Source organism: Comamonas serinivorans (assembly GCF_002158865.1).
Classification (GTDB): Bacteria; Pseudomonadota; Gammaproteobacteria; order Burkholderiales; family Burkholderiaceae_C; genus Comamonas_E; species Comamonas_E serinivorans.
In genome coordinates, this window is sequence record NZ_CP021455.1 from 397941 (window position 1) to 512615 (window position 114675).

Below are 114675 nucleotides of genomic sequence, written 5' to 3' on the forward strand. Positions count from 1 at the left end.
CTGCACACGCACAGCGCAGGGGAGCGCGGGGGCAATCTCCCCATCACCGAGGTGGCGCGGCTGTCGGTGGCCGAGGTGCGCACCTGGGTGCAGGACCTGATGCAGCCCGGCCGCCTGAGTCAGCGCGACAGCGACATCGCGCGCGACCTGCTGCCCGAGATCGAAAGCCGCCTCGCCTTCCTCGAAGAGGTGGGCCTGGGCTACCTGACGCTGGACCGGGGCGCGCCCACGCTCAGCGGTGGCGAGGCCCAGCGCATTCGCCTGGCCGCGCAGCTGGGCAGCAACCTGCAAGGCGTGTGCTACGTGCTGGACGAGCCCACCATCGGCCTGCATGCGCGCGACAACGCGGTGCTGCTGAATGCGCTGCACAAGCTGGGCGACAAGGGCAACACGCTGCTCGTCGTCGAGCACGACGTGGACACCATCCGCAGCGCCGACCACATCATCGACATCGGCCCCGGTGCCGGCAAGCGCGGCGGCCGGCTGGTGGCGCAGGGCACCGTGGCCGAGGTCGAGCAGGCGAGCGACTCCGTCACCGGCCGCTACCTGCGCCAGGCCATGCAGCACCCGCTGCATGCCTTGCGCGCGGTGCCGGTCACGCTGGCCGAGAAAAAGGCCAGCGCCGAGAAGGTCGATTGGCTGAACGTGCACAGCGCCAGCCTGCACAACCTGAAGGATGCGATCGTCAGCCTGCCGCTGCACCGGCTGGTGGCGGTCACCGGCGTCAGTGGCTCGGGCAAGTCCACGCTGGCGCGCGACGTGCTGCTGACCAACGTGCAGGCCGCCGTGCAGCAGCGTTCGACCAAGGCCGGCCGTGAGGCCGACGAGGCCGGCCAGCACCCGGCCTGGGTGGGCTGCATCGCCATCAGCGGCTACGAAGTGATCGACCGCGTGCTCGAGGTCGACCAGACGCCCATCGGCAAGACGCCACGGTCCTGCCCCGCGACCTACATCGGCTTCTGGGACACGGTGCGCAAGCTGTTCGCCGAGACGCTGGAGGCCAAGGCGCGCGGCTACGGGCCGGGCCGCTTCTCGTTCAACACCGGCGAGGGGCGCTGCCCGACCTGCGAAGGCGCGGGCGTGCGCACCATCGAGATGGCGTTTTTGCCCGACGTGAAGGTGCCGTGCGAAGCCTGCAAGGGCGCGCGCTTCAACCCCGAGACCCTGGCCGTCACCTGGCGCGGCAAGTCCATTGGCGACGTGCTGGCCATGGAGGTGGACGAGGCCGTCGAATTCTTCGCCAGCATGCCGGGCATCGCGCACCCGCTGCAGCTGCTCAAGGACGTGGGCCTGGGTTACCTGACGCTGGGTCAGCCGTCGCCCACGCTGAGCGGCGGCGAGGCCCAGCGCATCAAGCTCGTCACCGAGCTGACCAAGGTGCGCGACGACGTGACCCGGCGTGGCAACAAGGTGCCGCACACGCTGTACGTGCTGGACGAGCCCACCGTGGGCCTGCACATGGCCGACGTGGACAAGCTCATCCACGTGCTGCACCGCCTGGTCGATGGCGGCCACAGCGTCATCGTCATCGAGCACGACCTGGACGTCATCGCCGAAGCCGACTGGATCGTGGACCTGGGCCCCGAAGGCGGTGCCGGCGGCGGCGAGGTCGTGGCCAGCGCGCCGCCCCCGGCCGTGATGGCCCTGGGCACGCACACGGGCGTGGCGCTGGCCAAGCATTTGAGCGCGCGTTGAGGGCTGACGCCTCCGTCGTCTGTGGGGGCCGATTGGCTGCCGTGGATCGAGGGGCTGCCTCGGCCCAGCCGATGCGCGCAGCGAAGGCGGGCTGGTGTCTGCAGATGGTGTGCAGAGTCACCGTGCGCCTGATGCGCGCGTGGCCGCGGCATCGCGGGTCTCGCCTGGGCTGGCTTGTGAGGACGGAGGACGCCCGCTAAGCTGGCCCCATGACCACCTTCCTCAGCGTCGCCGACCTGGTCCAGCTGCTGCACCGGGTGGGCCTGCGCCCGTTCATCGAGGCGCTGGCTCAGGCCTTGCACACCGACTTTTGCCGCTGGCCGGACTTCGAGAAAGCGCCGCGCGTGGCCAGCCATTCGCCACAGGGCGTGATCGAGCTCATGCCCATCAGCGATGGTGTGGACTACGCCTTCAAGTACGTGAACGGCCATCCGCGCAACGGCGAGCGCGGCCTGCCCACGGTGATGGCGTTTGGCGTGCTGGCCGAGGTCGCCACGGGGTACCCGCGCTGGTTGGTCGAGCTGACGGTGTGCACTGCCTTGCGCACGGCCACCACCTCGGCCCTGGCGGCACGCGCCCTGGCCCGCCCCGATGCGCGGCGCATGGCGCTGTTGGGCTGCGGGGCACAGTCGGCGTTCCAGGCCTTGGCCTTCGAGACGCTGCTGGGCATTGAACACCTGGCCGTGTTCGACCCCGACCCCGCGGCTTGCGCACGCCTGCAGGCGCACCTGAGCCGGGTCAGCGGCTTGCGGGTGACGGTCGCGGCCTCGGCCCACGAGGCCGTGCGTGGGGCCGACATCGTGACCACCGCCACGGCCGCCAAGCGGCACGCGCGCGTGCTGACCGTCGACATGGTGGCACCGGGCATGCACCTCAACGCCATCGGCGGCGATTGCCCGGGCAAGACCGAGCTGGACCCCGAAGTGCTGCGCCGCGCACGCATCGTGGTCGAGCTGGAGGCACAGACCCGGATCGAGGGTGACATCCAACAGCTGCCGCCCGACTGGCCCGTGACCGAGCTGTGGCGCGTGCTGCGCGGCGAGGTGCCCGGGCGCGAGTCGGCCGAGCAGGTCACGCTGTTCGATTCCGTGGGCTTTGCGCTGGAGGACTACAGCGTGTTGCGCACCGTGGCTCGCCTGGCCGAGCAGCATGGCCTGGGGCAGCCGCTGGACCTGGTGCCCGACCTGCGCGACCCCAAGGACGTGTTCGGGTTGCTGGGGGACGCATGAACGGGTGTGGATCGAACGGCCAGCAGGCTGCCACTGCGGCGGTGCCGATGCGCGGCGGCACCGGGGCGTCTTCCACCGAGCCCGTTGGGCGGCGCCCAGGGCGGATTTCACCTGCGCATCGCACCGGCACTTCCGCCTGCACGTCACCTGTTCCGCCCTCCACCTGCGCCGACAGGCCTCGTCCATGAATCAAGCCCCCGCATGCCCCTGACCCGCGACACCTGGCCCAGCGCCGCTGCCGTCCGCGCATCGCTGATGGCGCAGTTCACGCTGCCCCCGCTGCCGGCAACGGTCCACGATTGGCTGGCCTGGTATGCGGCCCTGGCGCCGGGCCAAAGCCTGTACCTGGGGCCGGACCCCGCAGATGCGCCGGAGGACGACGACGGGATGGAAGACGCGGCGGACCTGGCGGTGGGCGTGCTGACCGGCGTGCCCACGGTCGATGTGCCCAGCCTGTTTCACGCCCTCGATGGCTACCGCTTCGTGCTCGATGCGCGGCGCAGCACGCCCGATCACCTGGTGTGGGCCGATGTGGCCGCCACGGGACCTGGCGATTGGCAACCGCACTGGCTGGTGTTGCAGAACGCAGGCGGCGACCCCCTGATCGCGGACGTGCGCACGCCCGAGGTGCCGATCTACACCGCGCCGCATGGCGCGGGCCGCTGGGACGCGGCGCTGCTGTGTGCGAGCCTGGCCGAGCTCATGCAGGCCATCACGGTGTACCGGCCCGAACGGGTTGGCGACGCGCCACCCGCGCCCCGCTACACCGTGCGTCTGGTGGACCTGGGGCCTGTGCCGCTGCGGGCCCTGCTGGCGCTCAAGCAGCTGCCGGCTTACCGCGACTGGGGCAGCAGCCGGCTCATGGCCTTGAAGGACGGGCTGCCCTTGACCCTGGTGCACGACACCGTCAGCCTGCCGCTGGCCGAACGCCTGGTGCGGCAGTTCGAGGCCGTGGGGGCCCGCGTGGCGCTGAGCAAGCGCCTGGCGCCGCGCGCCTGAGCCGTGGCCTGGCCACGCGGCGCGGGCTGAAGGGGCGCGGCCGCGCTGTCACTCGCCCGACACGGCGGTGCGGCGCCCGCTTCCACAATCCCTCGCATGAAAATCTTCGAAACCCTTCAAGAGATGGCCGACCAAGTGGGCCAAGAGATCGGCGCCAGCGAGTGGATCACGGTCACGCAGGAAAAGATCAACCTGTTTGCCGAGGCCACGGGTGACCACCAGTGGATCCACGTGGACGTGGAACGCGCCAAGAAGGGCCCGTTCGGCGCCCCCATCGCGCACGGTTTCCTGACGCTGTCGCTGCTGCCCGAGATCTGGGGCAAGGCCATCAAGGTCAACCAGACCGGCATGGGCGTGAACTACGGCCTGAACCGCGTGCGCTTCATGAGCCCGGTGCCCGCAGGCAGCAAGGTGCGCGGCAAGATCAAGCTGCTGGCCGCCGAGCCGCTGGACAAGGGGGGCTACCAGTACACCTACGAAACCACGATCGAGCTGGAAGGCGCGGCCAAGCCCGCCTGCGTGGCCGAATCGCTGGTGCGCCGCTACCCCTGATTGCAGCCTGAGCCGCGGGTGCCGCAGGGCACCAAGGCCAAGGACGCCATGGCGGGCGATCAGGCCCGCCCTCGTTGACCCATCCCCTTGACGCCCACGCGTGGTCAAGGCGATGGGTTTGTCGTTTGTAGGGGTATAGGGCGATAGCCGTTCATCCCGAAACGGTGTTGCGGGCATACCCCAGTGGAAGGCATTGCCTGGGCACACGAAGGTGGCGGTCTCAGGCGACGTTTCGCAGCCGCAGCGGCGGATTCCGCGCCGGGTGGCGGCCGGGGTCGTGCGGGTCGTCCGGCTGTTGGGGAGCCCCGTGCCGCGGGCTGCACTCGGGATCGGCTATCGCGGATGGGGGCGCAAGACCGTGTGCGGCCTCAGCCAGGGCGCGCAGCGGGCGTTCACGACCCGATCGGGTCCCAGGTGGGTTAAACGGCGGCGGCTCGGCATCAGCCACGGCCTGTTGCACATCCGTGGTGGGGGGGCGAGGGGGCCCGGCCTGGGTGACGTTTGACGTTGGCCAGGTTCTGGTCGCAGGATCGGCAAACGGACCAAGAGGCCAATGGGCAAACGGCGCGGTCAGCGGCTGCTGGCCTCTTGCCAACGCTCGGGCTCGACGGTCACGGTCTGGCTGCCCCGGCTGATCAGCGCGGCGCCGTCCTGGATCGTGGCCTGCAGCTGCATGCTGCGCTCGGCCAGCGCCGCCAGGGCCTGCGACTGTTCGGTCGGAATGCGCCAGACGTTCACCTTGCTCAGCCGGGAAATCTTGGCCTGCTCGGCCTTCCACCAGATCTCGGCCTGGTGGCTGTAGGCGTACACGGCGACGGCGTCGGACTGCTGGCTGGCCTTGAGCAAGGGCTTGTCCAGCGGTTGGCCGACCTCGATCCACAGGCGTTTGCGGCCCGTGAAGTCGACCAGGCGCACGTCGGGGTCTTCGGGGCTGGACAGGCCGGCGCCAAAGCCGATGTCGCCATCGCCCTGGCACACGGTCTGCACCGCGTGCGCGTGGAAGGCCAGCGCCGCCAGGCGCACCATCATGCGTTCATCCGTCTCGCTGGGGTGGCGGGCCAGGGTCAGCGCATGCTCGGCGTAGTAGCCATGGTCCACGTCGGCCACAGAGAGGGTGCACTTGAAGATGGTGGCGGACAGGGCCATGGCAGAGCGCGGTGCGGGCCGCTGTTGAGTGGGTTGGGGGTATGCGTTGATTGTCGTTGTCAATTGAACGGCAATCGGGGAATACTGGGTTGGTTGCTTGGCGGGCGGCAGGCGCGCGAAGGCGCATCACGGGGGCTGCCGGGTTGGCCCGGGCGGGAGGCCCGGCTTGCGCTGGCCCGCCGCGTCAGGCGCCGCGCGCGAGCTGCTCGGCCTGGCCCACGTAGCTGCCCGGCGTCATGGCCAGCAGGCGGTCCTTGTCGGCCTGCGGGATGGCCAGGCCGTTGATGAGTGCATGCAGGTCCTCGCGGTGCACGGTCTGGCCACGCGTGACTTCCTTGAGCTTTTCGTAGGCGCCGGCCACGCCATAGCGGCGCATCACGGTCTGGATGGGCTCGGCCAGCACCTCCCAGCTGTTGTCCAGGTCGGCGGCCAGCGCGGCTTCGTTCAGCTCGAGCTTGTTCAGGCCCACCATCAGCGACTGCAGCGCCAGCACGGCGTAGCCCAGGCCCACGCCCATGTTGCGCAGCACGGTGGAGTCGGTCAGGTCGCGCTGCCAGCGGCTGATGGGCAGCTTTTCGCTCAGGTGGCGCAGCACGGCGTTGGCCAGGCCGAAGTTGCCTTCGGCGTTTTCAAAGTCGATGGGGTTGACCTTGTGCGGCATGGTCGACGAGCCGATCTCGCCCGCCTTGAGCTTTTGCTTGAAGTAGCCCAGTGAGACGTAGCCCCAGATGTCGCGCGCCAAGTCGATGCAGATGGTGTTGCTGCGCGCGATGGCGTCGAACAGCTCGGCCATGTAGTCGTGCGGCTCGATCTGGATGGAGTAGGGCTGGAAGGTGAGGCCCAGGCCGAACGGCGCGCTGCCGCTGGCGTCGGCTGGCTCGGGCGTTTCGACCACGCGCTGCGCGAAGGCGGCCCAGTCGAACTCGGGCCAGGCGGCCAGGTGGGCGTTGTAGTTGCCCACGGCGCCGTTCATCTTGGCCATCAGCTGCACGCCGGCGATGGCGGCGCGGGCCTTCTTCAGGCGCACGGCGACGTTAGCCATTTCCTTGCCCACGGTGGTGGGGCTGGCGGTCTGGCCGTGCGTGCGGCTCAGCATGGGCACGGCGGCAAACTGGTTCGCCATGTCGCCGAGCTTGGCCACCACGGCGTCGAGCGCGGGCAGCAGCACCTCGCCCCGCATGGCCTTGAGCTGCAGGGCGTGGCTGGTGTTGTTGATGTCTTCGCTGGTGCAGGCGAAGTGCACGAATTCGGCGGCGGCCTCCAGCTCGGCATGGCCCTTGAACTGGGCCTTGATCCAGTACTCGACGGCCTTCACGTCGTGGTTGGTGGTCTTCTCGATGGCCTTGATGGCTTCGCCGTCTTCGGCCGAGAAGTTCTGGTGCAGGCCGACCAGCAGCGCGCGCGCGGCGGGCGACAGCGGCTTGAACTCGGCAAAGCCGGCGTCGGACAAGGCCACGAACCACGCCACCTCGACCTGCACGCGGCGCTGCATGTAGCCCAGTTCGCTGGCGATGGGGCGCAGGGCGGCGGTTTTGCCGGCGTAGCGACCGTCGAGCGGCGAAACAGCGGTCAGGGCAGAGAGGGGAAGCATGGATTCAGACATCCCGCAATTGTAAAAGGCCGGCCTGGCGCCGGTGGTGGGGTGCGGGGCACGGCGTCGTGAAGGCCGTCCGGGCTGGACGGCGGCCGCGGGCGCACCGGGCTCCGCGACGGGCCGCCCGGAGCCACCCTGCCCCCTCGGGGGTCGCCCGGTCAGGGGCTGCGCGCCCGGCGCGCAGCGCAGGAAAGCATGGGGGCGCCGGCCTAGAATGGCTGCCGTTCTGCAGTCTTCGCCCATCCCCACCATGCAACTCATCGGTTCGTTGACCAGCCCTTACGTGCGCAAGGTGCGTGTGGTGCTGGCGGAAAAAAAGCTCGACTACCACCTGACGCTGGACAACGTCTGGGCCGATGACACCCGCATCCAGGACTTCAACCCCCTGGGCAAGGTGCCCTGCCTGCTGCTGGACGGCGGCGAGGCCGTGTTCGACTCGCGCGTCATCGTCGAGTACCTGGACACGCTGTCGCCGGTCGGCAAGCTGCTGCCCGCCACCGGCCGCGAGCGGGCCGAGGCCAAGACCTGGGAGGCGCTGGCCGACGGCCTGCTGGATGCCGCGCTGGCGGCCCGCATGGAGCGCACCTGGGTCAAGCGCGCCGACAGCGAACGCAGCCAGGCCTTCATCGACCGCCAACTGGCCAAGATCGCGTCGGCCCTGGCCGCCATGGAGCGCGGCCTGGGCGACCAGCCGCATTGCCTGGGCGGCGCCCACCTCAGCCTGGCCGACATCGCCGTGGTCTGCGCGCTGGACTACCTGGATTTCCGCTTTCCCGAGCTGGCCTGGGCCGAGGGTCATCCCAACCTGGTGCGCCTGCAGGCCAAGCTGGCCCAGCGGCCCAGCTTCATCGACACCCTGCCGCAGTGAGCTGATGGGGTATGCGGTTCTTCTCGTTGATGTGACAACGAGAGAGGCTGCATACTTCATGATTTTTCAGGTGTGTCGCCAGACCCGCCACGCCCTGAATGTGCTTCTTGAAGCCCTGCAGCGGCACGAGCAATCCAGGGTCAAGCGCCAGGAAGAAATGCCCCCAGCGGCCGCCGCCACCGCCGATGGGATCGCTGCTGCCAAGGATGCCCAAGGCTTGGCCGGCCATGGACAGCGCCGCGCCGCGCGCGCTGCCAGGATGGCAGTGCACAGGGCCGCAGGATTGGTCGTCGGCTGGCCTGCTGGATCGACAGCACGGCCTTCCGGGAGGCGGGCCGATCTGCGGGTGATGGCCAGCACCCATGTCTTTCGCTTCGGCGAGGTCTGATGCGTCGCTTCCCCTTGATGTTGACCGACAGCGGCCGGATTCAAGAGGAAACGTCGACCCTTGGGCCAACCCGTTTTGGGGCTTCGCCAGACCGCCGAGCGGCCTGAAGGTGTTGACGCCGGGGCAGTCGCTTGATTGGCACCGACGCAGGCGCCACAGCGTCCGACGTCATGCGCCTGCTGGCTAGCCCCGCAGCCATGCCAAGCCATGGCAGCGAGCGGCGTATCTCCCCGCGGTGATGGTTTTGCGGCCGATAGAATTGTGGAAATCCTTCGTAGCGACTTGGAGCGAGGCCATCACTGAGCTGTGAGCATGCGCATTCTTCTGATCGCCTACGAGTTTCCCCCGATCATTTCCGGGCAATCGCTGCGCTGGTTTTATCTGACCAACGAGCTTGCGAAGCTGGGGGTCGAAGTTCACGTGCTTTGCCCGAACATGCCGGCGTTGCCGCCCTTCAGCGAAGGACTTCACCCCGGCGTGACGGTCCACAGGACCTGGGCTGGGCCGTACGTCGGGGTTTCACAGAGCATCTACCTGAGGCTGTCCAAGCTGAAGGACCCCAAAGACGCTCGAACCGAAGCGGCACCTGTCGACCCGGCGCATCAAACCACGAGCTTGCTGAAGGTGTACCGGTCGGGCCGGCGCTTTTTGGACCAGGTGGTGTTCCCTGACCTGCGGAGTGAATGGGTTCCGACCGCTTCAGCGCGCTTGACCCGCCTGCTGCGCGCAAACGCCTACAACGCCGTGGTCGCTTCCCATGAACCGGGGGCCAGTTTGATGCTGGGTCTGCGGGCCAAGCGCATCTCCCGGCTACCGCTGATTGCCGATTTGGCCGACCCCGTGGTGGCGCCCCATGCGCCGCGCTGGCGGCAAAGATTTGACCTTGCGTTTGAAGCCAAGGTGCTCAGGCAGGTCGATGCCGCCGTCGTGACCACGACCGCGGCCGCCGAGCTGTTCATGCGGCGACATGGCCTTCAGCATCTTCACGACAAGTTTGACTGCATCACGCAGGGGTTTCCTGCTCGGAGCTTCTCCTGTGCACAGGCCGTCAAGTCGCCGATGCGGGCCCTGAAGTTGGTGTACACGGGAAATTTCTATGAAGATTTTCGGTCGCCCGCACAGCTTGCCCAGGCCCTGAAGTCACTGAAGGACTTGAACCTGCAAGTGGACTTCTATGGCAACCACACGGCTTATCACGCGCTGTTTGACGGCGTTGACTGCGCGACTTTTCACGGGGTCGTCGATCACCACACCTGTCTGGATGTTCAGCAGAATTGCGATGTACTCCTCAGCCTGGGCAACCGGCAGGCCTTTCAGGTCCCTGGAAAAGTCTATGAGTATTTGGGCGCAGGAGCGCCCATCCTGCATGTGTCCATGGCCCCAGCGGATGAGGCTGGGCACCTGATTTCCGGTGTGGGTGCAGGTTGGTCTGTGCCCAACGAGGCGGACCTGCTGGCGAAAGTCATCCGAGACATCCATGCCAAGTGGCAGGATGGATGCTTGCACACGGCCATCTCCCGCGATGAAAAGGCCATACACGAATTTTCCTGGACCCAAAGAGCAGCGCGTTACCTGGACACGATCAAACGGGTCGTGAGCATGTCCACGCACCAGAATCTGGCTTGAGCGCACTGCACGCAAGCACGCCTGAAAAGCAACCGAAACATGAGCAAAAGCGAATCGCACTCAGCAGGTGATCAACGGCCATGGCGCGTGGGGATTTTTGGCACATTTGATGTCCAGAACTATGGCGATTTGCTGTTTCCCATCATTGCGCAGATGGAGCTTTCAAAACGGCTAGGCGCCGTAGAAGTGATTCCGTTTTCTTACAACGCCAAGTCTTCGAACGACTGGCCTTACAACGTCACGTCGCTCACCGATTTTCCCAGCAAGGTACACGAGCTCGACGCCATCTTGATTGGCGGTGGATTCCTCATTCGCTTTGACAAGGCCGTGGCACCAGGCTACATGCCCACCGAGGACTGGATTCATCACCCCACGGGGTACTGGCTCACCCCGGCCTTGATCGGCGCGCAACATGGCATACCGGTCATCTGGAATGCGCCAGGCATGCACTGCAATGACATTCCGCCGTGGAGCCACGGGCTGCTTTCCTTGGCCTTGAAGGCCAGCGCCTATGTGGCCGTGCGCGATGAGCCCAGCCAACAGGTACTCCGCCAGTTTTCGGAGGATGGCCAGGTCAAACACGTCCCCGACACAGCCTTTGCCATGGGGCTCTACCTGCAAGGGCACCCCGCGAAAGAAGAGGCCAGACAGCTGAGGGAACAGCTCGGCTTGATGAAGCCCTATGTGATCATCCAGGTCACTCAAAACCTGAATGCGCTGACGGATCACATCAAACGATTCCGCGCGCAATTGCCGGACCTCAGTTTTCTCCTTTTGCGCGTGGGTCCGGTTCTGAACGACCATGAGTCCTTCATCGACCGTGAGCTTCCCGGCACCTATCGGTTGCCTGAGTGGCCATCTCCCTTGGTATTGGCAGCACTGATTGGAGAATCTGAAGGCGTGGCTGGCCACAGTTATCACCTGGCCATCACGGCACTGTGTGCGGGTGTGCCGGTATTCACCTCCAGCACTCTTTCCCTGGGCAAATTCACGGCGCTCTCCAAGTTCCACACCGTATACCCACTGTCCACGCTGGCTGTGGACGATCCGCGCTGGCTGGCCGATCGAATCGGTCGCAAGACCCCATCGAGTCTGATCGCGGAGGCAGAGACCAAGCTGGAACAGCATTGGAGTCAGGTGGTGGAGGCGATTCAGGCACGGTGCATGGATTCAAGGCCTGCCTTGAATGCCATGTGGATGTCGTTGCCCGCGCTGTTGGAAGGCAATCAGCAAGCGCCAGAAGAAGCAATCGCAGGTTCACCCGCTCCGGTGTCCCGAGGCGAAGCGATGGGCTTGCGGCAGACCATTGCTCAACTCGAACAGGAGCTGGGCCTCAGCAAGGACATCATCGCCTCACGCGACACCGGCATTGCCTGGCTCCGGAGCGAAGTGGAGGTCATCCAACGAACATTGGAGCAGCGCAGAAGAAGCACACGGTACCTTCTGGTCGATGCCTTGATGTTGCTGGCAGACCGCTCTCCGTTGGCTCGAAAGTTGGGAAACTGGGTGATTCCCAGCCGGCTCAAGAACCAGCTGCACGCCGAGTCGTTCAAAAACCAATTGGCTGGCCAGGTGCACGCCTTTCAAAAGCGGCAGACCGCCGGCAAGCCCCTGTTTCCTGACGTTTGCAACGGCAAGATGGACATCGTTTGCTTGGCCAACATCGAATGGTCTGCACGCCATCAACGGCCGCAGCACATGATGTCTCAGTTTGCGGCCCATGGCCACCGGGTGTTTTATGTCGCACGGTCCATCATCCCCGCGCAGGGTGAGGCTTACGTCATGAGGCAGGTCGCCCCCCACGTGTACGAGATTGGGCTGGCGTTTCATTCGTCTGAGAATTTCTATGCGCAAAAGATGTCTCCAGACAACCTGCGCGCAGCGCAAGAATCGTTTTCAAGGCTGGCAAGGGATGCCAAGATCAGGGAAGCGCTGGTGGTGGTCCACCTGTCTTATTGGGCCACCTGGGCCATAGAGCTTCAGAAAAATCGATCCTGGAAACTTCAATACGATTGCATGGACGAGTGGGCTGATTTCCCGGACATCGGCCAGCCTCTGATCGATGAGGAAGAAGTCCTGGTGCAGAAGGCCGATCTGGTGACGGTGACAGCGTCCCTGCTTGAAAAAAAATGGAAGACCAAGAATGCCCACTGCGTCTTGGTGCGAAACGGCGTGGAGTTCGACTTCTTCTCTTCCCACTGTGTGAAGAATGACCTGCTCGCCCATCTGAAAAAGCCTGTCATCGGCTTCTATGGGGCCCTCGCCCCTTGGGTGGATTTCGCCCTGCTGCACCATCTGGCGAGCCAGCGACCTCAATGGAACTTCGTGTTGGTCGGAGACTGCTTCGTCAAGGATCTGGCCGGAATTGATCGCTTGCCCAATGTGCACCTCACGGGCCGCAAGCCTTATGAAGACATGCCACGCTACCTGCATGGCTTCGACGTCTGCCTGATCCCGTTCAAGCTGAACCAGGTGACGCACGCCGTCGACCCCGTCAAATTCTATGAATACATCAGCGCCGGCAAACCGGTGGTCAGCGTGCCATTGGAAGAAATGGCCATCTATGGCGAGTATGTGTACTTTGCTTCGGAGTACGGGGACTTCCTGTCCAAGGTGGAAGCCGCTCTGACGGAAGACGATCCGCTGTTGGTCCGTCGCCGGATTGAGTTGGCCAGAGGAAATGACTGGCACCACCGCTACCTTTCTACGGCCCAGGCACTGCACGCCTTGTATGCCAAGTGCTCCATCATCGTCATCAGCTACAACAACGCCGAGCTCACGCGCCAATGCATTGAGAGCATCGTGGCCCGCACCACGTACCCCAACTACGAAGTGATCGTCGTCGACAACGCGTCACAGGATGGCAGTCGTGACATGCTGCGTGCATTGCAGCGCCAGATACGGTCCCTGAAGCTGATCTTCAACGACAGCAACCGCGGCTTTGCCGCCGCCAACAATCAGGGGGTTGCGCAAGCTGAAGGCGACTACGTCGTCCTCTTGAACAACGACACGGTGGTCACCAACGATTGGCTCGAAGCGCTGCTGCGCCATTTGCAGAACCGCCAGGTCGGGTTGGCAGGACCTGTGACCAATTCCATCGGCAATGAGGCCAAGATCGCCGTGGACTATGGCGACCTGGAGCAAATGCACGAATTTGCCGCGCGGCATACCCTTGAGCATGCAGGGCGCCATTTCGACATCTCCGTGCTGGCCATGTTTTGCGTGGCCATGCGGCGCGAGGTGTTCGACGAAATCGGCGCGCTGGACGAAGCCTTTGGCATCGGCATGTTTGAAGACGACGACTATTGCCGCCGGCTTCAGGCAGCCGGGTACAGAACCGTCTGCGCAGAAGATTCCTTTGTGCACCACTATGGCCAGGCGTCGTTCAAGAAGCTGATGGACTCCGGCGAATACCAGGCCATCTGGGAGCGTAACCAGGCCTACTTCGAAAGCAAGTGGGGCCCGTGGACGCCACATACCCACCGCACGGAAACGAGGCCCTCATGAGCACCGATGAAGAGATCACCGCAGCACACTGGTCCAAGAATGTGGCGAGCTCGGACGCGTTTTCTCCTCAGATGTATTGGCTGGCGGTGCCCGCCGTGCAAAGGCGCTTTCAACGCAAAGCGTGTGCGGATACCGGCCACCATTGGTGGGGGACATACGTCATGAAGGAGTTCTTTGACCGTCCGACTTCCACGGCGAGGATGCTGAGCATCGGGTGCGGCAGCGGCTCTCTTGAGCGAGAGCTGTTCAGGCAGAACGCCTTCGGTCAGTTCGATGCGATTGACCTGGCACCAGGCGCCATTGAGATCGCCAAGGCCGAGGCCAATGCCCTGGGGGCGCGCAACATCCACTATTTCGTTCAGGATGTCCAGAAGACCTCTTTAGGCACTGGTCTTTACGACGCCGTCTGGTTCAATGGGTCCTTGCACCACATCCAGGAGCTTGAACGGGTGTGCCAGTCGGTTCGCCAGGCGCTGAAACCCGGCGGCTGGGTGTTTTTCAACGAATACGTCGGCGCCAATCATTTTGCATTCAGTGAGCGTCAGCGCCAGGTCATCACCAGCGCGTTTCATCTGCTGCCACCGGCGTATCGCCGGTCCTTCCAGGTGGAACACTTTGGCCATGTTCAAGACACCGTGCCGCTGCCAGACCCGGCGGAAGTGGTCAAGGTGGACCCCTCGGAGGCTATCCGCTCGCAGGACATCCGAAGCGTATTGCGTGAGTACTTCGTGGAGTGTGCCTACAACCCCTGCGGGGGCAACATTTTGCAGTTTGTCTTGCACGGCATCGCCGGCAATTTTGTAGAAACTGACCGCCGCTCCATGGAGCTGCTGCAGATGCTTTTTCACATTGAGGACACGCTGATCTCGAACCGCTTTCTGGCGTCCGATTTCGCGGTTGGGGTCATGAGGGTCGCTTGATGCCGGTATCCAGCGCTGTCCCCAAGTCCACCAAGCAACGACGGATCGCGGCCAGCGACGGTGTCAAAACCCAAAAAGGCCTGCAGCTTCATCGACACCCTGCCACAGTGAATTGGGTAGTATATGGTTGTTATCGTTGATGTAATAACGTGAAGAGCTGCATACCCATGATTTTCTAGGCGTGTCGCCAGACCCGCCACGCCCTCAACCTGCGCCAGACCGCAGGCCAGACTGATCCCCTTACAACGGAGTCCCCATGAATGCCAACCTGAACCTGGACCTTTCGGGCCAATCGCTGCCCGTGTTCATCGACGTGCGCCACGCCTCGCTGGGCGGTGACCTGGCCGTGCACCGCGCCTTGCCCACGCGCTGGCTGCGCAGCGTGGGGCACTGGTGCTTCCTCGACCACATGGGGCCGGCCGAGTTCAGCAGCGCCGACGAAGGCCTGCACGTGGGCGCGCACCCGCACATCGGCCTGCAGACCTTCACCTGGATGATCGAGGGCGAGATCCTGCACCGCGACAGCCTGGGCAACGAGCAGGTGATCTCGGCCGGGCAGGTCAACCTCATGACCGCTGGCCACGGCATCAGCCACACCGAAGACAGCGTGGGCCCGCTGCGCAAGGTGCATGGCGCCCAGCTGTGGATTGCCCTGCCCGAGGACCGGCAGGACATTGCGCCGGCGTTTTCGCACCACCCGCGCCTGCCCGTGTGGCGCGAAGGCGGCTGCCAGGTCACCGTGATGGCCGGCGGCTGCGGCGAGCACGTGGCCCCTGTGCCCCTGCACAGCCCGCTGCTGGGTGTGGACGTGACCAGCGAGGGCGGCGGCCAGGTGCGCCTGCCGCTGCGGCGCGACTTCGAGTACGCGCTCATGGTCCTGCGGGGCCGGGCCAGCGTGCGCGGCGAAAACGCCGCCACGGCCACGGACACGCCCGTGGCGGCCGAGCAGTTCGTCTACTGGCCGCCCGGCGAGCCCGCGCTGTCGCTGCAGCTGGCACCCGGCAGCCAGGTGATCCTGCTGGGCGGCGTGCCGCTGGCCAAGCGCCTCACCATCTGGTGGAACTTCGTCGCCTTCGACCGCGAGCGCATCCGCCAGGCCTGGCACGACTGGGAAAACGGCAGCGAGCGTTTTGGCCGCATCGCCGGCATGGAGCACACGCGCATCGCCGCGCCGCCGCTGGTGCTGTGAGCGCGCCCGCGCACCGGTACGGCCAGCGCTTGGGCCCGGGCCCGCGCGTTTTTTCCGTCGCGGCTAAGCTCGGGCCTTGTGTGTTCAGGCCGTGCGTGACATGAAGAATGCAGTATCTGGCCGCTGCCGTTCAGGGATGAACGGCAAGCTGGTCATACTCGGTTGGGTGGTGTGCGCCGCAGCAGCGCAGGCCCAGACCTCGTTGCCGCCGCTGTCGGCATCCGGGGCGGGGCCGGCGAGCCGCTCGGCCAGCCCTTCGGCCAGCCCTTCGGCAAGCCTGTCGGCGAGCCCCTCGCCCCGTTCATCGACGAGCCCGGCCAGCGCCCAGGCCCTGCCGCCGGGCGCGCGCAGCATCACCGTGACCGAGGCCGAGCTCCAGCGCGAAGTCGGCCAGCGCTTTCCGCTGCACCGCAGCCTGCAGGGCGTGCTGCAGGTCGAACTCAGCCAGCCGCGCATCCGCCTGCAGCCCGAGCGCAACCGCCTGGGCACCGAGGTCGCCCTGCGCGTGAGCGAGCCCTTCACGGGCCGCAGTCACGACGGCGAGGTGCAGCTCAGCTACGGGCTGCGGTACGAAGCCGGCGACCGCTCGTTGCGCATGACCCACGTCGAGGTGCAGCGCGTGCATTTCCCGGCCGTGCCCGAGCCCTACCGCAGCCTGCTGGCCGATCAGGCGCCGCCCGTGATCGCGCAGGCCATGCAGGGGCTGCAGGTGTTCCAGGCCAAGCCCGAGCAGACGGCGGTGCTGGAAGGCCTGGGCTTCACCATCGGCGAATTCCAGGTCACGTCGGCCGGCCTGCGCGTGGTGCTGTTGCCCGCGCTGGCCGCACCGCCGGCCTCGGGGCAGTGAGGGTGGACCGTGTCCGTGGTGCCTCGCGGTGCACCCGTCTGGCGCGCCAACGTCCGCACCGAGCTGCGGCGCCCACGCCTGCATCCAGCGGCTGCGCCGCGCCCACGACCGCGCTGATGCGCCCCACCGATGTCGGCCGAATGCCGGCTGCCAGGCCATGGCCTCCAGGCCTGTGCCCAGGCCCCACCGGCGGTGCGGCCTGGACGATGGCCGCCCGTTCTGACGCCGACGCTTCGGCAACCCCGCCACCCGGCGTGCTACCTTGACCCTGGCATGACGTACTTCTTCCGCTCTCCTTCTTCCGACCGTTCGCCCGACCCGGCCGCTTCGACGCGAGCTGGCGCGCGGACTGGCCATCCGCACCACACGCCGTCGGATGAGCCGTCTCGCTCGGCGTCCGGCTCGTGGACCGGTTCGGCATCCGGCGCGCCGACCGGCCCCTGGCCGGCGGCGCTGCACGCCGCGGCGACGCGCCTGGCGCCGTTGCACCGCCACTGGCGCGATCGGCCGGGCTGGCAGCGGGCCGTCATCGGCGGTGCCGCCAGCGTGGCGCTGCTGCACCTCAGCCTGTGCAGCTACATCTACGCCACGCAGCGCCACATGCTGTACAAGCCGCAGCCGCGCCACCTGCCCGCGGCCGAGAACGAGCTGCGCCTGGACCTGGACGGCCGCACGCTGCAGATCACGCACCGCGCGGCCACGCAGGCGCCGCCGAACGAAGGCTTGCCGGGCGCGGCCCGGCAACCGGCGCTGATCTACTTCGGCGGCAACGCCGAGGACGTGTCGCTGCAGCTCAAGCGCTTCGTGCGCCTGTGGCCGCACCGCGACCTCTACCTGGTGCACTACCGCGGCTGGGGCGACAGCAGTGGCCGTCCCACGCAGGCCGGCCTGCTGGCCGACGCGCTGGCCGTGTTCGACCACGTGCAGGCCCGCCACGATGACGTCGCCGTCATCGGCCGCAGCCTGGGCTCGGGCGTGGCCATCCAGGTCGCGGCGCAGCGGCCAGCCAGCGCCCTGGTGCTGGTCACGCCGTACGACAGCATCGCCAACGTGGCGCGCGAGCAGATGCCGTTCTGGGTGCCGGTGCGGTGGCTGCTCAAGGACCGCTGGGAATCGGTCTTGGTGGCGCCGCGCATCACCGTGCCGACCACGGTGATCCAGGCCGAACACGACGAGACCATTGGCGCCGAGCGCACGCAGCGCCTGTTCGAGGCCTTTGCGCCCGGCGTGGCCAAGCTGCGCTACCTGCCGGGCGTCGACCACACCAGCGTGCTGTTTGCGCCGGCCTACCACCGCATGCTGGCGCTGGCCATCGTGTGAAGGCCGGTCCGCCGCGCACGCCATCCGCCCCCGGCTGGGGGCTGCCACTGGGAGCCATCGTGTCCGACCTCGGCATCACAGAAATCAAGGCCTTCCTGCCCTCACGCGACTACGCGCTGAGCCAGCGCTTCTACCAGGATCTGGGCTTCACGCGTGCGTCCGAAGGCGGCGGTGTCGCCTACTTCCACCGCGGCCACGCCAGCTTCCTGCTCGGGGATTTCCGGCCTGAGGGGCCGCTCTACCTGCACCTGCTGGTGCAGGACGTCGAGGTCTGGTGGCAGCACGTGCACGGCTGTGCGGTGGCGCGCACCTACGCCGACCAGGGCGTGACCCTTTCGGCCATCGAGCAGCAGGCCTGGCGCATGCGCGATTTCGTGCTGACCGACCCGGCGGGCGTGGTCTGGCGCATCGGGCAGAACACCGACTGAGCCTGAGCGCGCAGGGCGCCTGCCTGCGATGCCTGTTGCTCGCGTGCGTCCAACAGGACATTGAGGGCGTCCCGTGCCATGCCCCAGCCTGGTGCGGCTTGCCCCGACGCGAGGCACGGGGCGTTCAGGCCGACAGGATCTCGTTGGCGTGGATGATGGCGCGGGCGATGTCCTCGGTGGCCACGCGCTTGCTCATGGCCTGCTCGCGGATGATGCGGTAGGCCTCGGTGTTGTTCACGCCGCGCGTGCGCATCAGGATCGCCTTGGCATCGTGGATCTGGTTGGCGGCCTGCAGCTTCTGCTCCAGCCGCAGCACCCGCTTGCGCAGGCCCTGCACCTCTTCGTGCAGGCCCAGGGCCATCACCAGCACCGACAGCACGCCGGTCGAGCGCACGGGCGAGGCCAGCACGCCGCTGGCGCCAATCTGCAGCATGTCGTCGAACACCGTCGGGTTCTCATACCCCACCACGGCGATGATGGCCGCGCCCTGGCAACTGCCCAGCCAGTCCAGCGGCGTGGGCGCTTCGCTGTGCTGCACGGCGCAGAACACCACGTCGGTGGGCTCGGGCAGGGCCTTGGGCGGTGGCCAGAAGGCCTGCGCCGGGCAGCCGATGCGCTGCAGCTGCTGCAGCAGCACACCGCCGTCGGCGTCGTTGGGGTGCACCACGGCAATGCGCTTGGTGCGCAGCTGCTTGAGGAATTCCGGCGTGAGCCGTTTGCCGCGTTTGAGGGTCACGGGCTGACCTCGCCAGCGCCCGCCACGGGCTGCAGCACCTGGGTCCAGTCGTCCAGGTCGTGGCTGACCAGGTAGGGGTCGGCGTCGATGCCGTTGCGGGTCTGGGCGACGATGGTGAACTGCCCGTCGGCGCCGACGCGGCCGATGCGCGGGTTCAGGCGCGTGTGGTGGGTGATGGGGTCGACGCGCACGCGGCCTTGCGGCGCCTCCAGCTCGCAGCCCAGCACATGCGGCAGCAGCGCCTCGTGCACGTCGCTGCCGGCCTGGGCAAAGGCCTTGGCGAACAGGTGCACCTGAAAGTAGGCCGCTTCCCAGAACACGTTGGGCTCCACGCGGTCGCCGAAGATCTGCGCGAAGCGGGTGATGCAGGCCTGGTTGCGCGGCGTGGCGATGGACCGGAAGTAGGTCGCCGCGGTGTAGTGGCCTTCGGCGATGCGGCTGCCCATTTCGGAGATGTCGGGCTCGGACGTGGTGAGGCTGGCGATCGGCATGCGGGCCGGGTCCAGGCCGGCGTCGGCATAGGCCTGGTAGAACATGCGCGTGGAGCGGCCGACCACGGTGGAGAACACGAAGTCGGGCTGTTTGTCGCGGATGTCGCGCACGATGGCGACGAAGTCTTTCTCCTGCGCGTCGAGCTTGACGTAGCGCTCGCCGAGCTTCTTGCCGCCGGGCTGCTGCAGGATGAAGTCGCTCATCGTGCGGTTGGACTCGTAGGGAAAGATGTAGTCGCTGCCCACCATGTACACGCGTGGGCCGAAGCGGCGGGACATGTAGTGCGTGAGCGGGGCGTTGTGCTGGTTGGGCGTGCCGCCGGTGTAGATGACGTTGGGCGAGAACTCGAACCCCTCGTACATCGAGGGGTAGAACAACAGGCGGTTGGCGCGCTCGATCACCGGCAGCACGGCCTTGCGCGTGTTCGACATGGCGCAGCCGAAGATGACCTGCACCCGGTCGTCGCGGATCAGCCGCGTGGCCAGCTCGGCGTAGCGCTTGGGGCTGGATTGCGGGTCGTAGTGCACGGGGATCAGCTCGCGGCCGCCCAGCCCGCCGGCTTCGTTGATCTCGTTGATGGCGAAGATGGTGCCCAGCAGCATCGAGGTCTCGAAGCGCGCGCTCACGCCACTGCGCGAGAACAGCACGCCCACCTGAATCGGATCGGTAGTGGCCACGGTGTCGTTGGATGAAAAGGCAAACCGAGCGACGCGCGGCGCGCGTTGGGCTCTGCAACGTTCAAGCAGGTCGCATGCCAGTTTGCGGCTGCGCGGCTTGACGCGCCGGCAAACCGGCCTGTACCATGCGGGCTCCCGTCTCGCGCCGCCACCATTGCCGGCGCGATGCCAGGCAACAAGGCCTGCAGTGATGGGGTATGCACCGGATCTCGTTCGTGCTTGAACGGCAACCTCTGCATACCCCCATCACCGCAGGCCTTTTTCATTGTGCATTTGCGCCGCTTCATCCACCGCCCCCTTGGAGGCCGTTCACCATGCGTTTCGCTCGCTTTGTCCTTCCCGTGCTGGCCACCGCCGCGTGGCCCGTGTGGGCCCACACCGGTGCCGATGCCGGCGCCCACCACCACGGCTTCATGGCCGGCGCGCTGCACCCGCTCATGGGCCTGGACCACCTGGTCGCCATGCTGGCCGTGGGCCTGTGGAGCGGCCTGGCCGCGCGCCCGGGTCGCGAGGTGCTGGTGGCGCCGCTGGGCTTTGCGGCCATGCTGCTGGTCGGGGCCGGCGTGGGGCTGGCCGGCATCGCGCTGCCGGCGGTCGAGCCCCTGATCGCCGCCTCGCTGCTGGTGCTGGGCCTGCTGGTGGGTGCGCAGCAGCGCCTGCCGGTGTGGGCCTCGGTGGCGCTGATGGGCGGCTTCGCGCTGTGCCACGGCGTGGCGCATGGCTACGAGCTGGCCGGCGAGGCCGCTGCCGTGCCCACGCTGGCCGGCATGTTGCTGGCCACGCTGGCGCTGCACGGCACGGGCATCGGCCTGGCCGGGGTGCTGCGGCGGGTTCACCGTGGGGTGCCGCGCGCCGCAGGCTGGATGGTGGCGCTGCTGGGTGTGGCCCTGCTGGGCGGTGCGGCCTGATGTGCCACGGCCGCTTTCCTGGCTTTGGGGTGGCGCCGGGTCCTGGCGGCTGTCTGTGCGCGTTGTCGCACAAGGCAATGAGGTATGCATGTAAAGCCGTCTGTTGTGCAACGACGTTGGGCGTATACCTGACATTTTCAAAGCTTTTTTTGAACACCAGGGCACATGGCGGTTGACGCCGCACGAATCGCCCTTTAGAATTTCAAACACATTCACGTTTGCATCGCCAACAACGCCGATGCGAATGCTCAGGCAAAAGGGCCTGCGCGAACTCCGGTTCGCGCAGGCCCTTTTGCGTTTTCCGAATCCCCGAACGCACCCTCCGGGTGGGGTCGGGTGGTTCATGCCTCCGGGTTCATTGACTGAAGGGTTGAGCGTTATGACATCCATCTCCAGGCGACACGCCGTGAAAACGCTGGGCATCGGCACCGTGGCAGCCCCTTGGGTGGCCACCGGTGCCTGGGCGCAGGACGTGGTCAAGGTCGGCATCCTGCATTCCCTCTCGGGCGACATGGCGCTCAGCGAGACCTCCGTGGTCGACGCCGAGAAGATGGCCATCGACGAGATCAACGCCGCGGGCGGGGTGCTGGGCCGCAAGGTCACCCCCATCGTCGAGGACGGTGCCAGCGACTGGCCCATCTTTGCCGAGAAGGCGCGCAAGCTGGTGGGGCGCGACAAGGTGCCGGCCGTGTTCGGCTGCATGACCTCGGCCTCGCGCAAGGCCGTGCTGCCGGTGTTCGAGCAGCTCAAAGGCCTGCTGTACTACCCCACCTACTACGAGGGCCTGGAGCAGTCGCCCAACATCTTCTACACCGGGGCCGAGGCCTCGCAGCAGTCCATCGCCGCCTGTACCTGGCTGATGAAGCACAAGGGCAAGACGGTCTACATGGTGGGCTCGGACTACATCTGGCCGCGCACCACCAACAAGATCTCGCGCGCCACGATCGAGAAGAACGGCGGCCGCGTGCTGGGCGAGGAGTACCTGCCGCTGGGCGCGACCAACTTCACCTCCATCATCAACAAGATCAAGGCCCGCCGGCCCGACATCATCCTGAGCACCGTGGTCGGCGGCTCCAACGTGGCCTTCTTCAAGCAGATGCTGGCGGCCGGCATCGACAAGAAAAAGACCACGGTGCTGACGCTGGCCATGACCGAGGAGGAGGTCTCGGGCGTCGGCGCCGAGAACGCACAGGGCGTGCTGACCTGCATGAGCTACTTCCAGAGCCTGGACAACCCCGCGAACAAGAAGTTCGTCGCGGCCTTCAAGGCCAAGTACGGCGCCAAGCGCGTGGTGGGCGATGTGATGGCCTGTGGCTACAACGCCGTCTACCTGTGGAAGGCGGGGGTCGAGAAGGCCAAGAGCTTCGACCTCGACAAGGTGGTGGCCGCATCGGCCGGGCTGGAGCTGGACGCGCCCGAGGGCAAGGTCAAGGTGCACGGCAGCAACCATCACCTGTGGAAGCACGCGCGCATCGGCGAGTTCGGTGCCGACGGCCAGGTCAAGTTGATCTTCGAGTCGCCGCTGATCGAGCCCAACCCCAGCGCCACGTCCTGACGCCCGAAGGAGACGACGCCATGCTTCGCGTGACCCATCTGGTGGGCCAGGCCTCGGACCCGGGACTGGCCGAACGCCTGCACGAGCTCGATCACCGGGGCCGGCTGGAAACCGTGCGCCTGTCGCGCAGCGACATGGCGCGCCGGCGCCAGCAGGTGCGCGGCGACCAGGGCACCGAGCTGGCCCTGTTGCTCGACCGCGATGCGGCGCTGGACAACGGCGCCGTGCTGCTGCTGGATGCCGACCGCGCCGTGGTGGTGGCGCTGGACGAGCCCCCGTGCCTGGTGCTGCGCGCGGCCGACGCCGCGCAGGCCCTGGAGCTGGGCTACTTCGCCGGCAACATGCACTGGAAGGTGCGTTTTGACGGCGCCCGCCTGTGCATCGCGCTGGAGGGCCCGCGCGCCGACTACCTGGCGCGCCTGGCGCACCTGTTGCAGGGCGGCGGCATCGTGGCCGAGCCCGAAGCCCCGGCCCAGCCTGCGCACACCGGCCACGCGCACGCGTTGCAGGGCGGCCCTCTGGCGCATGGGCATGCGCACGTGCATCACCTCGGCCGGGCGGCGGCATGAGCGTCGCCCGCCCGCCCGAAGCCGCTCACGCCGAAGCGCTGTTGCCCGACGGCGTTGGCAACCCCGCCGAGGCCGTTGCCGGCGACGGTGTGGGAGCGCTGCTGGCCCTGCTGCAGTACGGCGACAGCGCTTTTCCCAGCGGGGCGTCGGCCTTCTCGTGGGGGCTGGAGTCGCTGCTGGCCGACGGCCTGGTGCGGGACGCCGCGCAGCTGCTGGCGGTGTTGCGCACCTGGGTCGAACAACGCTGGGCGGGCTTTGACCGGCCCTTGATCCGCGCCGCGCACCAGGCGGCGGGCGAGGCCATGGCCAATGAGGGGGGCGAGCCCGCGGCCGCGCCCGACTGGCGCGCGCTGATCGCCATCGACCAGCTTTGCGAGGCCATGACGCTGAACCAGGGCGCGCGCGCGGCCAGCTGCCGTCTGGGCTTCACGCAGCTGCGCGTGCAGGCCGAGCTGGGCCTGCCGGCCGCAGCCCATTACCTGGACGTGGTGCGTGCCGGCCACGCGCCGGGCCACCTGCCGGTGGCGCAAGGGCTGGTGTGGCGGGGTCTGGGCCTGGCCCTGGCGCAAGCCGAGGCCATGGCCGCCCAGGCGCAGTGCATCGCCGTCGCAGGTGCGGCCATCCGCCTGGGGCTGGTGGGCCATGTGCAGGCGCAGCGTGTGCTGCTCGACCTGCGGCGACCCATCGAGGCCGTGCTGGCGGACACGCCGCCTGCGCTGGAGGCGCTGTGGAGCGGCGCGCCGGCCCTGGACATCGCGGCCATGCGGCACGAAACCCGCGCCGCACGCCTGTTTGCCAACTGATGGCCTGAACCGAGCACCGAGGAACCCGCCATGCTGCTGATCCCCACCGAGCTGGAACGCCTGACCCTCTTCAACGCGGCCGAGCTGGCGCGGCGCCGGCGCGCCCGCGGCCTGCGGCTCAACCACCCCGAGGCGGTGGCCATCATCGCGGACGAGATCCTCGAAGGTGCGCGCGACGGGCGCAGCGTGGCCGAGCTCATCGCCTTCGGCTCGACCGTGCTCGACGCCGACGACGTGCTGCCCGGCGTGCCGGTGCTGATGCTCATGCTCCAGGTCGAGGCCAGCTTTCCCGACGGCACCAAGCTGGTCACGGTGCACGAGCCCATCCGGCCGCCGCGCGGCGTGGACGCCGCACGGGCGGCGCCCGACGGGGCGGACGCCGAGCCCCGCGTGCCCGGCGAAATCATCGCGGCCGAGGGCCGGCTCGAGATCAACGCCGGCCGGCGCCGCGTGGTGCTGCGGGCGGTGAACACCGGCGACCGCCCCATCCAGGTGGGCAGCCACTTCCATTTCTTCGAGGTCAACCGGGCGCTGGACTTCGAGCGTGCCAAGGCCTGGGGCATGCGGCTGGACATCGCCGCCGGCACCGCCGTGCGTTTCGAGCCCGGCGAAACCCGCGAGGTGACGCTGGTGACCTTTGGCGGCAGCGCCGAGGTCTACGGCTTCAGCCGCCTGGCCGAAGGCGCCACGACCGACGACACGGGGCTGCCGGCGGCCCTGGCGCGGGCCCGCGAGCTCGGCTTTCGTGGGGCCTGAGGCCATGCCAAGGTTGAAGCAGTATGGGGTGATGGTCGATTCAAATGCATCGCACTTGATGGCATACCCATGCAGATCGCGATGAGCTGGACAACGATGGCCTGAGGCCGAAAGGACGCAAACGCATGGCTTGGCTTTCCCGCCGCGAGTACGCGGCTTTGTATGGCCCCACCCAGGGCGACATGGTGCGGCTGGGCGACACCTCGCTGCTGGCCGAGATCGAACACGACCACGCCGTGCCCGGCGACGAATGCCTGCACGGCGGTGGCAAGACGCTGCGCGACGGCCTGGGCATGCAGGCCGGCCTGACCTCGGCCCAGGGCGCGCTCGACATGCTCATCAGCAACGTGGTCGTGCTGGACCCGGTGGTGGGCATCGTCAAGGGCGACATCGGCATCAAGGACGGGCGCATCGTCGCCATCGGCAAGGCTGGCAACCCGCACGTGATGGACGGCGTGCACCCGCAGCTGCTGGTGGGCAACGCCACCACCATCCGCGACGGCGAAGGCCTGATCGCCACGCCGGGCGCACTCGATGTGCACGTGCATTTCGACTCGGCCCAGCTGGTGGAGCACGCCCTGGCCTCGGGCATCACCACCATGTTCGGCGGCTCGCTGGGCCCCATCACGGTGGGCATCGACTGCGGTGGCGCCTGGAACGTGGGCCGCATGCTGCAGGCCGGCGAGGCCTGGCCCATGAACTTCGGCTTTCTGGGGCGGGGCAATTCGTCGCGGCCCGAATCCATGGTCGAGCAGATGCAGGCCGGCTGCCTGGGCCTGAAGATCCACGAGGACTGGGGCGCCACGCCGGCCACCATCGACAGCTGCCTGTCGCTGGCCGACGAGATGGACTTTCAGGTGCAGTTGCACAGCGACACGCTGAACGAGTCTGGGTTTCTCGAAGATACCCTGCGCGCCATCAACAAGCGCACCATCCACATGTACCACACCGAGGGTGCAGGTGGCGGCCATGCGCCCGACATCATCGCCGTGGCCAGCGAGTCCTACTGCCTGCCGTCGTCGACCAACCCGACCAACCCCTACACGGTTAACACCTTCGACGAGCACCTGGACATGATCATGGTGTGCCACCACCTGAATCCGGCCGTGCCCGAGGACGTGCGCTTTGCTGAGAGCCGGGTGCGTGCCCAGACCATCGCGGCCGAGGACGTGCTGCACGACCTGGGCGCGATCTCCATCCTGGGCTCGGACAGCCAGGGCATGGGCCGCATCCACGAGGTGATCTGCCGCACCTGGCAGCTGGCCAGCAAGATGAAGGACCAGTTCGGTCGCCTGCCCGAAGAGCGCACGGCCCGCGCCGACAACGCGCGCATCCTGCGCTACCTGGCCAAGTACACGATCAACGCGGCGCGCGTGTTCGGCGTCGACGCGCACGTGGGCTCGCTGGAGCCCGGCAAGCTGGCCGACATCGTGCTGTGGCGGCCCGCGTTCTTCGGCATCAAGCCCGAGCTGGTCATCAAGGGCGGCTTCATCGCCTACGGCGCCATGGGCGATTCGTCGGCCTCGCTGATGACCTGCGAGCCGCTGATCATGCGACCGCAGTTCGGCGCCTTTGGCAACGCCAAGCAGGCGCTGTCGGCCAACTTCGTCTGCGGCGCCGGCATCGGCCAGGGGCTGGAGGAGCGCCTGGGCCTGCGCAAGCCGCTGCTGGCGGCGCAGGGTACACGGCAACTCAGCAAGGCCGACATGGTGCGCAACAGCGCCATGCCGCGCATCCGCGTCAATCCGCAGACCTTCGAGGTCAGCGTCGATGGCCAGGTCATCGGCTGTCCGCCGGCGAGCCAGGTGCCGCTCAACCGCTTGTACATGATGAGGTGATCCCATGGCTGTTTTCAGCGACCCGACTGCACGCGATGACCGGCCATGGGCCAGCGCACAGATGCCCGGCGGCAGCGACCGCTTGCACCACACGAGCGGGCCCGACCTGCCGGCGGGCAAGCCGCGTGGTGCCGCCCGGGTGGGCATTGGCGGGCCGGTCGGCTCGGGCAAGACCGCCTTGCTCGAGCAGCTCATCCCGCGCTTCATCGCGCGCGGCACCGAGATCGCCGTCATCACCAACGACCTGGTGACGGCCGAGGACGCCGAGCGCATCCGCCGGTCCGGCCTGATCGCGCCGGAGCGCGTGCTGGCCGTCGAGACCGGGGCCTGCCCGCACACGGCCATTCGCGAGGACCCGACGCTGAACCTGGCCGCCGCCGACGAGCTGGACCGCGCCTACCCCCACCTGGACCTGATCCTGGTCGAGAGCGGCGGCGACAACCTGGCGTCGTCGTTCTCGCTCGACCTGGTCGACTATTGGCTGTTCGTCATCGACGTGGCCGGCGGCGACGACATCCCGCGCAAGCGCGGGCTGGGCGTGCTCAAGTGCGACCTGCTGGTCATCAACAAGACCGACCTGGCGTCCCACGTGCGCGTGGACCTGCCGCGCATGGCGCGCGAGGCGGCCGAGGTGCGGCCCGGCAAGCCGGTGCTGCAGACCAACTGCGCCACCGGGGAAGGCGTGGACGCCGTGGTCGCTCGCATCGCGCGCGAGGTGCTGTTTGACCGCTGATGCCGTCCTGCTGATGCCATGGAGTACGCCCAGGTGGTCGTCGTCATGAAAACGAGTGCTGGTCCATACTGCGTCACAAATGCGCATGCGGTGGGTGCAGGGCGGGGTGCCGGACAGGCCGACGCCCACGACGGCCGCTGCTTTGACCTGCGCCTGTGTGCCGACCGCCGGGGCCGCACCTTCATCGGCGCGCAGTTCGTGCGCTACCCGGTGCACATCTGCCGGCCGCTGTACGGGCTGGGCGAGCACCCCGAGGTCTGCACGCTGACGCTGCAGTCGGTGTCGGGCGGCCTGTTCGAGCACGAGCGTGTGCACGGCCGCCTGGTGGCGACGGCGGGCGCGTGCGCGGTGGTGGGCACCTCGGCCTCGACCATCGTGCACGCGATGGAGGGCGGCCGGGCCGAGCAGCTCGTCGAGCTGCAGGTCGAGGCCGGTGCAGCGCTGGCCTACCTGCCCGAGCCGGCCATCCTCTTTCCGGGCAGCCGCTTGCGCAGCCGCATCCAGGCCAGCGTGGCGCCGGGCGGCGTGCTGCTGCTGGGCGACAGCATGCTTGCCCACGACCCGGCCGGGAAGGGCCGCGGCTTTGCCGAGCTGGACACGCAGCTCGAGGTGCGCGGCACCGATGGGCGCCTGTTGGTGCGCGACCGCTTCTGCACCCAGGGCCAGGCCTGGCTGGCGCAGCAGGCCGGCCTGTCGGGGCCGTTTGCCGTGCACGCCAGCCTGTGGCTGATCCGCGAGGGCGATGCCAGCGCGCTGCTGGCCCAGGTGCGCCAGGTGCTGGCGACGCTGTCGCCTGACGGCGCCGCGGCGACGGTGCACGCCGGCGCCTCGGACCTGCCCAACCGCGCCGGCGTGCAGGTGCGCCTGCTGTGCACCGATGCCGTGGCGCTGCGGCGCGCGCTGGCCGAGCTGAAGGCGGTGCTGTGTGCCCCGTTGTGTATCCCGCTGTCCGTTCCCCACGCTCCCGATGCCCAGGCCAGCGGCCTGGAGCGTTCCGCTTTTTTTGTCACCCACCGCTTGAAGGACCGAGCATGACGACCCTTGCAGAACCCGCAGCCGCCCCCGCCATCCCCGCCACGGACGTCGACCTGATGCGCCTGACGCTGGCGCAAGTCCAGCAAGGCTTCGCCAGCGGCGCCTTCACGTCCGAAGACCTGACGCGTGCCTCGCTGCGCCAGATCGAGCGTTACAACGCGCACTACAAGGCCCTGCTGTTCCTGAACGACAGCGCCCTGGCCGATGCGCAGGCCATCGACCGCCGCCGCGCCGCCGGCGAGCCGCTGGGCCCGCTGGCTGGCGTGCCCATGGTGGTCAAGGACCCGATGGACATGGTGGGCTTCCCGACCACGGCCGGCTGGCGCCTGCTCTACAGCCAGACCGGCGGCGTGGACCTGTTCCCGCAGCGCGACGCGCCGGTCGTGGCGCGCATGCGCGCCGCGGGGGCCGTCATCCTGGGCAAGACCAACGTGCCGGTGCTCAGCCACTCGGGCACGCACTGCAACGACAGCTGGGCCGGCCCCTGCCTGAACCCCGTCATGCCCGACCGCATGCCGGGCGCCAGCAGTTCGGGCACGGCCTGCGCGGTGGCCACCGGCATGGCGGTGTTCGGGCTGGCCGAGGAGACCGGCGGCTCGATCCAGAACCCGGCGTCCGCGCAGGACCTGGTCGGCATCAAGCCCACCATCGGCCTGGTGCCCAACGCCGGGGTGCTGCCGCTGTCGGGCAACCGCGACGTGGTGGGGCCGATTGCGCGCTGTGTGCGCGACGCGGCGCTGTGCCTGGATGCGCTGGCCGGCTACTCGGCCGAAGACCCCAAGACCCTGGCGGGCGTGGGCAAGCTGCCGGAGGGTGGCTACACGGCGCGCATGCGGGTCGATGCGCTGCGCGGCAAGCGCATCGGCCTGTACGGCCTGGGCTGGCGCAACCAGCCGCTGTCGGACGAAGCCACGGCCCTCTACGCGCGCGCCCAGGACGAGCTGCGTGCGCTGGGCGCCACGCTGGTGGACGACCCCTTCGCCGGCAGCGGCTTTGCCGAGCTGCGCCAGCCCACGCCACCGCTGGCCAACTTCGACGCCCGCGGCCTGGAGTCGTTGCCCTGGGACCTGCAGCAGTACCTCACGCGCCTGGGGCCGCAGGCCGCCATCCAAACGGTGGAGGCGTTTGCGCGCGCCACCGCCAGCGAAGACCCCTACGGCCCGCAGGGCGTGCTCGGCTTCATGCCCAACCTGCCCGCGTTCGTGGCGGCTGCGGCCGACCCGCACACGCCGCCCGACCTGTCGGCGTTCATCGCCCTCAAGGCGCGCTACCTGACGCTGTTCGAGCAGGTCATGCAGGCCCAGGGGCTGGATGCCCTGGTGATGCCGCAGATGCGCGAGGAGCTGCCGCTGCGCACCGGGCCGGGCACGATTCAGGAAACCACCGTGGGCGAGATCAACATCGCCGGCCTGCCTGGCGTGACGGTGCCCGCAGGCCGCTATGCCTCGGGCTCGCCGTTCGGGCTGATCTTCGTCGGGCGCCAGTGGAGCGAGGCGGACTTGATTGCCTACGCGTTTGCCTACGAATCGGCCACGCAGCACCGCGCGGTACCCACGCTGGCGGCGGTGTGAGCCGGTGAATCGGGAGAGCGGGGCGCTTCAGTTCGCGGCCGCGGTGGGGCCGGGCAGGCTGCAGCCCTGGCAGGTCGCCTCGATGTGGATGGCGCCCGGCCCCAGGCTCAGCCCGCCGCGCTGGGCGATGGGGGCCAGCGCCAGGGCCAGCTCGGCCGCATCGAGCGTGATGCGGCGGCCACAGCTGGCGCAGTGGAACTCGGCCAGCGAGGCCGGCGCCTGATCGGTCAGCTGGTAGACCGACTTGGCGCCATGGGCGCTGCGGCGCAGCTGCCGCCACACCGTGCCGCGGTGTTCCAGCTCTTTGAGCACGCGGTAGACGGTGGCCACCGACACCGGCGTGCCCTGGGCCAGCAGCGACTTGAACAGGTCTTCGGCCGTGACGGCCTCGTCGCCGGCTTCGCGCAGCGCCTGGATCACGCTGAGGCGCGGCACCGTGATGGCCAGCCGGGTCTGACGCAGGACTTCCAGCGCCGAGCGCTGCTGGTGACCCGGATCCGTGAGGGCCTGCAGGTCGTTCGGGCCGAGGGGGTGGCGCATGAGCATGGGGTGAGATGCGGCTCGCTCGTCGTGGGTCGCCGCGCCAAGGTGGCGGGCGCGAGCGGCGGCATGAGGTGTATTTCAGATGCCACTAGGTTAGCCGAATTGCGGGGGCTTGTCTGCCGCGCCGGCGCGCTCGGTGGGTCCATTCCGGCGGCCGGACCTTGCTGCAGCCACGTGCGGATCGCGGGCCGGGCGTCAGGCGTGCCACGGCGATGGCCTTGTCGAGCCGGTGGACGAGGCGCTGCCGGCTGGGCCCGTCGGCCAGGTGCATCCGGCCCAGCGGCGCTGCGGTCCGCCGGGGTGGTGCTGTGAGGTGCTACCGGCGTGCGCCGGGTTCAGCGCTTGTGGGTGCGTGTGCTGCGGATGCCGCTGATCTGGCCGCGCACGGCTTTCCAGAAATCCTGCGTGCCCTCGACCAGGCGCCAGGCGTTGGAGCGGTGGGCCAGCACGCCCACCTCGGGCAGCACCTCGCGCAGGTGCTTGATGCCCAGCAGCTTGCAGTACTTGCGGATGGTGTTGGGGCTGTGGATCAGCATCATCACCCGCCAGCCATACTGGCGCCCGACGATCAGCATGCCGATGGCGCTTTCCAGTTCGTCGAGCTTGCCGTCGAAGTCGTCGACGGCGCGGTCGATCAAGCCGAAGATTTCCTGGTCGGTCACGGGGGTGCTCGCTGGGTGAAGCCTCAAAGGGATGGCGGGGGCCGGGTCCGCCGGCCGACTGGCCGGGGGTGGCGGGGCATGCGCCCGGCACGCAGGCGTGGGGGCTGGTGAAGTGTCGCAGATCCGATCGTTACACTGGCCACCGGGGTTTTGCCGCGCGCCAAAGGCGACTCGCTGCGTTGGCAGTATCCATCTGTTTCCGTTTTTTATAAAACGGAAATCAACCCATACTCCCAAGATGATTGAAACCGCTTTCCTCGTGGCGCGCGAATGTGCGGAGCTGCTGCTGGTCGTGTGGTCGCTGCACGCCTGCCTGGTGGGCGCCCGCCGCACAGACCTGCTGGTGCACCTGCGCACGGGCACGGCGGTGGGCGTGGTGGCCGGGCTGGCGCTGGTGGCGGTGCTGGTGCTGGGCAACCTGAGCCCACGTGCCGACGCGCTGCTGGCCATCGTGCTGGGGCTGGGGGTGCTGTTCATGGCCGGGGCCATGCTGTCGTCGCGCACCACCATCGACGGGCACGTCGCGGGATGGTTCCACGACGCGCTGGACGGGCGCGCCAGCCCGGCCATGGTGTTCGGGTTTGCGGCGCTGGCGGCCTGGCGCGAGTCAGCCGAGGTGGGGGTGTTCATCTACGCCTCGGCACCGCACCTGAGCGCGCTGGACATCGCGGGCGGCGTGATCCTGGGCCTGGCGCTGATGCTCACGGTGGCGCTGGCCTTTCGCACACTGGGCGCGCGCGTGCCGCTGCTGGCGCTCTACCACCTGTCGTCGCTGCTGCTGTGCCTGATCGCGATTCAGCTCACCTTGGAAGGGCTGGGCGGCCTGCTGGCCAGCTACCCCAGCCTGGCGGGCAGTTGGGTGGCGCGCCTGCTGTCGCCCGAGGGCGAGGCCTTTGGCTGGCTGTGCGCGCTGCTGATGCTGGGGCCGCTGCTGGTCGTGGCGCGTCGCTGGTGGACTCAGGCCGCGCCCAAGGCCTGAATCAGCAGGGCCTGCAGCCGCTGCGGCATGCGCTGCACCGCTTGCAGTCTGACCAGGCCATGCGCCTGCCGGCCAAAGATGCGGGCAATGGCCGCGCGCTCGTCCAGCTGCGCGCCGGCAGGCGCAGCGCCCGGCCCGCCCGGGCGGTGGGCCGACAGGCACAGGACCTCCACCCCCGCGCGGCGGGCCGCCTGCACGGCGTGGCGGGCATCCTCCACCAGGTGGTGCGGGTCGAACACGTCCACGTCGCTGGGCGCGCCGTCGCTCAGCACCAGCAGCAGGCGGCGCGCTTCGGGCCGCGCGAGCAGGTGCTGCGTGGCGTGGCGCAGGGCGCTGCCCAGGCGCGTGGAATGCCGCGCCGGCGTGGCCTGCAGGCGCGCCAGGGCGGCCGCATCCAGCGTGGCGCCAAAGTCCAGCAGGCGCTCGTAGTGCACGGCGTGGCGCGTGTCGGCCCGAAAGCCGTGCAGCGCGGCCATGCCGCCCAGGTCCCGCGCCGTGCGCACCAGCGCCAGGCCGGCGCGTTTCGCCAGGGCCAGCAGCGAGGCGTCGGGCGAGGCGCCGTTGCGCGGCACGCGGTCGTTCATCGAGGCGGACAGGTCCATCAGCACCAGCACGCTGAAGGGCTGTGGCTGCGGCCGGTGGCGCAGGAAGAGGCGCGCGTCGCTGGCGCCGTCCGAGGCTGGCGAATTCGGCGGACGCGGCGAATCTGGCCTGCGGCGGTCCGCTGCGAGGGGCCTCGCGCCACGTTCTGCGAGACGCTGCGGCGCCTGGGCGATGCGCAGGCGCACGCAGGCGTCCAGGTCCAGCGCATGGCCGTGGGTCTGGCGCTTGACGAGTCGCGGGCGCCGTTGGTCCAGGCGAGAGGGGTATGAGGCATTCGCCGATGATGACGAATCGATCGCTTGGCCATACTCGTGCACCGTGGTCCATCGGGGCTTGAGGTGGCCGATGCGGTGGTGCCACTCGGCGTACCAGCTGAGGTGGGGCGCGGCCGCCTGCGGCGGGGCGGTGTCGGCGGCGTGCGCACCGCTGCCCGGGGCCGGCTCGCTGGCTTCCAGGCTCAGCGCCTGGGGGCTTGTGGCCTCGTGCTGCCAGAGCCAGCTGTGGTCGTCGCGGTACACGCTGGGCTCCACGTGGTCAGGGGCCATGCGCACGCGCATCTGGCCCAGTTCGTTGGCCAGGATGCTGCCCAGGCGGCGCCAGGCCGCGGCGTCGTGCCAGCCCGCGTGCGCCACCAGCTCGGCCACGCGTCCACGGGCGCGCCCCACCCAGGGGTTGGGGTCGTTCCAGGTCGGGTCCCACAGGGCGCGCGACAGGCGCGCGAGCAGGTCGGTCAGGCCCAGGCCCTCGGGCCCGTGCAGGCGCTGGGCCTGCACGAACCACGCGCGCGTGCCCGGAAACTGCTGCGACAGCAGGTGCTCGACGCGCGCGTCTTCGAGGCAGCCGATCACGGCCAGCGTCATGGGCTTGAGACCGGTGGCGGGCTGGTGGGGCCGGGAGTAGCGCCAGTGCGCTGCCGCATGGGCCAGGGCGGCGTGCAGCAACGGCCCGCGCAGGCCGGCGGGCAGCAGCAGCGCGGTGTCGGTCAACACGGGGCGCGCGCACGACGGGGCTGGTGGCCCGGCGGCCGGGGCGTGGCCGCGGGGGGCCGTGCGTTGGACGTGCGCAGGCTCGGGGGCGAGGACGGCTCCGCTGCCCGTGTCAGCCTTGGCCGCCGTGTCGCGGGTCGGCACGGGCCCGGCCGGCAGCAGGGCCAGGTGGGCGGTTTCGGCGGGGCGCTCGGCCAGGGCCTGCAGCAGCAGGCCGGCGCCGCGCAGTGGCTCGGGCGCCGGGGTGTCGCGCAGCGCGGCGGCGGTCACCGCGCCTCGGCCCCCAGGCAGGCCTCGGCCAGCGCCTGCAGGCTGGCTTCGATCTCGGGGTCGTCGCTGAGTGCCTGGGTCACGGTCAGCCGCGCCGCGTCGAGCACGGACACGCCGTCGCCGATCAGCCGCCCGGCGTGGATCAGCATGCGCGTGGACGCGCCTTCGTCCAGGCCTTCGTCGGTCAGGGCCCGCGTGCGTCCGGCCAGGTGCACCAGCCGTTCGGCGATGGCCGGCGCCACGCCCGATTCGCGCACCACGATGGCGGCTTCGGCCTCGGGTGCGGGGTAGCCAAAGGCCAGGCTCGCAAAGCGTTGCCGCGTGGAGGCCTTGAGCCCTTTGCCGCGGCCGCGGTAACCCGGGTTGTACGAGGCCACGAGCAGGAAATCGGGGTGGGCGTGCAGCAGCTCGCCGGTGCGCTCCAGCGGCAGGATGCGCCGCGCGTCGGCCAGCGGGTGGATGGCCACCGTGGTGTCGGCATGGGCTTCGACGATCTCGTCGAGGTAGCAGATGCCGCCATGGCGCACGGCCAGGGTCAGCGGGCCGTCCTGCCACACCGTACCCTGGGCGTCGAGCAGGTGGCGGCCGGTCAGGTCGGCGGCGGTCAGGTCCTCGTTGCAGGCCACGGTGACCAGCGGCAGGCCCAGGCGCCAGGCCATGTGCTCGACGAAACGCGTCTTGCCACAGCCCGTGGGGCCCTTGAGCAGCAGCGGCAGCCGGTGGTGCCAGGCGTGCTCGAACAGCGCCACCTCGCCGGCGACGGGCGCGTAGAACGGCTCGTCGCGCAGCCGCCACGCGGCCAGCGGGTCGGTGCGCGCGGGCTCGGCAGAGCGCGAGGCGTCGCAGGCCGCGGGGCCTCGCGATGCAGCCGTGGCGGGCGCTGCGGCTGACGTGGGCACGGTGCGGGGCTCGGGCGTGGCGAAGGCGTTCATGGGCCCGCTCACCGGTGCTCGGGCGCCTGATGCGGGATGCCCTCGATCGGGCACTCGGGCGTGCCCACGGTGCTGCGCGTGATGGCCTCGACGGCCTGGCGCGTGCCCTCGGGGTCGTTCACCCAGCGGCTGTAGAAGTCGTAGGGGCAGGCGGCGTCGCCCTGGATGCCGTCGCCCGAGTTGATCTTGCCGGTGTAGCCGCGGTGCAGCAGCTTGAACAGGTGGTTCTCGCTCTGGCCGTTCTTGCGGAAGTCGCGGATCAGGCTGGTGGACAGCGCCGCGTACTGCACGCCGTATTCCTCTTCGCCGCATTCACCCAGCGTGCGGCCGTCGAAGCCGATCAGCGCGCTGTGGCCGAAGTAGCTGTAGACGCCGTCGAAGCCGGCTGCGTTGGCCACCGCCACGTAGGTGTTGTTGGCAAAGGCCATGGCCTTGCTGATGAGGATCTGCTGCTCTTTCGCCGGGTACATGTAGCCCTGGCAGCGCACGATGAGTTCGGCGCCCTTCATCGCGCAGTCGCGCCAGATCTCGGGGTAGTTGCCGTCGTCGCAGATGATGAGGCTGATCTTCAGGCCCTTGGGGCCTTCGCTCACGTAGGTGCAGTTGCCGGGGTACCAGCCTTCGATGGGCACCCAGGGCATGATCTTGCGGTACTTCTGCACGATCTCGCCCTGGTCGTTCATCAGGATGAGGGTGTTGTAGGGCGCCTTGTTGGGGTGCTCTTCGTGGCGCTCGCCGGTCAGCGAGAACACGCCCCAGACCTTGGCCTTGCGGCAGGCGGCGGCGAAGATCTCGGTCTCTTCGCCGGGCACGCTGGCGGCCGTGTCGTACATCTCCTGGGCGTCGTACATGATGCCGTGGGTGGAGTACTCGGGGAAGATCACCAGGTCCATGCCGGGCAGGCCCTGCTTCATGCCGACCAGCATGTCGGCGATCTTGCGCGCGTTGTCCTGCACCTCGGCCTTGGTGTGCAGGCGCGGCATCTTGTAGTTCACGACGGCCACGCCCACGGTGTCCTTGCTGCTCGAAATGTCACCATGGATCATGGCGGCTGACTCCTGTTCAATCAAAGGGTGTATGCCGACATGGCCGATGATTCATGATCGGCTGTGGCGTCATACTGTGAAAAAATAAGCTCAATGGCTGATCATCCAGGGCCGGTTGCCCACCTGGGCCTTCATGCCACCTGCGGGTGTGCTCTGGCTCGCGCCCTTGGACTTGGTGCTGCAGCAGCCGCAGCCGCTGGGGTGGCGCAGGCGGCCATAGCCGCCTGCGGCCGGGTCCACGTCGCGCGACATGCGCGGGGCGTGGCGCGAGCGCTCGTTGACCTCGGCCGCGCGCCGCTGTTGCGGCGAGGTGCAGGCCAGGCGCGGGGCATGCGACATGACGCGGTGCGAGGCCGCGCCACAGGCCGGACAGGCGCAGGGCTCGTTGCGGTCGGCCAGGCTGCGCAGCGCGTCGAATTCGCCGCAGTCGTGGCAGGCATAGTCATAGGTCGGCATGGGGTCTCCTTGCATGCCCTCGAGGGGCGTTCAGCGCTGGATGTCTGGGGGCGACTGCCGCCCGCGCGTGCGGCAGCAGTCGCCCCAGTGGCTCAGGTCAGGTCGTACGAGATCGGCATGTCGATGCTGCCGTCCAGGTGCTTGATCGGGCCAGCCGCGTTCGGGTTGATGTCGAAGTCGAAGATCTGCGTTGGCAGCCACAGCGTGGCGCAAGCGTTGGGCACGTCGACCACGCCGCTGATGTGACCCTGCACCGGGGCCGTGCCCAGGATGGAATAGGCCTGGGCGCCCGAGTAGCCGAACTTCTTCAGGTACTCGATGGCGTTGAGGCAGGCCTGCTTGTAGGCCACGTTGACGTCGAGGTAGTACTGCTTGCCCGATTCGTCGACGCTGATGCCTTCGAAGATCACGTAGTCGTTGTACGTGGGCACGATGGGGCTGGGCTTGAAGATCGGGTTCTTGATGCCGTACTTGGCCATGCCGCCCTTGATGAGCGTGACCTTCATGTGCACCCAGCCAGCCATCTCGATGGCACCGCAGAAGGTGATCTCGCCATCGCCCTGGCTGAAGTGCAGGTCGCCCACCGAGAGGCCGGCGCCATCCACGTAGACCGGGAAGTAGACCTTGGCGCCGCGCGACAGGTCTTTGATGTCGCAGTTGCCGCCGTGCTCGCGCGGGGGCACGGTGCGCGCGCCGGTGGCGGCGGCCTTGTCACGTGCCTCACCCGTCAGCTGGCCCATGTGGGCCGTGGCGGTCCAGGGCGGGTTGGCCAGGTTGCCGTCCGGGTTGGTGTCGATCAGGGCCTGCTCGCGCGCGTTCCAGGCCTCGAGCATCTTGTGGTCGGGCAGGGTGCCGATCAGGCCGGGGTGGATGAGCCCGGCGTACTTCACGCCGGGGATGTGGCGCGAGGTGGTGAACATGCCGTGGAAGTCCCAGATCGACTTCTGCGCATGCGGGTAGTGGTCGGTCAGGAAGCCGCCGCCGTTCTTCTGCGAGAAGAAGCCGTTGAAGCCCCACTGGCTTTCGTCCTTGGCGCCGATGTCCAGCAGGTCGACCACCAGCAGGTCGCCCGGCTCGGCGCCGTGCACGCCGACGGGGCCCGACAGGTAGTGCACCGTGGTCAGGTCCACGTCGCGCACGTCGTCGGCGCTGTCGTTGTTCTGGATGAAACCGCCGGTCCAGTCGTAGGTTTCCAGGATGAAGTCATCGCCGGGTTTGACCCAGCAGGCCATGGGGATGTCGGGGTGCCAGCGGTTGTGCACCTTTTCGTTCGTCGGGGCGGGTTGCGACAGATCGACCTTGATGAGGGTTTCGGGCATGTTCAGCTCCAGGGTGAAGAAACGGCAATAAGGGAGGCGACGCGGTCACACCGACAGGTAGGACTTGATGTGGGCTTCGTTGGTGTTGGCGCGGCTGGTCTCGTGCACGAAACGCCCGCCTTCGATCACGAACAGGCGGTCGGCCACATCCATGGCGAAATGCAGCACCTGCTCGGACACCACGATGGTGATTTCGCGCATCTTGCGAATCTCGTTCAGGGCCTTGGCGATGTCCTTGATGATGGACGGCTGGATGCCCTCGGTCGGCTCGTCGAGCAGCAGCACCTTGGGGTTGGTGACCAGGGCCCGCGCGATGGCCAGCTGCTGCTGCTGGCCGCCCGACAGGTTGCCGCCCTTGCGGGCCCGCATGTCCCACAGCACGGGGAACAAGGCGTAGATCTCCTCGGGCACGCGCTTGTCCTTGGCGTTCTCCAGGCCGGTCTGGATGTTCTCCAGCACCGTGAGCGTGGGGAAAATCATGCGGCCCTGCGGCACGTAGGCGATGCCCTTGGCCACGCGGGTGTAGCTCTCGTCCTTGGACACGTCCTGGCCAGCCACCGACACCTGGCCGCTCTTGAGGGGCAGCACGCCCATCAAGGCCTTGAACAAGGTGGTCTTGCCCATGCCGTTGCGGCCCATGATGGCCACCGTTTCGTTGGCCTTGCCCGAGAACGAGATGCCGTGCAGCGCCTCGCTTTGCCCGTAGGCGACGTGGATGTTGTCAACGTTCAGCATGTCTGTGCTCCTTCAATGGCCGAGGTAGACGTCGATCACCTTGGGGTTGCTCTGCACCTCCTCCATGGAGCCCTCCGCCAGGATCTTTCCCTGGTGCATCACGGTCACCTTGTGGGCGATCTGGGCGACGAAATCCATGTCGTGCTCGATCACGATCACCGAGCGGCCGATGCAGATGCGCTTGAGCAGGTCCGCCGTCAGCTCGCGCTCGCGGGCGCTCATGCCGGCGATGGGCTCGTCCAGCATCAGCAGCTCGGGCTCCTGCATCAGCAACATGCCGATCTCCAGCCACTGCTTCTGGCCGTGCGAGAGCAGGCCGGCCTCCATGTCCAGGGCGTCGCCCAGGCCGATTTCCTGCGCCACGGCGTTCACGCGCTGCTTGACCGTGTCGGTGCAGCTGAACTTCAGGGCGCCGAAGACCGAGCGACCTTCGGGGAAGGACACCTCGAGGTTTTTGAACACGCTGAGGTTTTCGTAGATCGAGGGCGTCTGGAACTTGCGGCCGATGCCTTTGCGCACGCGCTTGTATTCCTCGATGCCGGTCAGCTCCTCGTTCTTGAACTTGATGCTGCCGCCGCTGGCCTTGGTCCGGCCGCAGATCAGGTCGAGCAGCGTGGTCTTGCCGGCCCCGTTGGGGCCGATGATCACGCGCAGCTCGTCCTTGTCCACGTACAGGGTCAGGTCGTCGATGGCCTTGAACCCGTCGAACGACACGGTGAGGTCTTCGACGGCCAGGGCGAAATCGGTGTTGCTCATGAGGGTCTCCTGCGATCAGGCCGCGTTGGCCGAGGGGTCGGTCGGCGTGCCGGCGGCCTGCGGGGTGCCGGTGGCGCCCGGGGCGCGCGACGCCGGGAGGCTGGCGGTCTTGGGCTTGCGCAGGCCAGCCAGCCAGGGCTTGACCTTGGACTCGTAGAGGCCGGCCAGGCCGTCGGGGAAGAACATGGTCACGCCGATGAACAGCGCGGCCATGCAGAACATCCACAGGTCGGGGAAGGTCTCGGAGAAGTAGGTCTTGCCGAAGTTGACGAGCAGCGCGCCATACACGGCGCCCACCAGGCTCATGCGGCCACCGACGGCGGCGAAGATGACCATCTCGATCGAGGGCACGATGCCGACGAAGGAGGGCGACATGAAGCCGACCTGCAGCGCGAACAACGCGCCGCCGATGCCCGAGATGGCCGCGGCCAGGCAGAACACGAAGACCTTGAACATGGACACGTCGTAGCCCGAGAAGCGCACGCGGTCTTCCTTGTCGCGCATGGCCAGCAGCAGGGTGCCGACCTTGCCCTTCTGGATCCACAGGCAGAGGGCGACGCAGGCCAGCAGCAGGCCGGAGCAGACGAAGTAGAGGATGTACTTGGCGCTGTCGGTGCGGATGTCCCAGCCCAGCAGGGTCTTGAGGTCGGTCATGCCGTTGACGCCGCCGGTGTAACCCTGTTGGCCGATGATGAGCACCGAGAGGATCAGCGCCACGGCCTGGGTGATGATGGCGAAGTACACGCCGCCCACGCGCCGCTTGAACATGGCGTAGCCGATGATGAAGGCCAGGATGGACGGCACGAGGACCACGGCCGCCAGGGCGAAGGGCAGGTGCTCGAAGGGCTGCCACCAGGTTGGCAGGGCGGTCAGCTGGTTCCAGTCCATGAAGTCCGGGATGCCGGGCGTGGTCTGGATGCTGGTGCTCGCGGCGTCCGACGCCTCGAGCTTGAGGAACATGGCCATGGCGTAGCCGCCCAGGCCGAAGAACACGCCTTGTCCCAGGCTGAGCACGCCGCCCCAGCCCCACAGCATCACCAGGCCCACGGCCACGAAGGCGTAGCAGAGGTATTTGCCCACCAGGTTCAGCCGGAAGATGTCCAGCGTCAGCGGGAAGGCCACGAGGAGCACCAGGGCCAGCAGCAGCACGCTGCCCATGCCGGTCTTGCCGATCCAATGTCGCACGGAGTTCATGAGGGTTTCCTTTGGCAAAACAGGGGGATCAACGGCGCACCTTGCTGGCGAACAGGCCTTGTGGGCGCAGCATCAGCACGATCACGATGAAGGACAGCGTCAGCACCTTGGCCATGGAGCCGGTCATGAAGAACTCGGTGATGGACTGCGTCTGGGCGATGGCGAAGGCCGAGACCACGGTGCCCAGCAGGCTGGCCGCGCCGCCGAAGGTGACCACCAGGAAGGAGTCGACGATGTAGAGCGAACCCGAGGTGGGGCCGGTGGAGCCAATGGTGGTGAAGGCGGCACCGGCGATGCCGGCGATGCCGCAGCCGATGGCAAAGGTCAGGCGGTCGGTCTTTTGCGTGTTGATGCCAATGGCGTTGGCCATCACGCGGTTGCTGACGGTGGCGCGCACCCGCAGGCCCCAGCGGCTGCGGTACATGGCGATCAGCACGCCCACGGTGACCACGGTGGCCAGGGCCAGCACGAACAGGCCGTTGATGGGCAGGTCCAGGCCCTCGGTGGGCGACCACGAGCCCATGAGCCAGTCGGGCAGCGTGGGGCTGACTTCCTTGGGGCTGATGACGGTGCGGAAAATCTGTTGAAGGCCCAGGCTCAGGCCCCAGGTGGCCAGCAGGGTGTCCAGCGGACGCTTGTACAGGTGGCGGATCAGGCCCCATTCGACCACCCAGCCCAGCAGGAACGCGAACCCGAACGCGAACGCGATCGAGATCGGGAAGTAGTACGGCATCAACTCGGGGAAGTTGGCCTCCACCAGGGTGGAGAACATGTACACCGTGTAGGCGCCGATGGCCATGAACTCGCCATGCGCCATGTTGATGACGCCCATCTGGCCGAAGATGATGGCCAGGCCCAGGCCCATCAGCAGCAGGACGGCAAACAGGCTGAGGCCGGCAAAGCCCTGCATCAGCCCAATGTTCAGCATGTCGGAGAGTTCCATGACAGCCTCTGGAATGTATTGAATGGGGTATGGATCAATTGCCGTTCAAGAGAAAACGACAACCGCTGGATACTGTCTTTGTTCGAATGACATGCCCGGAGCCGGCGACGCCTGCCGCCGGTCCCGGGCCTCAGTCAAACGAGGACCGGATCACTGATAGCCCTTGGGGAAGGGATCGGGTTTGATCAGCTCGGGCGACTCGGCGACGACCTTGAAGGTGCCGTCCGGCTGGCCCTGGGCGATGCGCGACTTGCTCCACAGGTGGTGGTTGGCGTCGACCTTGACGTAGCCCTCGGGCGCGGTCTTGAGCTCGATGCCCGGCGAGGCTGCCGCCACCTTGGCCACGTCGAAGCTGCCGGCCTTCTCGACCGCCGCCTTCCACAGCCAGGGGCCCAGGTACCCGGCCTGGGTCACATCGCCGATGACGGACTTGGGACCGTACTTGGCCTTGAAGGCCGCCACGAAGGCCTTGTTGTTGGCGTTGTCCAACGTCTGGAAGTACTTCATGCTGGAGTAGAAGCCGGCGAAGTTCTCGCCGCCGATGCCCAGCATCTCGTCTTCCGTCACCGACAGCGTCAGCAGGAACTGCTTGGCGCCCGTGATGCCCGCGGCCTTGAGCTGCTTGTAGAAGGCGACGTTCGAGCCGCCGACCACGGCGGCGAAGATCAGGTCGGGCTTGGCCAGCTTGATCTTGTTGATCAGCGAGTTGAAGTTGGTGTGGCTGAGCGGGTAGTACTCCTCGCCCACCACCTTGCCCTTCTGGTAGGTCTCGATGTGCTTGCGCGCGATCTTCATCGAGGTGCGCGGCCAGATGTAGTCCGAGCCGACCAGGAACACCTTGGCGGCGCCCTTTTCCTTCTTGGCCCAGTCCAGCCCGTACAGGATCTGCTGCGTGGCTTCCTGGCCGGTGTAGATCACGTTCTTGCTCTGCTCCAGGCCCTCGTAGAAGGTGGGGTAGTACAGCAGGCCGTTTTCCTTCTCGAAGATGGGCAGCACGGCCTTGCGCGAGGCCGAGGTCCAGCAGCCGAACACCGTGGCCACGCGGTCGTTGATGAGCAGCTTCTTGGCCTTCTCGGCGAAGGTCGGCCAGTCGGAGGCGCCGTCTTCCTTGATGACGCGGATCTTGCGGCCCAGCACGCCGCCGGCGGCGTTGATCTGGTCGATGGCGAGCTGTTCGGCCTGGATGGAGCCGGTTTCCGAGATCGCCATGGTGCCGGTGGACGAATGCAGCTGGCCGACCACGACCTCGGTCTCCGTCACCGCGAGCTTGGTGGTGTTCACGGCGGCCGTGGCCGGCTTTTGTGCCGCGGCCAGGCCGGGCAGGCCGGCAACGCCCAGGGCGCCCAGGCCTTGCAGCAGGCGGCGGCGTTGCAAGGGGGACAGGGAAGCGAAACGGTCTTGCTCGTTGCTCATGGTGCACTCCTCAAAGGGGGTATGTGGGTTCACCGCCTGATGGTCAGGCGATGCAGGTTTGACCTGGGAGTGACTCTAGGGTTTGTGCCTAGCCGGGCCCATACGTCGTTTGACGTAGCGGGGTGGCTTGCCTGGGACACAGGGGCAGGCCGGAAAGTGGCGCGAATGTTGCTTGTTCTTGAGGCTGACCTGTGCCTGAGCACTCATTTGGTGCGTGATGACCGCTGCCCCTCAGAAGATTTTTCCCATCCGGCGTGAGTACAACGCCTGGGTGGCCGACGAGACGCTGGAAGACTATGCGCTGCGCTACACGCCGCGCAGCGCGCGCCGCTGGAGCGAGTGGCAGGTGGCCAACACCGCGTTCGGCGGCGTGTCCTTCCTGGCGCTGGAGGCCATCGGCGCCGCCATCGCGCTGAGCTACGGCTTTGCCACGGCGGCGTGGGCCATCGGGGTGATGGGTCTCATCATCTTCCTGACCGCGCTGCCCATCTCGGTCAGCGCCGCGCGCCTGGGCCTGGACATGGACCTGCTCACGCGGGGGGCGGGCTTCGGCTACCTGGGCTCGACGCTCACCTCGCTGATCTACGCCACCTTCACCTTCATCTTCTTCGCGGTGGAGGCGGCCATCATGGCGCTGGCCATGCAGCTGGCGCTGGGCTGGCCGCTGGTGGCCTGCTACATCGTGGCCTCGCTGCTCATCATCCCGCTGGTGCTGTACGGCATCACCTTCATCTCGCGCCTGCAGGCCTGGACGCAGCCGGTCTGGATCGTGCTGCTGCTCACGCCCTTCCTGTGGCTGGCCGTGCAGCAGCCGCACCTGCTGTCGGACATGACCGGCCTCAAGGGCCTGGTGACCGACAGTGCCGACCTCGACCTGCTGGCCTTTGGCGCCGCGGCGACCATGGTGTCGGCGCTGGTGGTGCAGGTGGGCGAGCAGGTCGACTACCTGCGCTTCATGCCCGAGCGCACCCCGGCCAACCGCTGGCGCTGGTGGGCCTGTGTGCTGATCGGCGGGCCGGGCTGGATCGTGATGGGCGCGGCGCGCATGCTGGGTGGCGCCTTTCTGGCCTACGCCGCCATGCAGTATGGCGCCACCGTCGAACAGGCCATGGACCCCACCCACATGTACCTGTCCGCGTTCTGGCAGATCACGCGGGACCATGGCCTGGCCGTGTGGGTGACGCTGGTGTTCGTGGTCATCGCCCAGGTGAAGATCAACGTGACCAACGCCTACGCCGGCTCGCTCGCCTGGTCCAACGTGTTCTCGCGCCTCACGCGCAGCCACCCGGGGCGCGTGGTGTGGCTGGTGTTCAACGTCATGATCGCCACCCTCATCATGACGCTGGGGGTGTTCGCGGCGCTGGAGAAGGTGCTGGGCATCTACAGCAACGTGGCCGTGGCCTGGGTGGGGACGCTGGTGGCCGACCTGGTCATCAACAAGCGCCTGGGGTTCAGCCCCCGGGGCATCGAGTTTCGCCGCGCCTACCTGTACGACCTCAACCCCGTGGGCCTGGTGGCCATGGGCGTGTCGGCGGTGGTGGCCGGTGTGGCCTACACTGGGGCCTTCGGGGCATGGCCCGCGGCCTATGCGCCCTTCATCGCGCTGGGGCTGGCGCTGCTGCTGACGCCGTTGCTGGCCTGGCTCACACGCGGCCGCTGGTACCTGGCCCGGCCACAAGACGGCCTGCCCGAGGCCCTGCAGACCTGCATCGTCTGCCAGAACCGGTTCGAGCGGCCCGACACCGCGCAGTGCCCGGCTTATGGCGGCGTCATCTGTTCGCTGTGCTGCTCGCTCGATTCGCGTTGCCACGACCGCTGCAAGCCGCCCGAGGCCCGGGCCGGCGTGCAGCTGCGGCGGGCGATCTGGGCCGTGCTGCCGGCGCGCCTGAGCCAGGGCATCAACGTGCGCGTGATGGCCTACCTGGGCACCTTGGCCATGCTGGCCGTGCCCGCGGCGCTGGCCTTCTGGATGGTGTATGCCCCGCAGAGCCAGGGCCTCCATGGGCCGGCCCTGCGCTGGGCCCTGCTGCAGGCCTTTGCCCTGCTGCTGCTGCTGTGCGCGGTGTATGCGTGGTGGGTGGTGCTGGTCAGCGACAGCCGGCGCATGGCCCGCGAGGAGACCGAGCGCCAGACGCAGCTGCTGCTCAAGGAGGTGGAGGCCCACCGCCAGACCGACCGCGCGCTGCAGGCGGCCAAGGAACACGCCGAGGCCGCCAACCAGGCCAAGTCGCGCTACGTGGCCGGCATGGCGCACGAGCTGCGCACGCCGCTCACCAGCATCCTGGGGTATGCGCAGCTGCTGTACAAGCGCGACGACCTGGCCGCCAGTGCGCGCGAGCACATGGCCACCGTGCTGCAAAGCGGCGAGCACATGCAGTCGCTGATCGACGAGCTGCTGGACCTGGCCCGCATCGAGGCCGGGCGGCTGCGGCTGGACCCGGCGCCGCTGCGGTTCCCCGACTTCCTGCAGGCGCTGGCGCGCATGGTCGGGCCCCAGGCCGAGGCCAAGGGCCTGCGCTTTTCGCTGCAGGTGCGCGGGCGGCTGCCGGTGTGGGTGCGGGCCGACGCCAAGCGCCTGCGACAGATCCTCATCAACCTGCTCGGCAACGCCATCCGCTTCACGGACGAGGGCGAGGTCGCGCTGCACGTCGATTGCCACAGCAACGTGGTGCGCTTCGACATCGTGGACACGGGCATCGGCATCGCGCCCCAGGACCAGGAGCGCATCTTCATGCCCTTCGAGCGCGGCAGCGCCGGGCGCCGGGCCTCCAGCGCCGGCACCGGCCTGGGTCTGTCCATCACGCGCATGCTCACCGTGCTCATGGGGGGCGACATCGGCCTGCACAGCCGCCCGGGGCAGGGCAGCACCTTCACGGTGCGCCTGTACCTGAGCGAGGTGCAGGCGCCGCCCGAGGACCTGGCGCCACGCTCGCCCGACCTGCGCGTGGTGGTGGGCTATGCCGGGCCGCGGCGCACGCTGCTGGTGGTCGACGACCAGCCCATCCACCGCCAGCTGCAGGCCGGTTTGCTGATCCCACTCGGGTTTCAGGTGCGCGAGGCCGCCAGCGGACGCGAATGCCTGGAAATCGTCCAGGAGGTGCTGCCCGATGCCGTGCTGCTCGACCTGTCCATGGACGACCTGAGCGGCTGGGAAACCGCGCGCCTGTTGCGGGCCCGCTACAGCGCCCGCGAGCTGCCCATCGTCATCGTGTCGGCCGACCTGTTCGAAAACCAGCCCGACCGCCTGCAGGCGGCCGATTGCCAGGCCTTCGTTGCCAAGCCGGTGCGCGAATCCGAACTGCTGGACACGCTGGCGCGGCTGCTGGACCTGACGTGGGACGAGCAGGACTACCAGCCGCTCGCCATCGTGGGCGGCGACAAGGTGCCGGCCGGTCCGTCTGCCCCGCTGGCGGGTGTGCCGGCCCTGCCGCCCGCGCTGCGCGACACGCTGCTGCAGCTCGCCGGCTTCGGCAATGCCCTGGCCTGTCGCCAGGCGCTGGCCCAGGCACTGGCGCAAGACCCCGCGCTGGCGCCCGTGCTGCAGCCGCTGGACGAGCTGGCCCGCCGGTTCGACCTGGCCGGCCTGCAGGCGCGCCTGCGCGCGGCGGCCGACAACGACGACGTTGACGAGCTTGACGGCGAGCCGGATGACGAGCGCGACGGCGAGCGCAATGGACAGACCGATGCCGTGGAGGACCCCAACGCATGATCCCCGCTCCCGCCCCGGGCGTCGTCCTTGTGGTGGACGACGCCATCGACACCCTGGGCCTGTTGTGCGAAGCCCTGGCCCAGGCGCACTACACCGTGCTGGTGGCGCGCGACGCCGAGGAGGCGCTGGCCCGCTTCGAGATGGCCGTGCCCGACGCCGTGCTGCTGGACTGCGTCATGCCCGGCGACGATGGCTTCACCCTGTGCCGCCGCATCAAGGCCAACCCCGGCTGGGCGCACGTGCCCGTCATTTTCATGACCGGCCTCTCGGAAACCGAGCAAATCGTGCAGGGCATCGAGGCCGGCGGGGTCGACTACGTGGTCAAGCCCATCCGCATCCCCGAGGTGCTGGCGCGGCTGGCGCGCCACCTGCACAACGCCAGCGTGGGCCGGCTGGCGCGGGCGGCCATCGACGTGGCCGGCATGGGCATGGTGCTGCTCGATCGCCAGGGCCGCATCGCCTGGCGTTCGCCCCAGGCCACGGCCTGGCTGGCGCAGGCCTTCGAGGCCGATGCCGCGCCGCCCGCCGAATCGCGCGGCGCCGCCGGCTGGCTGCAGGGCGCGCTGGTCACGGGGCGGGTGAGCATGACCCTGCCGGGCGCCACCGAGGCGTCGGTGAGCGCGCTGCATGCCCAGTACCTGGGGCAGGTGGGCCTGGGCGAGGCCATGCTGGTGCTGACCGTGACGGCGGAATCGGCCACGGTGCAGCGCCTGCGCGACGCCGCGCTCACGCCGCGTGAAACCGAGGTGCTGGGCTGGCTGGCCAAGGGCAAGACCAACCGCGACATCGCCGACATCCTGGGCCTGAGCCCACGCACGGTGAACAAGCACCTGGAGCACGTGTTCGAGAAGCTGGGCGTGGAAACGCGCGCGGCAGCGGCCGCGATCGCGGCGGCGCTGGCCGGGTGATGGCCGAGGGAGGCGAGAGCGAGACGGCAGGGCGTTCGAGTCGGCCTGGTTGAACGCCAGCCGCGTGTGCCTGCCAGGGCAGTGAGCCGCGCTGGGCCGGCCGCGGTCAAGTCATGGCCAATGGCCGTTGAATGATCTTTGTGCAGTATGGCTGTATTTCCGTTTTTCAATCAACGACATTGACGGGATACCCATGGATCGTGATGACGATCCGTCAGGGCCCATCCACTGCATCGGCCTTGGAAAAGCGCACCTTCATCACCGTGATCGCCCCCGTCAGCACCACCATGACGGCATTGGCCACGGTCAGCGGCAGGTCACCCCGCAGCAGCCCGTAGACCAGCCACAGGGCCAGGCCCACGGTGATGATGAGGTAGGTGGGCAGCGAAATGCCCGAGACATCGCGGGTGCGCCAGGTGCGGACCACCTGGGGCACGAACGACGAGGTGGTGAAGCACGTGGCCACCAGGCCCAGCACATCCAATCCGTCCATGGCTGTTTCTCCGTGTGAGGGCGCCGCGCCGTCGTCGGGCATCGGCGCCGGGGGTCAAGGTTGGCGGGGGCCAGACCGCGTGGATCGCGCCGAGGCAAGCGCCTGATTCAACCAGCCGTTTGCCGACCGGGTGAAGCGAACGACGCAGAGCAGGGCCACGCCCACCGCCACGCCGATGACGATGCGGCCCTCGCGCGTGTCCAGCAGCCCGGCCGGTGCCGCGAGCGCCAGCGTGCCAGCCGCGAAGGTGCCAGCCATGGCCAAACACAGAAGCCCGCGTTTCATGGTGAACCTCCCGGAAGGTGCTGCACGCCGCAGACCGGGCGTCAGCCGGCGGCCATGATGAGCTGGGTTTGCGTCACCACGGCGCAGAGCTTGCCTTGCTCGTTGCGGATGCTGGTCTGCCAGACCTGCGTGGTGCGGCCGCGGTGCAGCGCCACGCTTTCGCCCGTCACCGTGGTGCCCACCTTGGCCCCGGCGATGAACTTGGTGCTGGAGTCGGTGGTGGTGGTCTTCTGGCCAGGCTGCAGGTTCACCACCGTGCCGATGGCGCCCAGCGCGTCGGCAAAGGCCATGTAGGCGCCGCCATGCAGGATCTCGCCGGCCGTGCACAGCTGGGGCAGCACCTTCAGGGTGGCGACGACGCGATCGGGCGCCACCGAGGTGAGCTGCACCCCCATGGTGCCGGGGAACATGGGGGCGATGCGGGCTTGCAGGACTTGCAGATCCATGGCGTTCTCCTGGATGGGGTCTCGCGAGTCGCCGTGTCAGGGGCGGCCGGCGCTGAGGTGGGTGTCGGGACTTTTAATGCAGTATGCAAAGGTCACCGTTCATGTGCAAAAGGGGAAAACGAGATACTCAGGTCACCTCATCTGGCGCAACCGGCCATGCGACCATCACCTCGCAGGTCATGGACAAACCTGCCGCGACGTGGGCTGTGCGCATGCAGGCGTCATGCACCGGGCCTCACACCGACACGCGCAGGCCGCACAGGGTTTGCGCGGCGCCGTGGTTCGCGGGCGCGTGGCTCAGCACGATCTCGCTCAGGCGGTCCTGCGTGCCACCGAGCAGTGGCCCGATCTCGATGCGGCCCAGGGCCAACGCGATGACGAAGCCGCCAGCCGCGTCCGCCTGTGCGGGCTGGCCGAACAGGGCCGCCCAGCGCTGCGCCATGGCGGCCGGGTCGCTGGCCTGCACGCGCACGGCCGTGATGCCGCCGCTGGCCGTGGTGACGGCCGCCTGCCAGTCGTGCCCCGCCGGGTGGTAAGGGCCGCTGAGCGGTTCGCCCCCAGGCGTGGCGTTGAACTCGATCATCACGGCGCCGGTGTCGCGCGGGTGCAGTTGCACGCCGTGGTAGTCCGGGTACTGGTAGTCGTTGACGACGCGGATGCCCAGGCTGTCCGCCCGCGCCCGCGCTGCCGCAGGGTCCTCGCAGTCGCAGATCAGCATGTAGGCGCCCAGTTGGTCGGGGCTGGCCGCGCGCGCCAGAAAGCGGCCGACGGCCGTGTCGGGCCGGGTCGGCGCGACGACTTCGAGGAACTGGCCGGGGCCGATCGGCAGCACGGCATTTTCCAGGCCGTACTTGCCCACCGCCGGGTCGCGGTAGGCCACCTGCAGGCCCAGCGTGCGCTGCAGGGCCTGTACAGCGGGCTCCAGCTGCGGCGCGGCCAGGCAGATCTGCCGGATGCGTGTCCAGGGCGCGCGGGAAGATGAGGTGTTCATGAGGGTCCTCGGATGAAAGCCGTCTGGGGTGATGTGTACCCATCCCTTGAGTGCGCCTTTGGGGGCGACTGGGGATGTGAACTTGAGTGACGCCGCGCCATCCCCGAGGGGATGCGGCCCCCCGGCCCGGAGGCGACCGGGCCAGGCCACCGCTGCGCCGTCACGCGGCGGCGGCCCGTCCGCGTTCACTCGCCTTTGAACACCGGGGCGCGCTTTTCGACAAAGGCCTTGCTGGCCTCGGCGTGGTCGGCGGTGGCCATGCAGCGCACCTGGCGCTGGGCTTCGCCTTCGATGGACGCCGTCAGGCTGCCGTTCATGGCGTCGTTCAGGTTGTCCTTCATGTAGCCGTAGGTGATGGTCGGGCCGCTGGCCAGGGCGTTCACGAACTCGGCCACCTTGGCTTCGAACTCGGCGCCCTCGAACACGCGGGTGACGAGGTTCAGCGCCAGCGCGTCCTTGGCCGTGAGCAGCGGGCTCAGCATCAGCAGCTCGCGGGCCTTGGCGCCGCCGACCAGGCGCGGCAGGAAGTAGGACATGCCGTAGTCGCCGGCCAGGCCGACCTTGCCGAAGGCGGTGGTCATCTTGGCGTCGGGCAGGGCCAGGCGGAAGTCGCAGCCCAGGGCCAGGGCCAGGCCGGCGCCGGCGGCGGCACCGCGGATGACGGCCACCGTGGGCTTGTTCATCTCGTGCAGCAGGCGCGTGGCATCGGCGCGGCGGCGCAGGCTGCGCACGCGGCCGTCGGGGGTGGCGCCGCGGCCGGGGTTGGCGGCCATGGACTTGACGTCGCCGCCCGAGCAGAAGGCCTGACCGGCGCCGGTCAGCACGACCACGCGCACGTCCGGGTTCTCGGCGGCGGCTTGCAGCGACTCGGTCAGCAGGCGGCCCATCTCGTCGTTCAGGGCGTTGCGCACCTCGGGACGGTTCATGGTCAGGGTCAACACGCCGTTTTCGAGGGTTTGCGTCAGGACTTCAGACATGGGGGAGATCTCCGGTTGGTGAAAGCGAGGAAGGGCGGTGTGGCCCATGAAAAAATCGACGATGAGTATGCATGAGTGGCCGTTCATGTTGAAACGGTCACCCATGCATACTCCAAAAAATCATTCCAGGCGGATGTTCAGGCGCTGGATCAGGGCGCCCCACTTGGCGCTTTCGCTCTGGGCGGTCTTGCGCATGGCGTCGGCCGAGCCGGGCAGGGCGACGTTGCCCGAGCGCTGCATGGCCTGGCCGAACTCCTTGGAGGCGACGACCTGCTGCAGGGCCTGGCCGAGCGTGGCCAGCACCGGGGCCGGCGTGCCGACGGGGGCGGACACGCCGTACCAGGTCTCGCCGACCACCTTGGGCCAACCCAGTTCCTTGAAGGTGGGCACATCGGGCAGGCTGGGCTGGCGCTGCTCGCTGAGCACGGCGATGGCGCGGTACTTGCCGGCCTGCACGTTGGGGAGGGCGCTGGTCAGCGCCTCGACGTTGGTGTCCACCACGCCGCCGATCATGTCCATGGTGGCGGGTGCGGCGCCCTTGTAGTGCACCTGGGTCAGCTGCGTGCCGGTTTCGCTGGCGATGAGCTCGCCCAGCAGGTGCACCAGGCTGCCTTGGCCGTTGGTGGCGTTGTTGATGCTGCCGGGCTTGGCCTTGGCCAGCGCCACGAATTCGGCCACGGTCTTGGCCGGGAAATCCTTTTTCACCACGAAGGCGAAGGGCACGGTGGCCACGGTGCCCAGCGGGGCGAAGTCGGCCAGCTTGTAGCTCACCGGCATCAGGTGCGGCGTGGTGGTGAAGGTGCTGCCCGACGAGAGCAGCAGCGTGTAGCCGTCCTTGGGCGCGCGTGCCACCTGGGTGGCGCCCACGCTGGTCGAGGCGCCGGGCTTGTTCTCGACCACCACGGTGGCTTTCAGGGCCTCGCCCAGCTGCTTGGCCAGCTGGCGGCCGATCACGTCGCTGGTGCCGCCCGGGGGAAAGGGCACGACCAGGGTGATGGGCTTGGTGCCGGGCCACTTGGCGGGGTCGGCCAGTGCGGGTGTCGCCAGCGCCAGGCTGCCGACCAGGGGGGCTGCGGCCAGCCAGGCCAGGGCCCGGCGGCGCGCGGCGCCTTGTCTCCATGCGTGCATTGCGGTGTCCTCTCCGGGCGGTGGGGCCCGTGTGGTGGCACAAGATAGCGGCAAAGTGGCGTTTGGCCGATCACCTAGGTAACCGCTGCGCCGCCGGGCCAGCGGGAGCGGCGCCCGGCTGCGCTGCGGGTGGGGCCCAGCCGCCGGGCTCGCCCGTGGCGACCTCCGGGCGGTGGCACATGCCTTGCGGCTGTCCAGGCCTGCGTCACGCAGTCGGGCGGGGCCGATCGCGGCGGTTCATCGCCTGGGCCGGCGTTTTGCGCGTCCAGGCGGTCGTTTGTCGCATCGCGTTGGAGCGGCCGGGCCGGCACGGGCACGCTGGGGGCCTGACCATCGACCATGAGGAGACCCGCATGACACCGACCACTGTGCTGACCCACACGCCCGCCTGGGTGTTTGCCGTGCTGGCGGCCTTGCTGTGGCTGGGCGCGCGCCAGGCGGTGCCGCACCGCCTGCGCTGGCGCCGGGTGGTGGCGCTGGCGGCGGTCTTCACGGCCCTCAGCGCCCTGGGCGTGGTGCGCAAGCTCGGTGCGGGCGTGGTGGGCGATTGGGCCGCCCTGGTCTGGGCGCTGGGCTGGCTGGCCAGCAGCGTGTGGGTGGCGCGCCGGGCCTTGCCGGCTGGCGTGCGCTTCGACCCGCGTGCGCGGGCCTTCGTCATGCCGGGCTCGCCCTGGCCGCTGGTGGCCATGCTGGGCGTGTTCGGCCTCAACTTTGCGCTGGCCGCGGGCGCTGCCGTGCACGCCGGCTGGCTGCAATCGCTGCCCGTGGCCTTGCTGCTGGCGGCCAGCCTGGGCGCCTTCAGCGGCTGGTGGGTGGGGCGCGCCTGGGCCCTGTCGCGACAGATGCAGCAGGCGCGGCACGCGGTGGGCCGCGGTCAGCCGGCGATCTGAGCCACACTGCAGGCATGGCTACACCGGTTCACGTCTACAACGCCCGTTCGCCGCGCGAGCTGCTGCGCAGCGCGAGCTGGGTGTTGGGCTTCAGCAGTGTGCTGGCGCTGTTCACCTTTCGGCTGGCGCCGCAGCACCGCTTCGTGGAGCACTGGACCCTGGCGCTGACCGTGGGCGCCTGCTACTGGCTGGCCAGCGTGGCCCTCACCTACGTGCCGCTGGCCTGGAAGCCGCGGGCCGACGAGTTCTGGGCCAGCAGCCGGCGCGGCCGCCGCTGGCTGCTGCTGGTGGTCGTGGCCAAGCTGCTGGCCTGTGTGCTGGGCACCTGGCTGGGCAGCCTGCTGTCGGGCATCGACCTGTGGTCGGGCAGCCGCGAGGCGCGCATGGGCCTGGTGCTGGCGCTGCTCACCGGCGTCGTGGGCACGCAGCTGATGATGGCCAAGAGCCGGGCGCGGGCCCTGCAGGTGCAGCTGGCCGAAACCGAGCGCGATGCGGCCCGCGCCCATCTGCGCCTGCTGCAGGCCCAGCTCGAGCCGCACATGCTGTTCAACACCCTGGCGAATCTGCGCGCGCTGGTGCGGCTGGATGCCGACCGCGCCGAACAGATGATCGACCACCTGAACCGCTTCCTGCGTGCCAGCCTCAGCGCCTCGCAGCGCGACGAGCACGCGCTGGCCGACGAGCTGGCGCGCCTGCAGGACTACCTGGCCCTGATGCAGGTGCGCATGGGGCCGCGCCTGGCCGTGGTGGTCGACGTGCCCGAGGCGCTGCGCACCCTGCCCGTGCCCGTGCTGATCCTGCAGCCGCTGGTCGAGAACGCCATTCGCCACGGCCTGGAGCCGCAGGTGCAGGGCGGCACCATCTGGCTGATCGCACGCCGGGTGGGCTTGGCCGACGGTGGCGCGCAGCTGCAGCTCAGCGTCTGCGACGACGGCCCGGGCCTGCCCGAGGCCGAGCCGCAGCCGGCCGACCCGGCCGCGGGCCGCCTGCATGCGGGCGGCCTGGGCCTCACCCACGTGCGCGAGCGGCTGACGCGCCTGCACGGCCCGGCCGCCCACCTTCACCTGGGGCCTCGCGGGCCGCTTCAGGCCGACGCGCAGGTGCCGGGTTGTCCCCCGCTTGCGCCGACCGGCACCTGTGCCCGCGTCGACCTGCCCCTGCCCCCTGATGTCCCTGTGGAAACCCCCTCATGCCCACTGCGCTGATTGCCGACGACGAACCCCTGCTGGCCCAGGCCCTGCAGGCCGAGCTGAGCCGACTCTGGCCCGAGCTGCAGGTGCTGGCCAGCGTGGGCGATGGCCTGAGCGCGGCGCGCGAGGCCTTGCGCCTGCAGCCCCAGGTGGTGTTCCTGGACATCCGCATGCCGGGCCAGGATGGCCTGGCCGCGGCGGCCCAGATCGCCGACGAATGGCCCGAGGACGCCGGGCCCCTGCCGGCGCTGGTCTTCGTCACCGCGTACGAGCAGCACGCGGTGCAGGCCTTCGACGCCCAAGCCCTGGACTACGTGCTCAAGCCCATGGACCGCGCGCGGCTCATGCAGACCGTGCAGCGCCTGCAGCAGCAGCTGGCGCGCGTGGCGGGTGAGGCCGGCCTTGGCCAGCCCACAGTGGGCGCTGCGCTGGCCGGCGGGACCGCGGCGCCTGCGGCGGCCGACCCGGTGGCGCAGTGGCAGGCGCTGCTGCAGGCGGCCGGGGCCGCGCTGCAGCCCGCACAGGCCACACCGCGGCTGCGCTTCATCCAGGCGGCGGGCGTGGGGGGCCACGAGCTGCACCTGGTGTCCGTGGACCAGGTGCTGTATTTCGAGGCAGCGGACAAGTACGTGCGCGTGATCACGCGTGGGGCGGACGACGGCGAGCCGGGCCCGGAGTACCTGATCCGCACGCCGCTGCGTCAGCTGCTGGCCCAGCTGCCCGACGACCTGTTCTGGCAGGTGCAGCGCGGCCTGCTGGTGCGGGCCGACGCCATCGCCCGCGTGCAGCGCGAAGAGAGCGGCAAGCTCTGGCTGCAGCTGCGGGGACGCCCCGCCAGCGAGCGCCTGCCCGTGGGGCGGTTGTACGCAGGCTTGTTCAAAGCCATGTGAGTATGGCCTGGTTGCCGTTTCATGTTCAACGAGGAATGGCCTATACCCGTTGAGGTTCAAAAAGGCTTGAGCTTGCGCAGGCGCTTCAGCGGCGCCTGGCAGGCCGCGTCGCGCTGCTGCGCCACGGCCAGCCAGTAGCCGGCGGCGTAGGCGGCCTGGGTGTCTGGCGGGACCTGGGTTGCGCTCGAGGCCAGCTGCGCATCAGCCTGGTGCTGGGCCAGCAGGGCATCGGTGTAGGCCCCCAGGGCCAGCTGCACCTCGGCCAGTTGCCGCAGGTAGCGCCGCTGGGTGGCGGACGAGCGGTCGCCGGGGGCCAGCAGCGGCTCGGCCAGCTCCAGCATGTAACGCAGGCGCTTGGCGCGCTTGCGCACGGCATGGCGGGCGTCGGCGTCGAGCGTGGGCCAGCGTTTGGCGGCACGGGCCAGTTGCTGGTGCAGGTGTTGCACACGGGCCTGCAATTGCAAGCGACTGGCCTTGTGGCCCAGCGGCTTGGCGTCTGGCGTGGCCGGCGCTGCGGCGGCGTCGGCCGGACCTGATGCGTCATTCGCGCCAGTGGCCTTGGCTGCCGCAGGCGCGGCCGGCGGCTGCGCCTGGGCGGCGCGCACCAGCAGCGCCACCAACACCTGTTGCAGCGCCCCGCTGCGGGCCGCGGCGATCAGCGCCGGCGCGTCCGCGGGCGATGCGGCAGACGCCGGCACCGGCAGGCCGCGCGCCGCCAGGGCGTGCTGCAAGGGCTCGGGCAGGTCCTGCAGCACCTGGCGGTCGCGCACCTCGCCCAGCTCGCGGAAGCTGGTGGTCAAGGCCTGCGTCCATGCGCCGTCGGGGTCCCAGCCCTGGGCATGCAGCGGGCCGAACTCACGCAGCACCACGCGCAGGCGGCGCAGGGCCACGCGCGCCTGGTGCACGTGGTCCACGCGGCCCTGGCCGGCCGCCAGCGCCTGCAGGTTGGGCAGCAAGTGGTCCAGCCCGTTGGCCAGCGCCAGCGTCTGCCACTGCCAGCCCTTGCGACGGGCAGCGCCGGCCGGGGCGGTCAGGCGGCTGGCCTTGACGACGGGCCAGGGCTCGCTGCCGCGCACGAGTTGCTCGCCGCGTTCGGCTTTGGAGCGGGTGTCGATCCACAGGCCATGCGCGGCCACCCAGTGGGTGGCGACGGCGGCCAGGTCGGCCACGTTACCCGAGACGAGCTCGATCTCCAGCTCCTGCACGGCCAGCGTGTGTGCCGCTCCGGCCGGGTCACCGGCGGCTGACGCAGCCGGGGCAGCGGCGGCGCGCCGTTGGCCGCCACGCGGCGCAGCCGGGCGGGTGCCGGTCGCCGCGCCGGCCTGGATGTGGCCTTCGTCCAGCGCCAGCTCGACCACGGTGTCGCCCTGTTGCAGGCGGTGCGCCAGGCGCGTGATGTCCGTGCCGTAGGTGGCCTGCAGCGGGGCCTCGCCCAGCAGGTGGGCCAGGCGCTCGCCCACCGGGGTGTCGGCATGGCGCCGCCAGTCGGGCGCGGGCACGGCGTCGCCCTGTGCCCGCCCCAGGTCGACGTTGTCCTCGAGCCGGACCAGGGGGCCCTGCGCCAGGGCCTTGGCCGTTTGGATCCAGTGCCCGGCTGATGCGTCGTGCGTGCTGCGGTCTCGGCGCGACCGGCCCTGGCGGCCGGGCGGCGACGACGACACGACCGGGGTTTCGCGCCGCACGCGCAGCGCGGCATGGGCGGCGGCCAGGCGCGCGTCGGGCGTGTCGAAGTAGGTGGCCTGCAGGCGCAGGCGGGTGCTGCCGGTCGCCAGGGCCTGGCGCAAGGCCGGCAGGCGATCGGGCGGGACGCAGAACTTGAATTCGATTTCCATGCGGCATTGTCGGCGGGCCTGCCGGCGGCTGCACCGGTTGTTGCCCTGCAACAGCCCGGTACGCGGGGCTTGCCAGCCGCCGGGTGGTTTGCCTAGACTCGCCGCTCTCTTGTCTTCACCTCTTGCTTTGTGAGGTTCACCGTGCACCGCGCCATCCGTTCCTGCTGAACGACTCGCCACCCATTGCCACCTTGTCCCGCGCCCTGCGGTGGACCTGCGTGGTGTCTCCCCAGTGGGTGCGTCTGCGGTGCCAATCCCCTTGTGTCGAATCCAGCTGCTGCGGCCTGTGCTGCAGCGGGCTGCCGGCGTTGCCTTGACGTGACGCGTGGCAGGCGGATCGCCGAGGCGGGTTCATCTTCTTGTGTGAGTTGTGCGTGCGTGCCGCGGCTGCGGCATGGGCACCGCGGTCGTTCCTGCGCCATTCCCCCGGCCCTTGTGGCCTGTTTTGAGGAAGCCTCCATGACGACCCTTGCCCCATCCCCATGTCCCCAGACCGAACAGCCTGCGCTGTTGAAGTACCCCCGCACCCCGCACCTGCAAGGCTCGCGCCTGCAGCCCGGTGATGAGGCCGCTGACCAGACGCCCTGGTCGGCCCTGAGCGGCCGCTTCATCGTGGTGGAGGAAAAGCTCGACGGCGCGAACTGCGCGGTGAGCTTCGACGCCGCCGGCCAGCTGGGCCTGCAGTCGCGTGGCCACTGGCTGGCCGTGCAGCGCAGCGGCGGCCGCGAGCGCCAGTTCAATGCCTTCAAGCAATGGGCACGCGCCCACGAGGCCGCGTTGCTCGGCGTGCTGGAAGACCGGTATGTCATGTACGGCGAGTGGCTGTATGCCAAGCACTCGGTGTACTACGACGCGCTGCCGCACTGGTTCTGCGAGTTCGACGTGTACGACCGTGTGCAACAGCGGTTTCTCGACACCCACGCCCGCCACGCCTTGCTGCGCGGCTTGCCCGTGGTGTCGGTGCCGGTGCTGTATGCGGGTGCGGCGCCGCCACGCTTCGCGCCCATCGCGGCCCTGGTCGGGCCCTCGCTGGCGCGCAGCGCCGGGTGGCGCGCGCACCTCGAGCGCACGGTGGCGCGCGAGCAACTCGATGTCGCGCAGTGCTGGCGGCAGACGGACCGCGACGAGGCCGGCGAAGGCCTGTACCTGAAGGTGGAGGCGAGCGGCGAAGTCCTGGCCCGCTACAAATACGTGCGGCCGGGCTTCGTGCAGACCATCCTCGACTCGGGCTCGCACCACAGCACGCGGCCCATCGTGCCCAACGGCTTGCGCGCCGGCGTCGATCTGTACGCCCACGCCATCGACACGCGCTGGCCAGAACCCGCCTTGCAGGCAGTACCTGCCAGTCCCGATGAATGTGACATCGGAAACTGATGCATACCCTGCAGCGATAAGGAGAACACCATGTCCACCTGGACCGATTGGCTGGCCTGCGTGCCCGCCCCCGGCGCGCCCTGCGAGGCCGCCCAAACCGCCGCCTGGCTGGCGGCGTTTCCCCAGCTTGAGCGCGCCAAGACCACGCCGCAGGACCCCGTTTACCACGCCGAGGGCGATGTCTGGACGCACACGCAGATGGTGGTGAACGAGCTGGTCAGGCACGCCGACTACGCCGCGCTGACGGCCGAGGAGCGCGCGACCGTGTTCACCGCCGCGGTGCTGCACGACGTGGCCAAGTGCGACACCACGCGCATCGACGAGCAAGGCCGCATCCGCCAGCCCGGCCACTCGCGGCGCGGTGCGCTGGACGCGCGCATCGCGCTGTGGGACATGGGCGCGCCCGTGCTGCAGCGCGAGGCCATCTGCCGCCTGATCGGCGTGCACCAGGAGCCCTTCTTCGCCATCCACGGCTCGCGCAGCGGGCACGATGCCGAGTACCTGGTGCGCCGCCTGTCCTGGTTGGCCGACCTGCACCTGCTGGCGCTGCTGGCCGAGGCCGACATGCGGGGCCGCATCTGCGCCGACGCGGCCAGCGTGCTGGACGACATCGAGCTGTTCCGCGAGCTGGCCAAGGACGAGGGCTGCTACCGCACGCCCAGGGCGTTTGCCGACCGCCACACGGCGCTGGCCTACTTTCGCGGGGCGCAGGTGCACCCGGACTATGGCCTGCACCACGAGCCGGGCGCGCGCGTCACGCTGATGTGCGGGCTGCCGGCCGCGGGCAAGAACACCTGGGTGGCCGAGCACCGCGCGGGCCTGCCCGTGGTGTCGTTCGACGATGCGCGCACCGCGCTGGGCCTGCGCCATGGCCAGAACGAAGGCGCGGTGGCGCACCACGCCATCGATGCGGCCAAGGCCTGGCTGCGCGGCCGGCGCGATTTCGTCTGGAACGCCACGCACCTGAGCGATGCCATGCGGCGCAAGTCGCTGGACCTGTGCCTGGCCTATGGCGCGACGGTGGAGGTGGTGCACCTGGAGGCGCCGCGCGCCACCTTGCTGGCCCGCAATGCCCGGCGCGACACCAGCCTGCGCAACGCGGACCTGCTGGCCATGCTGCACAAGTGGGAGGTGCCCCTGCCGACCGAGGCGCATGCGCTGAGCTGGTGGCAGGCCGACGGGCGCCACGCGCGTGAGTGCGTGGCGTGAGGCGGGAGCGTCAGCGTGGGTCTGACGCGCTGCCTCGCCGCCCGTCCAGCGCGGGACCGGGGTGTGCCCGCTCGCGAGGCTGGCGGTGCCGGAGGTGTGCCCAGCCATTCGGACATCACCTACCTGGATCGGTTGTTCATGGGCATGGTTTGGTTGAAGGGGTGTATGGCCTGAATGCCGATCAAAAAATATCGACCAACCGGGTGTACTGCCCCAAAAAAAGCGCCCCCGAAGGGGCGCTGGATGGGTGGCAGGCCTCGCGTGCGTCAGGCCGGCTGCAGCTTGCCGGTGGGCGAGTAGGGGTCGAAATCGTCGGCGTAGATGTCGCGGTCCTTGGTTTCGCGGATGAACAGCGAGCCGATGAGGAAGGTCATGGCCGCGATGACGATGGGGTACCACAGGCCGCTGTACATGTTGCCGCTGCTGGCCACGATGGCGAAGGCCGTGGTCGGCAGCAGGCCGCCGAACCAGCCGTTGCCGATGTGGTAGGGCAGGCTCATGGACGTGTAGCGGATGCGCGTGGGGAACATCTCCACCAGCATGGCCGCGATGGGGCCGTAGACCATGGTGACCAGCAGCACGAGGTAGCTCAGCAGCACCACCATCAGCAGCTTGTTCATCTTGGCCGGGTCGGCCTTGCTCGGGTAGCCGGCCTGCTTCAGGTCTTCGGCCATCTCCTTCTTGAAGGCGGCGATGGCCGTGGTGCTGGCTTCGTCGAACTTGTGGTTGAACACCACGCCCGTGGGGGCCGTGATCTGCTTGTCGCCGATCTGCACCACGGCGGCCGAGCCCGCGGGGCCAACCTTGTTCTCGTAGCTGACCGAGTTCTGCACCAGGTACCGCTTGGCGATGTCGCACGAGCTCTTGAAGTCGATTTCGCGCGCCACCGGGTTGCCCTGGAAGGAGCAGGTGGCCGGGTCGGCCGTCACCGTCACGGCGGCGGTCTGCTGAGCCCGCGCCAGGTCGGGGTTGGCCGCGCCGGTCAGGGCCTTGAAGACCGGGAAGTAGGTCAGCACCGCCAGCAGGCAACCGGCCATGATGATGGGCTTGCGCCCGATCTTGTCGGACAGGCTGCCGAAGATCACGAAGAACGGCGTGCCGATCAGCAGCGCGGCGGCGATCAGCAGGTTGGCCGTGTTGCTGTCGACCTTGAGCTGGGCCGTGAGGAAGAACAGCGCGTAGAACTGGCCCGTGTACCAGACCACGGCCTGGCCGGCCGTGAGGCCCAGCAGTGCCAGCAGCACGATCTTCAGGTTCTTCCACTGGCCGAAGGACTCGGACAGCGGCGCCTTGGAGGTCTTGCCCTCAGCCTTCATGCGCTGGAAGGCCGGCGACTCGCTCAGCGCGAGGCGGATCCAGACCGAGATGCCCAGCAGCACGATGGAGCCGATGAAGGGGATGCGCCAGCCCCAGGCGGCGAAGGCCTCTTCGCCCACGGCGTTGCGCACGCCGAGGATGACCAGCAGGCTGAGGAACAGGCCCAGCGTGGCCGTGGTCTGGATCCACGAGGTGTAGGCGCCGCGCTTGCCGTTGGGGGCGTGCTCGGCCACGTAGGTGGCGGCCCCGCCGTATTCACCGCCCAGCGCCAGGCCCTGCAGCATGCGCAGCGCGATCAGGATGACGGGCGCGGCCAGGCCGATGCTGGCGTAGTTGGGCAGGATGCCGACCACGAAGGTGGACAGGCCCATGATCAGGATGGTCACCAGGAAGGTGTATTTGCGACCGATCATGTCGCCCAGGCGGCCAAAAACAATGGCCCCGAAGGGCCGTACCAGAAAGCCGGCGGCAAAGGCCAGCAGCGCAAAGATGAAGGCCGATCCGGCGTCCAGGCCGCTGAAGAACTGCTTGGCGATGATGGCCGCCAGGGAGCCGTAAAGGTAGAAGTCGTACCACTCGAACACCGTTCCCAAGGACGAGGCAAAGATCACCTTGCGCTCTTCCTTCGTCATGGGGCACGCGGCCCCGTTCACTGTTGCACTGTCCACGCTGTGTCTCCAGTTCGTTGTTGCGAGCCGCGCCTGCGAGGTCGGCACTCGGCGCACGCGCGGGGTCGCCGCGGTACGCTGCCGCCAATGTCGTGGAATTTGTCACGCCTGCCCATGCGTAAATCCCCGCAAATGACGGGGAATGGCGGGTGTGGCAAGTCGCTGGGCGAGGGGTCGGCTGGCGCCCCGGGCCATCGGCAAGGGGGATGTGAGCCGGCCATGGGCCTCAAGTCCCCCGGCAGCGGCCCGCCGCGAGCGACGTGCGGCGTCCCGAACCGGGCACGAACCCATCAGGATGCTGCCGGGTGGATGGGGTGGCCGATCCAGACACGATGACGGCACCACGCACCACGCACCGGTGCGAACATGCCCGGGCGTCCAGGCAGCGGGGCCAAGGCTCACGGCGCCCTGGATGCGCTGAAATGTAATTGGCAGTATCGGCTGATGCCGATCAAGCTTCAATCGGCAGTGGCAAATACTCCCTTTGCTTTGTGCTGTGCCCAGGGGGTGGCGCGGACCGGAAGCGGGGTGAACTCGGTCGCCAGGGGACGGCGGCGTTTCATGCCTGCCATGCCCCTGAGGGGCTCGAGCCCCTCCTCAACGCGTTGACGATGGCTTGCGGACCCCCAGCAGGCGCCGGTGCGCTGCGCGCCGCGCGCCGAAATGGCCCGCGTGCCGGATGCGGCGCGCCTCAGCCCAGCAGGGGGCTGCGCTGCGCCGACCAGGGGCTGGCCTGTTGGTAGGCGTGGCCCAGCTGCAGCACCGACCAGTCGGCCTGGGTGGGCCCCACGATCTGGATGCCGGCCGGCAGGCCCTGGGCATCGAAGCCCGCGGGCGCCGACAGGGCCGGCAGGCTGGCCAGGGTGGCCGGCACGGTGCAGGCCAGCCAGCGGTGGTAGGTGTCCATGGCGCGGCCGTCGATGTGGTGGGGCCAGTCCCATTCGGCGGGGAAGGGCGCCACCTGCGTGGCCGGCAGCACCAGGAAATCGAAGCGCTCGAACAGGGCGCGCATGGCCTGGTAGAAGGCCGAGCGCGCCTTGGCGGCGTTGTAGAGCTGCAGGCTGGTCCACTGGCGGCCTTGCTCCATCTCCCACAGGGCCTCGGGTTTGAGCTGGGCCCGTTTGTCGGCGTCGTCCCACAGGGCCTGGTTGGCGCCCGCGAACTGCGCGCTGCGCAGCGTGATCCAGGCGCGCCAGGCCGCGTCGAGGTCGGTGTCCAGGCTGGCCTCGTCCACCACGCAGCCGATGTCGCGCAGCACGTCCAACGCCTTGGCCTGGGTGGCGAGCAGGCCGGGGTCCATGGCCCAGCGCCCGTTCAGGTTGCCCAGCCAGCCGATGCGGCAGCCCTGCATGTCGCGCGCCAGCGGTGTGCGGCCGTCGCAGCTGCGGTCGAAACGGCGCGACAGCGGCAGGCGCGCGTCAAAGCCCTGCATCACGCCCAGCGTCATGGCCAGGTCGCGCACGTTGCGCGCCATGGGACCGGCCACGGCGAACTGCTGCTGGAACACCTCGTCGGCCGGTCCGTTCGGGATCAGGTTAGGCGTGGGCCGAAAGCCATACACGTGGTTGAAGGCCGCGGGCGTGCGCAGCGAACCCATCATGTCGGTGCCATCGGCCACGGGCAGCATGTGCAGGGCGACGGCGACGGCGGCCCCGCCGCTGCTGCCGCCGGCCGAGCGTTCGGGGTTCCAGGCGTTGCGCGTCAGGCCATACACGGGGTTGTAGGTGTGGCCGCCCAGGCCGAATTCGGGCGTGTTGCTGCGGCCCACGAACACACAGCCGCCGGTGCGCAGCCGCGCCAGGAACACCGCGTCTTCCTGCGTCACGTTCTGCGCAAACAGCGGCGAGCCGCGGCTGGTGACCAGGCCTTTGACGGCCGACAGGTCTTTGGGCGCCAGCGGAAACCCGTGCAGCGGCCCGCGCGACTGGCCGCGTTGCAACTCGTCGTCCAGCATGCGCGACTGCTCGAGCAGGTGGTCCGCGTCCACGCGCGCGACGAGGGCATTGACCTGCGGGTTGAGCGCATCGATCTGCGCCAGGTGGGCCTGCATCACCTCCAGGCAGGACAGCTCGCGGCGGTGGATGGCTTGCGACAGGTCGGTGGCGTCCAGGCCGACGAGCTCGTGGGCGTGCATGGCGGGATCCTTGTGGATGGGTGAAGGGGCGCGCCGTCGCGTGGGCGGCGGCACGGGGCTTGCCGCACCGTGCGGTATGGCCCGCAGGCGCGGGTCAGTCGGTCAGCCCTGGGTGCCCAGCACGCGCCGGTAGGCCTCGGCGTTGCGGGCCAGCACCTCGGGCGGCGCCAGCTCGCGCGCATGCTGGCCCAGCGGCACGCCGGCCTTGCGCGGGATGACGTGCACGTGCGTGTGGAACACGGTCTGGCCGGCTGCGCTTTCGTTGAACTGCATGACGTTCACGCCGTCGGCCGCGAATGCCTGCATGGCCGCGCGCGCGATGCGCTGGGCCGTGGCCATGGTGGCGCTGAGCGCGGCGGGGTCGATGTCGAGCAGGTTGCGCGAGGCGGCCTTGGGCAGCACCAGCGCGTGGCCGTCGCACTGCGGCATGGCGTCCATGATGACGAGGGTGGCCTCGTCCTCGTAGATGCGCTGGGCCGGGATGTCGCCGCGGATGATGCGGGCAAAGATGTTCTGGTCGTCGTAGGGCTGCATGGCTGGCCTGAAGGGGCAACGGAAGGGAAGGGATGACGCCAGCACTGTACAGCCGTGGGGCGGTGGTGAGGCGGGAGGAACCGACGTGCCCGCCTGGCCCGACCAGGCCGATGGCGGGGCAGCCAGCCGCGGCCCGTCTTCGTCGAGACCGCGGGCCGCAGGCTGACCGTCAAGGCCGGGAACAACACACAGACATGGTTGGGTCACCCGCACAATTCAGCGGGCGTCCACAGCGGCATGCCCTGCGGGCGCAGGCCTGGCGGCGATGACCAAGGCGCGTTGAACCGCTGCCAGTTCGCGGGGTGCGCCTGGTGCGCGATGGGCTCCGCCGTGAAGCGGGTGGTCAGCCCGTCGAGTCCGAACGTTTGGTTGAATGAAAGGCAGTATGGGGACACTGTCGATTTCACATGATCGACAGTGACGGCATACTGCTTCCAGTCATTGGGGCATGAACCGCCGCAACCGCAGCGCGTTGCCCAGCACGAAGACGCTGGACATGGCCATGGCGCCGGCAGCGAACATGGGCGACAGCAGCACGCCCCACAGCGGGTACAGCAGCCCGGCAGCCACGGGGATCAGCGCCGCGTTGTAGGCAAAGGCCCAGAACAGGTTCTGCCGGATGTTGGCCAGCGTGGCCTTGGACAGCGCAATTGCCGTGGGCACGCCCTGCAGCTGGCCGCCCATCAGCACCACGTCCGCGGCCTCCATGGCCACGTCGGTGCCGGTGCCGATGGCGATGCCCACGTCGGCTTCGGCCAGCGCCGGCGCGTCGTTGATGCCGTCGCCCACGAAGGCCAGCGTGCCGTGCTGGGCCTTCAACGCGCGCACCACGGCCACCTTGCCGTCGGGCAGCACCTCGGCCACCACGTGGTCGATGCCCAGCCGGCGCGCGATGGCCTCGGCCGTGGCGCGGTTGTCGCCCGACACCATGGCCACCTTCAGGCCCAGCGCATGCAGGGCGCGGATGGCGGCCGGCGTGTCGGCCTTGATGGGGTCGGCCACAGCGATGATGGCGGCCAGCCGGCCGTCGATGGCGGCATACAGCGGCGACTTGCCCTCCTCACCCAGGCGCCGGGCGGTGTCGGCCATGGCCAGCACATCGATCCCCAGCTGGGTCATGAAGCGGTCGGCGCCCACGGCGAGGGTGTGGCCGTCGGCCGTGGTGGCCCGCACGCCCAGGCCGGTGACCGACTCGAACTGGCTCAGCGCGGGCAGGCCGAGGCCGCGCTGCAGCGCCGCGGTGTGGATGGCCTGCGCAATCGGGTGTTCGGACTTGGCCTCGACCGCGGCCACCTGGGCCAGCACCAGGTCTTCGTCAAAGCCGGGCTGCACCTGCAGGTCGGTCAGCGCGGGCTTGCCTTCGGTCAGCGTGCCCGTCTTGTCCACGGCGACCACGCGCGTGTCCTGCAGCGTCTGCAGGGCCTGCCCCTGGCGGAACAACACACCCAGCTCGGCGCCGCGGCCGGTGCCCACCATGATGGCCGTGGGCGTGGCCAGGCCCATGGCGCAGGGGCAGGCGATGATGAGCACCGCCACCGCGTTGACCAGCGCGAACGACAGCGCCGGTGACGGCCCCCAGACCAGCCAGGCCACGAAGGTGAGCAGCGCCACGGCGATGACGGCCGGCACGAACCACAGCGTCACCTTGTCCACCAGCGCCTGAATCGGCAGCTTGGCGCCCTGCGCTTCTTCGACCATGCGCATGATCTGCGCCAGCACCGTGGCGCCGCCCACGGCCGTGGCGCGCAGCGTGAAGGCGCCGGTCTGGTTGACGGTGCCGCCCACCACTGCGCTGCCCACGTGCTTGGCCACCGGCACGGGCTCGCCGCTGATCATGGATTCATCGACAAAGCTCTCGCCCTCGACGAGCTCGCCGTCGACCGGCACGCGCTCGCCGGGCTTGACCAGCACGAGATCGCCCAGGCGCACCTGGTCCATCGGCAGGGCCAGGGCTTGCCCATCGCGCAGCACCTGCGCCGTCTTGGCCTGCAGCTTGGCCAGGCGGCCGATTGCCTCGGAGGTGCGGCCCTTGGCCTTGGCCTCCAGGAATCGGCCCAGCAGGATCAGCGTGACGATGACGGCCGCCGCCTCGAAGTACACGTTCACCGTGCCGGCCGGCAGCCACCGCGGCACGAAGGTCGCCACCAGCGAATAGCCGTAGGCCGCCAGCGCACCCAGCGCCACCAGCGAGTTCATGTCGGGCGCGCCGCGCAGCAGCGCCGGCAGGCCCAGGCGCACAAAGCGCCGCCCAGGGCCCAGCAACACCAGCGTGGTCAGCACGAACTGAATCAGCCAGCTGGTCTGTGTGCCCAGGGTTGTGGCGATCAGGTGGTGCATGCCGGGCACCACATGCGTGCCCATTTCCAGCACGAAGACCGGCAGCGTCAGCACCGCGGCCATCGTCAAGTCGCGCTTCAGCTGGAGGCGCTCGGCGTCTTTCTTGGCCGCGTGCGCCTCGGTCTGGGCCAGCGCCTCGTCGGCGGACGGCACGCGGGCGGCGCGGTAGCCGGCCTGGGCCACGGCGGCGATCAGCGCGTCGGCGCTGGCGGGGTCATCGGCCAGGCGCACCGTGGCGCGTTCGGTCGCCAGGTTCACGCTGGCGTCCAGCACCCCGGGTACGGCCTTCAGCGCACGCTCGACCCGGCCCACGCAGGAGGCGCAGCTCATGCCCTCGACGACCAGCTCGGTGGTCGAATTCGGGGGGGCGCTGGCGGCGCTGGGGGCCGGCACGCTGTAGCCGGCCTGCTCGATGGCCGCCACCAACGCACCGCGCAATGCGGCCACCTCGGCGCCGCGGGCGTCAGCCTGGGGCTGCACCGTGGCGCGCTCGGTCGCCAGGTTCACGCTGGCGGTGGCCACGCCGGGCACAGCCTGCAAGGCGCGCTCCACGCGGCCCACGCAGGATGCGCACGTCATGCCTTCCACCGGCAGGCTGATGACAGAAGGCCCAGCGCCGGACGTGAGGTGCGGCGTGGATGCAGGGGTGCTTGGAAAGGTGTTCGTGTGTGCCATGGTGCGACCTTAAGGCTTGCCATGATGGGAAGGTCAAGCGGTGGCTCGCACTTTCAGGAAAAGGGCGATGCGATCGCGAAAACCCGAATTTCAGGGATGGCCCCATGAATTTTTTCGGGCTATAAGCGTGCGCTTGTCACAACTGATCACATTTGCCGCATGCCATTGTTCGCCCCCATCCGTTCATCGCAGCTGCTTCAGCACCTGCGCCCTGGCACCCTGGCCCTGGCGGTCTTGGGCGTGGCCCACAGCGTTCAGGCTGCTGTGCAGTTTGAATTGATTCCGGCGACACAGGCCTGGAACACCATCACCCAGGTGGGCGGTGTGCCCGTGTTGCCGTTTGACCTGACGCCGCAGGCGGCGATTGTGGACATCACCCCAGGCATCGCCACCATTCCTGGCATGCCCATGCAGGCAAACGGCAACCCAGCAGTCACCACGCTGAGCTCGGCAACGGCACTGACGAAATACACCATGGGCGTTCAATGGAATCAAACCTGGGCCAACCAGTATCTCGGCCCCATTTTCTTCAGCGGCTACGGCACGATGGCGTTGACGTTGGCACTTCCCGCCCGCACCACCGCCTTTCACCTCTTCGGTGTCAGCAACTTCGGGGGCACTCACATTTTTCAAGCCACTTCGGACAGCGGCGCTGGTTCTGGACCCGTGACGGTGGTCACCACAGGTATGAACGACGCGGTCCCTGGCCTTGGGTTTTACACAAGCCAAGCAGGCGAGTTTCTCCAAACCATTGAAGTTCAAGCTGACGCCAGCTTCGGCATCGCGGTGTTCGGCATCGCCCAAGCGCCGGATGCGCCGGCGCTGAGCGCCGCCACCCCAGCGCCTGGCGCGGCTCAGCTGCAGGTGACAGCACCGACAGACGTGGGCACCCACGCTGTCACCGGCTACCTGGCCAGTTGTGCGCCGCAAGCGGGCGGTGCAGCCCTCACGGTCACGGGCAGCACCAGCCCCTTGACGGTGAGCGGCTTGACGAACGGCACGACCTACATGTGCACGGTGGCTGCCACCAGTGCAGCCGGCACCGGACCGGCTTCTGGCGCACAGGCGGTGACGCCGGCAGCGCCAGTCGCGGCCACGGTGGCTCCGGTACCGGCATTGAGCACACTGGGCGCTGGACTGCTGGCGCTGTTGTCGGCTGGCTTGGGGGCGTGGGGTCTGCGCCGCCGCGAGCCCTGAAGCATGACGGAGTCCGCAGTGAGTATGCATCGATGGCCGATTCAATTGAAAAGCTGTTTGGTGCATACCCATCTCCATGGAGGGGCGGCAGCGCATGGTGACCACGGTGCACTGAACGGCGCGCGGCCTGCCAGCGCTTCGGCTTCGCTATCGTGCAGGCGTCGCCCGGCCCGGTGGCGGCCCCCTACACTGCCGCTCGTTTGCGGCGCGCCGCGTGTTCACCAGAGGAGACCGTCTTGAGCTTCACCCCCACCGCCACCACCCCCCGCCCGAGGGCTGCGTCGTCACCCAAATCGTCGACGAGCACATCCTGCTGATCGGCCTGAACCGCCCGGCCAAGCGCAATGGCTGGACGCCGCGCATGTTCCGCGAGCTGGCCGAGGCCTACACCCAGCTGGACGACGACCCCAACCTGCGCGTGGGCGTGCTGCACGCCTTCGGCGACCACTTCACGGCCGGGCTCGATTTGCCGGCCGTGTCCGAGTACCTGAAGAAGGGCCAGAAGCTGACGCCGGCCGGCCTGGTCGACGCGCATGACCTGGGCCTGTCGGGCTACCGCCGCCGCACCAAGCCGGTGATCGCGGCCGTCAAAGGCATTTGCTTCACCGTGGGCATCGAGCTGATGCTGGCGTCGGACATCACGGTCGCGGCCGACGATTGCCGCTTCTCGCAGATGGAAGTCGCGCGCTGCATCCTGCCGGCCGGCGGCGCCACGCTGCGCATGCCCGAGCGCGCCGGCCTGGGCAACGCCATGCTGCATTTGCTGACGGCCGATGAGTTCGACGCCGCCGAGGCCTACCGCTGCAACTTCGTGCAGAAGGTCGTGCCCGTGGCCGAGCTGCTGGACACCGCCCTGACACTGGCGCGCCGCATTGCCGCACAGGCGCCGGCCGCCGTCATCGCCACGCGCTTGAACGTGCTGAAGAACATCGAGCTGGGCCAGGCCGCCGCCGTGGCCGACTTCAGCCCGGTGCAATCGCGCCTGGCCAGCAGCGAGGACGCGGCCGAAGGCGTGCGCTCCTTCGTCGAAAAGCGCCCGGCGCGCTTCACCGGCCGCTGAGGGCATCCAGCCGCGGGCGTGCGCGTGCCGGCCATGCCGCGTGCGCCGGCTGTTTCAGGACCGGCCGGGGGTGACCTGAGAGCCGGGCTGGGTCAAGGGCGGCCGCATCGTGCTCGCGCGCGGGCGCACGCCAGCCCGACGATGCCTTCGCCCGGCAGGCGGCACAGCCGTCTTCCGTCTGGCCATGACGACCGCATGCGAACCGATGGGGTTGCTCTGAAGATTTGAGCGGATCGCGATGTGGTCTGCCGGCACGCTTTCGCTGGGCCATCACCGGCGCAGCGCCTGCGTCCGCCGACCGGGAATGCCCCGATGGAGGCTTTGGCCATGGGCTTGTACCCTCGCGCGTCCTTGGAAGACTTTTGGCAAGAGGTGACGGCGATGGCAGTGAAGACTTTGTGGGCAGCGTGCATCCTGGCGTGCGGAGCGTGGAGCACGGCTCAGGCGCAGACCGATGCGGCCCAATACCCCAATCGCACCATCACCATGGTTGTGCCGGCCGCCGCGGGCGGCGCCACCGACGTGGTGGCCCGCGTGATGGCCGAGCAGCTGGGCAAGCGCCTGGGTCAGACGGTGGTGGTGGACAACAAGACCGGGGCCTCGGGCATGCTGGGCACCCAGGCGGTGGCCCGCGCCGCGCCCGATGGCTACACGGTGTTGCTGGCCTACTCCACGCCGGTGTTCTACACCCACCACATCTTTCCCAAGATGGCCTATGACATCAAGAAGGACTTCGCGTTCGTCTCGCAGGTGGCCGCCACCAGCCTGATGGTGCTGGTCAATGAGAAGGTGCCGGCCAAGAACATGAAGGAGTTCATCGCCTGGGCGCAGGCCAACAAGGGCAAGGTCAACTACGGCTCTTACGGCCAGGGCTCGGCCGGCCACCTGATGAGCGCCTACCTCAACGAGTCGCGCAAGCTGGGCATGACCCACGTGGCTTACAAGAGCGAGGCGCCGTTCGTGCAGGACCTGGCCGGCGGCGTGGTGCCCTGGGGCATGGGCACCCTGGCGGCGGGCCAGGGCATGATCAAGTCGGGCCGCATGCGCCCCATCGCCATCCTGGGGCCCAAGCGCTTGCAGGAGCTGCCCAATGTGCCGACCATGGCCGAGCAGGGCTTCGCCGACCCCGAGTTCAACACCGTGGCCTGGTTCACGCTGCTGGCGCCGGCCAACACGCCCAAGCCCATCCTGGACCGGCTGGAGAAGGAGTCGGTCGAGGTCGTGAACTCCACCGCCATGAAGGCGCGGCTGCAGGTGCTGGGCCTGGAGCCCGTCAAGGGCGGTTCGGCCCAGTTCCACAAGGACTTCAACGCCGCCGATCCCCTGATCGAGAAGCTGGTGAAGATATCGGGCGCCAAGGCCGAGTGACACCGACGCGCCGTCGCGCGACACCCGGGCGCGGCGGGCTCACCGGCCTGCAGCACAACGCCTGCGGCAGGCGCTGGACGCCGTTGCATGCCGGACGCTATCCCAAACTGTGGCGCGCCATCCACGTCGGTGCGGGCGGGTCGCGCGGGTGCCTGGAGGCGCTCGCTGCGCCCGTGAGTGCGCCCGTATTGGGGTGATTTTCAGGAGTATGTGCCAGTTGCCGTTCTGTATTCAAAGGCAATCACTGGATACTGCTCACCACATCGGTCACGGCATCGCCGCCCAGGGCTTTGTAGAGCGCCACGCGGCCCAATTGCTCGGCCAGTTGCAGGCTGATGTGCTGCTGCTGCGCGGTGTACAGGCTGCGCTGGGCGTCGAGCACGGCCAGGTAGTCGTCGGTGCCGGCCTTGAAGCGGGCGTTCGACAGGTCGAGGGCCCGCTGGTTGGCGCTGACCAGGGCGGCGGAGGCGGTCAGGCGCTCCTGCCAGCTCTGGCGCTCGGCCAGGGCGTCGGCCACCTCCTTGAAGGCGGTCTGCACCGCGCGGTCGTAGGCGTTGACGGCCAGGTCGCGGTCGACTTCGGCCACGCGCAGGTTGGCGCGGTTGGCGCCGCCGTCGAACAGCGGCAGCGACAGGCCGGGCGCGAAGCTCCAGGTACCGTTGCCGCCGTCGAACAGGGCCGAGAGGCTGCGGCTGGCGGTGCCCACGGCCGCCGTCAGGCTGATGCGGGGGAAGAAGTTGGCGCGCGCCACGCCGATGTTGGCGTTCATGGCGCGCAGCCGGTGCTCGGCGGCCTGGACGTCGGGCCGGCGCAGCAGCATGGTGGACGGCAGCTCGCCCGGCACATCGGCCAGGGACGACACGGTGGTGGCCAGTGTGTCGTCGGCGGTGGGCAGCCAGGCCTCGGGCACCGGGCCACCCGCCAGCAGGGCCAGCGCATGGCGGTCCTTGGCGATCTGGGTGCGGTAGGCGGCCACGTCCAGGCGGGCGCTGTCCACGGTGGTCTGGTTCTGGGCCAGCACCAGGCCCGAGGTGGCGCCGAGCTCGTGCATGCGCTGGGTCAGGCGAAAGGCTTTTTCGCGCGCGGCCAGCGTGTCTTCGGCCAGCCGCAGGCGGTGCAGGTCGGCCGCCAGGTTCAGCCAGGCCTGGGTGGTGTCGCCCAGCAGGGCCAGGCGCACGTTTTGCTGTGTGTCGCCCTGGGCCAGGACCTGCTGCAACGAGGCTTCGCTGAGGTTGCGCACGCGACCCCAGAAGTCGAGCTCGAACGCGGTGATGCCCAGCTGCACGCTGTACTGCTCCTGCGTCACGGCCCGGCCGCTGCTGCTCAGGTCGGCCGCCGTGCGGGCGCGGCTGCCCTGGGCGGACAGGCCCACGCTGGGCAGCTGATCGGCGCGGGTGATGCCGTAGACCGCGCGGGCGCGCTCGACGTTCAGCACGGCCTGCTGCAGGTCGCGGTTGCCGGTCAGGGCCTGGGTCAGCACCTGCCGCAGGCGCTCGTCCTGCACCCAGGACTGCCAGGCCAGGCCCGGTGAACGGGCGGCTTCGTCCCACTGCACCTCGGCAGGGGTGGCGCGGGCGGACCCGAAGGCGGGCTGGATCTGCGTGGGCACGGCCAGGGGCGGCACGCGCGTGGTGGGTGCGAGGTTGCAGCCGGCCAGGCCCAGCGCCAGCAACGCGGCCAGCGGGCGCAGGCGGCTGGGGCGGCGTCGGCTGGACGGGGTGGGGGCGTGGAGGGGGGCGAGGGACATGAGGACGCTCATGCGTGGGCCTCCGATGGGGCGGCGGGGGTGTCGGCCACGCGGGCCGTGCGGTCCTTGAACCAGCTGCGGATCAGCAGGAAGAAGACCGGCACGAAGAACAGGCCCAGCACGGTGGAGAACACGGTGCCGCCCAGCACGGCGGTGCCGATGGAGTGGCGGCCGGCCGAGCCGGCGCCCGAGGCCACCACCAGCGGCAGCACGCCCACGCCGAAGGCCAGCGAGGTCATGATGATGGGCCGCAGGCGCAGGCGAACGGCCTCGAGCGTGGCCTCGAAGGCGGCCTTGCCCTGCTCTTGCAGCTGGGTGGCGAATTCGACGATGAGGATGGCGTTCTTGGACGCCAGGCCGACGGTGGTCAGCAAGCCGACCTGGAAGTAGACGTCGTTGTCCAGGCCGCGCACGCTGGTGAACACCACGGCGCCGAGCACGCCCAGCGGCACGCTGAGGATCACCGCGAGCGGCACGGTCCAGCTCTCGTACAGGGCCGCCAGGCACAGGAACACGAACAGCACCGAGATGGCGTAGAGCAGCGGGGCTTGCGCGCCGGCCTGCTTTTCCTGGTACGACGCGCCCGACCATTCGTAGCTGATGCCCGTGGGCAGCGTCTGCATCAGGTTTTCCATGATGGCCATGGCCTCGCCGGTGCTGACGCCGGGCTGGGCTTCGCCCTCGATCTCGATGGCCGGGCTGGCGTTGTAGCGGCGCAGCTGGGGCGAGCCGTAGCTCCAGCCGCTGTCCGAGAAGGTGTCGAAGCGCACCATCTGACCGGCGGTGTTGCGCACGGCCCATTGGTTGATGTCCTGCGGCAGCATGCGGTAGGGCGTGTCGCCCTGCACGTAGACGCGCTTGACGCGGCCGTTGTGCACGAAGTCGTTCACGTAGCTGCCGCCCATGGCGATGGACAGCGTGCGGTTGACGTCGCTGGTCGTCAGGCCCTGGGCGCCAGCCTTGCGGTCGTCCACGCGCACCGACAGCTGCGCGGTGTCGTCCGAGTTCTGCGCCCGCACGCGCGTCAGGCGCGGGTCGGCGTTGGCGCGCTCGAGCAGGTCTTCCTTGGCGGCCATCAGGGCGTCGTGGCCCAGGTCGTTCATGTCCTTCAACTCCAGCAGGAAGCCGGCCGAAGAGCCCAGGCTGCGGATCACCGGCGGCAACGTGACGATGACGTTGGCATCGCGGATCTTGCGCAGGTCCCGCGTGGCCTTCTGGGCCAGGGCCTGGGCGCTTTGTTCAGGCAGGGGGCGTTCGCTCCAGTCGCGCAGGCGCACGAAGGCGCGGGCCGACGACTGGTTGCCGCCCAGGCCGGTGACGATGTTGACGCTGGTGGCCTCGGGCAGGTTGCGGAAGTACTCGGTCACCTGCGCCGCCACGGCGTTGGTGCGCTCGGCCGTGGCACCGGCCGGCGGGCTGATGATGACGGTGAGCGCGCCCTGGTCTTCCTCGGGCACGAAGCTGGTGGGCAGCTTGTGGAACATCCAGGCGATGCCGGCGCCGATCAGCGCGAAGATGATCAGCATCTGCCAGGTGCGCCGCATGCAGCGGGCCGCCAGGCCCACGGTGCCCTGGGTGGCGCGGTCAAAGCCGATGTTGAACTTGGCGAAGAGCCGGTCGTTCAGGCCCAGCAGGCCGCGGCGCACCTCGCCGTGTTCGCGCGGGGGCTTGAGCAGGGTGGCGCACAGCGCGGGCGTCAGCGTCAGCGCCACGAACACCGACAGCACCATGGCCGTGACGATGGTGATGGAGAACTGGCGGTAGATGATGCCGGTGGAGCCGCCGAAGAAGGCCATGGGGATGAACACGGCCGACAGCGTCATGGTGATGCCCACCAGCGCCGGTGTGATTTCGCCCATGGACTTGCGCGTGGCCTCTTTCGGCGAGAGGTGCTCGGTGTGCATCACGCGCTCGACGTTCTCCACCACCACGATGGCGTCGTCCACCAGCAGACCGATGGCCAGCACCAGGCCGAACATGGTCAGCGTGTTGATGGAGTAACCGGCCACGGCCAGCACGCCGAAGGTGCCCAGCAGCACCACGGGCACGGCAATGGCCGGGATCAGCGTCGCGCGCAGGTTCTGCATGAACAGGAACATCACCAGCACGACCAGCGCCATGGCCTCGAGCAGCGCCTTGACCACCTCCTCGATGGAGGTTTTCACGAACGGCGTGGAGTCGAGCACGATGGTGGGCTTGAGGCCATACGGGAACAGCGGCTGCATCTCGGCCAGCTTGGCGTTGATGGCCTCGGCCACCTTCATGGCATTGGCGCCGTCGGCCATGACGATGCCCATGCCCGCGCCGGGTTTGCCGTCCAGGCGCGAGAGCACGGTGAGGTTTTCCGGGCCCAGCTCCACGCGGCCCACGTCGGCGATGGTGACCGCGGAGCCATCGGCGTCCACCTTGAGGAACACGTCCTGGAACTGGTCCACGGTCTGCAGCTTGGTGCGCGCCGTGATGGCGGCGTTGATCTGCTGGCCCTGCACGCTGGGCAGCGCGCCCAGCTGGCCGGCGGACACCTGGGCGTTTTGCGCCGTGATCGCGTTGGCCACGTCGCCCGGCATCAGGCTGTATTTCTCCAGCTTGGCGGGGTCCAGCCAGATGCGCATGGCGTAGCCGGTACCGAAGATCTGCACATCGCCCACGCCATCCACGCGGCCGATCACGTCCAGCAGGTTGCTGCGCAGGAAGTCGCCGACGTCCACGTGCGTGACGCTGGGGTCTTCCGACGTGAAGGACACCACCATGAGGAAGTCCTGCCCGCCCTTGGTGACGAAGACGCCGCGGCTGGTGACCTCGTTGGGCAGGCGGCTCATGGCCTGCTGCAGCTTGTTCTGCACCTGCACCTGCGCCACGTCGATGTTGGTGCCGGGCGCGAAGGTCAGCGTGGTGCGCGACTGGCCGGCCTGGTTGCTCGTGGCGTTGATGTAGAGCAGGTTGTCGATGCCTTTGAGCTGCTGCTCGATGACCTGGGTGACCGAGTTGTCCACCGTGTCGGCCGAGGCGCCCACGTAGTCCGCCCCGATGGTCACGCGAGGCGGTGCGATGTCGGGGAACTGCTCGACCGGCAGCGTGAAGACCGCCAGCCCGCCCGCCAGCATGATGACGATGGCGATGACCCAGGCGAAGATGGGCCGGTTGATGAAAAACTGGGCCATGGTGTTAAATGGGGGTATTCAGCGGTTGCCGTTATCAATTCAACGGGGAGTGCTGGATACCGCCTGTTGACTGGGCGAGGGCGAGGCGATGGATTCAGCGGAGGCCGCGGACGCTGCCGCTGCCGGTGTGGCTGCCGCCGCACGAGCGCTGGCGGCGTTGACGGGCGAGATGGTGGCCGGGGCATCCACGGGCTTGACCTGGATGCCGGCGCGCACGCGCTGGAAGCCGTCCACCACGATGCGGTCGCCGGGCTTGAGCCCGGCCTCGACCAGCCACTGGTTGCCGATGGCGCGCGAGAGCGTCACCGGCTGGCGCGTGAGGGTGTCTTCCGCGCTCAGCAGCCAGACGTTCGCGCGGCCCGAGGGGTCGCGCTGCACCGCCTGCTGCGGGATCAGCAGGGCCTTGGGCTGCACGCCCGTGGGCAGCTGCGCGCGCACGTACATGCCCGGCATGAGCATGCCGTCGGGGTTGGGCATGGCCGCGCGCAGCGTCACGCCGCCTGTGCCGGGGTCGACGATGAGGCCTGAAAACTCGAGCTTGCCCTCGTGCGCGTAGGGGCTGCCGTCCTCGAGCAGCAGCTTCACGGGCAGCGTCGATTGCGACACCCCCTGGTAGCGCCCGGACTCGATGTCGCGCCGCAAGGCCAGCAGCTCGGCCGTGGACTGCGTGAAGTCCACGTACATGGGGTCCAGCTGCACGATGGTGGTGAGCGCGGCGGCCTGGTTGGCCGTGACCAGCGCGCCCGGGGTGACCGTCGAGAGGTTGACGCGGCCCGAGATGGGGGCCTTGACCTCGGTGTAGTTCAGGTTGATCTGCGCGGCCTCCACGGCGGCCTGGGCGGCGGCCACGTCCGACAGCGCCTGTGCGGCCTGCGCCTCACTCTCCTGGGCGACCTGGCGGCTGACGGCGTCGATCTTGACCAGCTCGGCGTTGCGCTCGGCGTTCACGCGCGCGGTGTGGGCCGCCGCCTGCGCCTTGGCCAAAGCCGCCTTGGCCGAGGCCAGGGTGGTGCGGTAGGTGCTGGGGTCGATCTGGTAGAGCACCTGCCCGGCCTTGACGGTGCTGCCTTCGTTGAACAGCCGTTTTTGCACGATGCCACTCACCTGCGGCCGCACTTCCGCGCTCATGAAGGCCGAGGTACGCCCGGGCAGCTCGGAGCTCAAGGCCTGGCTGCTTTCGCCCAGCGTGATCACGCCGACCTCGGGCGGCTTGGGCGTCGCCGCGCTGGGGGCCTTGTCGCCGCACGCCGCCAGGCCGAGCGCGATCACCAGTGCCGAGCAGATCGCCAGGGGGCAGGCGCGCAAGCGGTGGACCAAGGGGAGAGGAGGGCGAACGCGTGGAGATGGCATGAGGGCGCTGGGGGAGGCGAAAGGCGGCTGACATTGTCAGCCAGCGGCGTGGCGAATTGGCAACGCGAGCGACAAACGCCGTGCGACCAAGCCAGAAGGAGGCGAGACGGGTCAAAAAGTTCGCGGGAATTGCGGGTTACCCCTCAGCTTTACACAGCCGATGCATGAAGCCCGGGGATCCTTGGTCAACGGCACCGTCGCGCAGACCCTGCCCAACGGCCCGCAGCGCCCGCCCAGCGGGGCTTTGGGTGCCGGTTTGCAGCAGACAAACAGCAGGCCGGCTGCCTAAAATAATGGGCTTTTCGCAGAACGGGCAGGGCGAGCTACCGCCAGGGCAGGCGGCCTCTTCCAGCCCGAGGACGAAGGCATGCGCGGCGGCGAACGCAGTCACCCCGGTCCGGAGCCATCCGGCGGGTGATCCAGCAGGGCGGCAGCCAGTGGCGGCGTTGTGGGGCGACACAACGGCGTCATGGTGGTCCGGGGCCTCAGGGCTCGGGACACGGAACAGACAGGCTTTGAATCAAAGGGATGCCGGCGCTCCGGATCCTGGATCAACCGGACCCACAGGCGGGGTCCACAGGAACAGTGAATGGCAAAGGAAGAACTGATCGAAATGCAGGGCGTGGTGAACGAAGTCCTGCCTGACACACGCTTTCGCGTGACGCTGGAGAACGGCCACGAGCTCATTGCCTACTCGGCCGGCAAGATGCGCAAGCACCACATCCGCATCCTGGCCGGCGACAAGGTGTCGCTGGAACTCTCGCCCTACGACCTGACCAAGGGCCGCATCAAATTCCGCCACCTCGAAGGCCGGGGCCCCGGCCCTGCCGGTGGCCAGCGCCGCCGCTGATCCGCAGCCCTCAGGGCGACTGGAGCGCCCCTGCCGCTGCCGTCCGGGTGCTGGCCGCGAGGACACTGCGGGTCATTGGGCTGCAGCCGGCGCCGGACGGCATCCCCCGCCGCTGCTGAAGAGTCCGCTCCCAGCCGCACAGCCCTTGTCCGGCTGGGTTGGCTTGCACCCATGGGCCCCGCGCCGCTGAAGGCGCCGTGTGAAGCGATCTGCGCGCACCGGCGGTGTCTGACGCCTGCTTGCCGCTGGCATCCGCGGCCCTGCGGCGGCACGGGGCTGTCTTGTGGGCAGCTGTGCCGCCAAGCCCTTGCTTGCGCCTTTCTTTCTCAGACATGCATCCCATGCCCGGTGATCCGACCCCCGCTCCGCGCGCCACGCCACGCCGGCTCGGCGTGATGGCGGCCTTACACGATGAGTTGCGGGCCTTTCTGGTGCAAGCCGCCCGCCAGGCGCAGACCCAGGCCGGCCAGTCAGGGTCTGGTGTACCGCTGGCCCCTGAGACAGCAGGGGCTGGTCGGCCCGGCTTTGTGCCCGGCACCCGCACCCTGGCCGGGCGCACGTTTCACAGCCTGCGGTGGCAGGACCTGGAGCTGGTGGTCGTCCTGTCCGGCATCGGCAAGGTGGCGACCGCCACCACGGCCACGCTGCTGGCCGACCGTTTCGGCGTGGAGGCCATGGTGTTCACGGGCGTCGCCGGCGGCTTGGGCGCGGCGCTGCAGGTGGGCGATGTGGTGGTGGCCGATGCCCTGCTGCAGCACGACATGGACGCCTCGCCGTTGTTTGCGCGCCATGAAGTGCCCCTCACCGGCCTGACGCGCTTTGCCAGCGATCCGGCCTTGTCCAACCCGCTGTACCAGGCCGCGCACGGCATGCTGAGCGCGGCCAGCCATGGCGTTGCGCCCGCCGTGCTGCAGCGCTTTGGCCTGGCGCAACCGCGTGTGCACCGGGGGCTGGTGGTGTCGGGCGACCGCTTCGTGGCCACCGCCGGCGAGCGCGAACGCCTGATGGCCGCCGTGCCGGATGCGCTGGCCGTGGAAATGGAAGGTGCCGCCGTGGCGCAGGTCTGCCACGCGTTCGGCCTGCCGCTGGCGGTGGTGCGCACCGTGTCCGACCGAGCGGACGACAGCGCGGCGGTCGATTTCCCCGCGTTCACCGCCGAGGTGGCCAGCCCCTACAGCGCGTGCGTGCTGGGCGCATGGCTGAACGGCTTGGGTCGTGAGGGTAGAGTATGAGGCCGCTGCCGTTCACATGAAAACGGCCATCGGTGCATACTGCCGTCCGCCTTATTTGAGCCAGCCGCGCTTGCGGAAGTACCACATGGGCGCCAGCGCGCTGGCCACCATCAACGCGATGGCGTAGGCGTAGCCATACTGCCAGTCCAGCTCGGGCATGAGCCTGAAGTTCATGCCGTAGACGCTGGCGATCAGCGTGGGCGGCAGCAGCGCCACGCTGGCCACCGAGAACAGCTTGATGATCTTGTTCTGGTTGATGTTGATGAAGCCGACGGTGGCGTCCATCAGGAAGTTGATCTTGTCGAACAGGAAGGTGGTGTGGCTGTCCAGCGAGTCCAGGTCACGCAGGATCTGGCGCGCCTCCTCGAACTGCTCGGCGTCCAGCATCTTGCTGCGCATCAAAAAACTGACGGCACGGCGCGTGTCCATCATGTTGCGCCGGATGCGCCCGTTCAAGTCCTCCTGGCGGGCGATCTCGGCCAGCACCTCGCCAGCGCTTTCGTCGGTCAGGTCGCCCTTGAGCACCAGCTTGCTGGCCGCCTCCAGCGCGTCGTAGACGTTTTCCAGCGAGTCGGCCGAGTACTCGGCATCGGCATCGAACAGCTTGAGCAGCACCTCTTTCGCATCTTCGATCAAACCTGGCGCGCGGCGTGCGCGCAGCCGCAGCAGGCGGATGACGGGCACCGTGTCGTCGTGGATGGAGAACAGCACGCCATGGCTGCGCAACTCCGGGTTGTGCGCGTTGAGGATGAAGGCGACGCGGATCTGGCGTGAGGAGTCGTCGTCGTCCACCAGAAAGTCGCTGCGGATGTGCGTGTCGCCGTTGTCTTCCTGGTAAAAGCGCGCCGACTCCTCGATGTCGTCGTCGGTCGCGTCTTCGGGAATCGTCACCCCGTAGTACTGCTTGACCCAGCGGATTTCTTCGGGCGACGGCGACTCGAGGTCCACCCAGACGGGGCGGAACTTGGCCAGTTCCTCCAGCGATTCGATTTCTTCCTGGACGAGGCGTCCGTTGACGAGCGTGAAGACATTGAGCATGGGGCTCGATCCTGTTCAACCGGGGCAAAGCGTGGCTGCTGGCGCCAAGAGATGGGGGTCCGCTTTCAGCCCAGGCCAGTCGGTGAGCCGAAAGCTACCGACTGTGGGGAGCTTCCATGGTGTCTGCGAGAAGAAGAAAAGGGGCGCGCAGGGTGTGCGCAGTGCGGCGGGATTATCACACCGATGGTGCCTGGCCTGCTGCCGTGGGGCCGGGGAGGGGGCGGCCGGCGTGAGCGGCGCGGCCCGTCACCTGAACGCCTGGGAATGCGGCTAACACGCGTTCAAGTCATCTCGAAGTCTATGCGCAAAACGGCGCGTCCTGCAGGTGCGCGCCATCGATGTCGGGCCGGGTGCTGGGCCATTTGGCGCGCGTTGCCTTTTTCGGGGTCGGGGCGCATAGTGGGGCTGCCGATTCAGGCCCCCGCCGATTCCGTGCAGGCCGATCGGCATGACAACCGGGACCATCCGAGTCCCGAGGACAAGTGGCAAAGGAGCGTTTATGAATCTGACGATCAGTGGGCACCATTTGGAAGTCACGCCTGCATTGAAAGACCATGTGACCAACAAGCTCGACCGCGTGACCCGGCACTTCGACCAGGTGGTGGACATCAAGGTGCTGCTCAGTCTCGACAATTCCAAAGAAAAGGAAAAACGCCAGCGTGCCGAATGCACCATCCGTGTGAAAGGCAACGATCTCCATGCGGAAAGCGTGAACGAAGACCTGTACGCCTCCATCGACGAGCTGGTGGACAAGCTCGATCGGCAGATCAACAAACACAAGGAAAAACTGCAGTCGCATGACCGCGATTCGGTGAAGAATTACGCCTGATCGCGGTGGCGCCGACCCGGTGCCGCCGACCTGTGGGGCCCAGCCAGTGCTGGGCCTTTTTGCTGAAGCAGCCCCACCCGTCGGTGGACCGTTCGTCGCCGTGTCCCTGGAACATCAGGGTTTGCCCCCGTCTGCAGGCATAATTTGTACCCGATATGAATCGCCTTGCCTCCATTCTTCCTGCACCACAGGTGCTCGTGGGCGTCGAAGCCACGAGCAAAAAGCGCGCCTTTGAAGAGGTTGGCTTGCTGTTCGAAACCATGCATGGCTTGTCGCGTGCCTTGATCACGGACAGCCTGTTTGCGCGTGAACGCCTGGGCTCCACCGGCCTGGGTTATGGCGTGGCCATCCCGCACGGCCGCATCAAGGGCCTGAAAGCGCCCATGGCTGCCGTGCTCAAGCTTGCGCAGCCCATCGGCTTTGATGCCCCCGATGAGAAGCCGGTGAACCTGCTGATCTTCTTGCTCGTGCCGGAAGCTGCCACGCAAAAGCACCTGGAGATCCTGTCGGAGATCGCCGAGTTGCTGAGCGACGGCGAAGTGCGTGAGAGCCTGCGCCAGGCCGACACCGCCGAGCAACTGCACCACCGCATCGTGGACTGGCAGTCGTCGCAGCCGGAACTGCCGGCCTGACGCCCGACCACACGCAGACCTCGCACCACTGCGTGAAGCGACCGCCTGCGCAGGCGGCGGGGGATTCGCGCGCCGTCGCTTGACCGCGAAAGACCTCATGCCGTGATCCCCATGCCGTGCCGGAGTCTCGCCGGCCCATCACGGGGACCTCGCACCACCTCACCCTCCTGGAAATGCTGCCCTCCAGTTGAATCTTGGGGGTATGGTTCGATTTCCGTTGTTGCTGTGACGAGAGTGGATCCATACTGTTGGATGATTGGCCTTGGGCCAACTGGCGTGCCGTTGACCTGTCGTTGCGGGCGGTGATGGCGCGCCATCGCAGGGGCTGGGCGGGCTTGTTCACCGCGTGGTGATGCAGGGGCTGAGGCTGACGAGGGGAGCGCCCACGGATGACAGCGAAGGCGAGGGCGGCACGAACACCAGGCTGACCTGACCGACCATCACGGCGAATTCGACCGTTGACCTGCTGGGCTGCGTGCCGACGACGGGCGCGACATGACCAGCCCCACGCCCCGCCCAAGGCCTGTTGCGCCTGTGCCTCAGGTGCGCGGGACGCCGCGACATTCCCGGCCACAATGGGGCTGTTCTGCCCGTTCCGAGGAGCCTTTTGTGAAGCCGCAAGCCATCAATGCCGACGCCTTGTTTGAAAGCCACCGGGCCATTTTTGGCTGGCACTGGCTGGCGGGATCGGGGGCGGCCGAGCGGCGCTTCGACGAAAAGGTGGTGCGCGAGGCGAGCTCAGGGGCAGACCTCGTTGGCTACCTGAACTACATCCATCCCTACCGCGTGCAGATCATCGGCTGGCGCGAGGTGGCCTACCTCACCAACGCGGCGCCCGAGGATTGCGCCCGGCGCGTGGCCCGCATCGTCACGCTGGAGCCGCCGGTCATCGTGCTGAGCGACGGCGCGGTGGCGCCCGATGCGCTGGTGGCCATGTGCGAACGGGCCCAGATCCCGCTGTTCGCGACGGAAACCTCGTCGGGCCAAGTGATCGACGTGTTGCGCACCTTTTTGTCGCGCCACTTCGCCGACCGCACCACCATGCACGGCGTGTTCATGGACATCCTGGGCATCGGCGTGCTGATCACAGGCGAGTCTGGCCTGGGCAAGAGCGAGCTGGGCCTGGAGTTGATTTCGCGCGGCAATGGCCTGGTGGCCGACGATGCGGTGGACCTGTACCGCATCAACCAGTCGACCATCGAGGGGCGTTGCCCGCCCTTGCTGCAGAACCTGCTGGAGGTGCGCGGCATCGGCCTGCTGGACATCCGCACCATCTTTGGCGAGTCGGCCGTGCGCCGCAACATGCGGCTGCGGCTCATCGTGCACCTGGTGCGCAAGGAGACCATGGAGCGCGACTACGAGCGCCTGCCCTTCGAGCCGCTGATGCAGGACGTGATGGGTGTGCCGATCCAGAAGTCCGTGATCCAGGTGGTGGCGGGGCGCAACATCGCCGTGCTGGTGGAGGCTGCCGTGCGCAACGCCATCCTCATGATGCGCGGCGTGAACACCTACCAGGACTTCGTCGAGCGCCACCGCCGCGCCATGCACGAGGCGTCGCAGCAGTCGGGGTGACGCTGCCACGCCTTGAGGGCGAGGGTGTTCGAGCGGGCGCACACGGCCCACGTTCACGTCGTAGGCCACGCGGGCGAGGCCGGTCACCCCGATGCGCTGACGTGGCCGAGCTTGACCCGCAGGTTCAGGCCGGCCGGCGCAAGGCCTGTGTCGGCGAGTGCGGTGACGTGAGAGAAGAAATACAAAGGGTATGCGCCTATCGCCGTTTCTGAATCAACGGCGGTGGGTGCATACCCCTTGTAGTGTGGGTGGGCGAGCTCAGCGTCCGTGGCGCCGGCTGACGCACTCGGGATCGCTGCAGTGGCCGTAGATGATCAGGGCGTGGTCCGCGATCTGAAAGCCATGCTGCTCGGCAATGGCGTGTTGGCGGGCTTCGATGTCGGCGTCGAAGAACTCCTCGACACGGCCGCAGTCGATGCAGACCAGGTGGTCGTGGTGTTCGCCTTCGTTGATCTCGTAGACGGCCTTGCCGCCCTCGAAATTGCTGCGGACCAGCAGGCCCGCCTGTTCAAACTGGGTCAGCACGCGGTAGACCGTGGCCAGGCCGATGTCCGAGCGCTCGGCCAGCAGCAGGCGGAACACGTCGTCGGCCGTCAGGTGGCGCTGCTCGCTCTTTTGGAAGATCTCGAGGATCTTCAGGCGTGGCAGCGTGGCCTTGAGGCCGGTGCTCTTCAGTTCGTCCAGGGTGTCCGGACGCGAGATTTTGGGGTTGCCAGTGGTCATGGTCATGCTCAAGAGGGCGTGGCGAATGCCGAGGGTGGCACCGCGAGGAAAGCCGGCTCAGCGCCGGATGCCGCCTGCGCATCGGAGCGGCTTTCGAGACGTGCCCGGATGCTACACCGAGCCCGCCGCTGGCTGGCAGGGCCGGCACCAATGCCAGCACCGAACTGGCGACATCCGCCCGACGCGGCCCCAGGTGGTTTCGGGCCACTTGGGGCGCGGTGCAGGGCTCACACCGCCACGGCGGCGTTGCGGGCGTTTTGCGCGTCCTGTTCATCCTGCAGCACGCGCCACAGCACCTTGCCGCTGCCGCTCTTGGGCAGGGCAGCCACGAAGGCGACTTCGCGCGGCACCTTGTAGGCGGCCATGTTGTCGCGGCACCAGGCCACGATGTCCTCGGCCGTGGTGTGCTGGTGGTCGGCACGCAGCACGACGACGGCCTTGGGCGATTCGCCGCGGTAGGCATCGCGCGAGGCGATCACACAGGCCTCCTGCACCGCCGGGTGCTTGTACATCAGCAGTTCGACTTCGGCCGGCCAGACCTTGAACCCGCTGGCGTTGATCATGCGCTTGAGGCGGTCGGTGATGAAGAAGAAGCCTTCCTCGTCCATGCGGCCCATGTCGCCGGTGCGGAAGTAGCGTTGGCCGTCGAACTCGACGAAGGCGGCCTGGGTGGCCTCGGGGTTGCGCCAATAGCCGCTGAAGATCTGCGGGCCGCGCACGATGATCTCGCCCGACTCGCCCACGGGCATCTCGAGCAGCGTTTCGGGATCGACCACGCGCGCATCGGTGCCCACGAAGGGCATGCCCAGGCACTGCTGCTTGGGGTGGGAGATGTGGTTGGCGTGCGTTGGTGCTGCGGTCTCGGTCAGGCCGTACCCCTCTTGGTAGACCAGGCCGTACTGGTCGAGCAGGCGCTGAGCCACGGCCTGCGGCATGGCGGCGCCGCCGCCGCCGATGGAGGTGAGGCTGGACAGGTCGTACTGCGCGAACTGGGGGCTGCTCATCAGGTCGATGACCATGGTGGGGATGTTGGTCCAGCTCGTCACCTTCCAGCGCGAGATCAGGTGGCCGGCCACGTCCCGGTCCCAGCGCGGCATCAGCACCAAGGTGGAGGCGCAGTAGATCGTCGTGTAGAGCATGCTGACGATGCCCGTGGCGTGGAACATGGGCACCACCGCCAGGGTGATGGCCTCGGAGTGGCCCTGGCCCCAGAGCGAGCCGGCCACGGTGTTGTGCATCAGTGTGCGGTGCGGGTGGATGCAGCCCTTGGGCAGGCCTGTGGTGCCGCTCGTGTAAGGCAGCACGGCCATGTCGTCGGCACCGGCCACGTGCGGCGGAGGCGCTTCGGTCGTTTGCAACAACGGTTGCCAGGCGTGAACCTGGCCGCCTTCGAGCTGCGGCAGCGGGCGCTCGGGCACCAGCCAGTCCACCCAGCCGGCCGCCATGGCGGGCGTGCCGACGGCGGTGTCCACGTCGAAGGCATCGCGGTATTGCGTGACCACGAGCTGGCTCAGGCGCTCTGCGGCCGGCAGGTCGTTGCTGGCCGCAGCCAGCAGTGGCGCGAGGTCGGCGGTGGTGAGGGCCACCTTGGCCTGCGCGTCCTGGATGTAGTGCTTGAGCTCCTCGGCACGGTTCATGGGGTTGACCGGCACCACCACGGCGTTGGCGCGCAGGATGGCGAAGTGCGCCACGATGAGCTGCGGCACGTTCTGCATGTTGAGCAGCACCCGATCGCCCTGGCGCACGCCCAGCGCATGCAGGGCCGCGGCCAGGCGCTCCGTCTGGCTCAGCAGCTCCCCATACGTGGTCACGCGGTCGAAGAACACCAGGGCGGCCTTGTCCGGATAACGCTGTGCCGACACGGCCAGGTTGTGCCAGATGGACGTGGTGGGCACGTGGATGGCGTGCGGGACACGCGCAGGCCAGAACGCGTGGTGACGGGGGGAAGCGGACATGGGGGCAGGTCTCCTGTTGAAATGGTCGGTCTCCCGCTGAGCGTAGCCGAGCCGCTGGCGTCTGAACAGGCGCAATTGCCCCAGCAGGCCCCGAGCAAGCGCCCCGGCAAGACGCTGCGCGGTCTGTAACCGCCCATGCCGGCGGGCGGGCCAGGGATTGACCCCCGCTCGCTACAATGGCCGTCGCATTGACAGCCCCACCCGTTGCATGTCCTTTCCTGATTCACGCCGCGCCCTCGCTTGGCGCCCCTGGCTGCTGAGTGCCAGCGCTTTTGCAGCGCTGGCGCTGAGCGCCTGCAGTTCCTGGGACACGTCGTCCAGACGCATGCTGGATGCGGTGACGCCTTACCGTCCCGAAGTGATCCAGGGCAATTTCATCTCCGCCGAACAGGTGCAGGCCGTGCAACCCGGCATGTCGCGCCTGCAGGTGCGGGACATCCTGGGCACCCCCCTGGTGGCCAGCGCATTCCATTCGGACCGCTGGGACTATGTGTTCACCATGAAGCGCAAGGGGGTGGACGAGCAGCGCTACAAGCTGACCGCCTTCTTCAGCGGGGACCTGCTCGATCGCGTCGAGAGCGACGAGATGCCCAGCGAAGAAGAGTTCGTGCAGCGCATCGACAGCCACAGCACGCGCAAGCCCAAGGTGCCGCAGCTCGAGGCCAAGCCTGAACAGCTCGAGAAATTCCGCGAGCGCAACGCGGCCAAGCCGGGTGCGCCCGCGCCCGAAGAAGACGTCCTGCCGTCCAGCTCTGCGCCCCAAGACTACCCACCGCTCGAGCCTGCGCGCTGAGGCGCCGCTGGCCTGTTCCTTTTTGCTTGTTGGCCGCCCCACGGGGCGCAAAGTCCGGTTTCACCATGTCCTCTTCCCCGTCGCACCCCCACCGCATCGCTGTCGCTGGCGCCAGCGGCCGCATGGGCCACATCCTCATCGAATCCATCGGTCAGGCCGATGACTGCCGCCTGGCCGGTGCGCTGGACCTGCCCGGCAGTCCCGCGCTGGATGCGGACGCCGCAGGCTTTCTGGGCCGCGAAAGCGGGGTGCTGGTCACCGACAACCTGCGTCAGGGCCTGCAGAACGCCGAGTTCCTGATCGATTTCACCCGACCCGAAGGCACGCTGGCGCACCTGGCCATGTGCCGCGAGCTGGGCGTGAAGCTGGTGGTGGGCACCACGGGTTTCAGCGAGGCGCAGAAAGCCGAGTTCGCCGAGGCTGCCAAAGACATCGCCATCGTCATGGCCCCGAACATGAGCGTGGGCGTGAACGTGACCTTCAAGCTGCTGGAGATGGCGGCCAAGGCCTTGGCCACCGGTTACGACATCGAGGTCATCGAAGCGCACCACCGCCACAAGGTGGACGCGCCCAGCGGCACCGCGCTGAAGATGGGCGAAGTGCTGGCCGAAGCCTTGGGCCGCGACCTCAAGGCCTGCGCCGTGTTCGACCGCCATGGCATCACCGGTGAGCGGGATCCCTCGTCCATCGGCTTCACGGCCATCCGGGGCGGCGACATCGTGGGCGACCACACCGTGCTGTTCGCAGGCACCGGCGAACGCATCGAAATCACGCACAAATCGTCGAGCCGGGCCGGCTACGCACAGGGCAGCCTGCGCGCCGTGCGCTTCCTGGCCACCCAGTCCAAGGGCCTGTTCGACATGTTCGACGTGCTCAACCTGCGCTGAATCCGGCGCGAACCTTTGCCCTTGACGCGCACTCCAAGCCGACCATGAACCTCTCGCACGTGTTTTCGCAGGCCGATGCCGTCGGCAAGGCCGTGGCCATCCTCCTGCTGGCGATGTCCATCGCCAGCTGGGTCATCATCCTCTACAAGCTGTGGCTGCTGACGCGCGCCGACCGCACCATCACGCGGTCGGTGGCGGCGTACTGGCAGGCGCCCTCGGCCGCCGATGCCGGAACCCGCGTGGCCGAGGTGGACCGCATGGCGCTGGCCACCCCGCTGGTCGTGGCCACGCAGCTGGCCCCGGCCGGCACCATGGCGGGCGCCGGTGGGCGCGAGCAGCAGCTCACGCGTCGCCTGCGCAATGCCCTGCACGGTGCGGTCGCGCGCCTGCAGTTCGGCCAGACGCTGCTGGCCACGGTGGGCTCGATCGCGCCGTTCGTTGGCCTGCTGGGCACGGTCTGGGGCATCTTCCACGCGTTGACAGGCATCGCCGCCGCTGGTCAGGTGAGCATCGAGAAGGTCGCCGGCCCCGTGGGCGAGGCCTTGATCATGACCGCCGCCGGTCTGGCCGTGGCCATCCCGGCGGTGCTGGCCTACAACTGGTTCGGCCGCACCGTGGCCCGCCTGGAAGGCGAACTCGAAGGCTTTGCGCGCGACCTGCGCGAGCTGTTCACCCAAGCCGACTGACGGCCAAGGACGCCCCATGGCATTCGGACGACTGGAGCGCAACAAGGGCAACGAGCCCATGAGCGACATCAACGTCACGCCGCTGGTCGACGTGATGCTGGTGCTGTTGGTGATCTTCATCATCACGGCGCCGCTGCTGGCCAGCACCATCAAGCTCGATTTGCCCAAGACCGACGCGGCCAAGCCCAGCGACCCGCCCAAGTTCATCACCCTGGTCATCGACCCCCAGGGCACGGTCTACCTCAACGACCAGCCCGTGAGCGTGGCGCAGATGCAGTCCACGCTGGTGGAAACCGCGCAGGCGAATCCGCAGACCGAGGTGCAGCTGCGCGCCGACAAGGGCGTGCCCTATGGCCGCGTGGTGCAGGTGATTGGCGATGCGCAGAAGGCCGGCCTGTCGCGCATCGGCTTCGTGGCCGATGCGCCCTCGGGTGCGGCTTCCGGTGCCAATTGACCTCATTTTAGTTGCAGTATGCTGGCATTGCCGTTGTCAAAATGGACTTGCTGGCTGAATACCCCATCAATGATGTGGGGCGCGATTTTGCCGTCGGTGACATCCACGGCCATTTTGGCGCGCTGCTTCAGGGCCTGCGCGCCATGGGCTTCGACGCCCGGCGTGACCGCCTGTTCTCGGTTGGCGACCTCATCGATCGAGGCCCGGATTCGGCGCAGGTGCTGAACTGGCTGGGCAAGCCCTGGTTCCACGCCATTCGCGGCAACCACGAGGCCATGGCCATTGCCGCGGTGCAGGGCGGTGCCGAAGACGCCCTGTTCCACGCCCGGCATGGCGGGGCCTGGCTGCAGGCCCTGCCGCTGGCGCAACGCCAGCAGGTGGCCGAGCGCCTGCAGGCCCTGCCGCTGGCCCTGGAGGTGGCGACCCACGCGGGGCCGGTCGCCCTGGTGCACGCCGACCTGCCGAGCGACGACTGGCCGGCCTTTGCCGACGACCTGCGCAACCGCAGCCTCTCGCGCCACGACGAAATGACCTGCTTGTGGTCCACGGCGCGCCATGCGCACCGCTATGCCGCGCCGGTGCGCCAGCTGCGGGCCCTGGTCCACGGCCACCTCACCGTGCCGCAGATGGAGACCCTGGGCAACGTCCACTACATCGACACCCACCACAGCCTGTTGCCCGCCTCAGAGGCCGGTCATTTCACCTTTCTGGACCTGGCGACGCTGACAGCCCATGCGGGTCCGGGTGGCAACTGGCGCAAGATCCCCGCGCGCTACCGCTGACCCACCGCTCCTTCCAGGAGGCCGCCTGCGGCACGCCTACAATTTCGCCCCATCATGCAAGACAAGTACAGCCACTCCGAGGTGGAAGCCGCCGCCCAGGCCGACTGGCAGGCGGCCGATGCCTACCGCGTCACCGAAGACGCCAGCAAGCCCAAGTATTACGCCTGCTCCATGCTGCCGTACCCCAGCGGCAAGCTGCACATGGGCCATGTGCGCAACTACACCATCAACGACATGCTGACGCGCCAGCTGCGCATGAAGGGCTTCAACGTCCTGATGCCCATGGGCTGGGACGCCTTCGGCCTGCCGGCCGAGAACGCGGCGCTGAAGAACAAGGTGCCACCGGCGCAGTGGACCTACGACAACATCGCCTACATGAAGGGCCAGATGCAGGCCATGGGCCTCGCCATCGACTGGTCGCGCGAAGTTGCCACCTGTGATCCGGCCTACTACAAGTGGAACCAGTGGCTGTTCCTCAAGATGCTGGAAAAAGGCATCGCCTACCGCAAGACCCAGGTCGTGAACTGGGACCCGGTGGACCAGACCGTGCTGGCCAACGAGCAGGTCATCGACGGCCGCGGCTGGCGCACGGGCGCGCTGGTGGAAAAGCGCGAAATCCCCGGCTACTACCTGCAGATCACCGACTACGCCCAGGAGCTGCTCGACCACGTGCAGCTGGACAACCCCAAGGCGACCCTGACCGGCTGGCCCGACAAGGTGCGCCTGATGCAGGAAAACTGGATCGGCAAATCCAGCGGCGTGCGCTTTGCGTTCACGCACGGCATCCGCGACGCGGCGGGTGAGCTGATCCAGGATGGCAAGCTCTACGTGTTCACCACGCGGGCCGACACCATCATGGGCGTGACCTTCTGTGCCGTGGCGCCCGAACACCCGCTGGCCCAGCACGTGGCCGCGACCGACGCAACCGTGGCCGCCTTCATCGAAGAGGCCAAGAAGGGCGGCACGACCGAAGCCGAGCTGGCGGCCAAGGAAAAGGCCGGTGTGCCGTTGGGCCTGAACGTGCGTCACCCGCTGACCGGCGAAGACGTGCCGGTGTGGGTGGGCAACTACGTGCTCATGAGCTATGGCGACGGTGCCGTCATGGGCGTGCCGGCGCACGACGAGCGCGATTTCGCCTTCGCGCGCAAGTACGAGCTGCCGGTCACGCAGGTCATCGGCGTCGATGGCCAACGCTATGACTACGAGCAGTGGCAGGACTGGTACGGCGACAAGGGGCAAGGCGTCACCATCAACTCGGGCAGCTTCAGCGGCCTGCGCCATGCCGAGGCCGTCGACGCCGTGGCCCAGGCGCTGGTCGACAAAGGCCTGGGGGAGAAGAAGACCACCTGGCGTCTGCGCGACTGGGGCGTGAGCCGCCAGCGCTACTGGGGCACGCCCATCCCCATGATCCTGTGCGAGGCCTGCGGCCCGCAGCCCGTGCCCGAGCAGGACCTGCCCGTGGTGCTGCCGCAGGATCTGGTGCCCGATGGCTCGGGCAACCCGCTGGTCAAGAGCGAAGCCTTCCACGCCGGCGTGGTCTGCCCCTGCTGCGGCCAGCCGGCCCGGCGCGAGACGGACACCATGGACACCTTCGTGGACTCGTCCTGGTATTTCATGCGCTACTGCGACCCCCAGCTGGCCAGCGCCATGGTGGGCGAGGGCACGGCCTACTGGATGCGCGATGCCCAGCGCGCCACCGGCGGCGCCGGCATGGACCAGTACATCGGCGGCATCGAGCACGCCATCCTGCACCTGCTGTATGCGCGTTTCTGGACCAAGGTCATGCGCGACCTGGGCCTGGTGACGGTGGACGAGCCCTTTGCCAAGCTGCTCACGCAGGGCATGGTGCTCAACCACATCTACAGCCGGCGCACGGCCAAGGGCGGCAAGGAGTATTTCTGGCCCAAGGACGTCGAGCACGTGCTCGGCGAGGACGGCAAGATCGTTGGCGCCCAGCTCAAGCACGCCGTGGACAGCGCCGACGGCCTGTTGCCGGTGGGCACGGCCATCGACTACGAGGGCGTGGGCACCATGTCCAAGTCCAAGAACAACGGCGTCGATCCGCAGGACCTGATCGAGAAGTACGGCGCCGACACCGCGCGCCTGTACACCATGTTCACGGCCCCACCCGAGCTGACGCTGGAGTGGAACGAATCCGCCGTGGAGGGCAGCCACCGCTTCATGCGCCGGGTGTGGAACTTCACCGCCAAGCATGCCGAGGCCCTGCAGACATCGGCGGCTTCAGGTGTCAGTACCGCGGCCCTGCGATCGGAGGCCAAGGCCTTGCGCCGGGAACTCCACCTTGTGCTCAAACAGGTCAGCTACGACTACGAGCGCATGCAGTACAACACCGTGGTGTCGGGCTGCATGAAGCTGCTCAACGCGCTGGAGACCTTCACCTGGCAAGTTGGCGATGCCGGCGACCAGGCCGTGCTGAGCGAAGGCGTCTCGATTCTGCTGCGCAGCCTGTACCCGGCCACGCCGCACATGACGCATGTGCTGTGGACCGAGCTGGGCTACGCGCAGGCCTTGGGCTCGTTGCTCGACGCGCCCTGGCCCGAGGTCGACCCCCAGGCGCTGGTGCAGGACGAGATCGAGCTGATGCTGCAGGTCAATGGCAAGCTGCGCGGCTCGGTCACGGTGCCGGCGGGGGCCGACAAGGCCGCCATCGAAGCGGTGGCCCTGGCCCACGAGGGCTTCATCAAATTCTCGGACGGCAAGGCCCCCAAGAAGGTCATCGTGGTGCCCGGCCGGCTGGTCAACGTGGTGGTCTGACATGCACACACGCGCACCCATCCCCTCCACCTCGCGCCGCCGCTGGCTGCAGGCGGTGTCGGCGCTGGGCGCCGTCTCGGCGCTGTCGGCCTGCGGCTTCAAGCTGCGCCAGGCGCCGCAGTTCGCGTTCTCGACCATCCACCTGGGCACGGCGGCCGGTTCGCTGATCGGCCAGGGGCTGAAGCGGCAACTCGAGGGGTCGGGCCAGGTGCGCGTGGTGCCGATCGCCGAGGCCCAGGTCCTGCTGGAGGTGCTGGCCGAGCGCCGCGAACGCACCGTGGTCGGCCTGAACGCCAACGGCGAGGTGCGCGAAGTGACGATCCGGTCGCGCTTTCGTTTCCGGGTGCGCTCGCACGACGACCAGGAACTGGTGCCCGAGACCGAGCTGCTGCGCGAGATGGATGTGAGCTACGCCGAATCCCAGGCCCTGGCCAAGGATGCCGAAGTCGAGATGCTGTTCAAGTCCATGGCGTCCGATGCCGTGGACCAGATCATGCGCCGCCTGGCCATGATCAAACGCGTGACGCCCTTGCCGGGGGCGGCGGCCGCGGCTGCACCCACCAGCGGGGCCAGTCAGTCGGTTGCACCGGCCGCACCGGCGGCTTCCGGCTCGGGGTGGTGAGTTGGATGAGGTGCTGTCTGATGGAGTATGGGTTGATTGCCGTTGTTCTTGAAACGAGAAACGGCGAATACTCCATGTTGGGCATCGCCATGGCCATGAGCGCGCTGCGCACGGCGTGACCGCATGCAGATCGCGCTGAACCAGCTCTCGGCCCACCTGGCCAAACCCCTGCGTCCCCTGTACGTGGTGCACGGCGACGAGCCGTTGCTGGCGCAGGAGGCGCAGGACGCGATCCGCACCGTGGCGCGCGAGCGCGGCTACACCGAGCGCAGCGTGCACACCGTCATGGGTGCGCACTTCGACTGGGGCGCCGTGCTGGCAGCGGGCTCAGCCTTGAGCCTGTTTGCCGACAAGCAGATCGTCGACATCCGCATCCCGAGCGGCAAGCCGGGCAAGGACGGCAGCGCGGCCCTGCAGCAGCTGGCCGAGTTGCTGCAGCACGCCGGCGACGAGACCCTGTGGCTGATCAGCCTGCCGCGCCTGGACAAGCCCACGAAAAGCTCGGCCTGGTTCACGGCGCTGGACGGCGCGGGCGTGAGCCTGGCGGTCGAGCCCATCGACCGTTCGGCCTTGCCGGCCTGGCTGGCCAAGCGCCTGGCGAGCCAGGGTCAGCAGGTGGCGGCGGGCGAAGCCGGCCAGCATGCGCTGCAGTTCTTCGCCGACCGCGTGGAAGGCAACTTGCTGGCCGCGCACCAGGAAATCCAGAAGTTGGGGCTGTTGTACCCCGCGGGCGAGCTGACGGCCGGGCAGATCGAGTCCGCCGTGCTGAACGTGGCGCGCTACGACGTGTTCAAGCTGTCGGAAGCGGTGCTGGCGGGCCAGGTCGGGCGCACGCAGCGCATGCTCGACGGCCTGCGTGCCGAGGGCGAGCCCGAGGTGCTGGTGCATTTCGCGCTGGCCGAAGACATCCGCGCGCTGCACCGCGTCCGGCGCGCCGTGGATGCAGGTACCCCCTTGCCCATGGCGCTGCGCGAAAGCCGCATCTGGGGCCAGCGCGAGCGGCTGTTTGAGCGCGTGCTGCCGCAGTTGAGCCCGAAACGGCTGGCGAATTTGTTGCAGGCCGCGCACATTTGTGACGGCATTGTCAAAGGCCTGAAGCACGACGACTGGCCCGCCGACGGCTGGCAGGCCTTGCAGCGGCTGGCCTTCAACCTGAGCCTGGCGTGCAGGCCCCGTGAATCACGCTGACGCGAAAGGCTGGCGGCCGATGGCAAACTGACGCGCCATGCACACGACCGCCACGCGCCCGTCCTCATCGCTCTGGGTGCCCCTGTTGCTGGCAGGGGCCGTTCTGGCCGTGCTCTGCGTGGTCTATGGCTCGGGCCTGCACAACGCGTTGATCTTCGACGACGCCCGCCTGAGGGATGGCATCGTTGCCCAGTATGGGCTGGGTACCGATGGTCCGTGGCGGCGTTGGTTGTCATACGCCAGTTTTGCATGGCTGGGGCTGGATGAAGGGCGCTTGGTCTGGCAGCGGGGGCTGAACCTGCTGCTGCACGTGGGGGTGTGCCTGAGCCTGTATGCCTTGTTCATGCCGCTGGTGGATCAGCTGCCGCTGACCGAGGGCCGGTCTGCCGAGGACGAGGCTGCGCGGCGCCGCTTGGCCGTGTTGGCCGGGGTGGCGGTGTTTGCCCTCAACCCGGTGGCGGTCTATGCCGTGGCTTACCTGATCCAGCGCTCCATCGTCCTGGCCACGCTGTGCGCGGTGCTGGCCTGCGCGTGCTGGGTGCGGGGCCTGCTCACGGGCCACTGGGCCTGGTTGGCGGCAGCGGCGGTGGCCGGCGTGCTGGCCGTGTTGAGCAAGGAGCACGCCTTGCTGCTGCCCCTGGTGTGGGTGGTGCTGCTGGTGCACGTGCGTCGCCCGCCGGCCCGGACCCTGGCGCTGGCCGGCCTGGGTGGGCTGGCGGTGCTGGGCCTGTGCGGGTGGCTGATGTGGGGCACGCTGGGCCACATTGTGGGGGCGGCGGCTTTTGATGAGACCTCGGCCGCCTATGTGCGTGACCTGGAGGCCCTGCGCCCTGGCTTTGCGCAGCAGGCCTATGGCCTGAGCGTGTTCAACCAGGCGGCGCTGTTCTTCGTCTATGGCGGCTTGTGGCTGGTGCCCAACCCGGGCTGGCTGGCCATCGACCTGCGGCCGGCGTTTCCGCTGGGTTTCGCAAGCCTGCCGCACTTGATGGGCGCGTTGGCCTTTGTGGCGTTGTTCGCGGGCAGTGTGTGGGTGCTGCTGCGCCGGCGCGACGGCTGGTCGCTGGCGGCGGTCTGTGTGTTGAGTGCGCAGCTGCTGTTCGGCACCGAATTCGTCACCACCTGGCTGCAAGACCCGTTTGTGCTCTACCGCAGCTACCTGTGGGCGGCCTTCCTGCCCGGGCTGGTGGCCCTGGCATTGCTGGGCTTGGGGCTGGGGCGGGCGGGGTTGCTCTCGGTGGCGGTGGTCGTGGGGCTGGTGTCGGCAGCCCTGGCGTTCGAGCGCGTGCAGTCGCTGCGGTCGCCAGAGCTGGCTTGGGGCGATGCCGCAGCCAAGGTGAATCTGCAGGCGCCGGTCAACGCCGTGGGGCGCTGGCGGCCCTTTCTGAACCACGGCGCCGAGCTGCTGGAACGGGGGCGTACCGAAGAGGCGCTGAAGGACTTCGAGCAGGCGGTGGCCCTGGGGGAACCGCTGGGCGCTGCGGCCATGAGCCAGGGCATGGCGCTGCAGGTGCTGGGCCGGCATGCGCCGGCCGTGGCGGCGCTGGAGCGCTCGCGCCAGCAGGGCATGAAGCACCCCATGCTCGCCTACCACCTGGGCCTGTCGCAGCGGGCCATCGGCGAGTTGCCGGCGGCCGTGCAGAACCTGCAGGCGGCAGCGGCGGCGCAAGAGGACCCGCAGCTCAAGCTGCGCCTGCTGCAGGACCTGGGTGAAACGGCCCTGGCGGCGCGCCAGCCCGAGGTCGCCGATCAAGCCTTCGCGGCCGCGCTGGCCCTGGATCCCGGCCATGTGGCTGCCGAGGTGGGCCGCGGCATGGTGCTGCTGGCGCGTCAACAGGCCCAGGCCGCCATGGCGGTGTTCGACGCCAGCCTGGCCAGGCGCGACAGCGCGCTGGGGCACTATGGCCAGGCCCTGGCCCACATGGCGCTGGGTAACCTGCAGGCGGCCCGCAGCGCGGTGGCGCGCGCACAGGCCCTGGACCCGAACAACCGCAACGTGGCGGCGCTGGCTCGGCATCTGCAGACGGGATCGGGTGCGCGGTGAAGCCACACGGCACGCCCCAGGCACGGGGCCGGGTGTTGCACGTCGGCAAGTTCTTTCCGCCCGACCGGGGCGGTATCGAGTCCTATTTGGCCGACCTGATGGCGCAGCAGCAGGCCATGGGGCTGGAGGTCGCGGCGCTGGTGCACGGCACCCCCCGCCCGGATGACCCGCCCTGGCTGATCCGTGTGCCGGTGCAGGCCGAGGTGGTGTACGCGCCGATCGCCCTGGGCATGGTGCTGGCCCTGCGTCGCGCGCTGCGGCAGTTCCAGCCCGATGTGCTGCACCTGCACATGCCCAACCTGGCCGTGTTCTGGGCGCTGTTCCTGCATCACGCCATGGCGGTGCCCTGGGTGGTGCACTGGCATTCGGACGTGATGGTCAACCCCAAGCGCCTGCTGCTGAACCTGGCTTACCGCTTTTACGAACCCTTTGAGCGGCGCATGCTGCGCGGGGCGCAGGCCGTCATCGCCACCTCGCCGGCCTACCTGCGCCACAGCCAGACCTTGTGGCCCTGGCGCGGCAAGGCGGTGGCCATTCCGCTGGGGCTGCGGCGACTGCCGGGCACGGCAGAGCCGGTTGCCGGGGTGCCGGCCTGCGACCGGCCGTTTCGGGTGCTGTCCATCGGGCGCCTGGCGCACTACAAGGGCTTTGGCGTGCTCATCGATGCCGTGGCGCAATGCCCAGGTGTGGTGCTGCGCATCGTGGGGGACGGCGAGCTGCGCGCGGTGCTGGCGCAGCAGATTCAGGCCCTGCCGCAGGCCGATGCCCGCGAGCGCATCCAGCTTCTCGGAGCCGTGGACGATGCGCAGAAATGGCGTGAGCTGGCCGCCTGCGACTTGTTCGCGCTGGCTTCGACCGAAAAATCCGAAGCGTTCGGCCTGGTCGTGCTCGAGGCCATGCAGTTCGGCAAACCGTGCCTGGTCAGCCAGCTGTCCGGCTCGGGCCTGCCGTGGCTGCTGGACACCGCGCAGGCCGGCATGACCGCGCCCGTTGGCGAGGTGGCTGCCTGGCGCGATGCCGTGTTCGCCATGGCGGCGGCGTGGCGTGCGCACGTGTGCGACGAGGCCTCCGACGCGGCGGCGCGCTGGCGGCGCTGGGTCAGCCAGGCTCACCAGGCTGCGCATGGCGACTTTTCGATGCAGACCAACGCCCGGTCCGTGATGGCGGTCTACGAGCGGCTGTGGCCCGAGTGGCTGGAGGCAGAGCGACCGTTGTTGGCGGTGATGCGGGCAGGTCCGAGTGCGGCCGAGGGCCTGGACGCGCAGGTGCGCGGCTTGCGTGCCATCGGGTTCGATGTGCTGGTGATCGACGAGGGCCTGGGCGCCGCCACGGTGCGGCTGGTGCAGGCTGCAGGCGCCGAGGTCCTGCGCACCCCCTTGCCGCAGGAGGCGTGGGGCAGCCTTCAACTCGGCCTGCGCTGGGCCCGTGTGCGGCGCTATGCCCAGGTGCTGACCCTGAGCGCGGGGCAGGTCGCGCCGGCGGACATCGACCTGTTGCGGCGACAGCCGCAGCATGACGTGGTGATCGCGTCGCGCGGGCGGCGCCTGCCGCGCCGCCTGGCGTGGTCGTGGTTCCGTGGCCTCACGGGCCTGAACGTGCGTGACCTGTCGTCGCCGGTGCGCCTCTACGGCCGCGAAGCCGTTGCGGTGCTGGCCTCGCGCGAAGCCACGATGCTGGCGCACGAAGACCTGGGGTCGCTGCTGCTGTTGCAGCGCTCGCGCCTGTCCATGGTGGAGGTCGAGGTGCCTGGTCTGCGCTTGAGCCCGGACACGGGGTGGCGGTCGTGGTGGCGCGGGGCGCGCGACTTGATGGCGGGCACCGTGCTGGGGCTCTCACGCATCGACACACCGCCTTGGCGCCCGCGCACGGCCGAGCACACCCCGGTGACCCTGGACCGACCATGAACCCCACGCTTGACCTGATCCTGGGGGCCGACGCCCTGCGCGCGCCCCTCACTGGCATCGGCCGCTACACGTTCGAGCTGGCCAGGCGCCTGGTGCAGCGCGACGAGGTGGCGCGGCTGCGCTACTTCTCGATGGGGCGCTGGGTGGCCGATCCCCTGGCGGGCCTGGACGCGCCCGACGGTGAAGCGGTGGCCGCCCCGGCCGACCGCGGCCGGGCACCGCCGGCATCGCTGCGCACACGGCTCGCCACCAGCCCGCTGGCGGTACGGCTGTATGCGGCGTGCAGCCCCCGGCTGCTGGGCTGGCGTCTGCGGGACCAGGGACGGTCGATCTACCACGCGCCCAACTACATCGTGCCGCCCTTTCCGGGCGCGGCGGTGAGCACGGTGCACGACCTCTCGCACATCCTCTGTCCGCAGTTCCACCCGCGGGCCCGGGTCGACTACCTCAACCTGACGCTGGGCCCCAGCCTGGCCCGCACGGCGCATGTGATCACGGTGTCCGAGGCAGTGCGGCAAGAGCTGCTGGCCCGTGCGCTGATGCCGCCGGAGCGCGTCACCGCCATCCACCTGGCCGCCGACGCGGTGTTCCGCCCCCACACCCCAGCGATGCTGGCGCCGGCGATGCAGGCGCTGGGCTTGCGGGCCGGTCGGTACAGCCTGTTCGTCGGCACGGTGGAGCCGCGCAAGAACATCGCCCGCCTGATTGAGGCCTACGCCCGCTTGTCGCGCGACCTGCGGTTGACCTGGCCCCTGGTGCTGGTCGGTGGCCCGGGCTGGCATTCCGAGGCCATCCATGCGCGCATGGCGCAGGCCCAGGCGGAAGGCTGGCTGCGCTACCTGTCGTTCATCGACCAGCGCTGGCTGCCCGCCGTGTATGCCGGGGCGCGTTTGCTGGCCTACCCCTCGCTGTACGAAGGCTTTGGGCTGCCCATCGTCGAGGCCATGGCGTGCGGCACGCCGGTGCTCACGTCCAACGCCTCGTGCATGCCAGAGGTGGCTGGGGGCGCGGCGCACCTGGTGGACCCGCTGGACGTGGAGGACTTGGCCCACGGGCTGGCGCGCTGCCTCGAGGATGAGGCCTGGCTGGTCCAGGCGCGCACGCAAGGCCTGGCGAGGGCCGCCGCCCTGTCGTGGGACCGTTGCGCGGACGAGACCGTGGCGGTGTACCGGCAGCTCAGCTGAACGCGGTCGCCGGCTTCAGGGGCCGCCCACCGGGGTGTTGACGTGGCGCGGCGGCACCTTGCTGCTGCATGGGCCTGCACGCTGGTAGACGCAGTACGAGTCGCTGGTGCAGGCCTTCAGCGTGAAGGCGTCGTTCAAGGTCGGCGCATCGCGCGGCGCGATCAGGATGTTGAAGGCCGAGCTGTATTGCCTTGCAGCGTTGATGTCATCAGCGACAGAGAAGGTATACAGGGGTGTATCGCGGTGGTAGAAGGCGTAGGCGAACACCGGCACGGCGCGGTGGCGGTACAAGGCCACGCCGCAGGCGTGCGACACGGCGCCCGCGGCTTGCAGGGCAGACACCAGTGCATGCCCGGCCTGCCATTGCGGCTTCAGCGGGCCCAGGAAGGCCACCTGGGCCGACGCCAGCACCCACACCAGCCCCGCGGCCACCACCCTGGCGCGCGGCGACAGCCGGCTGCCGGGGGCGCCGCGCACCAGATCGGCCGTGCCCAGCGCCGCCAGCACCACCAGCAGCGCCACTGACAGCAGCACGAAGCGGTACTCCTTGTGGGGGATGAGGGCGTGCGCCGCCAGGTTGACCAGCGCCGCCAGCAGCAGCACCGGCTGGCGCCGCGCGCCCAGCAGCGCCGGGGGCACGATGAGCACTGTGGCCCAGCGCCACGTGGCGGGCAGCTCGGTGAGGTACCAGTGCGCGGGCGCCACGCCCCATTGCGCGCTTTTGTTGTCGAGCAGGTTGATGCGGAAATTGGCCAGGATCCAGCGCCAGGGCGGGTGATCGCCCACGGCGGCGTCGATCGCCCCGTCGATGGCCAGGCCCGCGAGGCCGCCCAGCACCAGCCAGCCCCAGGCGCGCGCATGCCGGCGACCGTGCCAGGCGGCCAGCACCAGCAGGGCGGGGGCGTACTGGAAGCGGGCGCAGAACGCCAGGCCCAGCACGGCGCCCGCGAGCAGCCACAGGCGCGGTGTGGCCGAGGCGACGGGACGGCTCAGCAGCCAGGCGGCGATGAAGAACAGCGCCATGCCCACGGGCTCGGACAGCGCGCGCGGCGCGAAATACACCAGCTCGGCCCACACCGCCGTCACCCCGCCGGCCAGCAGCCCGTGCAGCGGCGAGGTGCGCAGGCCGATGGTGGTGGCGCAGGCCACGACGGACAGCGACAGCAGCACCAGCAGCAGCTTGGGCAGCGCCAGGTACAGGCCGGTGTCGGGGGCGATGACTTGCCCCAGCTTCATGGGGCCGGCCAGCGCCAGCGGGATGAGCCAGGTCCGGATGCCGTCGCGGAACTCCCAGGCCGACACCCAGCGCCCAAAGGCCAGGTGGTGGGCCGGCTCCAGGTATTGCCAGACCTCGTCGGGGTGGTGAAAGCCCGGCAGCGACGCCGCCACCAGCCGCAGGCTCAGCGCCAGCAACAGCACGGCGCAGAAAAGGGTGGTCGACGAGCGGGGGCTATTCGAAGTCAAGGGATTGGATCGCCAGGGCCAGCAACCGGGTGTCGCCGTTCAGCGGGAAACGCGCATCGGGCAACTGGAAGGTGAGCGCATTGTGGCCCGCCTTGAAGCGGCCGGGTTCCACCTGCAGGTCGATGAGGCGGTCGCGGCCCTGAAGGCGCCCAGCATAGACGGGGTGGCCGTTCAGGCTGATCTGCACCCGCTGCTTGCCCAGGGTGTGGACGCGCAGGCGGATGTGGCCCTGGAACGCCTGCGGGTCCTGAATTCGGAACACGATCTCGGCCTGCCGGCGGTTGGTCCAGCGGTGCGTGGCCTCGGCATGCGACCAGCCCCGGGCAAAGGCCAGCACCGTGGCCTGGTGCGTCAGGTGGTCGCCGGGCCGCACCGGTGGCAGTGACCCCAGGGCCTGCGCCTCGTGCGGGCTCAGCGTCGAATCTCGGGTGATGTAGTAGTCGCGGTAGGCGGGCGACACCTCGGGCTGCATGACCCGCAGCAACACGGTGGCGTACAGCGCGATCAGCGCCACGATGCCGGCGCGGTAGATCAGAACGTCCATGTCTTGCCCGAGAACCAGCCCATGTACATCACGACCTGGCCCAGGGTGCACAGGGGCAGGGCCACCAGCCAGACGCGGCCTGTCGACACCAGGTGGGCCAGCAACAGCAGCACGGGCGCCTGCCAGAACACGAAGCGCGGCATGGACAGCAGCCCCGCAAACAGGGGCAGCCCAATGCCGAACAACGTGAACGCGGCCAGCTCCGGCATGTTCCGGCGCCAGCAGAACCCCACCGCACCCAGCGCCAGCAGCACAGTGACGACCAGGTACTGGCTGAAGCCGCCGCCCAGGGCGCCCAGGAACAGCACGCGCAGCGGGTTGCCGACCGAGCGCCCCCAGGCAACCTGCACGTGCGAGAACGCCAGGGCATCGCCCATGACGCTGTGCAGGTGCAGCATGAAGCAGGCCAACCCGAGCGGGATGAGCAGCGCCCCGAACAGCCGTGCGTCCCAGGCCACGGGACGCCGCTGGCGGACGTCGCGGACCATCGTCACCAGGTACGAGACGAACGCGAACAGCCCCACCACGCGCACCGCGCTCAGCACGCCGCCCACCAGGCCGGCCGCCAGGTGCCGCTCCTGCTTCAGCAGGATGAAGAACACGCAGGAGACGAACAGGAACATGGATTCCGTGTAGCCCACGTTGCCGTAGAGGGCGTAGGGGCTGAAGGCGACGACGGCGCCCAGGGCCAGGGCTGGCAGCCGGGGCAGGTAGAGGGCGCCCAGTTTCATGAAGGCGAACACCGCCAGCAGCAGAAAGGCCTTGCTGGTGACCACGGCGGCGGTGGCGGCCGGCAGGTTCAGCGCCAGGCCCACGCCCTTGGCGACCCAGGGAAAGGCCGGAAAGAACGCCCAATTGGCGGCGTCCCGGCGCGCGTGGCCGCTGGGCGTCCGCTGGTAGCCGTGGTCCATGACGCTGGTGTACCAGCCGCAATCGTGCCGGCACAGCTGGGCATGGCTGGCGCCCAGGCCCTGGAGGATGGCCCATTCCAGGGCCTGGTTGCCCACGAAGAGCAGCACGGCCAGTGCGACCAGGTGCCGGTGGTTGGCCCAGGCTTGCCTCAGCCCGTCCCTCATGCGCTGGCCCCGCACGCCACGCAGGCGCCCCGTGGCTGGCGCGCGCGAGCGTTGAACGCAATCCACGAATAGGCCGTGTGGCAGTGCGGGCAGGCGTTCAGGGGCTGGTCTTCGGCCTGCGGGAGCGGGCGCACGGCGCGGATGAGCGCGAGCCGCAAGAGGTTGTGCACGCCGCGGAAGATTTCGAACGAGGGGATTTTGGAGCTGCCATAGCCGCGGTCCAGGAAGCGGATGGGCACCTCGGTCATGCGGAACCGGTGCTGGGCGCAGGCCACCACGGTGGCCATGGCGTAGGAGTAGCCATCGAGGTAGAGCTCGCCGAGCGAGAAGGCCCGCATGCGGCTGACCCGGTAAGCTCGGAACGAGGTGGTGAACTCGGTCAGCGGAATGCGCAGCAGGCGCCGCGCCAGCAGGTTGGCGTTGCGGCTGAGGAAGCGTCGGTAGCCGGTGTAGCTCAGGCTGCCGCCAGGGCAGAAGCGGGAGCCGATGACGAAGTCGTGGCCGGCCCGGATCTGGCCGATCAGGGCCGGGATGCTGGCGGGCTCGTGCGAGCCGTCGGCGTCCAGGGTGACCAGGGTGTCGTAGCCGTGGTGCAGGGCATGGCAGAACGCCAGCAGGTGGGCTGTGCCCAGGCCCATCTTGCCCGGCCGCTCGATGAGGGTCAGCTGGGGCAGCTGCAGGGCGCGCAAGGCCTGCGCCGTGCCATCCTGGCTGTTGTCGTCCACGATGAGGATGTCGGCCTCCGGGACGGCGGCCACGATGCCGCGCAGCAGGCCCTGCACGTTGCCGGCTTCGTTGTAGGTGGCGGAAAAGACCAGGGTTTTCATGGGCGGGGCGGTTCCGAGGGGGCGGGCGCGTCGCCGCCGCGGTGCAGCAGGCGCCAGACCAGGGTGCGCGACATCAGGTAGTTCCACAGCGCACCGACCACGATGCCGGCCAGCGCGGACGCCGCCGGCCTGTGGGTGTGCTGGTGTACGGCCTGGGCCACCCCCAGGTTGGCGGCCAGGCCCAGCGACGTGATCAGCAGGTAGAGCCCGAAGCCGAGCCACCAGCGCGGGCCGCGCAGCGCCTGCTGGCGAAAGGTGGCGGCGTTGTTCAACAGGTAGTTGAAGGCGGTGGCGACCAGCATGGCGGCCGTGTTGGCAGGCAGAAAGCGCGCGGACCACGTGGCCAGCGACAGCTGGAGCACGGCCATGTGCACCCCCACACCGAGCGACCCCACGACCCCGAACGACAGCAGGGACAGGGGCAGACGCCGGCCCATGAGCCGGTGGGCCAGCTGGGCGAGACCGTCGACCAGGCGAACCAGCGCGGTCAAGGCGGGGCGCATGGCTGCTCCTCGGGGGCTGTCACGACCTCGATCGTGAGCGTGGCGGTCACCACCGTGTGGCCATCGAGGTGCACCGTCACGTTCACGGGCACCTCGAGGGACGCGGGCGCGACGGCGGGCGGCAGCAGCACGGACAGGAACGCCGGCGCCTCGTCGGGCGTGAACGTCCAGTGGTGCCAGAAGTACGACAGCGCCAGCGCCTGGAAGGGCTGATGGGCCTGGATGGGGATGCGCACCCGCGCCGAGGGCTGGCAGCGGATCTTGGCATTGCTGAAGTATGCGCGGCCCTCGTTGATGTGAAAAACGGGACTGGCCGATACTGCCTGTTGCTCCAGGCGTTTGGCCTGCTGCAGCTCGGCCAGCCAGTGCTGGACGTGGCTGCTCAGGTTTTCGCGGCCATCGGTCGTCGGCGGGTCGTTGAAGAACAGGCAGCGCGTCGGCGTGATGGGGCCGGTCCAGGCCTTGACGTCGCCGGGCCAGCCGGCCGTGACGTACGGCAGGCTCACGAAGCCATCGGGTTTCAGGTGGCTGGCGATGTTGAAGTAGCTGCTCCACTCGTCCAGGCCCAGGCCGGCGGTCTTGCGGTAGACCGCGTTGGCGATGCGCTTGTTGACGATCTGGGGTTGGTGCGCGCTGTAGAGCCGGGTGTCGTAGCCCGATTGATCGAGGTAGGCCACGGTGCGCCAGACGCCGCGGTCGAAGCTGGTTGGTGCGGGGAAGGCGCCCTGCCACTCGGCCCCTTGACGAACGAAGTGGTAGGCCTTGTGCCGGCCGTCTTCGAGGAACACGGTGGGGTCGACGTCGTCGGCCACCACGTAGTCGTCGTCGAAGGCCAGGAAGTTGGCGCGCAGGCTGTCCACGGCATACAGCGTCTGGCGCAGCAGCATGTTGCGCGCAACGTGGTCGTCGGGCAGGGTGTGCAGGCCCAGCTGCGACTCGCTCAGCAGGGTGACGCGCAGCGTCAGGCCTCGCAGGGCGTCGGCCATGGCGGCCAGCGTGGGGTCTGCGGTGAGCACGATGGCCTCGTCGACGAAGGGCATGCGGCGCTGCACCGAGTCGAGTGAACGGCGGATCTTGTCGGGCCGGATCGAGAGGTAGACCGCCTGGGTTGGCACGGTGTGGAAGTCGGCCTCGGGGAAGGACAGCTGCTCGATCACCGCCGCGATGCCCAGGGCAGTCTCGCGCCAGGTGGTGGCCGTGTAGCCGTGCACGCGCTGCGGCGCCTCGCCCTGCAGCAGCGGCGCCAGGGCCTGGACGACCGCGTCGACGTGCAGCTCGACGGCCACCGCCTGGCCTTGGGCGACCTCTTCCAGCGCGCTGCCGGCGGTGCAGAGGACCGGCACCTGGTGCATCAGGGCCTCGACCGCGGGCAGGCCGAAGCCTTCGTAATGGGACAGGCACAGGCAGACCCAGGCCAGGCCGTACAGCTGGTTCAGCTCGGGGTCGGCGACGTCGTCGAACCAGAACACATCCTGGTCCCAACGCGGGTGCGTGGTGATGCGTGCCCGGATTGCGTCGTTGTTCCAGCCCGACTTGCCCACGATGACCAGGCAGGCGTCGTCGGCCGCATGCTGGCGGCGGTGGGCGTCGAACGCGTCCAGCACCAGTGCATGGTTTTTGCGCGGCTCGATGGTGCCCACGACGAGGATGACCTTGCGCCCCTGCAGCGCGGCCACGCGCTGGCTCGTCGCGGCCGCGTCGGGTGCCACCGTGGGGTTGGCGCCCAGCGGCACCACGCTGCTCAGCGGCAGGCCATGCCCCAAGCGGCCGAACAGGGCCTGCAGGTCACGCTCCACCGTGCGGGTGGTGCAGATCCAGTGATCGGCATGCCACAGGCTGGCCTGGAAGTCGTCGACGAAGGTGCAGACGGTGTTGCGGTCGCAGTACTGGGGGTGGAGGAGCGGCACGGCGTCGTGGTGCAGCTTCACGTGGCGCATGCCTTGGCGCTTGAGCCGGGCCAGGACATCGCGGTGGTCGATGCCATCGCCCCAGGTGGCGTCCATGTCGAGCAGCACGTCGCCCGGCGCCACGGCCTCCAGCGGCAGCCGGCGAAGGTCGGCGCCCTCCTGGGCGTTGAGGTAACGCCTGAGGCTGTCCGGGCCGCTCAGCACGTGCATGCCCGTGGGCTTGAACACCAGAAGCCGGACGTCGTCGCGCAGCGCGCACAGGTGACGCGAGACCTCGCGCACCACGCGCTGGATGCCGGTCCAGCGCCGGGTGTGGAAGCTGTTGGTGACGTTGACGTAAATCATAGGTCGGGCCGGATGTTCCGGGACCTGAATTCGGCGGAAGCGGTGAGGTCCGCGATCAGCGCCTCCAGGGTCATGCCGTGGATCAGCTGGCGCGCCTTGAAGGCTTCGTCGTCCCGGTGGGGGTAGCGCTTCAGCAGCGCCAGGTAGACGTGGCGGACCAGCAGCTCGGCGTGCGTGCGGTCGCTGTCGGTGAGGTCCGTGGTGAGCGACACCTGGGCATGCTGCTTCAGGGCCAGCCAGAGGCCCTGATGAACCGGCATCTGCGCGCTGTGCAGGAGCTGGCCAGTCACCCGTTCGTCCATGAGGCGGCGCGCCTGCTCCAGGCCCACCCGCGGGGATTGCGGCCGGGGCGTGATGCGCAGCTTGTGCTGCACAAAGCGGTCGAAGGCATCGCCCGTGGCCGGGGCCGGCGCGGCGCGCCAGCGCATGCCCAGCCAGGAGCGCAGGCGTGGCAGGCGGCCCAGCACCTGGCTGAGCGCGCGCGTCAGGCGGGGGCGGCGTAGCACGAAGCGCAGGGGCAGCTGCAGCAGCCGCTCGGGGCTGACCCCTTGCATCCAGGTCTGGGCCGACCGCAGCGGCGCCGTGATGCGCCAGGACCAGCTGGCGCGCAAGGCCTGGATCTCCTGGTGCTGCTGGGCCAGGAGGCGGTTCACCTGGTGCTCCAGCTCGGCCAGGCGGTGGTCGTGGCGCTGCGCGAGCTCGCTCAGGCCCAGGCCCACCGGCGTGGCAAAGGCGGTGTCGAGCGCCGCCATCGTCTCGGGGGCATCGGCTTTCTGCGCCACGATGGCGTAGTCGGGGCTCACGCCGTGCAGCACGTCGATCAGGCCGATGGCCGTGCGCGCGTGCAGCGCTGGCGGTTCATTCAGGCGCAGGGTGCACACGCGTGCAAAGCCCTGGTGTTCGGGCAGGAAGGCAAGCAGCCGAGGCGGCAGCGGCCGCAGGTGCGTCGGATCCAGGTAAAAGCCGCTGGTGCCCACCACCAAGTTCTCCGGGTTGGGCGTCTCCAGGATCAACAGCCCGCCGGGTCTGAGCACCCGCAGCGCCTGGGCCACCAGCGCCTGCAGCGCCTCGAACGGCAGGTGCTCGGCCACGTGAAAGGCAGACACCACGCTCAGCGATGCATCGGCTTGCGCCCGCAGACAGCTCAGGGCATCTGCGTGGGCCACGTTCAGCCCACGCGCCGTGCAATCGGCCAGCATGTCGGCATCCAGGTCCACGCCCTGGGCCTGCCAGCCCTCGCGGCGCAGCAGCTCCAGCCACTCGCCGCGGCCACAGCCCAGATCCAGCGCCGTGGCCGGGGTGTGGAGCGCCTGCAGGGGCTGGATGAAGGGCAGGTAGGCCAGCAGGCGCTGGCCGATGAGCTCGCGCGAGCCCCGGTAGCGGTCCTCGAAGGCGCGGTAGAAGCCGGGGCGGGTCATGGGCACGCCACGCAAGTGGGGAACACCCGGCGGCTCATGGGTGCCAGATGCCCGGCGGCTGACGGTTGCCGCCAGCGCGGCTGGGGCCACAGGCGCGGGCGTGAAGGGTGCTGCATGGTTCGCATCGCCTGTCGGAAAGGAGGGTCGGGGCCCCGCTGAGGCGGCATGCAGCGCCACCTCGCACGGTGGCACGCCTCGCCACCGAGGCCGGGTCGATTCTAGGGAGGTTTGCAGAGGTCCCCGCCGGCCCGCGTCGACCGCAGCGCGCGTGGCGTCGGGCCGCTAGCAGGCCAGGATCGGTGACGGCCTGAGCGTGGCCAGCAGGCTGACGCCCACCAGCGCGCCCAGCGGCCAGGCGAACCCGCGCGGCCAGCGCTGCGCGGCTTGCGACAGCCCCACGGCCATGAGCGGGGCACCGAACAGCAGGCCGTAGTTCAACAACCGCAGCAGCCAGTTGGTGTGCAGCAGCCACAGCGAGGCCAGCAGCAGCACGCCGGCCAGAGCCGCCAGCGCCGGCAGGCAGATGGCGAGGAAGCGTGCGGCCAACGGCGGCAGGTGTCCGGCCCGCGTGGACCGCTGGCCGCGCAGCCCGGCCGGAGCGTCGGCAGGCAAGGCGCCAGGTCGACGCTGGGCCTGCAGGCACACCACCAGGCCGACGAGGAAGCACAGCGCCAGCGCCAGGTTGCCCGCCTGCAACCCCGCAAACCGTGCCGGAGAGCCGCCATACGGTTGCCAGGCCTCCGGTGGCAGCAACAGCGCCTGGCCGCTCAAGGCAGCGCCCGTCAGGCCGACGAGGGCGAGCGCGCAAGGCCTGGGCTTCGTGGCCAAGGTCTGCCAAAGGTGGTGATCGTGATATGAGGTATGGCGTCGTTGTCGATGAAAAACAATCGCCAATGGGATGGTACTGGCCATCGCCAAACCTGCGCCCCCGAGCAACCGCTGCGGCGTGAGCCTCGGCAGGTGGTGGGCCCACACGTCGTGCAGCATGGCCGCATACGGGCCCTGCGGCAGCAGGTACACCGCGACGCTGAGCAACAGGGCCAGCCCGGCGAGCCGGCGTTGGCGGCGCGCCTGTTCCTGTCCGCCCCGGACCAGCACCAGTGCGGCGCACACCCAGAGCAGAACCGCGTGGCTCAGGAGATGGGTCAGGGCCGTGACCGCCAGCACCGCGAAGAAGGCGCCGCCGCCCGCGCGTCCGTTCAGCCAGCGCCAGCACAGCCAGCTGCCGAGCAGCACCAGCACCTGACCCCATTGCTGGGGCCGGGATTCGAGCAGCGGGGCCCAGAAATGGCTGGACAAGGCCAAGGCGGCCAGGGCCAGCCACGGTGGCAGCGGCTGCATCTGGCGATAGATGCGCAGCAGCGTCAGCGCCAGCACGAACACGCTGCCCGTGCCCCAGGCGGGTATCGCCTCGGCCGCCGCCTGGCCGAAGAGCTCGCCCATGGCGTCGACCGCAGCCAGGTAGCCCGGACCGGACACCGGCCAGGGCTCGCCCCGGTCCAGGGATTGCACGATCTGCACCCAGGCGGCCTCGTCACCAGGACACCGGGGGTAGCCGGCGCGCCGCAGGGCCCAGGCCAGCACGGTCAACGCCAGGGCCAGGCCGGCGTCGTTCAGCCAGTGACGCAGCGTTGGGCTCATGGCCGGCGGCGGTGCGCGCCCGGCATGACCGGCACGCAGGCGCGCCTTGGGGCATGAGGGCCAGGCGCACGCTGGCGGATCGAAGCTCGCCCCGCGGGGGAACGTGGCCCAGCAGGCGCGGTGCACCTGGCCTCACGTGCGTTGGCGCGGGGTGGGGCATCGAACGCGCCGTGGAGGAGGTTCAGCGCCATGGGCCGCGCCTCAGTCCGCCAGCATCCAGCGCAAGGTGTCGTCCAGGCTGTGACGGCGCCATTCGCCGATGGCCGCTTCCAGCGCCGTGGTGTCGGCGCGCAGGGTGCGCACCTCGTTGGCGCGTACAAAGGCCGGGTTCACCTGCACCGCCATGGTGTGGCCGCTGATGGCCTGCACCCGTTCCAGCACCTCCCGCAGCGCGTGCGTGCGGCCGGCCCCCACGTTGAACACCTGCCCGATGGCCTGGCCGGCGCAGGCGTGGTCCAGCAGGCGCGCGTAGGCCTGGGCCACGTCGCGGACATCGGAAAAATCGCGCGCCACGTCCAGGTTGCCCAGCTCGATGACCGGCGCCCGGCGCCGCACGTGGTCCACAACCTTGGCGATCAGGAACTGCGGCGACTGGCCCCGCCCGGTGTAGTTGAAGGGCCGCACCAGCACGATGGGCAAGTGGGGCAACCACAGGCGTGCCAGGTGTTCCATGGCCAGCTTGCTCACGGCGTAGTCGTTGGCCGGGTGCAGGGGGGCGGTTTCGGGCAGCGCCCCGGCCTGGCCGTTGCCGTAGACGTTGGCGCTGCTGGCGAGCAGCACACAGCGCGGCGGCACCGGCAGCTGCGCCAGGGCGTGCAGCAGGTGGCGCGTGCCCATCACGTTGACGCGGTACAGGTCATCGGCCGAGCCATGGCCCACGAAGGCGATGGCGGCCAGGTGCACCACGGCTTGCGGCTGCGCGCGCTGCACCGCGGCATGCAGCGCGGCGTCATCCAGCAGGTCGGCTTGCAAACGACGATCGGGTGGTATGAGGCTGTTGACGTTCAAGGTTGAACGGTCAATGGCCCATACTTCCCACCCCAAGGTGTTCAGCAATGCCGTCAGATGTCGCCCCGTGAACCCGTTGGCCCCGGTGAGCAGCACCCGGGGGCTCGCCTGCGCGGCCTGGGTCGGGGCCGCCATCAGAACGAGAACCCCGCCGTGTTGCGGCGCAGGTCGGCCTCGACCATCATCTGGCACAGCGGCTCCAGCGTGGTGTGGGGCGTCCAGCCCAACACGGCCTGCGCCTTGCTGGCGTCGCCGATCAGCAGGTCGACTTCGGCGGGCCGGTAGAACTTGGGGTTCACGCGCATCACCTGTTGGCCCGTCGCGGTGTCCACGGCGGTCTCGTGCTCGCCGCTGCCCTGGAAGTCGACGGTGATGCCGGCACCCTTGAACGCCATGCGCACGAAATCGCGCACGGTTTCGGTGCGGTTGGTGGCCAGCACGAAGGTGTCGGGCGTGTCGACCTGCAGCATGCGCCACATGCCGTCCACGTACTCCTTGGCATAGCCCCAGTCGCGCTTGGCGTCCAGGTTGCCCAGCTCCACCACGTCGAGCTGGCCGAGCTTGATCTTGGCCACGGCGTCCGTGATCTTGCGCGTGACGAACTCGCGGCCGCGCAACGGGCTTTCGTGGTTGAACAGGATGCCGCTGGCGCCAAAGATGCCGTAACTCTCGCGGTAGTTCACCGTCATCCAGTGGGCGTAAAGCTTGGCGATGCCATACGGGCTGCGCGGGTAGAACGGCGTGTCTTCGCGCTGCGGCACCGCCTGCACCTTGCCGAACATCTCGGAGGTGCTGGCTTGGTAGTAGCGGACCCGGGGGTTCACGATGCGGATGGCTTCAAGCAGGTTCACGGCCCCCAGCCCGGTGATCTTGGCGGTGGTGACGGGTTGTTCAAACGACACGCCCACGAAACTCTGGGCCGCCAGGTTGTAGACCTCGGTGGCTTCGGTGGTCTGCAGCAGGCGCAGGTTGGCCGAGAGGTCGGTCAGGTCGTACTCCTCCAGGTGCAGGTTGGGGTGGTTCTGAATGCCCAGCTCCTCGATGCGCCAGAAGTTGACCGAGCTGGTGCGGCGGTAGGTGCCGTACACGGTGTAGCCCTTGCTCAGCAGGAGGTCGGCCAAGTAGGCGCCGTCCTGGCCGGTGATGCCGGTGATGATTGCTTTCGTCATGGGGGGGTCGGGGATCCTGATGGGCGCGATGGGATGGGAAAAAGCGTCGCCTGGCGCAGCGGCTAGGCGTGCTCGCGGACGTGGACCTCGAACGAGGCCGCAAGCTCGTGGCCGGCGCAGGCCGCGCGGGCCTGGACCGTGAAGGACCGGCCGGGCCGGTCGCTGGGCACGGCCACGTGCAGGAAGGTGGGCACGGGATCGGCGAAACGGGCGAGGTGGGTCAGGAAGCGAACCTGCAGGCCCTCGATGTCGCAGTCGGACAGCAGCGGGATGAACAGCGATTGCCCGGGCAGGCAGCTGACCATGGGCTCGGTGAAACGGGCGCTGCCGTCGGCGACGACCAGGCTGGGTGGCCCGGGCTGAATGGCGTCGCGGCGTGCGAAGGCGGCGGCCAGGCCGGTGCGCCACGCCTGCACGGTCTCATCGGCCGGCTGGTCGTCGGTCAGGTCGTTGAAGAACAGCACCGGCTCGGGCGCCTGGCTGGGCAGCCAGGACTCGAAGTTGGCCGGCCAGCCCCCAGCGACATAGGGCTCATCCTGGAATGAGCCGGGGTGCAGGTGCTTGGCCATGTTGAAGTAGCAGCTCCACTCGTCACACCCCAGGCCCTGGGTGCGCTGGAACACCTGCAACGCGAGGTGCTTGTTGATGAGCTGCGGCTGATGGGCGTTGTAGAGCCGGGTGTCGAAGCCGCAGCCCTGCAGAAAGTCGACCGTTTTCCAAAGGCCGATGTCGAAGCTGGTGGGGTGGGGGAAGGCCCCGAGCCAGGCCGTGCCGTCGCGCTGGAACCAGTAGGCCTTGTGCCGCTGGTTCGACAGGAAGACCGACACGTCGACGGGTTGGATGACGCGGTAGTCGTCGTCGAAAGCGATGAAGTTGTCGTCGATGAGCGCCTGGCTGTAGAGCCGGCGCCGCAGCAGGGTGTTGCGGGCCTGGTGGTCGTCGGGCAGCTGCTGCAGGCCCAGCTCGCCTTCGGTCAAGACCGTGGTCTTGAGGGCCATCGCCTGCGTCAGCTGACGCAGGCGCGGGGCGCAGGCGTCGGAGGTCAGGACCACGGCCTCGTCGATGAATGGCATGTGGGCCTGCACCGACCGCAGCGAGCGCAGCAGGGCCTCGGGCCGGATGGAGAGGTAGACCGCCTGATGGGGTGGGGTGTGCAGGCCGCGTGGGGCGCGGAGGGTGGCGAAGATGTCCAGCAACCGGGCTGCCGCGTCGTCCCAGGTGGGCGGCTGGTAGGTGGCGGGCACGCGCGGCGTGCCCTCGCGGAAGAAGCGGGTCAGCGCGTCGACCACGGCGCCTTGCTGCAGCGGCACCGCGATGGCGGCCCCCTGGGCCACTTCTTCCATGGCGCTGTCCTCGGTGCAGATCACGGGCACGCCGCGCGCGAGCGCTTCGATGACCGGCAGGCCGAACCCCTCGTAGTGAGACAGGCACAGGCACACGCTGGCGCGCTGGTACAGCCAGGCCAGCTCGGCATCGCTGGCCGCGGACAGCCAGTGCAGGCGCCGGTCCAGTTCGGGGTGCTGGCGGATGCGGTCGATGGTGTGCTGGTTGTTCCAGCCCGATTTGCCGACCACCACCAGGTGCACGTCGGCCAACGCGGCGTCCCGCAGGAGGGTGTCGAAGGTGTCCAGGACCAGGTCGTGGTTCTTGCGTGGCTCGATGGTGCCCACGGTGAGGATGAACCGCGGTGGCGGGCCGCCGCTGAAGGGGGCGGGCGCTTGCGCATCGCCGGCCATGGGGATGTCCGCCCCCAGCGGGCAGACGTGGCTGATGACGCCGCCCAGGTCCAGGCGTTCGGCGATGCGGTGCAGGTCCTGCTCGACCGCCCGGGAGTTGCAGATCCAGTGGTCGGCGTAGCGCAGGGCGAGGGCAAAGTTCTCCGCGTAGCGGTAGACCGTGTTGTCGTGCGAGTACTGCGGGAACAGCAGGGGCACGGCGTCGTAGTGCATCTTGACCAGCGTGCAGCCCTGGCGCTTCAGCTGCCGCCACAGGGGCTCCAGGTAGCAGGCATCGCCCCAGGAGGCGTCCAGGTCGACGAACAGGTCGCCGGCGCCCAAGGCCTCGAGGCCGAGTCGGCGCGCCGGCTGGAAGGCCTGGCCGGCCAGGAAGGCAGGCAGTTCGTGTGCATCCAGCGCGTGGAACGCCCCGTCATGCAGGACGACGAGGGCGCAGTCGTCGTGGCCCTGCAATCGCCGGCCGAGTTCGCGCACGACCCGCTGAATGCCGGTTTTCGCGCGGGTTTGAAAGCTGTTGGTTGCGTTGAGGTAAATCATGGCCACCGGTGAATTGCCTGGTGTTCTTCGGACTGGCGGATGTGGGTCACCAGGGTGGGCACCGTGTCGCCTCGGGCCAGCCGATCCAGCCGCAGGCGTTCGTCCGTGGCCGAGGGGTAACGCCGGAGCAAGGCCAGGTAAAGGTGCTGGATCAGGGCTCGGCCATGCGGGGCGTCGCGCTTGGCGTCGTAGGGCCGGCGTTGGCTGACCTGCCCATCCTGCAGGGCGCGCAGCAGCGCGTGGTCCAGCGACAGGCCGGCGAGGCGGCTGACGCTGCGCTCCGGGCAGCGCCCGTGAAAGCGGCCGTGCTGGCGCAACCCCAGGGGCACGGGTGCGTCCGGCGTGGGGGTGTTCAGCAGGCTGGCGACGAAGACCGACAGCCCGTCGGACGGGCCAGGCGAAGCCTGCGTCTGCAGGCCGGGCATCGACGCACTGGCCAGCTGGACCAGACGCTGCTGCAGCCCGGGGCAGTGGGTCAACAGCCGCTGGTTGAGGTGAAAGCTGAGTCGGGGGTAACGCAGAACCTGATGCATGGCCGCGGTCAGCAGGCGCCTGGTCCAGGGGCTGCGCGACGCCTGCGTGGCCTCTGGAGACGGTTCGAGGAAGGGACGGCTCAAGGCCCGCAAGGGCGCCGTGATGCGCCAGGACCAGCTGCGTCGCATGGCGTCCCGCTCCGCGGTCAGGGCGGCACAGCGGGCCGGCCAGGGGCTGAGGGCGTCGACCTGGGCGCGCAGCGTGGCCACCTCTTGCAAGGTGGCCTGGTGACGGGCCTGCAATTGCGCCAACTCGGCCTGCTTGTGGCCGAGGGCCGTCCGGGCCTCGGACATCTGGTTCAGGGCAGCGAGCACCTCGCGGGTGGTGGCTTCGGCGCGGTCTACGCGGTGGTTCAAGGCGGTCATGCGGTCAGCCCAGGCGGTGTCGTGGCGCTGCGCGAGCTCGCCCAGGCCCAGGCCCACCGGCGTGGCAAAGGCGGTGTCGAGCGCCGCCATCGTCTCGGGGGCATCGGTTTTCTGCGCCACGATGGCGTAGTCCGGGCTCACGCCGTGCAGTACGTCGATCAAACCGATGGCCGTGCGCGCGTGCAGCGCTGGCGGTTCATTCAGGCGCAGGGTGCACACGCGTGCAAAGCCCTGGTGTTCGGGCAGGAAGGCAAGCAGCCGAGGCGGCAGCGGCCGCAGGTGCGTCGGATCCAGGTAAAAGCCGCTGGTGCCCACCACCAAGTTCTCCGGGTTGGGCGTCTCCAGGATCAACAGCCCGCCGGGTCTGAGCACCCGCAGCGCCTGGGCCACCAGCGCCTGCAGCGCCTCGAACGGCAGGTGCTCGGCCACGTGAAAGGCAGACACCACGCTCAGCGATGCATCGGCTTGCGCCCGCAGACAGCTCAGGGCATCTGCGTGGGCCACGTTCAGCCCACGCGCCGTGCAATCGGCCAGCATGTCGGCATCCAGGTCCACGCCCTGGGCCTGCCAGCCCTCGCGGCGCAGCAGCTCCAGCCACTCGCCGCGGCCACAACCCAGATCCAGCGCCGTGGCCGGGGTGTGGAGCGCCTGCAGGGGCTGGATGAAGGGCAGGTAGGCCAGCAGGCGCTGGCCGATGAGCTCGCGCGAGCCCCGATAGCGGTCCTCGAAGGCGCGGTAGAAGCCGGGGTTGCTCATCGCCGGCACA

General features: G+C 68.9%; 96 protein-coding genes (2 of these 96 running past the window's edge). 49 read left to right on the forward strand and 47 right to left on the reverse strand.

The genetic code is table 11. The features are described from left to right. From CCO03_RS01680 to CCO03_RS01695, 4 genes are all read left to right on the forward strand, one after another. Positions 1 to 1695: the end of an excinuclease ABC subunit UvrA gene (locus tag CCO03_RS01680; protein ID WP_157667438.1), read on the forward strand. It extends 4683 nt beyond the left edge of the window; the window shows 1695 of its 6378 coding nt (coding positions 4684-6378); its start codon lies beyond the left edge, outside the window; the stop codon is at positions 1693 to 1695. A gap of 209 nt (positions 1696 to 1904) precedes the next feature. Then, complete coding sequence (locus CCO03_RS01685) at positions 1905 to 2924, forward strand: ornithine cyclodeaminase (protein WP_087276409.1); 1020 nt, start codon at positions 1905 to 1907, stop codon at positions 2922 to 2924. 201 nt (positions 2925 to 3125) lie between these two features. Continuing rightward, complete coding sequence (locus CCO03_RS01690; protein WP_087276412.1) at positions 3126 to 3923, forward strand: hypothetical protein; 798 nt, start codon at positions 3126 to 3128, stop codon at positions 3921 to 3923. A gap of 96 nt (positions 3924 to 4019) precedes the next feature. Then, positions 4020 to 4475, forward strand: a complete 456-nt coding sequence (locus CCO03_RS01695) for a MaoC family dehydratase (protein WP_205690346.1) — start codon at positions 4020 to 4022, stop codon at positions 4473 to 4475. A 570-nt stretch (positions 4476 to 5045) separates the two neighbouring features. On the opposite strand, the gene CCO03_RS01700 is transcribed toward CCO03_RS01695, so the two are convergent. Next, positions 5046 to 5621: a YaeQ family protein gene (locus tag CCO03_RS01700; RefSeq protein ID WP_087276417.1), complete on the reverse strand. Its 576-nt coding sequence runs from the start codon at positions 5619 to 5621 to the stop codon at positions 5046 to 5048. Positions 5622 to 5805: 184 nt separating this feature from the next. Beyond that, entirely contained in the window at positions 5806 to 7212 is a 1407-nt protein-coding gene (gene purB, locus CCO03_RS01705; RefSeq protein WP_087276421.1) for an adenylosuccinate lyase, read from the reverse strand. A 253-nt stretch (positions 7213 to 7465) separates the two neighbouring features. Here purB and CCO03_RS01710 point away from each other — a divergent pair, with 253 nt between their 5' ends. From CCO03_RS01710 to CCO03_RS01735, 6 genes are all read left to right on the forward strand, one after another. Continuing rightward, complete coding sequence (locus CCO03_RS01710) at positions 7466 to 8083, forward strand: glutathione S-transferase C-terminal domain-containing protein (protein WP_087283952.1); 618 nt, start codon at positions 7466 to 7468, stop codon at positions 8081 to 8083. Positions 8084 to 8141: 58 nt separating this feature from the next. Then, positions 8142 to 8471, forward strand: a complete 330-nt coding sequence (locus CCO03_RS01715; protein WP_157667439.1) for a hypothetical protein — start codon at positions 8142 to 8144, stop codon at positions 8469 to 8471. A gap of 312 nt (positions 8472 to 8783) precedes the next feature. Beyond that, the gene (locus tag CCO03_RS01720; RefSeq protein WP_087276427.1) at positions 8784 to 10097 is read left to right on the forward strand and encodes a glycosyltransferase; all 1314 of its coding nucleotides are present in this window, start codon (positions 8784 to 8786) and stop codon (positions 10095 to 10097) included. A 39-nt stretch (positions 10098 to 10136) separates the two neighbouring features. Next, a complete protein-coding gene (locus CCO03_RS01725; RefSeq protein ID WP_087276430.1) occupies positions 10137 to 13604 on the forward strand; it encodes a glycosyltransferase in 3468 nt (1155 codons plus the stop codon). Beyond that, positions 13601 to 14524 carry a class I SAM-dependent methyltransferase gene (locus CCO03_RS01730; RefSeq protein WP_087283953.1) on the forward strand — a complete coding sequence of 308 codons (924 nt, stop codon included), beginning with the start codon at positions 13601 to 13603 and terminating at the stop codon, positions 14522 to 14524. The genes CCO03_RS01725 and CCO03_RS01730 overlap by 4 nt, the downstream gene beginning before the upstream one ends. A 256-nt stretch (positions 14525 to 14780) precedes the next feature. Further along, positions 14781 to 15713, forward strand: a complete 933-nt coding sequence (locus CCO03_RS01735) for a pirin family protein (protein WP_087276433.1) — start codon at positions 14781 to 14783, stop codon at positions 15711 to 15713. 84 nt (positions 15714 to 15797) lie between these two features. On the opposite strand, the gene CCO03_RS19375 is transcribed toward CCO03_RS01735, so the two are convergent. After that, on the reverse strand, positions 15798 to 16067 hold the full coding sequence (locus CCO03_RS19375) for a hypothetical protein (RefSeq protein ID WP_157667440.1): 270 nt from the start codon (positions 16065 to 16067) through the stop codon (positions 15798 to 15800). A 4-nt stretch (positions 16068 to 16071) separates the two neighbouring features. Here CCO03_RS19375 and CCO03_RS01740 point away from each other — a divergent pair, with 4 nt between their 5' ends. From CCO03_RS01740 to CCO03_RS01750, 3 genes are all read left to right on the forward strand, one after another. Continuing rightward, a complete protein-coding gene (locus CCO03_RS01740) occupies positions 16072 to 16560 on the forward strand; it encodes a YceB family lipoprotein (RefSeq protein ID WP_157667441.1) in 489 nt (162 codons plus the stop codon). Positions 16561 to 16833: 273 nt separating this feature from the next. Continuing rightward, positions 16834 to 17880 (forward strand): alpha/beta hydrolase, encoded by a 1047-nt coding sequence (locus CCO03_RS01745; protein WP_205690348.1) that lies wholly within the window; start codon positions 16834 to 16836, stop codon positions 17878 to 17880. 59 nt (positions 17881 to 17939) lie between these two features. Next, complete coding sequence (locus tag CCO03_RS01750; protein WP_087283958.1) at positions 17940 to 18308, forward strand: VOC family protein; 369 nt, start codon at positions 17940 to 17942, stop codon at positions 18306 to 18308. Between the two features lie 124 nt (positions 18309 to 18432). On the opposite strand, the gene CCO03_RS01755 is transcribed toward CCO03_RS01750, so the two are convergent. Together CCO03_RS01755 and CCO03_RS01760 are read right to left on the reverse strand one after the other, a co-directional pair. After that, positions 18433 to 19044: an ANTAR domain-containing response regulator gene (locus tag CCO03_RS01755; protein WP_087276439.1), complete on the reverse strand. Its 612-nt coding sequence runs from the start codon at positions 19042 to 19044 to the stop codon at positions 18433 to 18435. Continuing rightward, complete coding sequence (locus CCO03_RS01760; protein ID WP_087276444.1) at positions 19041 to 20213, reverse strand: transporter substrate-binding domain-containing protein; 1173 nt, start codon at positions 20211 to 20213, stop codon at positions 19041 to 19043. The genes CCO03_RS01755 and CCO03_RS01760 overlap by 4 nt, the downstream gene beginning before the upstream one ends. A 314-nt stretch (positions 20214 to 20527) precedes the next feature. On the opposite strand from CCO03_RS01760, the gene CCO03_RS01765 reads away from it, so the two are divergent. The 9 genes from CCO03_RS01765 to CCO03_RS01805 all read left to right on the forward strand — a co-directional run bounded on the left by CCO03_RS01765 (position 20528) and on the right by CCO03_RS01805 (position 29981). Beyond that, positions 20528 to 21121 carry a HupE/UreJ family protein gene (locus CCO03_RS01765; RefSeq protein WP_087276447.1) on the forward strand — a complete coding sequence of 198 codons (594 nt, stop codon included), beginning with the start codon at positions 20528 to 20530 and terminating at the stop codon, positions 21119 to 21121. A 379-nt stretch (positions 21122 to 21500) separates the two neighbouring features. Then, entirely contained in the window at positions 21501 to 22676 is a 1176-nt protein-coding gene (gene urtA, locus CCO03_RS01770) for an urea ABC transporter substrate-binding protein (protein ID WP_087276451.1), read from the forward strand. A gap of 20 nt (positions 22677 to 22696) precedes the next feature. Continuing rightward, on the forward strand, positions 22697 to 23245 hold the full coding sequence (gene ureE / locus CCO03_RS01775; RefSeq protein WP_087276453.1) for an urease accessory protein UreE: 549 nt from the start codon (positions 22697 to 22699) through the stop codon (positions 23243 to 23245). Further along, positions 23242 to 24048 carry an urease accessory protein UreF gene (locus CCO03_RS01780; RefSeq protein ID WP_087276456.1) on the forward strand — a complete coding sequence of 269 codons (807 nt, stop codon included), beginning with the start codon at positions 23242 to 23244 and terminating at the stop codon, positions 24046 to 24048. Before ureE ends, CCO03_RS01780 begins: the two co-directional genes overlap by 4 nt. Positions 24049 to 24078: 30 nt before the next feature. After that, positions 24079 to 24804 (forward strand): urease subunit beta, encoded by a 726-nt coding sequence (locus tag CCO03_RS01785; RefSeq protein ID WP_087276459.1) that lies wholly within the window; start codon positions 24079 to 24081, stop codon positions 24802 to 24804. A 125-nt stretch (positions 24805 to 24929) separates the two neighbouring features. Further along, complete coding sequence (gene ureC / locus CCO03_RS01790) at positions 24930 to 26642, forward strand: urease subunit alpha (RefSeq protein ID WP_087276463.1); 1713 nt, start codon at positions 24930 to 24932, stop codon at positions 26640 to 26642. A 4-nt stretch (positions 26643 to 26646) separates the two neighbouring features. Next, a complete protein-coding gene (gene ureG, locus CCO03_RS01795) occupies positions 26647 to 27375 on the forward strand; it encodes an urease accessory protein UreG (protein ID WP_236903988.1) in 729 nt (242 codons plus the stop codon). Positions 27376 to 27420: 45 nt separating this feature from the next. Beyond that, a complete protein-coding gene (locus CCO03_RS01800; RefSeq protein ID WP_157667442.1) occupies positions 27421 to 28410 on the forward strand; it encodes an urease accessory protein UreD in 990 nt (329 codons plus the stop codon). Then, positions 28407 to 29981: an amidase gene (locus CCO03_RS01805; protein ID WP_087276471.1), complete on the forward strand. Its 1575-nt coding sequence runs from the start codon at positions 28407 to 28409 to the stop codon at positions 29979 to 29981. The genes CCO03_RS01800 and CCO03_RS01805 overlap by 4 nt, the downstream gene beginning before the upstream one ends. Positions 29982 to 30008: 27 nt before the next feature. Here the strand turns inward: CCO03_RS01805 and CCO03_RS01810 are convergent, their stop codons facing one another. Both CCO03_RS01810 and CCO03_RS01815 read right to left on the reverse strand, forming a co-directional pair. Next, positions 30009 to 30521, reverse strand: a complete 513-nt coding sequence (locus CCO03_RS01810; protein ID WP_157667443.1) for a transcriptional repressor — start codon at positions 30519 to 30521, stop codon at positions 30009 to 30011. A gap of 338 nt (positions 30522 to 30859) precedes the next feature. After that, positions 30860 to 31186, reverse strand: a complete 327-nt coding sequence (locus CCO03_RS01815) for a hypothetical protein (RefSeq protein WP_087276477.1) — start codon at positions 31184 to 31186, stop codon at positions 30860 to 30862. 238 nt (positions 31187 to 31424) lie between these two features. Here CCO03_RS01815 and CCO03_RS01820 point away from each other — a divergent pair, with 238 nt between their 5' ends. Beyond that, entirely contained in the window at positions 31425 to 32165 is a 741-nt protein-coding gene (locus tag CCO03_RS01820) for an FTR1 family protein (protein WP_087276480.1), read from the forward strand. Here the strand turns inward: CCO03_RS01820 and CCO03_RS01825 are convergent. From CCO03_RS01825 to urtA (CCO03_RS01870), 10 genes are all read right to left on the reverse strand, one after another. Then, positions 32144 to 34024, reverse strand: coding sequence for a nitric oxide reductase activation protein NorD (locus tag CCO03_RS01825; protein WP_087276483.1), 1881 nt, complete (start codon positions 34022 to 34024; stop codon positions 32144 to 32146). The two genes, CCO03_RS01820 and CCO03_RS01825, sit on opposite strands and share 22 nt — an antisense overlap. Continuing rightward, positions 34021 to 34956: a CbbQ/NirQ/NorQ/GpvN family protein gene (locus tag CCO03_RS01830; protein WP_087276486.1), complete on the reverse strand. Its 936-nt coding sequence runs from the start codon at positions 34954 to 34956 to the stop codon at positions 34021 to 34023. The genes CCO03_RS01825 and CCO03_RS01830 overlap by 4 nt, the downstream gene beginning before the upstream one ends. A gap of 8 nt (positions 34957 to 34964) precedes the next feature. Next, positions 34965 to 36002 (reverse strand): aliphatic amidase, encoded by a 1038-nt coding sequence (locus CCO03_RS01835; protein WP_087276489.1) that lies wholly within the window; start codon positions 36000 to 36002, stop codon positions 34965 to 34967. A gap of 90 nt (positions 36003 to 36092) precedes the next feature. Next, entirely contained in the window at positions 36093 to 36458 is a 366-nt protein-coding gene (locus CCO03_RS01840; RefSeq protein WP_087276493.1) for a zinc ribbon domain-containing protein, read from the reverse strand. Between the two features lie 92 nt (positions 36459 to 36550). After that, positions 36551 to 37777 carry a formamidase gene (gene fmdA, locus CCO03_RS01845; protein WP_087276496.1) on the reverse strand — a complete coding sequence of 409 codons (1227 nt, stop codon included), beginning with the start codon at positions 37775 to 37777 and terminating at the stop codon, positions 36551 to 36553. Between the two features lie 45 nt (positions 37778 to 37822). Continuing rightward, entirely contained in the window at positions 37823 to 38512 is a 690-nt protein-coding gene (gene urtE, locus CCO03_RS01850; RefSeq protein ID WP_087276499.1) for an urea ABC transporter ATP-binding subunit UrtE, read from the reverse strand. 12 nt (positions 38513 to 38524) lie between these two features. Continuing rightward, the gene (gene urtD, locus CCO03_RS01855; protein ID WP_087276503.1) at positions 38525 to 39268 is read right to left on the reverse strand and encodes an urea ABC transporter ATP-binding protein UrtD; all 744 of its coding nucleotides are present in this window, start codon (positions 39266 to 39268) and stop codon (positions 38525 to 38527) included. A 15-nt stretch (positions 39269 to 39283) separates the two neighbouring features. Further along, positions 39284 to 40462 carry an urea ABC transporter permease subunit UrtC gene (gene urtC / locus CCO03_RS01860; protein WP_087276506.1) on the reverse strand — a complete coding sequence of 393 codons (1179 nt, stop codon included), beginning with the start codon at positions 40460 to 40462 and terminating at the stop codon, positions 39284 to 39286. 28 nt (positions 40463 to 40490) lie between these two features. Further along, a complete protein-coding gene (gene urtB, locus CCO03_RS01865; RefSeq protein ID WP_087276509.1) occupies positions 40491 to 41405 on the reverse strand; it encodes an urea ABC transporter permease subunit UrtB in 915 nt (304 codons plus the stop codon). Between the two features lie 150 nt (positions 41406 to 41555). Beyond that, positions 41556 to 42818, reverse strand: coding sequence for an urea ABC transporter substrate-binding protein (gene urtA / locus CCO03_RS01870; RefSeq protein ID WP_087276513.1), 1263 nt, complete (start codon positions 42816 to 42818; stop codon positions 41556 to 41558). Positions 42819 to 43035: 217 nt separating this feature from the next. Here urtA (CCO03_RS01870) and CCO03_RS01875 point away from each other — a divergent pair, with 217 nt between their 5' ends. After that, a complete protein-coding gene (locus tag CCO03_RS01875; protein ID WP_087283961.1) occupies positions 43036 to 46527 on the forward strand; it encodes an ATP-binding protein in 3492 nt (1163 codons plus the stop codon). After that, complete coding sequence (locus CCO03_RS01880; RefSeq protein ID WP_087276516.1) at positions 46524 to 47435, forward strand: response regulator transcription factor; 912 nt, start codon at positions 46524 to 46526, stop codon at positions 47433 to 47435. The genes CCO03_RS01875 and CCO03_RS01880 overlap by 4 nt, the downstream gene beginning before the upstream one ends. A gap of 214 nt (positions 47436 to 47649) precedes the next feature. Here the strand turns inward: CCO03_RS01880 and CCO03_RS01885 are convergent, their stop codons facing one another. The 6 genes from CCO03_RS01885 to CCO03_RS01910 all read right to left on the reverse strand — a co-directional run bounded on the left by CCO03_RS01885 (position 47650) and on the right by CCO03_RS01910 (position 51755). Continuing rightward, positions 47650 to 47928: a SemiSWEET transporter gene (locus CCO03_RS01885; protein ID WP_087283964.1), complete on the reverse strand. Its 279-nt coding sequence runs from the start codon at positions 47926 to 47928 to the stop codon at positions 47650 to 47652. A 54-nt stretch (positions 47929 to 47982) separates the two neighbouring features. After that, the gene (locus CCO03_RS01890; RefSeq protein WP_157667444.1) at positions 47983 to 48213 is read right to left on the reverse strand and encodes a hypothetical protein; all 231 of its coding nucleotides are present in this window, start codon (positions 48211 to 48213) and stop codon (positions 47983 to 47985) included. Positions 48214 to 48254: 41 nt separating this feature from the next. Further along, a complete protein-coding gene (locus CCO03_RS01895) occupies positions 48255 to 48659 on the reverse strand; it encodes a PaaI family thioesterase (RefSeq protein WP_087276522.1) in 405 nt (134 codons plus the stop codon). 235 nt (positions 48660 to 48894) lie between these two features. After that, complete coding sequence (locus tag CCO03_RS01900; RefSeq protein ID WP_087276525.1) at positions 48895 to 49650, reverse strand: VOC family protein; 756 nt, start codon at positions 49648 to 49650, stop codon at positions 48895 to 48897. Between the two features lie 185 nt (positions 49651 to 49835). Beyond that, complete coding sequence (locus CCO03_RS01905) at positions 49836 to 50627, reverse strand: enoyl-CoA hydratase (protein WP_087283965.1); 792 nt, start codon at positions 50625 to 50627, stop codon at positions 49836 to 49838. 120 nt (positions 50628 to 50747) lie between these two features. Further along, positions 50748 to 51755 carry a Bug family tripartite tricarboxylate transporter substrate binding protein gene (locus tag CCO03_RS01910; protein WP_087276528.1) on the reverse strand — a complete coding sequence of 336 codons (1008 nt, stop codon included), beginning with the start codon at positions 51753 to 51755 and terminating at the stop codon, positions 50748 to 50750. Positions 51756 to 52108: 353 nt separating this feature from the next. Here CCO03_RS01910 and CCO03_RS01915 point away from each other — a divergent pair, with 353 nt between their 5' ends. From CCO03_RS01915 to CCO03_RS01925, 3 genes are read left to right on the forward strand one after another with little or no spacing between them, the layout of a single operon-like run. Next, entirely contained in the window at positions 52109 to 52645 is a 537-nt protein-coding gene (locus tag CCO03_RS01915) for a DUF6622 family protein (protein WP_087276531.1), read from the forward strand. Positions 52646 to 52659: 14 nt separating this feature from the next. Next, positions 52660 to 53850, forward strand: coding sequence for a sensor histidine kinase (locus tag CCO03_RS01920; RefSeq protein WP_087276534.1), 1191 nt, complete (start codon positions 52660 to 52662; stop codon positions 53848 to 53850). Beyond that, positions 53835 to 54725, forward strand: a complete 891-nt coding sequence (locus tag CCO03_RS01925; protein WP_087276537.1) for a LytR/AlgR family response regulator transcription factor — start codon at positions 53835 to 53837, stop codon at positions 54723 to 54725. The genes CCO03_RS01920 and CCO03_RS01925 overlap by 16 nt, the downstream gene beginning before the upstream one ends. A gap of 56 nt (positions 54726 to 54781) precedes the next feature. Here the strand turns inward: CCO03_RS01925 and CCO03_RS01930 are convergent, their stop codons facing one another. After that, the gene (locus CCO03_RS01930; protein WP_087276540.1) at positions 54782 to 56557 is read right to left on the reverse strand and encodes a CYTH and CHAD domain-containing protein; all 1776 of its coding nucleotides are present in this window, start codon (positions 56555 to 56557) and stop codon (positions 54782 to 54784) included. A gap of 459 nt (positions 56558 to 57016) precedes the next feature. Here CCO03_RS01930 and CCO03_RS01935 point away from each other — a divergent pair, with 459 nt between their 5' ends. Together CCO03_RS01935 and CCO03_RS01940 are read left to right on the forward strand one after the other, a co-directional pair. Then, entirely contained in the window at positions 57017 to 57931 is a 915-nt protein-coding gene (locus CCO03_RS01935) for an RNA ligase family protein (protein ID WP_087276543.1), read from the forward strand. A 30-nt stretch (positions 57932 to 57961) separates the two neighbouring features. Further along, positions 57962 to 59140 (forward strand): AAA family ATPase, encoded by a 1179-nt coding sequence (locus CCO03_RS01940; RefSeq protein ID WP_087276546.1) that lies wholly within the window; start codon positions 57962 to 57964, stop codon positions 59138 to 59140. A gap of 266 nt (positions 59141 to 59406) precedes the next feature. On the opposite strand, the gene CCO03_RS01945 is transcribed toward CCO03_RS01940, so the two are convergent. From CCO03_RS01945 to CCO03_RS01960, 4 genes are all read right to left on the reverse strand, one after another. Beyond that, the gene (locus CCO03_RS01945; protein WP_087276549.1) at positions 59407 to 61089 is read right to left on the reverse strand and encodes an MFS transporter; all 1683 of its coding nucleotides are present in this window, start codon (positions 61087 to 61089) and stop codon (positions 59407 to 59409) included. A 727-nt stretch (positions 61090 to 61816) separates the two neighbouring features. Continuing rightward, positions 61817 to 63259 carry an amidase gene (locus tag CCO03_RS01950; RefSeq protein WP_087276552.1) on the reverse strand — a complete coding sequence of 481 codons (1443 nt, stop codon included), beginning with the start codon at positions 63257 to 63259 and terminating at the stop codon, positions 61817 to 61819. A gap of 102 nt (positions 63260 to 63361) precedes the next feature. Further along, positions 63362 to 63793: an HIT family protein gene (locus tag CCO03_RS01955; protein WP_087276555.1), complete on the reverse strand. Its 432-nt coding sequence runs from the start codon at positions 63791 to 63793 to the stop codon at positions 63362 to 63364. Between the two features lie 438 nt (positions 63794 to 64231). After that, a complete protein-coding gene (locus CCO03_RS01960; protein ID WP_236904174.1) occupies positions 64232 to 66709 on the reverse strand; it encodes a heavy metal translocating P-type ATPase in 2478 nt (825 codons plus the stop codon). A 261-nt stretch (positions 66710 to 66970) separates the two neighbouring features. Between CCO03_RS01960 and CCO03_RS01965 the strand changes: the two genes are divergently transcribed. The 3 genes from CCO03_RS01965 (at position 66971) to CCO03_RS01975 (ending at position 70430) form a co-directional block, all read left to right on the forward strand. After that, a complete protein-coding gene (locus CCO03_RS01965) occupies positions 66971 to 68002 on the forward strand; it encodes a fibronectin type III domain-containing protein (RefSeq protein ID WP_205690349.1) in 1032 nt (343 codons plus the stop codon). Between the two features lie 214 nt (positions 68003 to 68216). Further along, on the forward strand, positions 68217 to 69062 hold the full coding sequence (locus tag CCO03_RS01970; RefSeq protein ID WP_087276565.1) for a crotonase/enoyl-CoA hydratase family protein: 846 nt from the start codon (positions 68217 to 68219) through the stop codon (positions 69060 to 69062). A 381-nt stretch (positions 69063 to 69443) separates the two neighbouring features. Further along, positions 69444 to 70430, forward strand: a complete 987-nt coding sequence (locus CCO03_RS01975; protein ID WP_087283968.1) for a Bug family tripartite tricarboxylate transporter substrate binding protein — start codon at positions 69444 to 69446, stop codon at positions 70428 to 70430. Between the two features lie 241 nt (positions 70431 to 70671). Here the strand turns inward: CCO03_RS01975 and CCO03_RS01980 are convergent, their stop codons facing one another. The 3 genes from CCO03_RS01980 to CCO03_RS01990 are packed head-to-tail and all read right to left on the reverse strand — an operon-like array spanning position 70672 to position 76643. Next, positions 70672 to 72177, reverse strand: a complete 1506-nt coding sequence (locus tag CCO03_RS01980) for an efflux transporter outer membrane subunit (RefSeq protein ID WP_087276568.1) — start codon at positions 72175 to 72177, stop codon at positions 70672 to 70674. A gap of 8 nt (positions 72178 to 72185) precedes the next feature. Next, positions 72186 to 75338 (reverse strand): efflux RND transporter permease subunit, encoded by a 3153-nt coding sequence (locus CCO03_RS01985; protein ID WP_087276570.1) that lies wholly within the window; start codon positions 75336 to 75338, stop codon positions 72186 to 72188. Positions 75339 to 75377: 39 nt separating this feature from the next. After that, positions 75378 to 76643, reverse strand: a complete 1266-nt coding sequence (locus tag CCO03_RS01990) for an efflux RND transporter periplasmic adaptor subunit (RefSeq protein ID WP_236903990.1) — start codon at positions 76641 to 76643, stop codon at positions 75378 to 75380. Positions 76644 to 77277: 634 nt separating this feature from the next. Here CCO03_RS01990 and infA point away from each other — a divergent pair. Both infA and CCO03_RS02000 read left to right on the forward strand, forming a co-directional pair. Continuing rightward, on the forward strand, positions 77278 to 77538 hold the full coding sequence (infA, locus tag CCO03_RS01995) for a translation initiation factor IF-1 (RefSeq protein WP_087276574.1): 261 nt from the start codon (positions 77278 to 77280) through the stop codon (positions 77536 to 77538). A gap of 341 nt (positions 77539 to 77879) precedes the next feature. Further along, complete coding sequence (locus CCO03_RS02000; protein WP_236903993.1) at positions 77880 to 78770, forward strand: 5'-methylthioadenosine/adenosylhomocysteine nucleosidase; 891 nt, start codon at positions 77880 to 77882, stop codon at positions 78768 to 78770. A gap of 51 nt (positions 78771 to 78821) precedes the next feature. On the opposite strand, the gene corA is transcribed toward CCO03_RS02000, so the two are convergent. Beyond that, positions 78822 to 79808, reverse strand: a complete 987-nt coding sequence (gene corA / locus CCO03_RS02005) for a magnesium/cobalt transporter CorA (RefSeq protein WP_087276576.1) — start codon at positions 79806 to 79808, stop codon at positions 78822 to 78824. A gap of 499 nt (positions 79809 to 80307) precedes the next feature. On the opposite strand from corA, the gene hpf reads away from it, so the two are divergent. From hpf to hprK, 3 genes are all read left to right on the forward strand, one after another. After that, positions 80308 to 80637 (forward strand): ribosome hibernation-promoting factor, HPF/YfiA family, encoded by a 330-nt coding sequence (hpf, locus tag CCO03_RS02010; RefSeq protein WP_087276578.1) that lies wholly within the window; start codon positions 80308 to 80310, stop codon positions 80635 to 80637. Positions 80638 to 80792: 155 nt separating this feature from the next. Further along, the gene (locus CCO03_RS02015; protein WP_087276581.1) at positions 80793 to 81269 is read left to right on the forward strand and encodes a PTS sugar transporter subunit IIA; all 477 of its coding nucleotides are present in this window, start codon (positions 80793 to 80795) and stop codon (positions 81267 to 81269) included. Positions 81270 to 81878: 609 nt separating this feature from the next. Further along, positions 81879 to 82841 carry an HPr(Ser) kinase/phosphatase gene (gene hprK, locus CCO03_RS02020; protein ID WP_087276583.1) on the forward strand — a complete coding sequence of 321 codons (963 nt, stop codon included), beginning with the start codon at positions 81879 to 81881 and terminating at the stop codon, positions 82839 to 82841. 258 nt (positions 82842 to 83099) lie between these two features. Here the strand turns inward: hprK and fur are convergent, their stop codons facing one another. After that, entirely contained in the window at positions 83100 to 83564 is a 465-nt protein-coding gene (gene fur, locus CCO03_RS02025; RefSeq protein WP_087283974.1) for a ferric iron uptake transcriptional regulator, read from the reverse strand. Between the two features lie 227 nt (positions 83565 to 83791). Beyond that, positions 83792 to 85519: a long-chain fatty acid--CoA ligase gene (locus tag CCO03_RS02030; protein WP_087276586.1), complete on the reverse strand. Its 1728-nt coding sequence runs from the start codon at positions 85517 to 85519 to the stop codon at positions 83792 to 83794. Between the two features lie 208 nt (positions 85520 to 85727). On the opposite strand from CCO03_RS02030, the gene CCO03_RS02035 reads away from it, so the two are divergent. The 11 genes from CCO03_RS02035 (at position 85728) to CCO03_RS19380 (ending at position 98835) form a co-directional block, all read left to right on the forward strand. Further along, a complete protein-coding gene (locus CCO03_RS02035; RefSeq protein WP_087276589.1) occupies positions 85728 to 86312 on the forward strand; it encodes an outer membrane protein assembly factor BamE in 585 nt (194 codons plus the stop codon). A 65-nt stretch (positions 86313 to 86377) separates the two neighbouring features. Then, positions 86378 to 87199, forward strand: a complete 822-nt coding sequence (gene dapB / locus CCO03_RS02040; protein ID WP_087276593.1) for a 4-hydroxy-tetrahydrodipicolinate reductase — start codon at positions 86378 to 86380, stop codon at positions 87197 to 87199. Between the two features lie 44 nt (positions 87200 to 87243). Continuing rightward, on the forward strand, positions 87244 to 87885 hold the full coding sequence (locus CCO03_RS02045) for a MotA/TolQ/ExbB proton channel family protein (RefSeq protein WP_087276596.1): 642 nt from the start codon (positions 87244 to 87246) through the stop codon (positions 87883 to 87885). A 16-nt stretch (positions 87886 to 87901) separates the two neighbouring features. Further along, positions 87902 to 88339 carry an ExbD/TolR family protein gene (locus CCO03_RS02050; protein ID WP_087276599.1) on the forward strand — a complete coding sequence of 146 codons (438 nt, stop codon included), beginning with the start codon at positions 87902 to 87904 and terminating at the stop codon, positions 88337 to 88339. Positions 88340 to 88380: 41 nt separating this feature from the next. Further along, positions 88381 to 89121, forward strand: a complete 741-nt coding sequence (locus CCO03_RS02055; protein ID WP_087283976.1) for a metallophosphoesterase — start codon at positions 88381 to 88383, stop codon at positions 89119 to 89121. Between the two features lie 54 nt (positions 89122 to 89175). Continuing rightward, on the forward strand, positions 89176 to 91896 hold the full coding sequence (gene leuS, locus CCO03_RS02060; protein ID WP_087276602.1) for a leucine--tRNA ligase: 2721 nt from the start codon (positions 89176 to 89178) through the stop codon (positions 91894 to 91896). A 1-nt stretch (position 91897) separates the two neighbouring features. Beyond that, positions 91898 to 92518 carry an LPS-assembly lipoprotein LptE gene (locus tag CCO03_RS02065; RefSeq protein WP_087276605.1) on the forward strand — a complete coding sequence of 207 codons (621 nt, stop codon included), beginning with the start codon at positions 91898 to 91900 and terminating at the stop codon, positions 92516 to 92518. A gap of 123 nt (positions 92519 to 92641) precedes the next feature. Further along, positions 92642 to 93706 (forward strand): DNA polymerase III subunit delta, encoded by a 1065-nt coding sequence (gene holA, locus CCO03_RS02070; RefSeq protein ID WP_087276608.1) that lies wholly within the window; start codon positions 92642 to 92644, stop codon positions 93704 to 93706. A 37-nt stretch (positions 93707 to 93743) separates the two neighbouring features. Further along, positions 93744 to 95747, forward strand: a complete 2004-nt coding sequence (locus tag CCO03_RS02075) for a tetratricopeptide repeat protein (RefSeq protein ID WP_087276610.1) — start codon at positions 93744 to 93746, stop codon at positions 95745 to 95747. Further along, on the forward strand, positions 95744 to 97651 hold the full coding sequence (locus CCO03_RS02080) for a glycosyltransferase (protein WP_087276614.1): 1908 nt from the start codon (positions 95744 to 95746) through the stop codon (positions 97649 to 97651). Before CCO03_RS02075 ends, CCO03_RS02080 begins: the two co-directional genes overlap by 4 nt. Beyond that, positions 97648 to 98835, forward strand: a complete 1188-nt coding sequence (locus CCO03_RS19380; RefSeq protein WP_157667445.1) for a glycosyltransferase family 4 protein — start codon at positions 97648 to 97650, stop codon at positions 98833 to 98835. The genes CCO03_RS02080 and CCO03_RS19380 overlap by 4 nt, the downstream gene beginning before the upstream one ends. A gap of 15 nt (positions 98836 to 98850) precedes the next feature. On the opposite strand, the gene CCO03_RS02090 is transcribed toward CCO03_RS19380, so the two are convergent. The 13 genes from CCO03_RS02090 to CCO03_RS02150 all read right to left on the reverse strand — a co-directional run. Beyond that, a complete protein-coding gene (locus CCO03_RS02090; protein WP_157667446.1) occupies positions 98851 to 100254 on the reverse strand; it encodes a glycosyltransferase family protein in 1404 nt (467 codons plus the stop codon). A 31-nt stretch (positions 100255 to 100285) separates the two neighbouring features. Then, entirely contained in the window at positions 100286 to 100843 is a 558-nt protein-coding gene (locus tag CCO03_RS02095; RefSeq protein ID WP_087276620.1) for a hypothetical protein, read from the reverse strand. Continuing rightward, the gene (locus tag CCO03_RS02100) at positions 100831 to 101919 is read right to left on the reverse strand and encodes a hypothetical protein (protein WP_157667447.1); all 1089 of its coding nucleotides are present in this window, start codon (positions 101917 to 101919) and stop codon (positions 100831 to 100833) included. The genes CCO03_RS02095 and CCO03_RS02100 overlap by 13 nt, the downstream gene beginning before the upstream one ends. Next, complete coding sequence (locus tag CCO03_RS02105; protein WP_087276627.1) at positions 101916 to 102746, reverse strand: polyprenol monophosphomannose synthase; 831 nt, start codon at positions 102744 to 102746, stop codon at positions 101916 to 101918. The genes CCO03_RS02100 and CCO03_RS02105 overlap by 4 nt, the downstream gene beginning before the upstream one ends. Beyond that, positions 102743 to 103249 (reverse strand): GtrA family protein, encoded by a 507-nt coding sequence (locus CCO03_RS02110; RefSeq protein ID WP_087276630.1) that lies wholly within the window; start codon positions 103247 to 103249, stop codon positions 102743 to 102745. The genes CCO03_RS02105 and CCO03_RS02110 overlap by 4 nt, the downstream gene beginning before the upstream one ends. Beyond that, a complete protein-coding gene (locus CCO03_RS02115; RefSeq protein ID WP_087276633.1) occupies positions 103234 to 105501 on the reverse strand; it encodes a glycosyltransferase family 4 protein in 2268 nt (755 codons plus the stop codon). The genes CCO03_RS02110 and CCO03_RS02115 overlap by 16 nt, the downstream gene beginning before the upstream one ends. Next, positions 105498 to 106919, reverse strand: a complete 1422-nt coding sequence (locus tag CCO03_RS02120) for a methyltransferase domain-containing protein (RefSeq protein ID WP_087283981.1) — start codon at positions 106917 to 106919, stop codon at positions 105498 to 105500. The genes CCO03_RS02115 and CCO03_RS02120 overlap by 4 nt, the downstream gene beginning before the upstream one ends. Before the next feature lie 282 nt (positions 106920 to 107201). Further along, the gene (locus tag CCO03_RS02125) at positions 107202 to 108560 is read right to left on the reverse strand and encodes a hypothetical protein (protein WP_087276636.1); all 1359 of its coding nucleotides are present in this window, start codon (positions 108558 to 108560) and stop codon (positions 107202 to 107204) included. 201 nt (positions 108561 to 108761) lie between these two features. Next, complete coding sequence (locus CCO03_RS02130; protein WP_087276639.1) at positions 108762 to 109703, reverse strand: NAD-dependent epimerase/dehydratase family protein; 942 nt, start codon at positions 109701 to 109703, stop codon at positions 108762 to 108764. Further along, positions 109703 to 110737: a GDP-mannose 4,6-dehydratase gene (gene gmd / locus CCO03_RS02135; protein ID WP_087276641.1), complete on the reverse strand. Its 1035-nt coding sequence runs from the start codon at positions 110735 to 110737 to the stop codon at positions 109703 to 109705. The genes CCO03_RS02130 and gmd overlap by 1 nt, the downstream gene beginning before the upstream one ends. A 62-nt stretch (positions 110738 to 110799) precedes the next feature. After that, on the reverse strand, positions 110800 to 113010 hold the full coding sequence (locus CCO03_RS02140; protein ID WP_157667448.1) for a glycosyltransferase family 4 protein: 2211 nt from the start codon (positions 113008 to 113010) through the stop codon (positions 110800 to 110802). Then, complete coding sequence (locus tag CCO03_RS02145) at positions 113007 to 114665, reverse strand: class I SAM-dependent methyltransferase (protein ID WP_087276647.1); 1659 nt, start codon at positions 114663 to 114665, stop codon at positions 113007 to 113009. The genes CCO03_RS02140 and CCO03_RS02145 overlap by 4 nt, the downstream gene beginning before the upstream one ends. Beyond that, positions 114662 to 114675, reverse strand: the end of a protein-coding gene (locus CCO03_RS02150) for an ABC transporter ATP-binding protein (protein ID WP_087276650.1). The gene runs 1201 nt beyond the window's last position; 14 of the gene's 1215 nt are visible here — the last part of the coding sequence; its start codon lies beyond the right edge, outside the window; it ends in the stop codon at positions 114662 to 114664. Before CCO03_RS02150 ends, CCO03_RS02145 begins: the two co-directional genes overlap by 4 nt.

Bases quoted from the DNA above. Each gene is read 5' to 3' on its own strand.
- CCO03_RS01685 (WP_087276409.1), top strand. From the start codon at position 1,905: ATGACCACCTTCCTCAGCGTCGCCGACCTGGTCCAGCTGCTGCACCGG.
- CCO03_RS01690 (WP_087276412.1), top strand. From the start codon at position 3,126: ATGCCCCTGACCCGCGACACCTGGCCCAGCGCCGCTGCCGTCCGCGCA.
- CCO03_RS01695 (WP_205690346.1), top strand. From the start codon at position 4,020: ATGAAAATCTTCGAAACCCTTCAAGAGATGGCCGACCAAGTGGGCCAA.
- CCO03_RS01700 (WP_087276417.1), bottom strand. From the start codon at position 5,621: ATGGCCCTGTCCGCCACCATCTTCAAGTGCACCCTCTCTGTGGCCGAC.
- purB (WP_087276421.1), bottom strand. From the start codon at position 7,212: ATGCTTCCCCTCTCTGCCCTGACCGCTGTTTCGCCGCTCGACGGTCGC.
- CCO03_RS01710 (WP_087283952.1), top strand. From the start codon at position 7,466: ATGCAACTCATCGGTTCGTTGACCAGCCCTTACGTGCGCAAGGTGCGT.
- CCO03_RS01715 (WP_157667439.1), top strand. From the start codon at position 8,142: ATGATTTTTCAGGTGTGTCGCCAGACCCGCCACGCCCTGAATGTGCTT.
- CCO03_RS01720 (WP_087276427.1), top strand. From the start codon at position 8,784: ATGCGCATTCTTCTGATCGCCTACGAGTTTCCCCCGATCATTTCCGGG.
- CCO03_RS01725 (WP_087276430.1), top strand. From the start codon at position 10,137: ATGAGCAAAAGCGAATCGCACTCAGCAGGTGATCAACGGCCATGGCGC.
- CCO03_RS01730 (WP_087283953.1), top strand. From the start codon at position 13,601: ATGAGCACCGATGAAGAGATCACCGCAGCACACTGGTCCAAGAATGTG.
- CCO03_RS01735 (WP_087276433.1), top strand. From the start codon at position 14,781: ATGAATGCCAACCTGAACCTGGACCTTTCGGGCCAATCGCTGCCCGTG.
- CCO03_RS19375 (WP_157667440.1), bottom strand. From the start codon at position 16,067: ATGCTGCGCGCGCCCGGCGGCAGGGCCTGGGCGCTGGCCGGGCTCGTC.
- CCO03_RS01745 (WP_205690348.1), top strand. From the start codon at position 16,834: ATGACGTACTTCTTCCGCTCTCCTTCTTCCGACCGTTCGCCCGACCCG.
- CCO03_RS01765 (WP_087276447.1), top strand. From the start codon at position 20,528: ATGCGTTTCGCTCGCTTTGTCCTTCCCGTGCTGGCCACCGCCGCGTGG.
- urtA (WP_087276451.1), top strand. From the start codon at position 21,501: ATGACATCCATCTCCAGGCGACACGCCGTGAAAACGCTGGGCATCGGC.
- ureE (WP_087276453.1), top strand. From the start codon at position 22,697: ATGCTTCGCGTGACCCATCTGGTGGGCCAGGCCTCGGACCCGGGACTG.
- CCO03_RS01780 (WP_087276456.1), top strand. From the start codon at position 23,242: ATGAGCGTCGCCCGCCCGCCCGAAGCCGCTCACGCCGAAGCGCTGTTG.
- CCO03_RS01785 (WP_087276459.1), top strand. From the start codon at position 24,079: ATGCTGCTGATCCCCACCGAGCTGGAACGCCTGACCCTCTTCAACGCG.
- ureC (WP_087276463.1), top strand. From the start codon at position 24,930: ATGGCTTGGCTTTCCCGCCGCGAGTACGCGGCTTTGTATGGCCCCACC.
- ureG (WP_236903988.1), top strand. From the start codon at position 26,647: ATGGCTGTTTTCAGCGACCCGACTGCACGCGATGACCGGCCATGGGCC.
- CCO03_RS01800 (WP_157667442.1), top strand. From the start codon at position 27,421: ATGAAAACGAGTGCTGGTCCATACTGCGTCACAAATGCGCATGCGGTG.
- CCO03_RS01805 (WP_087276471.1), top strand. From the start codon at position 28,407: ATGACGACCCTTGCAGAACCCGCAGCCGCCCCCGCCATCCCCGCCACG.
- CCO03_RS01810 (WP_157667443.1), bottom strand. From the start codon at position 30,521: ATGCGCCACCCCCTCGGCCCGAACGACCTGCAGGCCCTCACGGATCCG.
- CCO03_RS01820 (WP_087276480.1), top strand. From the start codon at position 31,425: ATGATTGAAACCGCTTTCCTCGTGGCGCGCGAATGTGCGGAGCTGCTG.
- CCO03_RS01830 (WP_087276486.1), bottom strand. From the start codon at position 34,956: ATGAACGCCTTCGCCACGCCCGAGCCCCGCACCGTGCCCACGTCAGCC.
- CCO03_RS01835 (WP_087276489.1), bottom strand. From the start codon at position 36,002: ATGATCCATGGTGACATTTCGAGCAGCAAGGACACCGTGGGCGTGGCC.
- CCO03_RS01840 (WP_087276493.1), bottom strand. From the start codon at position 36,458: ATGCCGACCTATGACTATGCCTGCCACGACTGCGGCGAATTCGACGCG.
- fmdA (WP_087276496.1), bottom strand. From the start codon at position 37,777: ATGCCCGAAACCCTCATCAAGGTCGATCTGTCGCAACCCGCCCCGACG.
- urtE (WP_087276499.1), bottom strand. From the start codon at position 38,512: ATGCTGAACGTTGACAACATCCACGTCGCCTACGGGCAAAGCGAGGCG.
- urtD (WP_087276503.1), bottom strand. From the start codon at position 39,268: ATGAGCAACACCGATTTCGCCCTGGCCGTCGAAGACCTCACCGTGTCG.
- urtC (WP_087276506.1), bottom strand. From the start codon at position 40,462: ATGAACTCCGTGCGACATTGGATCGGCAAGACCGGCATGGGCAGCGTG.
- urtB (WP_087276509.1), bottom strand. From the start codon at position 41,405: ATGGAACTCTCCGACATGCTGAACATTGGGCTGATGCAGGGCTTTGCC.
- urtA (WP_087276513.1), bottom strand. From the start codon at position 42,818: ATGAGCAACGAGCAAGACCGTTTCGCTTCCCTGTCCCCCTTGCAACGC.
- CCO03_RS01875 (WP_087283961.1), top strand. From the start codon at position 43,036: ATGACCGCTGCCCCTCAGAAGATTTTTCCCATCCGGCGTGAGTACAAC.
- CCO03_RS01880 (WP_087276516.1), top strand. From the start codon at position 46,524: ATGATCCCCGCTCCCGCCCCGGGCGTCGTCCTTGTGGTGGACGACGCC.
- CCO03_RS01885 (WP_087283964.1), bottom strand. From the start codon at position 47,928: ATGGACGGATTGGATGTGCTGGGCCTGGTGGCCACGTGCTTCACCACC.
- CCO03_RS01890 (WP_157667444.1), bottom strand. From the start codon at position 48,213: ATGAAACGCGGGCTTCTGTGTTTGGCCATGGCTGGCACCTTCGCGGCT.
- CCO03_RS01895 (WP_087276522.1), bottom strand. From the start codon at position 48,659: ATGGATCTGCAAGTCCTGCAAGCCCGCATCGCCCCCATGTTCCCCGGC.
- CCO03_RS01900 (WP_087276525.1), bottom strand. From the start codon at position 49,650: ATGAACACCTCATCTTCCCGCGCGCCCTGGACACGCATCCGGCAGATC.
- CCO03_RS01905 (WP_087283965.1), bottom strand. From the start codon at position 50,627: ATGTCTGAAGTCCTGACGCAAACCCTCGAAAACGGCGTGTTGACCCTG.
- CCO03_RS01910 (WP_087276528.1), bottom strand. From the start codon at position 51,755: ATGCACGCATGGAGACAAGGCGCCGCGCGCCGCCGGGCCCTGGCCTGG.
- CCO03_RS01915 (WP_087276531.1), top strand. From the start codon at position 52,109: ATGACACCGACCACTGTGCTGACCCACACGCCCGCCTGGGTGTTTGCC.
- CCO03_RS01920 (WP_087276534.1), top strand. From the start codon at position 52,660: ATGGCTACACCGGTTCACGTCTACAACGCCCGTTCGCCGCGCGAGCTG.
- CCO03_RS01925 (WP_087276537.1), top strand. From the start codon at position 53,835: ATGCCCACTGCGCTGATTGCCGACGACGAACCCCTGCTGGCCCAGGCC.
- CCO03_RS01930 (WP_087276540.1), bottom strand. From the start codon at position 56,557: ATGGAAATCGAATTCAAGTTCTGCGTCCCGCCCGATCGCCTGCCGGCC.
- CCO03_RS01935 (WP_087276543.1), top strand. From the start codon at position 57,017: ATGACGACCCTTGCCCCATCCCCATGTCCCCAGACCGAACAGCCTGCG.
- CCO03_RS01940 (WP_087276546.1), top strand. From the start codon at position 57,962: ATGTCCACCTGGACCGATTGGCTGGCCTGCGTGCCCGCCCCCGGCGCG.
- CCO03_RS01945 (WP_087276549.1), bottom strand. From the start codon at position 61,089: ATGACGAAGGAAGAGCGCAAGGTGATCTTTGCCTCGTCCTTGGGAACG.
- CCO03_RS01950 (WP_087276552.1), bottom strand. From the start codon at position 63,259: ATGCACGCCCACGAGCTCGTCGGCCTGGACGCCACCGACCTGTCGCAA.
- CCO03_RS01955 (WP_087276555.1), bottom strand. From the start codon at position 63,793: ATGCAGCCCTACGACGACCAGAACATCTTTGCCCGCATCATCCGCGGC.
- CCO03_RS01960 (WP_236904174.1), bottom strand. From the start codon at position 66,709: ATGACGTGCGCATCCTGCGTGGGCCGCGTGGAGCGCGCCTTGCAGGCT.
- CCO03_RS01975 (WP_087283968.1), top strand. From the start codon at position 69,444: ATGGCAGTGAAGACTTTGTGGGCAGCGTGCATCCTGGCGTGCGGAGCG.
- CCO03_RS01980 (WP_087276568.1), bottom strand. From the start codon at position 72,177: ATGTCCCTCGCCCCCCTCCACGCCCCCACCCCGTCCAGCCGACGCCGC.
- CCO03_RS01985 (WP_087276570.1), bottom strand. From the start codon at position 75,338: ATGGCCCAGTTTTTCATCAACCGGCCCATCTTCGCCTGGGTCATCGCC.
- infA (WP_087276574.1), top strand. From the start codon at position 77,278: ATGGCAAAGGAAGAACTGATCGAAATGCAGGGCGTGGTGAACGAAGTC.
- CCO03_RS02000 (WP_236903993.1), top strand. From the start codon at position 77,880: ATGCCCGGTGATCCGACCCCCGCTCCGCGCGCCACGCCACGCCGGCTC.
- corA (WP_087276576.1), bottom strand. From the start codon at position 79,808: ATGCTCAATGTCTTCACGCTCGTCAACGGACGCCTCGTCCAGGAAGAA.
- hpf (WP_087276578.1), top strand. From the start codon at position 80,308: ATGAATCTGACGATCAGTGGGCACCATTTGGAAGTCACGCCTGCATTG.
- CCO03_RS02015 (WP_087276581.1), top strand. From the start codon at position 80,793: ATGAATCGCCTTGCCTCCATTCTTCCTGCACCACAGGTGCTCGTGGGC.
- fur (WP_087283974.1), bottom strand. From the start codon at position 83,564: ATGACCACTGGCAACCCCAAAATCTCGCGTCCGGACACCCTGGACGAA.
- CCO03_RS02030 (WP_087276586.1), bottom strand. From the start codon at position 85,519: ATGTCCGCTTCCCCCCGTCACCACGCGTTCTGGCCTGCGCGTGTCCCG.
- CCO03_RS02035 (WP_087276589.1), top strand. From the start codon at position 85,728: ATGTCCTTTCCTGATTCACGCCGCGCCCTCGCTTGGCGCCCCTGGCTG.
- dapB (WP_087276593.1), top strand. From the start codon at position 86,378: ATGTCCTCTTCCCCGTCGCACCCCCACCGCATCGCTGTCGCTGGCGCC.
- CCO03_RS02045 (WP_087276596.1), top strand. From the start codon at position 87,244: ATGAACCTCTCGCACGTGTTTTCGCAGGCCGATGCCGTCGGCAAGGCC.
- CCO03_RS02050 (WP_087276599.1), top strand. From the start codon at position 87,902: ATGGCATTCGGACGACTGGAGCGCAACAAGGGCAACGAGCCCATGAGC.
- CCO03_RS02055 (WP_087283976.1), top strand. From the start codon at position 88,381: ATGGACTTGCTGGCTGAATACCCCATCAATGATGTGGGGCGCGATTTT.
- leuS (WP_087276602.1), top strand. From the start codon at position 89,176: ATGCAAGACAAGTACAGCCACTCCGAGGTGGAAGCCGCCGCCCAGGCC.
- CCO03_RS02065 (WP_087276605.1), top strand. From the start codon at position 91,898: ATGCACACACGCGCACCCATCCCCTCCACCTCGCGCCGCCGCTGGCTG.
- holA (WP_087276608.1), top strand. From the start codon at position 92,642: ATGCAGATCGCGCTGAACCAGCTCTCGGCCCACCTGGCCAAACCCCTG.
- CCO03_RS02075 (WP_087276610.1), top strand. From the start codon at position 93,744: ATGCACACGACCGCCACGCGCCCGTCCTCATCGCTCTGGGTGCCCCTG.
- CCO03_RS19380 (WP_157667445.1), top strand. From the start codon at position 97,648: ATGAACCCCACGCTTGACCTGATCCTGGGGGCCGACGCCCTGCGCGCG.
- CCO03_RS02095 (WP_087276620.1), bottom strand. From the start codon at position 100,843: ATGGACGTTCTGATCTACCGCGCCGGCATCGTGGCGCTGATCGCGCTG.
- CCO03_RS02100 (WP_157667447.1), bottom strand. From the start codon at position 101,919: ATGAGGGACGGGCTGAGGCAAGCCTGGGCCAACCACCGGCACCTGGTC.
- CCO03_RS02105 (WP_087276627.1), bottom strand. From the start codon at position 102,746: ATGAAAACCCTGGTCTTTTCCGCCACCTACAACGAAGCCGGCAACGTG.
- CCO03_RS02110 (WP_087276630.1), bottom strand. From the start codon at position 103,249: ATGCGCCCCGCCTTGACCGCGCTGGTTCGCCTGGTCGACGGTCTCGCC.
- CCO03_RS02115 (WP_087276633.1), bottom strand. From the start codon at position 105,501: ATGATTTACGTCAACGTCACCAACAGCTTCCACACCCGGCGCTGGACC.
- CCO03_RS02120 (WP_087283981.1), bottom strand. From the start codon at position 106,919: ATGACCCGCCCCGGCTTCTACCGCGCCTTCGAGGACCGCTACCGGGGC.
- CCO03_RS02125 (WP_087276636.1), bottom strand. From the start codon at position 108,560: ATGAGCCCAACGCTGCGTCACTGGCTGAACGACGCCGGCCTGGCCCTG.
- CCO03_RS02130 (WP_087276639.1), bottom strand. From the start codon at position 109,703: ATGGCGGCCCCGACCCAGGCCGCGCAGGCGAGCCCCCGGGTGCTGCTC.
- gmd (WP_087276641.1), bottom strand. From the start codon at position 110,737: ATGACGAAAGCAATCATCACCGGCATCACCGGCCAGGACGGCGCCTAC.
- CCO03_RS02140 (WP_157667448.1), bottom strand. From the start codon at position 113,010: ATGATTTACCTCAACGCAACCAACAGCTTTCAAACCCGCGCGAAAACC.
- CCO03_RS02145 (WP_087276647.1), bottom strand. From the start codon at position 114,665: ATGAGCAACCCCGGCTTCTACCGCGCCTTCGAGGACCGCTATCGGGGC.